This window comes from Paenibacillus sp. J31P13 (genome assembly GCF_056269295.1).
On record NZ_JBWDNR010000008.1, the window covers coordinates 173,014 to 267,605 of the forward strand.

87 protein-coding genes are annotated in these 94,592 nt (G+C 42.9%); 55 read left to right on the forward strand and 32 right to left on the reverse strand.

Translation table 11 applies throughout. From position 1 onward, the window contains the following. Positions 1 to 170: 170 nt before the first annotated feature. Positions 171 to 908: a Crp/Fnr family transcriptional regulator gene (locus AC0YOD_RS22990; RefSeq protein WP_475801663.1), complete on the reverse strand. Its 738-nt coding sequence runs from the start codon at positions 906 to 908 to the stop codon at positions 171 to 173. 301 nt (positions 909 to 1,209) lie between these two features. Here AC0YOD_RS22990 and AC0YOD_RS22995 point away from each other — a divergent pair, with 301 nt between their 5' ends. From AC0YOD_RS22995 to AC0YOD_RS23005, 3 genes are all read left to right on the forward strand, one after another. Then, on the forward strand, positions 1,210 to 1,992 hold the full coding sequence (locus tag AC0YOD_RS22995) for a formate/nitrite transporter family protein (RefSeq protein ID WP_475801664.1): 783 nt from the start codon (positions 1,210 to 1,212) through the stop codon (positions 1,990 to 1,992). Further along, positions 1,989 to 2,909 (forward strand): L-lactate dehydrogenase, encoded by a 921-nt coding sequence (locus AC0YOD_RS23000; RefSeq protein WP_475801665.1) that lies wholly within the window; start codon positions 1,989 to 1,991, stop codon positions 2,907 to 2,909. Before AC0YOD_RS22995 ends, AC0YOD_RS23000 begins: the two co-directional genes overlap by 4 nt. A gap of 64 nt (positions 2,910 to 2,973) precedes the next feature. Further along, the gene (locus AC0YOD_RS23005) at positions 2,974 to 3,504 is read left to right on the forward strand and encodes a DoxX family protein (RefSeq protein WP_475801666.1); all 531 of its coding nucleotides are present in this window, start codon (positions 2,974 to 2,976) and stop codon (positions 3,502 to 3,504) included. 83 nt (positions 3,505 to 3,587) lie between these two features. On the opposite strand, the gene AC0YOD_RS23010 is transcribed toward AC0YOD_RS23005, so the two are convergent. The 4 genes from AC0YOD_RS23010 to AC0YOD_RS23025 all read right to left on the reverse strand — a co-directional run bounded on the left by AC0YOD_RS23010 (position 3,588) and on the right by AC0YOD_RS23025 (position 4,815). Next, positions 3,588 to 3,698 (reverse strand): YjcZ family sporulation protein, encoded by a 111-nt coding sequence (locus tag AC0YOD_RS23010; RefSeq protein ID WP_475801667.1) that lies wholly within the window; start codon positions 3,696 to 3,698, stop codon positions 3,588 to 3,590. Between the two features lie 172 nt (positions 3,699 to 3,870). Further along, positions 3,871 to 3,963, reverse strand: a complete 93-nt coding sequence (gene yjcZ / locus AC0YOD_RS23015; RefSeq protein WP_475801668.1) for a sporulation protein YjcZ — start codon at positions 3,961 to 3,963, stop codon at positions 3,871 to 3,873. Positions 3,964 to 4,096: 133 nt separating this feature from the next. Further along, the gene (locus tag AC0YOD_RS23020) at positions 4,097 to 4,285 is read right to left on the reverse strand and encodes a hypothetical protein (protein WP_475801669.1); all 189 of its coding nucleotides are present in this window, start codon (positions 4,283 to 4,285) and stop codon (positions 4,097 to 4,099) included. Positions 4,286 to 4,632: 347 nt separating this feature from the next. Continuing rightward, the gene (locus AC0YOD_RS23025; protein ID WP_475801670.1) at positions 4,633 to 4,815 is read right to left on the reverse strand and encodes a hypothetical protein; all 183 of its coding nucleotides are present in this window, start codon (positions 4,813 to 4,815) and stop codon (positions 4,633 to 4,635) included. 277 nt (positions 4,816 to 5,092) lie between these two features. Here AC0YOD_RS23025 and AC0YOD_RS23030 point away from each other — a divergent pair, with 277 nt between their 5' ends. Together AC0YOD_RS23030 and AC0YOD_RS23035 are read left to right on the forward strand one after the other, a co-directional pair. Next, positions 5,093 to 5,302, forward strand: coding sequence for a helix-turn-helix domain-containing protein (locus AC0YOD_RS23030; protein ID WP_475801671.1), 210 nt, complete (start codon positions 5,093 to 5,095; stop codon positions 5,300 to 5,302). 34 nt (positions 5,303 to 5,336) lie between these two features. Beyond that, positions 5,337 to 5,630 carry a 4a-hydroxytetrahydrobiopterin dehydratase gene (locus AC0YOD_RS23035; protein WP_475801672.1) on the forward strand — a complete coding sequence of 98 codons (294 nt, stop codon included), beginning with the start codon at positions 5,337 to 5,339 and terminating at the stop codon, positions 5,628 to 5,630. An 81-nt stretch (positions 5,631 to 5,711) separates the two neighbouring features. On the opposite strand, the gene AC0YOD_RS23040 is transcribed toward AC0YOD_RS23035, so the two are convergent. The 6 genes from AC0YOD_RS23040 to AC0YOD_RS23065 form a co-directional block, all read right to left on the reverse strand. After that, the gene (locus AC0YOD_RS23040; RefSeq protein ID WP_475801673.1) at positions 5,712 to 5,840 is read right to left on the reverse strand and encodes a DUF6254 family protein; all 129 of its coding nucleotides are present in this window, start codon (positions 5,838 to 5,840) and stop codon (positions 5,712 to 5,714) included. A 78-nt stretch (positions 5,841 to 5,918) separates the two neighbouring features. After that, entirely contained in the window at positions 5,919 to 6,773 is an 855-nt protein-coding gene (locus AC0YOD_RS23045) for an SDR family oxidoreductase (protein ID WP_475801674.1), read from the reverse strand. Next, positions 6,770 to 7,861, reverse strand: coding sequence for a mannonate dehydratase (gene uxuA, locus AC0YOD_RS23050; protein ID WP_475801675.1), 1,092 nt, complete (start codon positions 7,859 to 7,861; stop codon positions 6,770 to 6,772). Before uxuA ends, AC0YOD_RS23045 begins: the two co-directional genes overlap by 4 nt. 20 nt (positions 7,862 to 7,881) lie before the next feature. Further along, positions 7,882 to 8,559 (reverse strand): GntR family transcriptional regulator, encoded by a 678-nt coding sequence (locus AC0YOD_RS23055; RefSeq protein ID WP_475801676.1) that lies wholly within the window; start codon positions 8,557 to 8,559, stop codon positions 7,882 to 7,884. Between the two features lie 135 nt (positions 8,560 to 8,694). Further along, complete coding sequence (locus tag AC0YOD_RS23060; RefSeq protein ID WP_475801677.1) at positions 8,695 to 8,820, reverse strand: hypothetical protein; 126 nt, start codon at positions 8,818 to 8,820, stop codon at positions 8,695 to 8,697. A gap of 59 nt (positions 8,821 to 8,879) precedes the next feature. Then, entirely contained in the window at positions 8,880 to 9,740 is an 861-nt protein-coding gene (locus tag AC0YOD_RS23065) for an alpha/beta fold hydrolase (protein ID WP_475801678.1), read from the reverse strand. A 218-nt stretch (positions 9,741 to 9,958) separates the two neighbouring features. Between AC0YOD_RS23065 and AC0YOD_RS23070 the strand changes: the two genes are divergently transcribed. From AC0YOD_RS23070 to rsbW (AC0YOD_RS23095), 6 genes are all read left to right on the forward strand, one after another. Then, positions 9,959 to 10,123 carry a DUF1328 domain-containing protein gene (locus tag AC0YOD_RS23070; RefSeq protein ID WP_475801679.1) on the forward strand — a complete coding sequence of 55 codons (165 nt, stop codon included), beginning with the start codon at positions 9,959 to 9,961 and terminating at the stop codon, positions 10,121 to 10,123. Between the two features lie 88 nt (positions 10,124 to 10,211). Next, the gene (locus AC0YOD_RS23075) at positions 10,212 to 10,610 is read left to right on the forward strand and encodes a YflT domain-containing protein (RefSeq protein ID WP_475801680.1); all 399 of its coding nucleotides are present in this window, start codon (positions 10,212 to 10,214) and stop codon (positions 10,608 to 10,610) included. 176 nt (positions 10,611 to 10,786) lie between these two features. After that, a complete protein-coding gene (locus AC0YOD_RS23080; protein ID WP_475801681.1) occupies positions 10,787 to 11,938 on the forward strand; it encodes a SpoIIE family protein phosphatase in 1,152 nt (383 codons plus the stop codon). A gap of 158 nt (positions 11,939 to 12,096) precedes the next feature. Beyond that, entirely contained in the window at positions 12,097 to 12,855 is a 759-nt protein-coding gene (locus AC0YOD_RS23085) for a hypothetical protein (protein WP_475801682.1), read from the forward strand. Between the two features lie 76 nt (positions 12,856 to 12,931). Beyond that, positions 12,932 to 13,264 carry an STAS domain-containing protein gene (locus tag AC0YOD_RS23090; RefSeq protein ID WP_475801683.1) on the forward strand — a complete coding sequence of 111 codons (333 nt, stop codon included), beginning with the start codon at positions 12,932 to 12,934 and terminating at the stop codon, positions 13,262 to 13,264. Then, on the forward strand, positions 13,261 to 13,698 hold the full coding sequence (gene rsbW / locus AC0YOD_RS23095) for an anti-sigma B factor RsbW (protein ID WP_475801684.1): 438 nt from the start codon (positions 13,261 to 13,263) through the stop codon (positions 13,696 to 13,698). The genes AC0YOD_RS23090 and rsbW (AC0YOD_RS23095) overlap by 4 nt, the downstream gene beginning before the upstream one ends. A gap of 120 nt (positions 13,699 to 13,818) precedes the next feature. Here the strand turns inward: rsbW (AC0YOD_RS23095) and AC0YOD_RS23100 are convergent, their stop codons facing one another. Together AC0YOD_RS23100 and AC0YOD_RS23105 are read right to left on the reverse strand one after the other, a co-directional pair. After that, positions 13,819 to 14,685 carry a CheR family methyltransferase gene (locus AC0YOD_RS23100; RefSeq protein ID WP_475801685.1) on the reverse strand — a complete coding sequence of 289 codons (867 nt, stop codon included), beginning with the start codon at positions 14,683 to 14,685 and terminating at the stop codon, positions 13,819 to 13,821. Continuing rightward, complete coding sequence (locus AC0YOD_RS23105) at positions 14,682 to 17,432, reverse strand: ATP-binding protein (RefSeq protein ID WP_475801686.1); 2,751 nt, start codon at positions 17,430 to 17,432, stop codon at positions 14,682 to 14,684. The genes AC0YOD_RS23100 and AC0YOD_RS23105 overlap by 4 nt, the downstream gene beginning before the upstream one ends. A 169-nt stretch (positions 17,433 to 17,601) precedes the next feature. Between AC0YOD_RS23105 and AC0YOD_RS23110 the strand changes: the two genes are divergently transcribed. From AC0YOD_RS23110 to AC0YOD_RS23120, 3 genes are read left to right on the forward strand one after another with little or no spacing between them, the layout of a single operon-like run. Next, positions 17,602 to 18,033: a DUF948 domain-containing protein gene (locus AC0YOD_RS23110; RefSeq protein WP_475801687.1), complete on the forward strand. Its 432-nt coding sequence runs from the start codon at positions 17,602 to 17,604 to the stop codon at positions 18,031 to 18,033. A 38-nt stretch (positions 18,034 to 18,071) separates the two neighbouring features. Then, on the forward strand, positions 18,072 to 18,509 hold the full coding sequence (gene rsbW / locus AC0YOD_RS23115; RefSeq protein WP_475801688.1) for an anti-sigma B factor RsbW: 438 nt from the start codon (positions 18,072 to 18,074) through the stop codon (positions 18,507 to 18,509). After that, positions 18,506 to 19,288 carry a sigma-70 family RNA polymerase sigma factor gene (locus tag AC0YOD_RS23120; protein WP_475801689.1) on the forward strand — a complete coding sequence of 261 codons (783 nt, stop codon included), beginning with the start codon at positions 18,506 to 18,508 and terminating at the stop codon, positions 19,286 to 19,288. Before rsbW (AC0YOD_RS23115) ends, AC0YOD_RS23120 begins: the two co-directional genes overlap by 4 nt. Before the next feature lie 181 nt (positions 19,289 to 19,469). On the opposite strand, the gene AC0YOD_RS23125 is transcribed toward AC0YOD_RS23120, so the two are convergent. The 3 genes from AC0YOD_RS23125 to AC0YOD_RS23135 form a co-directional block, all read right to left on the reverse strand. Then, positions 19,470 to 19,844: a hypothetical protein gene (locus AC0YOD_RS23125; RefSeq protein ID WP_475801690.1), complete on the reverse strand. Its 375-nt coding sequence runs from the start codon at positions 19,842 to 19,844 to the stop codon at positions 19,470 to 19,472. Between the two features lie 108 nt (positions 19,845 to 19,952). After that, positions 19,953 to 20,093, reverse strand: coding sequence for a hypothetical protein (locus AC0YOD_RS23130; RefSeq protein ID WP_475801691.1), 141 nt, complete (start codon positions 20,091 to 20,093; stop codon positions 19,953 to 19,955). 4 nt (positions 20,094 to 20,097) lie between these two features. Further along, positions 20,098 to 20,454 (reverse strand): YtxH domain-containing protein, encoded by a 357-nt coding sequence (locus tag AC0YOD_RS23135; RefSeq protein ID WP_475801692.1) that lies wholly within the window; start codon positions 20,452 to 20,454, stop codon positions 20,098 to 20,100. Between the two features lie 280 nt (positions 20,455 to 20,734). Here AC0YOD_RS23135 and AC0YOD_RS23140 point away from each other — a divergent pair, with 280 nt between their 5' ends. From AC0YOD_RS23140 to AC0YOD_RS23210, 15 genes are all read left to right on the forward strand, one after another. Next, on the forward strand, positions 20,735 to 22,303 hold the full coding sequence (locus AC0YOD_RS23140) for a response regulator (protein ID WP_475801693.1): 1,569 nt from the start codon (positions 20,735 to 20,737) through the stop codon (positions 22,301 to 22,303). A gap of 17 nt (positions 22,304 to 22,320) precedes the next feature. Then, on the forward strand, positions 22,321 to 24,048 hold the full coding sequence (locus tag AC0YOD_RS23145) for a sensor histidine kinase (RefSeq protein ID WP_475801694.1): 1,728 nt from the start codon (positions 22,321 to 22,323) through the stop codon (positions 24,046 to 24,048). 152 nt (positions 24,049 to 24,200) lie between these two features. Continuing rightward, positions 24,201 to 25,898, forward strand: coding sequence for an ABC transporter substrate-binding protein (locus AC0YOD_RS23150; RefSeq protein WP_475801695.1), 1,698 nt, complete (start codon positions 24,201 to 24,203; stop codon positions 25,896 to 25,898). 144 nt (positions 25,899 to 26,042) lie between these two features. Further along, positions 26,043 to 26,951, forward strand: coding sequence for an ABC transporter permease (locus AC0YOD_RS23155; protein ID WP_475801756.1), 909 nt, complete (start codon positions 26,043 to 26,045; stop codon positions 26,949 to 26,951). 23 nt (positions 26,952 to 26,974) lie between these two features. Continuing rightward, positions 26,975 to 27,898 (forward strand): carbohydrate ABC transporter permease, encoded by a 924-nt coding sequence (locus AC0YOD_RS23160; RefSeq protein ID WP_475801696.1) that lies wholly within the window; start codon positions 26,975 to 26,977, stop codon positions 27,896 to 27,898. A gap of 124 nt (positions 27,899 to 28,022) precedes the next feature. Then, complete coding sequence (locus AC0YOD_RS23165) at positions 28,023 to 30,101, forward strand: alpha-glucuronidase family glycosyl hydrolase (RefSeq protein WP_475801697.1); 2,079 nt, start codon at positions 28,023 to 28,025, stop codon at positions 30,099 to 30,101. Positions 30,102 to 30,163: 62 nt separating this feature from the next. Then, positions 30,164 to 31,204 carry an endo-1,4-beta-xylanase gene (locus tag AC0YOD_RS23170; protein ID WP_475801698.1) on the forward strand — a complete coding sequence of 347 codons (1,041 nt, stop codon included), beginning with the start codon at positions 30,164 to 30,166 and terminating at the stop codon, positions 31,202 to 31,204. A 259-nt stretch (positions 31,205 to 31,463) separates the two neighbouring features. After that, positions 31,464 to 32,045 (forward strand): GNAT family N-acetyltransferase, encoded by a 582-nt coding sequence (locus tag AC0YOD_RS23175; RefSeq protein WP_475801699.1) that lies wholly within the window; start codon positions 31,464 to 31,466, stop codon positions 32,043 to 32,045. Between the two features lie 46 nt (positions 32,046 to 32,091). Continuing rightward, complete coding sequence (locus AC0YOD_RS23180; RefSeq protein WP_475801700.1) at positions 32,092 to 33,573, forward strand: methyl-accepting chemotaxis protein; 1,482 nt, start codon at positions 32,092 to 32,094, stop codon at positions 33,571 to 33,573. 120 nt (positions 33,574 to 33,693) lie between these two features. After that, a complete protein-coding gene (locus AC0YOD_RS23185; RefSeq protein WP_475801701.1) occupies positions 33,694 to 34,626 on the forward strand; it encodes an AEC family transporter in 933 nt (310 codons plus the stop codon). Positions 34,627 to 34,762: 136 nt separating this feature from the next. After that, positions 34,763 to 35,458: an ABC transporter ATP-binding protein gene (locus tag AC0YOD_RS23190; protein WP_475801702.1), complete on the forward strand. Its 696-nt coding sequence runs from the start codon at positions 34,763 to 34,765 to the stop codon at positions 35,456 to 35,458. Beyond that, the gene (locus tag AC0YOD_RS23195) at positions 35,439 to 36,464 is read left to right on the forward strand and encodes an efflux RND transporter periplasmic adaptor subunit (RefSeq protein ID WP_475801703.1); all 1,026 of its coding nucleotides are present in this window, start codon (positions 35,439 to 35,441) and stop codon (positions 36,462 to 36,464) included. Before AC0YOD_RS23190 ends, AC0YOD_RS23195 begins: the two co-directional genes overlap by 20 nt. A 73-nt stretch (positions 36,465 to 36,537) precedes the next feature. Further along, the gene (locus AC0YOD_RS23200) at positions 36,538 to 39,426 is read left to right on the forward strand and encodes an ABC transporter permease (RefSeq protein WP_475801704.1); all 2,889 of its coding nucleotides are present in this window, start codon (positions 36,538 to 36,540) and stop codon (positions 39,424 to 39,426) included. 3 nt (positions 39,427 to 39,429) lie between these two features. Further along, positions 39,430 to 40,308, forward strand: a complete 879-nt coding sequence (locus tag AC0YOD_RS23205; protein WP_475801705.1) for an ABC transporter ATP-binding protein — start codon at positions 39,430 to 39,432, stop codon at positions 40,306 to 40,308. Positions 40,309 to 40,435: 127 nt separating this feature from the next. Continuing rightward, the gene (locus AC0YOD_RS23210; RefSeq protein ID WP_475801706.1) at positions 40,436 to 41,401 is read left to right on the forward strand and encodes a phosphotransferase; all 966 of its coding nucleotides are present in this window, start codon (positions 40,436 to 40,438) and stop codon (positions 41,399 to 41,401) included. A 37-nt stretch (positions 41,402 to 41,438) separates the two neighbouring features. Here the strand turns inward: AC0YOD_RS23210 and AC0YOD_RS23215 are convergent, their stop codons facing one another. Further along, positions 41,439 to 42,374 (reverse strand): ArsR/SmtB family transcription factor, encoded by a 936-nt coding sequence (locus AC0YOD_RS23215; protein ID WP_475801707.1) that lies wholly within the window; start codon positions 42,372 to 42,374, stop codon positions 41,439 to 41,441. Between the two features lie 289 nt (positions 42,375 to 42,663). Between AC0YOD_RS23215 and AC0YOD_RS23220 the strand changes: the two genes are divergently transcribed. From AC0YOD_RS23220 to AC0YOD_RS23250, 7 genes are all read left to right on the forward strand, one after another. After that, a complete protein-coding gene (locus AC0YOD_RS23220; protein ID WP_475801708.1) occupies positions 42,664 to 43,425 on the forward strand; it encodes an SDR family NAD(P)-dependent oxidoreductase in 762 nt (253 codons plus the stop codon). A 16-nt stretch (positions 43,426 to 43,441) separates the two neighbouring features. Then, positions 43,442 to 45,316, forward strand: a complete 1,875-nt coding sequence (locus AC0YOD_RS23225; protein ID WP_475801709.1) for a sensor histidine kinase — start codon at positions 43,442 to 43,444, stop codon at positions 45,314 to 45,316. Continuing rightward, positions 45,313 to 46,602 carry an ABC transporter substrate-binding protein gene (locus AC0YOD_RS23230; protein ID WP_475801710.1) on the forward strand — a complete coding sequence of 430 codons (1,290 nt, stop codon included), beginning with the start codon at positions 45,313 to 45,315 and terminating at the stop codon, positions 46,600 to 46,602. Before AC0YOD_RS23225 ends, AC0YOD_RS23230 begins: the two co-directional genes overlap by 4 nt. A 14-nt stretch (positions 46,603 to 46,616) precedes the next feature. Continuing rightward, positions 46,617 to 47,717 (forward strand): LacI family DNA-binding transcriptional regulator, encoded by a 1,101-nt coding sequence (locus tag AC0YOD_RS23235; RefSeq protein WP_475801711.1) that lies wholly within the window; start codon positions 46,617 to 46,619, stop codon positions 47,715 to 47,717. Positions 47,718 to 48,329: 612 nt separating this feature from the next. Further along, complete coding sequence (locus AC0YOD_RS23240) at positions 48,330 to 49,211, forward strand: GNAT family N-acetyltransferase (protein ID WP_475801712.1); 882 nt, start codon at positions 48,330 to 48,332, stop codon at positions 49,209 to 49,211. Positions 49,212 to 49,434: 223 nt separating this feature from the next. After that, a complete protein-coding gene (locus tag AC0YOD_RS23245) occupies positions 49,435 to 49,623 on the forward strand; it encodes a hypothetical protein (protein ID WP_475801713.1) in 189 nt (62 codons plus the stop codon). A 96-nt stretch (positions 49,624 to 49,719) separates the two neighbouring features. Beyond that, positions 49,720 to 49,983 (forward strand): hypothetical protein, encoded by a 264-nt coding sequence (locus AC0YOD_RS23250; protein WP_475801714.1) that lies wholly within the window; start codon positions 49,720 to 49,722, stop codon positions 49,981 to 49,983. Here the strand turns inward: AC0YOD_RS23250 and AC0YOD_RS23255 are convergent, their stop codons facing one another. The 3 genes from AC0YOD_RS23255 to AC0YOD_RS23265 form a co-directional block, all read right to left on the reverse strand. Beyond that, entirely contained in the window at positions 49,984 to 51,444 is a 1,461-nt protein-coding gene (locus tag AC0YOD_RS23255) for a phosphotransferase (RefSeq protein WP_475801715.1), read from the reverse strand. A 293-nt stretch (positions 51,445 to 51,737) separates the two neighbouring features. Next, positions 51,738 to 52,877 carry a DNA polymerase III subunit beta gene (gene dnaN, locus AC0YOD_RS23260; RefSeq protein ID WP_475801716.1) on the reverse strand — a complete coding sequence of 380 codons (1,140 nt, stop codon included), beginning with the start codon at positions 52,875 to 52,877 and terminating at the stop codon, positions 51,738 to 51,740. A gap of 10 nt (positions 52,878 to 52,887) precedes the next feature. Next, a complete protein-coding gene (locus AC0YOD_RS23265) occupies positions 52,888 to 53,124 on the reverse strand; it encodes a ribbon-helix-helix domain-containing protein (RefSeq protein WP_475801717.1) in 237 nt (78 codons plus the stop codon). 76 nt (positions 53,125 to 53,200) lie between these two features. On the opposite strand from AC0YOD_RS23265, the gene AC0YOD_RS23270 reads away from it, so the two are divergent. Both AC0YOD_RS23270 and AC0YOD_RS23275 read left to right on the forward strand, forming a co-directional pair. Then, positions 53,201 to 53,395 (forward strand): hypothetical protein, encoded by a 195-nt coding sequence (locus AC0YOD_RS23270; RefSeq protein WP_475801718.1) that lies wholly within the window; start codon positions 53,201 to 53,203, stop codon positions 53,393 to 53,395. Positions 53,396 to 53,663: 268 nt separating this feature from the next. Next, positions 53,664 to 53,969: a GNAT family N-acetyltransferase gene (locus AC0YOD_RS23275; RefSeq protein WP_475801719.1), complete on the forward strand. Its 306-nt coding sequence runs from the start codon at positions 53,664 to 53,666 to the stop codon at positions 53,967 to 53,969. 69 nt (positions 53,970 to 54,038) lie between these two features. On the opposite strand, the gene AC0YOD_RS23280 is transcribed toward AC0YOD_RS23275, so the two are convergent. The 5 genes from AC0YOD_RS23280 to AC0YOD_RS23300 form a co-directional block, all read right to left on the reverse strand. Continuing rightward, a complete protein-coding gene (locus AC0YOD_RS23280; RefSeq protein ID WP_475801720.1) occupies positions 54,039 to 54,716 on the reverse strand; it encodes a DUF3169 family protein in 678 nt (225 codons plus the stop codon). Beyond that, on the reverse strand, positions 54,717 to 54,920 hold the full coding sequence (locus AC0YOD_RS23285; RefSeq protein WP_475801721.1) for a helix-turn-helix transcriptional regulator: 204 nt from the start codon (positions 54,918 to 54,920) through the stop codon (positions 54,717 to 54,719). A gap of 217 nt (positions 54,921 to 55,137) precedes the next feature. Next, positions 55,138 to 56,307, reverse strand: a complete 1,170-nt coding sequence (locus tag AC0YOD_RS23290; RefSeq protein WP_475801722.1) for a glycoside hydrolase family 130 protein — start codon at positions 56,305 to 56,307, stop codon at positions 55,138 to 55,140. A gap of 15 nt (positions 56,308 to 56,322) precedes the next feature. Beyond that, complete coding sequence (locus AC0YOD_RS23295; protein WP_475801723.1) at positions 56,323 to 57,531, reverse strand: AGE family epimerase/isomerase; 1,209 nt, start codon at positions 57,529 to 57,531, stop codon at positions 56,323 to 56,325. Next, entirely contained in the window at positions 57,528 to 58,502 is a 975-nt protein-coding gene (locus tag AC0YOD_RS23300; protein WP_475801724.1) for a glycoside hydrolase family 113, read from the reverse strand. Before AC0YOD_RS23300 ends, AC0YOD_RS23295 begins: the two co-directional genes overlap by 4 nt. A 314-nt stretch (positions 58,503 to 58,816) precedes the next feature. Here AC0YOD_RS23300 and AC0YOD_RS23305 point away from each other — a divergent pair, with 314 nt between their 5' ends. From AC0YOD_RS23305 to lacZ, 6 genes are all read left to right on the forward strand, one after another. Then, positions 58,817 to 60,130: an ABC transporter substrate-binding protein gene (locus AC0YOD_RS23305; protein ID WP_475801725.1), complete on the forward strand. Its 1,314-nt coding sequence runs from the start codon at positions 58,817 to 58,819 to the stop codon at positions 60,128 to 60,130. Positions 60,131 to 60,220: 90 nt separating this feature from the next. Continuing rightward, entirely contained in the window at positions 60,221 to 61,114 is an 894-nt protein-coding gene (locus tag AC0YOD_RS23310; protein ID WP_475801726.1) for a carbohydrate ABC transporter permease, read from the forward strand. Continuing rightward, on the forward strand, positions 61,114 to 61,944 hold the full coding sequence (locus tag AC0YOD_RS23315) for a carbohydrate ABC transporter permease (RefSeq protein ID WP_475801727.1): 831 nt from the start codon (positions 61,114 to 61,116) through the stop codon (positions 61,942 to 61,944). Before AC0YOD_RS23310 ends, AC0YOD_RS23315 begins: the two co-directional genes overlap by 1 nt. A gap of 73 nt (positions 61,945 to 62,017) precedes the next feature. Next, positions 62,018 to 62,794, forward strand: a complete 777-nt coding sequence (locus AC0YOD_RS23320) for a response regulator transcription factor (protein WP_475801728.1) — start codon at positions 62,018 to 62,020, stop codon at positions 62,792 to 62,794. A 51-nt stretch (positions 62,795 to 62,845) separates the two neighbouring features. After that, on the forward strand, positions 62,846 to 64,651 hold the full coding sequence (locus tag AC0YOD_RS23325) for an ABC transporter ATP-binding protein (RefSeq protein WP_475801729.1): 1,806 nt from the start codon (positions 62,846 to 62,848) through the stop codon (positions 64,649 to 64,651). Between the two features lie 228 nt (positions 64,652 to 64,879). Further along, positions 64,880 to 67,987, forward strand: a complete 3,108-nt coding sequence (lacZ, locus tag AC0YOD_RS23330; RefSeq protein ID WP_475801730.1) for a beta-galactosidase, LacZ type — start codon at positions 64,880 to 64,882, stop codon at positions 67,985 to 67,987. Between the two features lie 48 nt (positions 67,988 to 68,035). On the opposite strand, the gene AC0YOD_RS23335 is transcribed toward lacZ, so the two are convergent. The 4 genes from AC0YOD_RS23335 to AC0YOD_RS23350 form a co-directional block, all read right to left on the reverse strand. Continuing rightward, positions 68,036 to 68,725, reverse strand: coding sequence for an AIM24 family protein (locus AC0YOD_RS23335; protein ID WP_475801731.1), 690 nt, complete (start codon positions 68,723 to 68,725; stop codon positions 68,036 to 68,038). Beyond that, positions 68,722 to 69,186, reverse strand: coding sequence for an OmpH/Skp family outer membrane protein (locus AC0YOD_RS23340; protein WP_475801732.1), 465 nt, complete (start codon positions 69,184 to 69,186; stop codon positions 68,722 to 68,724). Before AC0YOD_RS23340 ends, AC0YOD_RS23335 begins: the two co-directional genes overlap by 4 nt. A gap of 248 nt (positions 69,187 to 69,434) precedes the next feature. After that, positions 69,435 to 70,433 (reverse strand): aldose epimerase family protein, encoded by a 999-nt coding sequence (locus tag AC0YOD_RS23345; protein ID WP_475801733.1) that lies wholly within the window; start codon positions 70,431 to 70,433, stop codon positions 69,435 to 69,437. A gap of 131 nt (positions 70,434 to 70,564) precedes the next feature. Beyond that, a complete protein-coding gene (locus AC0YOD_RS23350) occupies positions 70,565 to 70,927 on the reverse strand; it encodes a LytTR family transcriptional regulator DNA-binding domain-containing protein (RefSeq protein ID WP_475801734.1) in 363 nt (120 codons plus the stop codon). Positions 70,928 to 71,091: 164 nt separating this feature from the next. Between AC0YOD_RS23350 and AC0YOD_RS23355 the strand changes: the two genes are divergently transcribed. The 6 genes from AC0YOD_RS23355 to AC0YOD_RS23380 all read left to right on the forward strand — a co-directional run bounded on the left by AC0YOD_RS23355 (position 71,092) and on the right by AC0YOD_RS23380 (position 84,118). After that, positions 71,092 to 72,216 carry a lactonase family protein gene (locus AC0YOD_RS23355; RefSeq protein WP_475801735.1) on the forward strand — a complete coding sequence of 375 codons (1,125 nt, stop codon included), beginning with the start codon at positions 71,092 to 71,094 and terminating at the stop codon, positions 72,214 to 72,216. A gap of 36 nt (positions 72,217 to 72,252) precedes the next feature. Next, positions 72,253 to 73,482: an MFS transporter gene (locus tag AC0YOD_RS23360; RefSeq protein ID WP_475801736.1), complete on the forward strand. Its 1,230-nt coding sequence runs from the start codon at positions 72,253 to 72,255 to the stop codon at positions 73,480 to 73,482. Between the two features lie 67 nt (positions 73,483 to 73,549). Beyond that, on the forward strand, positions 73,550 to 74,998 hold the full coding sequence (locus tag AC0YOD_RS23365) for a DUF2087 domain-containing protein (RefSeq protein WP_475801737.1): 1,449 nt from the start codon (positions 73,550 to 73,552) through the stop codon (positions 74,996 to 74,998). Positions 74,999 to 75,046: 48 nt separating this feature from the next. Next, complete coding sequence (locus AC0YOD_RS23370) at positions 75,047 to 76,297, forward strand: MFS transporter (protein ID WP_475801738.1); 1,251 nt, start codon at positions 75,047 to 75,049, stop codon at positions 76,295 to 76,297. A 331-nt stretch (positions 76,298 to 76,628) separates the two neighbouring features. Next, positions 76,629 to 77,609, forward strand: coding sequence for an S-layer homology domain-containing protein (locus AC0YOD_RS23375; RefSeq protein WP_475801739.1), 981 nt, complete (start codon positions 76,629 to 76,631; stop codon positions 77,607 to 77,609). 14 nt (positions 77,610 to 77,623) lie between these two features. Then, a complete protein-coding gene (locus tag AC0YOD_RS23380) occupies positions 77,624 to 84,118 on the forward strand; it encodes an Athe_2463 domain-containing protein (protein WP_475801757.1) in 6,495 nt (2,164 codons plus the stop codon). Between the two features lie 51 nt (positions 84,119 to 84,169). Here AC0YOD_RS23380 and AC0YOD_RS23385 read toward each other — a convergent pair whose 3' ends face one another. After that, the gene (locus AC0YOD_RS23385) at positions 84,170 to 85,324 is read right to left on the reverse strand and encodes an ROK family protein (RefSeq protein ID WP_475801758.1); all 1,155 of its coding nucleotides are present in this window, start codon (positions 85,322 to 85,324) and stop codon (positions 84,170 to 84,172) included. Positions 85,325 to 85,562: 238 nt separating this feature from the next. On the opposite strand from AC0YOD_RS23385, the gene xylA reads away from it, so the two are divergent. Both xylA and xylB read left to right on the forward strand, forming a co-directional pair. Beyond that, positions 85,563 to 86,876 carry a xylose isomerase gene (gene xylA / locus AC0YOD_RS23390; protein WP_475801740.1) on the forward strand — a complete coding sequence of 438 codons (1,314 nt, stop codon included), beginning with the start codon at positions 85,563 to 85,565 and terminating at the stop codon, positions 86,874 to 86,876. Between the two features lie 20 nt (positions 86,877 to 86,896). Next, positions 86,897 to 88,393, forward strand: coding sequence for a xylulokinase (xylB, locus tag AC0YOD_RS23395; RefSeq protein WP_475801741.1), 1,497 nt, complete (start codon positions 86,897 to 86,899; stop codon positions 88,391 to 88,393). A 90-nt stretch (positions 88,394 to 88,483) separates the two neighbouring features. Here xylB and AC0YOD_RS23400 read toward each other — a convergent pair whose 3' ends face one another. Beyond that, positions 88,484 to 89,389 carry a helix-turn-helix domain-containing protein gene (locus AC0YOD_RS23400; protein WP_475801742.1) on the reverse strand — a complete coding sequence of 302 codons (906 nt, stop codon included), beginning with the start codon at positions 89,387 to 89,389 and terminating at the stop codon, positions 88,484 to 88,486. Positions 89,390 to 89,568: 179 nt separating this feature from the next. On the opposite strand from AC0YOD_RS23400, the gene AC0YOD_RS23405 reads away from it, so the two are divergent. Continuing rightward, entirely contained in the window at positions 89,569 to 89,979 is a 411-nt protein-coding gene (locus AC0YOD_RS23405; protein WP_475801743.1) for a hypothetical protein, read from the forward strand. Between the two features lie 71 nt (positions 89,980 to 90,050). On the opposite strand, the gene AC0YOD_RS23410 is transcribed toward AC0YOD_RS23405, so the two are convergent. Then, the gene (locus tag AC0YOD_RS23410; RefSeq protein ID WP_475801744.1) at positions 90,051 to 91,304 is read right to left on the reverse strand and encodes a BaiN/RdsA family NAD(P)/FAD-dependent oxidoreductase; all 1,254 of its coding nucleotides are present in this window, start codon (positions 91,302 to 91,304) and stop codon (positions 90,051 to 90,053) included. Positions 91,305 to 91,368: 64 nt separating this feature from the next. Between AC0YOD_RS23410 and AC0YOD_RS23415 the strand changes: the two genes are divergently transcribed. Together AC0YOD_RS23415 and AC0YOD_RS23420 are read left to right on the forward strand one after the other, a co-directional pair. Next, the gene (locus AC0YOD_RS23415) at positions 91,369 to 92,205 is read left to right on the forward strand and encodes a lysophospholipase (RefSeq protein WP_475801745.1); all 837 of its coding nucleotides are present in this window, start codon (positions 91,369 to 91,371) and stop codon (positions 92,203 to 92,205) included. A 124-nt stretch (positions 92,206 to 92,329) separates the two neighbouring features. Beyond that, the gene (locus AC0YOD_RS23420; protein WP_475801746.1) at positions 92,330 to 94,027 is read left to right on the forward strand and encodes an ATP-binding protein; all 1,698 of its coding nucleotides are present in this window, start codon (positions 92,330 to 92,332) and stop codon (positions 94,025 to 94,027) included. Positions 94,028 to 94,592 lie beyond the last annotated feature (565 nt).

Consider the following 94,592-nt stretch of genomic DNA (forward strand, 5'->3'; position numbering starts at 1 on the left):
GATAAGCTGTGTTTATCGCCATTATTCATACATGAAAAGGAAGAGCATCTATCCCTGTTGATTGAACAGAGGTTAGGTGCTCTTTCTATATGTTGAAAAACACTCTCTATCTATAACCCTCACGCTGTTTTTCTCCTCTTCATTCCTATTTAATTAGAGTGATCGCAAGATCATACCCGACAAATTTCAACAGGGCAGTGCTCGCATCTGCATGCATGACGGAGATGGTTCATATCTTTAATGATAATGTTGCCGTTTTTGATATCGATGACTTCCGATTTGCGCATATCGTTAAGAAGACGATTGACGCTCTCCCTCGTAGCTCCTATCATCTCTGCCAGATCCATATTGGTTGCCTTGTAGTTAATGACCGTATAGCTTCCATGCTGTATGCCATAGGAGTTACTCATCCGAATAAGCAGGGAACAGAGAGCACCAGGCTTGCCGTATAGCAGCAGGTCTCTGAATTTGGCTTGTGTCATTCGGTACATAGCGCCCATCCATCTCATGAACTCAATGGCTAGATCACCGTTATGGAGAAGCAGTCTCTCCAAATCTCTTTGTTCAATGACTCCAAATTCAGACTCCTCAATGACTTCGGCACTGAAGGCTTGGAGTGAAGGCTGGAATGGTGTGATTTGTCCGAATAAATCACCTGTATGATGGAGATAAAGCGTAATTTTATTTCCTGTATCCGTTGTTTTGGTCAGCTTCACGCGGCCTTTTCTGACAAAATACATATATTCTGCGGATTCGCCCTCTTGGAATAGATGACCGTTAGTCTCTACTTTTTTTGTTTGCATAATGCTCTTGAGTAACTGGAAGTTCTCTTTGGTGAAGAAAGCTTCCGCTCCCTCTTCCTTCTTCCTATTCCCGTCCTGCAGAAGTGTATATGCACCAACAGCCATTGCAGCCAGCCCCTCTCATCGTTTCTCTTCCTTCTATTCTAAATGGATAACGTTCTCGCGAATATCAGGGAAGCTCCCCATTATTAGCGTAATTATTGCGTGATACCCTGAGACATATTTCAGGGAATTCCCCGACATACAAATGGATAATATTTCCCTAGAATAAGGGTATGGAAAGCGAAACAACACATCAACGACAAACATCAAGCACATGCATACGATACGACTTTTGTTAAACAAAACGGTGAACCGATCTCATATGAATCACCTTTTGCAAGACAAAAAGTTAGGAGGTCTATTAGTGGAACATGCTCCTTTAAGAAAGGTTGAACAGCTTGCTCTGAAGAAGCAAAAAGTTTACATGTCAAGCAAGCTGCGATATATATTGCGATCCATGTTAGCCAGTATGTTTATTGGCTTCGGCGTAATCGTAGCATTCAAAACGGGTAGCTTCTTCTACGTCGAACACAGTCCGCTAACCTATCCAATGGCGGCAATAACATTTGGCGCAGCTATTATTCTGATCAATTACGGCGGCGGAGATCTTTTTACAGGCAACACCTTTTACTTCACGTTTACGGCGCTGCGCGGCAAGATGAGCTGGAAAAATGTTGTGAAGCTATGGTGTACCAGCTACGCCGGCAATTTTCTAGGAGCAGTCGCTTTTGCTCTTCTGATCTGGTCTACCGGATTATTCAAGGATGCATCGGTTAACGGTTTTTTGCTCAGCGTGGTTGAGAAGAAGCTTCATGCACCGGTACTGGAATTGTTTTTCAGAGGATTGCTTTGTAATTGGCTGGTTTGCTTAGCATTTTTCGTGCCAATGTCGCTTAGGGGAGATGGGCCAAAGCTGTTCGCCATGATGCTGTTCGTATTCTGCTTCTTCATTTCAGGCTACGAGCACAGTATTGCAAATTTATGTACCTTCGCTATTGCACTTGTGCTGAATCATCCGGGTACCATTTCACTAGAGGGTATGATTCATAACCTGGTGCCTGTGACGCTCGGCAATCTGTTTGGCGGTTCAATCCTTATGGGATATATGTACTATTACGTAAATAAACCATTTGAAGAGGCGGAATGAATATGAAAAAGACAAGAGTAGTAGTAATCGGTGTAGGAGCGGTTGGTTCCACAACAGCATATACGTTATTGCTTCGCAGCAGAATGGATGAGCTTGTCCTGATTGATGCGAATGCTGGAAAAGCGGTTGGCGATGCATTAGATATGAACCACGGCATGCCTTTCCTAGGGCAAACAAAAGTATGGGCAGGGACTTATGAGGATTGCAAGGGCGCAGATATTGTTATTATTACCGCAGGTGCAGCGCAAAAGCCTGGTGAACCGCGCCTCAACTTATTGAAACGAAACATCGCTATTTATGAGAGCATTGTCTCCGAAGTTTTGAAGTATAACGATAATGGCATCCTGCTTATTGCAACTAATCCAGTTGATATTATGAGTTACTTCTGCTGGCAGAAGTCGGGCTGGCCGACAAACCGAGTTATTGGTTCTGGTACGATTCTCGACAGTGCACGCTTCCGTTATCTCATCGGCGAGAAATTGCAGCTTGACCCGCGCAGCGTTCATGCTCACATCATTGGGGAGCATGGAGACTCCGAGCTTCCTGTTTGGAGCTTAGCCAATGTGGCTGGTTCGCAGCTTAATCTTAGTGAAGAAGAAAAGTCGGATATTTTCTTGCATACGAGAGATGCAGCTTATGAAATTATTGAAGCGAAGGGTGCAACTTACTATGCAATAGCGCTTGCGCTTGACCGTATCGTAACAGCTATTTTGCGTAATGAATCGGCGGTACTAAACGTGTCTACGCTAGTTGAAAATTATCATGGCCTATCCGATGTGTACATGGGCGTTCCTTGTGTGGTAGACCGTCAAGGGGTTAGAGAGGTACTTGATATTCCCATTACGGAGGAAGAAAAAGCGCTGCTGCACCGTTCGGCGAACAAGCTCAAGGAGCTAATCGAAACGATCTCGGTTTAACTGTTATAAACCTATAGAGGCAACAAGAGATGTTGAGGCTTTTCAAAAAAAGGAGCGGATTATTATGTTATTCAAATGGTTGAGAGAGAATAAATATGCTGCAGGCTTATTGCTTTTGATACGTGTTTACTTGGGATGGGAGTGGATGAGTGCCGGATGGCATAAGCTCCAAAGCGGATTTGATGCAAGTGGATTTCTAAAAGCTGCGGTAGGAAGCCCGGTGGTAGACAAAGGAACAAATGAACTTGTATATCCAACCTTCACTGCATTCGTAGAGCATTTTGCACTGCCAAACGCAAAGATCATTAACTTCGTTATTCCATTAGGCGAGTTCTTAGTTGGATTGGGACTTATTCTAGGAGCACTTACTACACTTGCTGCATTCTTTGGTCTCTTGATGAACTTCATGTTTATGTTCGCTGGAACCGTATCGACTAACCCATGGATGATGCTGATCGGAATGATCATATTGGTAGCCGGAGCAAATGCGGGTAAATTCGGACTAGATATAATCGTTCTGCCATATGTACGAAAGCTGTTCAATAAATTCAGGAAAGATAATGGTACAGTCAGCGATAAAACCATTGTTCGTTAAATACGGTAACAAAAAAGATCCACTGCTTAGTTCTAAGCAGTGGATCTTTTATTTTCGCCTTTCGGCCATTTAAACATTATTTATTAGTAACCGCCACCGAAAATTCCACAGCTGCAAGAAATAATCACCAACAGAATAAACAATACAAGAATAAAACCAATGTTGTGATTTGCACCGCCAACTAATCCTGACATTAAACATTCACCTCCTTGCGTCTTGCGTACTCTGTAAGTTATGCACGACTGGAGCTTTGTGACTGGATATTTGTTACGTAGTGACATTTGCCCCGGATGATTCGCCTATTTGATTAAGTCAAACCAATAGGCTCTGGCAATGAGCCTATTGGTTCAGCTATTAGAGGTATTATTAGATGTGGCAGCTACGGGAGATAATCACCAACAAAATAAACAGTACAAGAATAAAACCAATACTATTTACACCACCAACTGATCCAGACATTAAACATTCACCTCCTTGCAATTATCATTCAAAGCAAATTTAATATGGCTAGAGTTTAATAATGGGTAGATGGATGTGGTTGATCGTTTAGCGTATATACTGGCAGGAATGAAGTCAGTTAACAGTTGAGTTTTTAGTAGCCGCAACCGCAGCTATTGCCTCCGACATTACTTCTTTCATTTCTTTTCTCATGATGATTTTCGTTGCTTCTGTCATTGATGCTCTCATTGCGTCTCTCGTTACGGCCTAATACGCCGCAGCTACAAGCGACAATGACAAGTAGAATGAAAAGAACTAGGATAGTACCAACATTATGGGACATTATTCTAAAACCTCCTCTTAATTGACTACTCTATAAGATATGATTGATATCATTTTTTGATTGTGCGTTTGTTACAGAGACATATTATCAATGCCATTAGTCTAGTGAATGAAGATTGGTAGAAGAGGCTATTCCCTGGGGAACAATTACCAATGACGACAGCTACAAGCGATGATCACCAACAAAATAAACAATACAAGAATAGTACCAATGTTATTGTTTACACCACGAACAGAATCAGACATTCTACATTCACCTCCTTTACGTACTCCTTTAAAAATAGGTTAAACATTGCTAGAGCCTAGCGACTGGTTATTTGGTAAGGGAGAAGAAGATTAACTACAATATTAGTAGCCTGTGCCGCAACCGCCTACATAGCCTCTTTCGTCGCTTCTTTCGTTTCTTTTCTCGTTGCGACTTCCATTGCTTCTGTTATTGTTTCTCTCATTACGGCCTAAGACGCTACCACTGCAAGCGATAATTACTAATAAAATGAAAAGAACTAGGATAGTACCAACATTATGAGACATTATTTTAAAACCTCCTCTTAATTGACTACTCTATAAGATATGATTGGATATCATTTTTTGATTGTGTGTTTGTTACAGAGACATATTATCAATGTCATTAGTCTAGCAATTGAAGGTAGATTTTAATTACCATATGCATCGATGCCAATAGCCCAAACAAAAAAAGCTGGCGCCAGTTGAATCATACGTAGGCTATCAGCTTATTACGGGTATAATAGAAAGATCTTATTATGGGTACAATGAAAGGATAAGGTTGAATGATTGGAGGATTTATACAATGAAAATAGAGCTAGGCAGCTGCTTGCTTCAGCAGCGCTTAAATGATAGAGGCATCTCGCGAGAGCAGCTGGCGCAAACTTTACTTGTTAAACCTGAACGAATAGGTGATTATATAGAGAACAAGCGTATAATGCCTCTTAAAGTAGCGATCTCTATTGCCGACACCATTAATTGTGATGTGCTTGATCTGTATGAATTGCATCGATAAATGAAAACATAAGCTATTTAAGGAGGGGAAACGAATGAAGCTGACAGAGGATCAAATCGTAGAGAGTCTGAATGCAGTAGAGGGATGGAAGCGGGAAGATGGCAAGTGGATCGTAAAAAAGTATCGTTTCCGTACCTTTTTAGATGCTGTCGCATTTGTAAACCTTGCTGCGCAAGCCTCTGAAGGGTTGAATCATCACCCCTTTATAGCTATCGATTATAAAATGGTAACACTCCGCATGACTACCTGGCATGATGGGGGGCTGACAGCGCTTGATTTTACGGCTGCTGCAGCGTTTGATCATGCTTATAAACAGCTTGCAATATAACCGCTCATATTATGCATGAACGAATAAAAATACTCCATCCCAAGCCTTGCGGCGGGGTGGAGTATTTGTTTTCATTCAACACTATTGCTTCGTTTTTGATTGATCGACTTCCTGACTGATTTCTTCAAGCGACTTTACTTTACCATGCGGCTGCTGGTTATGCTTTCGCTGATGCCAAGCATTTTCACGGCGACTTTTGGATGATGTCATCGCTTATCACCTTCCTTTCCTCTTGTAGGGTGGCATATTGCTCTCCATCTCATTCAGAGGAATGGACCAGTTCAAGCTTTAAACACCTGAATAAGCGAGAAATCCGCCATCAACAGGAATGGTTGTGCCTGTGACGAAGCCAGAGGTCGTATCATCCGCAAGCCACAGCAAAGCGCCAAGCAGATCCTCTGGTTTACCAAAACGCCGCATTGGAGTATGGGTAATGATTTTGTTGGATCGTTCCGTTAACGAACCATCCTCGTGCAAAAGCAGCTTACGGTTCTGATCTGTTAGGAAGAAGCCGGGAGCAATAGCATTGACTCGAATACCGGATTCCGCCAAATGAACGGCAAGCCACTGTGTGAAGTTGACGATGGCCGCTTTGGCTGCACTGTACGCTGGCACTTTCGTCATGGGCGAAGGGGCGCTCATGGATGAAATATTAATGATGGTAGCGCCTTGCCGCGCAAGCATTTGTTCTGCAAATACTTGCGTAGGAATGAGTGTGCCTACAAAGTTGAGATCCATGACGCTGCGGAAGCCATCAACGCTTAAATTGAATAGCGTGGTCATATTCTCCGCATTCAAGTGCTCAGGTTTAAATGTCTCATTTGTCGTGTTGGCGCTAGGATGATTGCCTCCTGCACCATTGATAAGAATATCGCAGGGACCTAATTGTGTGAGCACGATAGCGCCAGCGGCTTGCGTGCTTTCAACGCTCGTGACGTCACAAGAGACAGCAATAGCTGTGCCGCCAGCCGCCACAATCTCATCTGCGACGGACTTTCCTTTCTCTATCGTGCGATTAAGAATGGCGATTTTAGCTCCTTGGCTTGCTAGCTCCAAAGCCATAACACGGCATAGTACACCAGCGCCGCCTGTAATGACGACTACTTTTCCTTCTAACGATATATGTTTCGGAAATGGGTTCATAGGTCTGATACCTGCTCTTCCTTGGCGGACTCCGCTAGCTGATAAGCATCCCAAAGTCCCCATAAATACATAATGCCAAGCGCGCGATCATATAGCCCGTAGCCTGGTCTGCACTGCTCATCCCAAATATGACGACCATGATCAGGTCTTGCGTAGCCCGTGAAGCCGATCTCGTGATAGGCACGTACGATGCCGGCAATATCAACAGTACCATCTTGTGTACGATGCGAGGTTTCAATGAAATCTCCGTTTTCGAATACGCGGACGTTGCGGATATGCGCGAAAGGAATCCGATCGCCAAATTCATGAATCATCGAGATAATATCATTGTTAGGATTCGCGCCAAGAGAACCGCTGCAAAGTGTAATTCCGTTATATGGACTGTCGTATAGCTTCAGAAAGGTGCGGAAGTTTTCTTGGCATGTCATGATGCGTGGCAAGCCAAATACGGACCAAGGCGGATCATCCGGATGGATAGCCATTCGAATACCGTTGCGAGCTGCGACAGGAATAATTTCATTTAGAAAATAGCGCAGATTTTCCCACAGATGCTCTTCCGTTACCCCTTTATATGCCTCAAACAGCCTTGTTAGATGCTGCAATCGCTCTGGCTCCCAGCCTGGCATAGTCAATGCAGAGTTCGCATTGATCTCCTCGACTAATTGGAATGGGTCGGCATTGGCAATTCGACTTTTCTCATAAAATAAGGCTGTAGCTCCATTCCCCATCGGTTTGTGCAAGTCGGTACGCAGCCAGTCGAAGATCGGCATGAAATTATAGCAAATGACTTTAACGCCAACACTGCCAAGCTTTTCAATCGTTTTCTTATAATTTTCAATATATAGATCACGAGAAGGCAAACCTAGTTTAATATCCTCATGAACGTTAACGCTTTCAACAACATCAATATGCAGACCTGCTTGCTCTGCCTGTTGCTTCACTTCCATTATTCGATCTAAAGGCCATTCCTCGCCAGCAGCTATATCATGCAGCGACCAAACGATCCCGTCCGTACCTGGAATTTGCTTGATGTAGCTGAGAGGAACGGTATCATTCCCCTCGCCAAACCATCTGAATGTCATTTGCATACGTATTATGCCTCCCGTTATTATTTATAGAAATTCGGGTATTTCTCTTTCAATAGGGCTTGATCGGTAATGTTTAGACTAAGATGCTCTTTCATTATTGATTTTGCTGTTATCCCGTCCTGCGCTTTGATTGCTTCAACCATCCGACAATGCTGCTCGAATAGATGTGCCCAATTGTGGTCATCAACTAATCTAAGCATACGGCTTCGATTGAGGTGAACATTCATTTGCTGCATGACAGCCCATATGTGACTCTTGCTGGACCCGTCAAAGAGGATACGATGAAAGGTCTGGTCAAGCTCGAACATGCTCTTATAATCCTGTTGCTCGATACAGGCTTGCTGCTGTTGCAAGTTGGATTCCAAGTGCGCTAACGCCTCCTGCGGGAAGCCGGTACAGGCAACATAAATGACGGCGCACTCAAGCTGCTCCCGCATAAACCTTGCTTCCTCTACAAGAGCAGTATCGATTAGGGAAACGAATGTGCCGCGCTGCGGAAGCACCTGTACAAGTCCCTCTTGCGCAAGCCTCAAGAAGCTCTCTCTAACAGGAGTACGGCTGACCTTGAACAATAACGAGGTCTCGTTTTCTGAGAGAGGTGTTCCTGGAGGAAGCTCGAGCTTCAATATTTGTTCTTTAAGCTGCATATAGACCGCATCTCTAGTAGAAACCGGTTGAGGGCGAACTCTATAGTCCATGGGATCATTCCTTTCAATCTTACACTGCCATACTACCATACAAGTTGAAAATTTGGAAGACGAAATATGCCAGAAGGGCTGCCCCAGAAGTAGTTAATCTACTTTCTGAGACAGCCCTTCAATATTTTATGGTTTTTATTTTACATGGATCGCTACTGTTCCAAAATGTTTCATGATGGACAACAGGATAAGTTGTGCGCTATTATCCGTTTTGCAGCTTATTTTTCTTTTTGTTTGATTAATAAATGTTGTTACGTACATGTTCTACCTTCTCCTATTCAATAAGAGGCCAGTCTTTGTTCCACAATCAAAAATTTACCTCAGTTCACTTCACTTCTCGTTTTCTCGCGTTCACGCAGCGTCTTTAAGTAAGTTGACATCACTCGCGCGAGCTGGTCGGATACTTCTAACAGACTCATATGCCCGACATCCTCAAATGTTGTTTCGAGAATATGCGGATAGCTGTATGTGGTCTCAGCCTCGTCCAGCTTCGTCACAGAAAAAGAATCATCTGGCGCTATGAGACCATCTGCTTCACCTGCAACAAGCAGGACGGGGAATTTGGCTTCAGCCAGCACATGACTCCGGTCTGAACGCTGCATCATACCTTCGATAGTGGAAATAGCAGCCTCCGCTTTCATTTGCTGTCCGACATGGATAAGCTCATTGACATCCTCACGCATCTCATCCAGCTTTTCTTCATTAAAGAGATCAGGGATAGTCTTGCGGACGAAAGCCATAATCCCTTTTTTCTGAATCTCTGCAATATCATCCAATCGTTTTTCCTTCATCTCATCGGAATCGGGACGTACGGTTGAATGAATAAGCGCAAATCCTTTGAGCTTCTCAGGGTATTTTTCCGCAAAAGCAACCGTTACATAGCCGCCTAAGGAATGCCCAAACATGATTGCTTTTTCTATTTGAAGTGATTCCATTAGCTGTGCGATATCCTCAGCCATTAATTCCATCGTATAGGTGCCTTCGGGACTAGAAGAGCCGCCGTGCCCACGGAGATTAGGAATAATGATGCGATACTCATCGCTCAGCAAAGGACAAATTTTTTGCCAGTATTGAGATGATCCGCAGAAACCGTGAAGCAAGATAATTACCTTCTCATTGTTACTTCCACACTCTTCATAGACTAAATCGATGCCATTTACGTTTATACGTTGATTTTCCATCGATCATCACCAGTCCTTTTCTATTAGCGATTTAATTAATGTACTCTATTACCCTCAATCCGAGGGGTCTGAAACATTTGAAAAAATAATGAAAAATCTCTTCATTATAAGCATGCTTTTCGATAAAAAGTTGATTAAATTGGCTGATTCAAAGGAAGTCAGACTGGTTAATTACATGACAAGTTAGCAAAAACAATTCAGAAAAGAAGGTGATACCCATGCTAGGATGGGCTCTATTATTTTTCATATTCGCAATCGTCGCTGGTATCTTTGGTTTTCTAGGCATAGCATCCGCTCTGGCGGGTGTAGCGAAATTATTGTTCGTCGTCTTTATTGTTCTCTTCATCGTCTCCCTTATTGCTGGTCGAAGACGAGCCAATTAGCTTTACGAAGCGGTTAAGCAGTTGAGGCAAATGTTTAATACTAATGAAAAAAATGAAATAAAAAATGAAAATAACAGGAGGAATTAAAATGAATAATCTAACAAATACGAAGGTACACACAGTCAATAACATTGCAGAGGTTCAAGAGCAGGTTTATAAATTCCAATCCGAGGGCTATTCGAAGGATAATATCTATGTACTGACTCATGATAAGGATCGGACTAAACGTATTGTTGATCACACAGATGCTGAAAATATTGGAGTAGCAGAGGAGGGCTTCGGTACTGCAATCGCTAATATTTTCCGTTCAACGGGTGACGAGCTTCGTGCCAAAATGAGATCACTTGGTATTTCCAAGACCGATGCGGAGCGTCTTGAGCGTGATATGGACCGAGACAAAATCTTGGTTATCGCATGGAGCGGCACAGAGTATACGGGGGATGATTATGATCCAGCTGTATACTACTATCCTCACTATGTGGTATAAGCATAACCACTATGTGGACATAAAGGAAAGGAGACCTATCCTAGCGGGTAGGTCTTTTCCTGCATAATAGCAGGAAGGATGGACGAAAATATCATATTTCTTTCTTAATAAGATTGACGGCTAAAGCAAACTTGCTCAATATAGATAAGTACAGACTAAATAGAGGAGCTTGCCCTATGAGTATAATAATTGTTGATGATAATACGACAAATCAGCTTATTATTAAAGCTATTTTAACGAAAGCAGGCTATACCGATTTAAAAGTTGTTTCCTCTGCTCTTGAACTTTATCATGTGCTTGACATTGATTCGACGTGCCCAGCAGCGGAGTCTAATGTTGACTTGATTTTAATGGATATGATGATGCCGGAAATTGATGGATTAGAAGCATGCAAGAGAATACTGAAGGTAGAGCGCTATAAGGATGTTCCCATTATATTTGTTACAGCGCTTGGAGACTCCAGCAAAATGGCAGAATCCTTGGACGCCGGCGCAAGCGACTATGTGATGAAGCCCATTAATAAAATGGAGCTGCTTGCCCGAATTCGATCTGCACTACGATTGAAGCAAGAGATCGATTGGCACAAAGAGAGAGATAAGCTTATGCAATTCAAGCTGAACTTAGCCAAAAACGTGCAGCGCAATGTACTCAGTCAGCCCATCTATGATGAGAAAATTGATATACATGCTGTTTATCAGCCTTCCTCCGAGCTGGCAGGTGATTTTTATGCTTGGTACCGTATTGATGAAGACCGATACGGCGTAATATTGCTTGATATGATGGGACACGGGATTGCTTCATCCCTTGTGTGTATGTATATTTCATCTGTTCTACGGGATACGATTACGCATATTACAGATCCAGAGCTCGTTATGCACGAGTTAAATCGATATATGAAACAGCTCTACAGAAAAGAAGAGTTGTTGAATTACTATTTTACAGCTATCTATTTGGTTATTGATACAGCGGACCGAAGAATCGAGTATGTAAATGCAGGACATCCTCCTGGCAAGCTGCTGATGGGAGATAAAGTGGAGCTGCTTACAGAGGGCTGCAGTGCAATTGGTTTATTTGAGCAGTTGGATATAAAGAAAGGAACGCTTACGTACGACAAGGATATTAACATTGTGCTTTATACGGATGGGCTGGGCGAAATGCTAGCCGATGAGGGAAGCGAGGATGAGGACGCTCATTTAAATAAGCTTATTGTCGACTTAGCCAGCGGCAACGTGTCAGATCCGTCTGAATATGTTCAAGAGGTAGTAGCTCAGCATACAAGCGGTATTCAAAAAGATGATATTTGTGTTGTGCTCATTTCCACGAAATAATGGCTGCTTGCCGATACAGAAAGATTCTTTTGTGAAAAAGATGCTTGATCCTGTTTCAAACGCTTGGGAACGGTTTATATGTAATTATAAACGTAACCGTTCGATGAAGGTGCACATCCATGGAACCTAATACAAAGTACGTATAGGAGGTATTCCATATGAAGCGTTTTATTTTAATGAGCTGTATAATTGGCAGTATTTTTGTTTATATGAGCGATTTCGATCATGCGGGTGCTACATATTCAGCAGCGAAGGATCGAAACCAAGCGAAAACGGAAACACTATTTGAATCAGCTAATAAAATAGTAACGGCTTCATTGTCTCCTTCAACCGTATCAGAAGGAATTCATGCTATAGAGGTAACTGAAGCTGCTGATCTAAATGTTCCAGTTGAAGCAGAAGATCCAGCAAAAGCCGCAGAGCCACTTCAAGTAATTGATGAACCTGATACAATCGATGTGGATGCGAGCCCCCAACAAGTGATTGAATCACAAACGGTAACTGAGAAGGAACCGATGAATCAAACGAAGGGTGAGCTTGCGCTGCTAACGGTCAACGATGTTTCTTTATATGATGATCCCACCTCTTTAATTAAAAAGCTTGGTGAACCCGAGTTAATTAAAGCAGATGAGTATATGAGTGAGGTTGATACGTATCAATATGGGAGCATGAGCGTCATTTTCGATCATGAGATCGTTGGATCTCTTGAATTGGAGGACCTCTCCAAGCCATTGAAGATTGATGATAAACTCATTAAAGCTACCATCGCTGATATTAAAGCTGCACTTGGAGAACCAGATTTTGTGACGGAGGATGGCATTGTATTTCAGAGAGAGGAAGCTTTATTGAAGCTTTTTATCGATGCTGATACGAAGGTACTAATCTCCATTAGTTTTTTCCATACGTCATCCATGTAAAGTGGATGAGCATATCTTGATCGTTGGTTTCGATATTGTTATTATTTATTAAACAAAAGTGAGTGGAGTGAAATGAATGAACGCTGAGAAATTTGAAATTGAACAAGAAGAAACGAACTCACAGCATATTCTGCATATCATTGGTGAACTAGATCTATCTGTTGTACCTCAGCTGAGAGCAGCATTACAACCCGTAATGAATAGAACGGATAAGACTTTGATAATGAATCTAAGCAGGCTTAAATATATTGACAGTACCGGCATTGGCATTATCGTCTCGGTGTTGAAGCTGCGTGATGAGCTTAAAGCACCATTCTACGTGCGTGAGATTCCACCAGCAATCAAGCGCCTGTTTGACTTGACGGGCATTTCCAGATATCTAATAGAAGGGACAGAGGCTCAAGCATGAATGCCATCCGTTTACAGATCCCGGCCCATGCAGACTATATAGATATAGTGAGAATCTGCCTATTTGGAATCGCAACGAAAATGAGTTTTCCCTATGAGGAAATCGAAGATATGAAGGTAGCCGTATCGGAGGCATGCAATAATGCCGTTCTTCATGGCTCTAAGGAAGATACGGAGAATCAGATTGATGTCTGCTTTGAATCCGATAATGAAGGTCTTACTGTAAAAATAAAAAACAATGGCTCAGGACATACTCTTACGAATGAACTAGAGAATGCATCGCCATTGCCCGACGTAGACGTAAGCGGCCTACGCAGCGGTGGATTAGGCATTTACTTGATGCAAGCTCTTATGGATGAGGTTACTGTCGAGGCGACGGAGAGCGGAACAGAAGTTATCCTAACTAAATATTTGAATGCAGTAGCCGGCCATTAAGTTAAGCTGATGATTATTCATGCATAGGAGGAAATGACGCTGAGGTCATTTTCTTTTTTTTTAAATCAAACAAGGATCCCAGGCAGTTATTGCCGAGATCCTTGTTTTTGTTGTTCCAACTTAACTATTGGTTTTGTGAAATAGACGTTCGGGTCCATTGAAATCCTCATATTGAGCCTTATGCGGTGTTATGATGGACTCCATATTGCCTAATGCAAGGAAACCGTTTGATGCCAGACTTTCGAAAAATAAATCATGCACGCGGTTCTGTAAGTCCGCATCAAAGTAAATAAGTACGTTCCGGCATAAAATGACGTGAAATTCATTGAAGGAACGATCTGTTGCCAGGTTATGCTGCGCAAACATAATATTCTCTTTTATAAACGGATGAAACGTTGCATACTCATGATCGGTTGTATAGTAGGAGGAGAATTCCTTGGCACCGCCTGCTTGCATGTAGTTTTTCGTAAAGGCCTGCATGCGTTTAAGCGGGAATTTTCCTTGCTTCGCGATTTCAATCACATTCTCATTCATATCGGTAGCGTATAGCTTTGACTTGTACAGCAAACCTTCCTCAAGCAAAAGTATAGCCATGGAATAAGCTTCTTCTCCGCTCGCGCAACCCGCATGCCAAATTCGAATCTCAGGATAATGACGAAGCAGAGGAATAACATCACGACGAAAGGTTTGAAAAAAGCTTGGATCACGAAACATTTCCGTTACTTTAATGGAGAAATCATTTAACAATTTCTCCATTAAAGAGGGATCATGCAGTACTTTATTCAATAGCATGGTAATCGTCGATAGATTCTCTTGGTTCATCCGATGATGTATGCGTCTGCGTAGAGAAGATCTTAAATAATTTCGAAAATCATAGCCATAAGCTTGAAAAATGCCCTCTGTCAGTAAGTTAATCTCAATACGCTCTATTTCGTTAGGTGAGGCTAAATCAGAATCTAATTCATTTTCCTCATAAGATGTACTCAATTTCCCACCTGCTTAGTCAGCCATACGCGCATTATCGAGAACAATTGATCCATATTCAATGGCTTGCTGATATAATCGGAAGCACCTGCTTCCAAACATTTCTCTCGATCACTCTTCATTGCTTTTGCCGTAAGGGCAATAATAGGTGTATCTTTCAGAGCAGAAGATTCTTGACGAAGAATTCCCATCGTCTCGTATCCATCCATAATAGGCATCATAATGTCCATGAGCAAGATATCAAAGTTAGCATTCTGTTCAATGATTTCCAAGCAATGTTTGCCGTTATTTGCGACTGTCACATTGAACTTTTTGTTCTCCAGCGCTTTAACAAGTGAAAATACATTACGTGAATCATCCTCAACTAGCAGGACATTTTTTCCTTCAAACAAGGAGATATCAGGATCCAATTCTTTAATAAATGATGATGTTAAAATGTCAGGCTCATGTATGGGCTCGTTTGCAGGGAGAGCAGCCGCTACTTCATTATGAGCTGAGATTAGCTGCTCCTTCTCCATATTCGGTTGGCTTGGTACAAATAGCGTGAAGGTACTGCCTTTACCGGGCGCACTTTCCACAACGATACGACCACCGAGCAATTTCGAAAACTCATTGCAAATGGATAAGCCGAGACCGGTTCCGCCGTACTGACGATTCGTTTCCCCGTCGACCTGCTGGAATGCTTCAAAAATCAATTGCTGCTTGTTCTTTGGAATACCTATGCCCGTATCTGATACTGAAATAGCTAATACATCTCCATTGGCATGTTGAGGAACATACTGATTTATGCTTTCTTGATCAGCTGCTTCAATAGATAAAGAAACGGTTCCCGTTTCCGTGAATTTAAATGCATTAGATAGTAAGTTTTTCAAAATCTGCTGCAATCTTTGACCGTCAGTATAGAGAACGATCGGAACATCATCAGCTATGTTGATATCGAACTGAAGTCCCTTTGTCTCAGCTAATTTGCCGAATATAAGCTTCATATGCTCTGGAAGTTCAGAGACATTCACTTCATCCATGGTTAGCAGCAGTTTGCCGGCTTCAATCTTGGACAAATCTAGAATATCATCAATAAGCGTCAATAGATCATTTCCAGATGTATGAATGACTTTAGCATACCCTTCTTCCTCATCGTTAAGCGTCTTGTTTTCATTTTCTGAAAGGAGCTGCGAAAGAATCAAAATACTATTTAACGGGGTACGAAGTTCATGAGACATATTGGCTAAGAAATTAGATTTATATTGTGAACTGGTCTTAAGCTGTTCTGCGTAAGAGAGAAGCTCTTCTTTTACTTTCTCTAATTCCTTCGTTTTTTGCTCTGCAAAAAGATTTTGTTCCTCCAAATGCTCGGTCGTCATACGCATTTCTTCTTGCTGCATTTGCAGTTCTTCCGATTGCGTTTGTAATTCTTCGGTTTGAGTTTGCAGCTCTTCTGTTAAGACCTGTGACTCACTGAGCAATCGCTCGACTTCCATTCGACCCGCAACGTTATTGATTGCTACGCCGAAGTGACCTTGGATTTGCTCCAGCAGCTTCAAATGCTGAGAAGTGAACGGCACGACGGATGCAAATTCAATGACGGCTGAAGCCTTCCCTTCAAACTCAACAGGAAAAATTAAAATACTATGCGGTGGGAATTGTCCCATACCGGTTGTGATATGAATGGGATTCTCGGGAGTTGAATTAAGCAAGAATGTGCGATTCTCAAGCGCTGCTTGGCCAATTAGACCCTCTCCGATGCGGAAGCTTGAAGCAGCCTCGTTAAGATCACTTCCTGCGTAGGAAGCAATCTTGATCAGTCTCGACTGCTCTCCTTTGCCGCTCCGCAAATAAAATAATCCATAGGTCGCATTAAGCATAGGAGCAAGCTTGGCAAGAAATGAATCTGCCAGTGTATTAATATCGTTAATTCCCTGATTCATCGTTGCCACTTCGGCTACCTTGGTTTGTATCCAGTTCTGCCCGTTAATGTTGTCCAACAGGTTGTTAGTTGCATCGGCGAGGTCTTTGATCTCGTCTTTTGTCTGCACCTTAATGCGGGTTGTCAGATCTCCTTCGGAGGAAGCGATATCCGAGATTGTTTTTACTACATCTTTAATCGTTCTTACAATTGCATTAGATACGAAGGAAACGATGATAAATGCGATAATGGAAACGATAATAAGCATGACGTAAAGGCTGATGATAAGAATGTCATTTCTATTTTCCAATTTAATAATATGATTTTTAGTTGAATCCATTTCCTTTTGACGCAGGTTTTCAAATTGTAAGCGCAGGTTGTCTATATCCTGTTTGCCCTTGTCTTCAACAAAAAAATCAATGATTTCTTGTGTTTTATTCTCTTTTCTCATTTGAATGGTTGGTTCGCCTGCATTTTCTAACCAGTTCTCAATACTTAGCTTTATCTCTTCCAGATCTCTCTTCGTGGCAGGATCATCCGAAATATATTGATAAAGCGTATTGTAGTTCGCCAGCCACTCGGATTTCCCTTTCATGAACGGTTCCAAATAAACATCATTACCAGTAATAATATAACCGCGCTGGCTGGTCTCCATGCTTATCGCATTATAGCGAATGGTCGTAATGAGATGTTGAACCTCCAGATCCCTAGTTGTGATCGTCTCCATTTCATTTTGAAGGGAAGATATTCGATCATTAACGACAATAATAGATACAGCTAGGCAACAAATGATCAAAAAGTAGCCAATTAATATTTTCGAACGAATATTTAATTTGAAATATCGCAATATCAGATCTCCTTTTAAAGCAAGGTTTTTATTCTATTCATAACCTCTATTATAACATGAATTGAGTATAGAAAGATTTGATCTATATATAGAATTAAAGGTAAGTTTATGAACTGTTTCAAAATTATTTTTAACGGGTATCTAATAAAAAAGGAAAGTGGTGACTGATATGGACATTGTCATTCAAATTAGTGTAGCTGTTATAGCAATTGCCTTTCTAGTTTTGCTCTATTCACTCGTGAAAACCTTGAAAACAGTGAGAGGAACGTTAGAAGAAACGCGTCAAACGATTGGACAGCTTCGAACCGAGGTATCTCAAATAAGTGTAGATGTGAAACAAGCGATTCATAATACGAACGCTATGACACAGGATGTGCGTACGAAGTTAAGCTCCTTGAATGTGCTGTTTGCTTCCGTTAATGATATCGGTCATGCTATTCAATCTTTCACAGGAGTCGCTAGGGAATCCGCTGCTAGTATTGCCTCTACAATAAAAAGAGAAAGCAGCAGTCCGGTCAAGGAGCCTTCAAGCAAGCTAAGCTCGATTTACAATACGATCTTATCCACAGCTGTATTTTGGAATAAAATAAAAAAAGTGTAAGCTAGAAGAGGGTACACACAGGAGAGGGTAGATCTCATATGAACTCATTTATTCATTTAACGATTCCTGCAAAGGCAGAATACATCGATATTGTTAGACTCACATTATTTGGAATCGCTCAAAAAGCAGGCTTTTACTATGATGAAATCGAAGATATGAAGGTAGCTGTTACAGAAGCTTGTACCAATGCAGTGCTCCACGCTTATAGCAATCAACAGCCAGGGGTTGTCGATATTAGCTTTGAGATTCAGGAAGAAGGGATTTCCATCCGCGTAAAAGATGATGGCAGCAGCTTTAAATACGATCACGCAACGAACAAAAACGCTTCGCATCATGATCAAGAACTGAGCGAAATAACAGCAGGAGGACTTGGCCTCTTTATGATGAATGCTTTGATGGATAAAGTTGAAGTATTTACCGAGAGAGGTACGGAAGTTATTCTAACCAAGTTTGGTAGGAAAGAGGAGATGGCATGATTCCAAATTCATCCTGCCAAGATCCGCAAGTAATGATTGAGAAAATTATTAGCTACCAGGATACGAATTGTAATGATATCGCTACAGAACTACTTTTGCATTTTGAGCCTATCGTGAAGATGGCTGCTACCAAAATGTCGCGAAGCCGGCCTGATCTTTATGAGGATCTCTATCAGGTTGGTCAGCTTTCTATGCTTCGTTTATTTAAACAATATGATATTTCGCGTGAAATTCCATTTGAGGGCTATGCAATGAAAAGCATCATTGGGCATCTCAAAAACTATTTACGCGACAAATCATGGTATATACAGGTGCCAAGGAGAATTAAAGAAAAAGGCTTGATGATTCAGCAGGCGATAGATCACTTAACGGTAGAACTAAGTCGTTCGCCAAAAATGGAAGAGATCGCGGATCATTTGAATCTATCTGTTGAGGAAACGATTGAAGTACTCTCTTGTCGTGAGGCGTATCATTATGTGTCATTGGATACTCCGCTATCCAGCGAAGGTGATAGCGCGGCTACGATTGGCGACCTTATAGGATCCGATCGTGACGATTATCGTGCCATTGATAGCCGCCTTGATCTGGAAGAGGCGCTCAATCAATTGAAGGAAGAAGAGAAAAAAGTCGTTGTGCTTGCGTATCACAATGGTCAGTCCCAACGAGACATAGCGGATCAACTAGGTGTTTCTCAGATGAGTGTCTCTCGCATACAGAAGCGCGCCATCGAGAAGCTTAAAGTGTTGTTGATGCAAAATAGTCAGGATTTGATGATGTAATCATTCTATAGTGCAGCAGCATTCTTATTTATAGGATTAAAAGGTGTGGAACGAGCCCAGAAAGACAACCACTTTGAGATAAAGTGGTTGTCTTTCTGGGCTCGTCTGGTTTACTTGGATGGAAAATGAACGGTGGTCACGGGGAGCCGCGTGGTTACAGGAATAGAGCTAGAAACTAGCTCTATTCACAGGCCAAACTAACCAAAATTGATGCAATAGAGCTAAAACCTAGCTCTATTCCACCCAAACTAACCAAAATCGGCAAAATAGAGCTAAAACCTAGCTCTATTACGGTGAAATTATCCCGAACCAGTGCATATTGGTCCGTCAGCTGAGGAATAGAGCTAGAATCTAGCTCTATCCCACCCAAACTAACCCAACTCGGCACAATAGAGCTAAAAACTAGCTCTATTGCGCCGAAATTATCCCGAACCAGCGTAAATTGGTCCGTTAGCAGAAGAATAGAGCTAGAACCTAGCTCTATTCCGCCCAAACTAACCAAAATCGGCAAAATAGAGCTAAAAACTAGCTCTATCCCCCCCTCATTACGAGCCACAACAGCCAACCTCAAGCATTTAAACAAATGCCTATAGAAGTGAAAAGGGTCACCCACTAAGTAGAAGTTTCTACTTAATGAGCAACCCCGTTCACCTGATCTGATTTATTATTGAATAGGGTCTGGAACTAGCCCTTTTTCAATAACCTCACTGTTGGTGTCCATCTGCTTCATTTCTTCTCCCAGCTTCACCATATCCTTCTCGGTGGGTGCCATAGAGTTGGTTGTTGATTTGATTTTATTACTCATAGGATTACCTCCCAGTTGATGCGAGTTCATCCTTAACCTCTTCTTTCGAAGAAGATAGGGAGTCCATGATGTTCTGATTGGATTTCTTAGCTTGTTCAACTAAATCAGCTGTTTCGTCTTTGATGTTAGTTGCAAGATCCTTTGTATGTTGACCAACAGTTGCAGCGATTTCTTTAGTTGTTTGTCCGACGTTAGAGCAAATGTCCTTCGTTTTTTCACTGACGGCCTGCAACTTAGTAGATAGGTCGTCTCTGAGTTCCGCGCCGGATTTAGGAGCCAATAATAGCGCTGAGATAGCACCGACCGCTCCCCCTATTAGTGCACCAAGCAATAAACCGTTACTCGTTTTTTGTTGTGTCATGTTCATCTCTCCTCTAATCTTATTTGTTGATCTTGTAGATCAACGGTTATCGTAATCTATAGTTATATGTAACCGTATGAGCTCCAATTGAAACAAAGCAAGGGTAAATGAATAGCCATTTCTTTAGTTTTTAAAGTAAAATATATGATTATTAGGGTATGAATCTATTTAGATACAACGCTATAATCTTTTTGAAAACGATTACATCAGAAGAAAGCCTCGTGTTTAGGATCATGACAGCTTATAGAAAATCGGTTATGAAAAAATAGGAGGACGCAGTATGCATAAAGTTCTTTTGGTGGATGATGAGATGTTTGTGAGGAAGGGCTTGCGGAATCTTATCGATTGGGAAGGCTTAGGCTTTACCGTAGTAGATGAAGCGGAAAATGGAGAAGAGGCGCTTAGTCTTATAGAACAGCTTAGCCCTGATCTTGTTATTGCAGATATACGGATGCCGTTGCTTGATGGTTTGGAGCTTATTCATAAAGTGACGAATGAACGTGAGCAGAATCCCACTTTTATCATAGTAAGCGGTTATCACGATTTCTCCTATGCACAGCAGGCTTTACGCTATGGAGTCCATGATTATATTTTGAAGCCGATAGACGAGGTGCAGCTTGAAAATACACTCAAGAAGCTTGCGGGAACACTTAATCTAAGAAAGCTGACCAGTCTTACGGGAGATAAGCTTGTTTCGGAATCGATTGTAGAAACGCTTATTCTAGGCGTAGATTCCGACAGCGATGCCCGTGCACTGGCGACAGCACTCAATATGGATGAAATGGCATCATTCACCTATGTGCTTGCTGAAATAGATGGAGTTGATCTGACTGATGGAACGAGCAAGCTAGTGCAGAAAATGACAGAGTCGCTGCAGCACGCAGCAGAGTGGAAGGATGCAAAATTTACGATATATGAGCAGCAGAAGGGGCTTTACGGTTTATTGATTCAAATGGATTCAGTCCTCTCAAAAGGAAAAGCGGAGGGTAACGTCTTCTCCTCACTTCATCAAGCACTAGTGGAGGGAACGAAGACGGGTTTTACCTTTTATGTAGGCCAAACGATCTTGCAGCTTCGCAATATGAATACCTCCTATCGAACGGCGAATGATGCTTTGTCCTATAAATATGCAGAGAACGGCGAGAGCCTCATCTATGCCAAACATGTTCTAGGCACGCCGCTTTATTATTTTGACATTGAGCAGGAGCTGTATAGCCGAATTATTGAGAAGCTTGAAGAGGGAGATCAGGAGCAGTATTTAAAAGATACGGAGGAGCTGTTTCAGCAATTTCGTATGAAACGCTTTGCTCCCAGTGCGGTCTCCAATGCTGTCACTCGATTCGTAATCGGTGTGATTAACATTATTCGGGATATGGATGGGGATGAAAAGAAGCTAAATCACCTCTTCAACATGATGGAATGGCAAAAGAACCACGGCTCTCTGGAGAGCTTGAAGCAATTATTTATTTCATTCTTCAATGAGGCTTCTGCTTATATTACGGAGCTGAGAAAGCAACAGGCAAAGGGTGGAATTGAAAGAATAAGAAAATATATTGAAGTCAATTATGCTGAAAATATTAACCTCAAGAGCATCGCCGGTAAATTTTATATGAATTCTGTCTATCTCGGTCAGCTGTTTCGTAAAAGCTATGGTGTTTATTTTAATGATTTTCTTCTTGGTCTTCGAATTAGCGAAGCCAAGAAGCTGCTGCGTCAAACCGATCTGCGCATGTATGAGGTTGCTGAGAAGGTAGGCTTACAAAACGCGGATTATTTCGTGACCCAGTTTGAGAAGCTTGAGAAGGTGACGCCCACCGATTACAGAAATATGCTAGTCGGCAAAAAATGAGCAGGTGGAGGAAGCATGTGGACAAGTTTCATTTAAATCATTTGAAGCTGCGGGATAAGCTGCTGCTGATGTATATTTTTTCAGTATTCATTCCGATAGTATTGACGAATATCTTTTTTTATAATGTGACGACCAATAATATTAAAAATCAAAAAACAGAGGATGCGGATATGGCGCTGGGGCAATTGCAGCGAGAGCTGAAATCCGTTATTGATCAGGCCGCCGGCATCTCATATCTCTATTATATTGATCCTCTTCTTAACAGTCATTTGGATCGAAGCTATCCGTCACAGAGCGATTATATTGAGGCGTTTACGAATATAAGAAGCGCGTTCAATTTATCGGAACAGGCATATTTGACGATAGCATCGACGATTATTTATACGAATAACCCGACGATATTGCCCTCTGGTCCTATTTTGCTAACGGATGAAGATGTGAAAAAGTCTGATTGGTATCAGCAATTCATAAAGACTGCTGTGCCCTACCCCTATTTGATTCAAAGCGGCAATACCCTTAGTCTTGTACAGCGTTTGAGTTATACGAACAGCGCCTATGATAGCATCATTAAAATTGATTTGAATATGAGAAAGGTTTCTGAATTATTCGAAGGAGCGGGCTTTGACGGGGTAGTTTATTTTGTTCACCCGAACGGCATTGTCCATTATACGAATGATGGCCAGGTGGATTGGAAATCGAGAGAGACTCTGCTTTCTGCTGTGTCATTGCCAGAGAAGCCGATCACTTTCCACAAAACATACATGAATAACAATTACTTAAATGGCTGGAGCTTAGACGGCGTTATAGACGAGAAGAAGGTACTGCGTGAGGTTCGAAAATCGGGTGCGTTCATTATTTATTTGGCGCTCATTAATTTCCTGCTGCCATCCATAATCATTGCAGTCATCTCCAGATCGATTCACGTAAGACTCGTGCGCATACTCAAGCATATGAAAAAGGTGAAAAATCAGCATTTTGAGACAATTCCTTACGAAAAATCACGAGATGAGATTGGACAATTAACAGGTGAATTCAATCGAATGACCGTAGAGATAGGCAATCTCATCAATGATGTGTACATGGCTGATATACAGAAAAAGGATCTCGAGATCAGACAGAGACAAGCGCAGCTCCATGCGCTTCACAGTCAGATTAATCCTCACTTTCTGTTTAATTCACTTGAGACCATTCGAATGCGAAGCCTTATGAAGGGAGAAACGGAAACGGCTAAGACGATTCATTATATGGCAAAAATATTCCGCAAATCGATCTCTTGGAAGCGAAGCTGGGTAACGGTTCGAGAAGAAATCGAGCTTATCGAATGCTTCTTGGAAATCCAAAAATATCGTTTTGGAGATAAGCTGCAGTATCAGCTTACGGTGGAGGAGGCCGTCTATGAGCAGATGATTCCAAAGATGACCTTCCTTCCGTTTGTTGAGAACGCCAGCATCCATGGAATAGAGAGCTCGGCGAAAATGGGACTGATAGCGATCCATATTGGTTATGCCGATAATAGCCTAGTATTTCGGCTTTCGGATAACGGGATCGGCATGTCTGAAAGCAAGCTGGAGGAGCTGCATCACTATTTAGAAGGTGATGACGCTATCGGGGATAATGTCGGCATGAAAAATGTGTATACACGCTTAAAGCTGTGCTACAAGGATTCCTTCACGTTTAATATGGAAAGTGAGCAAGACAAAGGGACCATCGTGGAGCTTCGGCTTCCCTTAGACGGCGCTCCATAAAAAATAAAGCATAGAAGCACCGATAAAACGGTGCTTCTATGCTTTTCTAAGTAAGAACTAAAGTTTGATGGGTAAACAAGTAAGCGCTTTCGGTTTATGATGAAAAAGCTTACAAAATAATAAGCAAGAGGGAATGAAAGGGGTTATAAAAAATGCTGAAAAAGAAGTTTTTGGCTATTGGCTTGACTGCTATTTTGTCGATTAGCGCAATCGGCTGCAGCAACAACACCAACGAGAAAAATACAGAAAAAAAACCAACAAATGCTCCCGCCGCAACCGCTGAAACAAAAGAAGAAGAGGTTAAACCAGTCACCTTCTCTTATTACGGCTTTGGCAACAACAAGGACATTTTGGCTAGCGATACGGTAATCGGTAAAGAATTGCAAAAGCAAACCGGAATAGATTGGAAAATGGAGTTTCTCGTAGGCGACGTAAAAACAAAGTCCGGCGTTATGATTGCAAGCGGTGATTATCCGGATGTCATCGTTCCAGAGGGAGAGATTGACAAGCTGCTTGATGCTGGCGCGTTTATTCCGCTCGATGATCTGATTGAGAAGTTCGGACCAAACATTAAACGTGTATATGGACCTTATATGGATAAATTCAGACAGGCTGACGGTAAAATTTATCATCTGCCATTCTCAGCGAACCAAGGCTACATCGCAGATCCTGGTATTAGCCAAGGCGCTTTCTGGATGCAGCGCGCGGTATTGAAGGAATTCAATTATCCGAAGATCAAAACCTTGGATCAATATTTTGATCTGATTAAGCAATACCAAGAGAAATACCCGCAAATTGACGGCAAGAATACGATCGGCTTCGCTACTTTTGCAGGCGTAGCTGACAACTTCTTCACCATTACCAATCCATCCATGCATTTGGCAGGCTACCCGAATGACGGCGGCGTTATCGTCGACATGAATACACATGATGCAAAAACATACCAAGGAACAGATTTAGAAAAACGCTGGATTCAGAAGCTGAACGAGGTCAATACCGCTGGCTTGTTCGATCCAGAATCATTTACGGCAAATAAAGACCAATACTTAGCTAAACTGACTTCCGGCCGCGTTCTTGGCTATTTCAACTATGGCTGGCAAGTAGGCGATGCGACGAACAATTTGAAAAAAGCGGACATTGATGAGAAGCGTTACGCACCGCTTCCGATCGTTTTCGATGAAGGAATAAAAGATCAATACGTAGATCCAGCCGCTTTCGTTAATAACCGTGGTATTGGTATTTCGGTATCAGCTAAAGATCCAGAGCGCATCATTAAATATTTTGATAATTTGCTTACAGAAGAAAATCAAATTCTTGTCCAATGGGGCATTAAAGATCAAAACTACAGCGTAAATGATCAAGGCCGTTATGTCATGAATGATCAGCAAATTGCGGATCGAAATGATCCAGAGTTCAAGCGTACATTCGGATGGCAGTATTTTGAGTACAGCTGGCCGCGTTATGGAAACAACTCTCTATTAGCTGATGGCAACTCCTATGCAGTAGGCAATCAGGGTGAAGTCGCTTATGCCGGCTATACGGACGGAGACAAAGCGATTCTCGATGCATATGGCGTGAAGACATTCTCGGAATACTTCGCTGCTCCAGATGATCGTCCTTGGTACCCAGCTTGGAGTATCAACAAGGGTCAAGGAACACCTGAACAAATTTTCGAGCAAAAGGGCGGAGATTTGCAGAAGAAATATATTCCTAAGCTCGTTCTTGCTGAGCCTGGAAAGTTTGATTCAATTTGGAATGAATACGTTGCTGAGTACAACAAGCTGGACGTAAAAGGCTATGAGGCATTCATTACGAATATTGTCAAAGAGCGCGCAGCAGGTAAATGGTAGGGATATAGAAATAGTCGGAGGGCTTGAATGAATTCAGTTCCGGCCCTCCTGTCTATCTTTTTCGCAGGAGAGGAGATTACACAGGTGGAGAAGCATACAGCACAAGCCCCTATCGAGGTCAGTGGCATAACTGCGAGCTCAGGCATGCAACGATTTCTTAAAAAGGTTATTCAGCAAAAGGTTTTAGTGTTTATGTCGGTTCCGTTCCTGCTATGGCTGTTCATATTTAAATATGTTCCGCTCTGGGGCTGGATCATTTCCTTTCAGAAATTCAGACCGGCAAAGGATCTGTTTGATCAGGAATGGGTAGGCTGGACCAACTTCAAGTTCCTATTCAATGATGACACGTTTTATCAGGTTTTACGCAATACGATTGTCATGAGTACAATCAACTTGGTACTCGGCTTTGTGACAGCAATCGTACTCGCTATTTTATTAAATGAGCTTCGTAATATTTATTTTAAAAGAGTTGTTCAGACGATTAGTTATTTGCCGCATTTTATTTCATGGGTGGTTGCGGCCAGCATCGTTTCTTCGGCCTTATCGCCGGAAGGAATTATCAATATTTTATTAGTAAAGCTGCATATTTTGGATTCTCCGATTCTCTGGCTTGGTGAAGGCAAGTATTTCTGGGGCATTCTCGGCTCTACGGAGGTTTGGAAAAACGTAGGCTGGAATACGATCATCTACTTGGCTGCGATTACAACAATTGATCCTTCGCAATATGAAGCTGCGGAGATTGATGGCGCGAGTCGTCTCCAGCGTATTTTGAACATTACGCTTCCCGGGATGAAATCGGTTATCGTCATCTTGCTGATCATGAACCTAGGGCACATATTGGAATCGGGATTTGAGCCGCAATATTTGCTCGGCAACGGTATGACCGTAGAGTATTCCGATAACCTTGATATATTCGTTCTCAAATATGGGATGAACATGGGCAACTATTCCTTGGCGACGGCAGCAGGGATTTTTAAAACCGTTGTCAGCTTTATCTTCCTCTTATCTGCCAATGCCATTGCGAAAAGGCTTGGCGAGAGCAGGCTATTCTAACGTTGTTGAAGGAGGTCACCACGATGAGCGAAAAGAGCTTCACCCGCAAAAGATACGCCGGCTTGCCGGATAAGCTATTCGACTTTTGTAATATTCTGTTCATGATCTGTTTGATGATCGTTACGCTTTATCCGTTCATCAATATGTTTGCCCTTTCCTTTAACGATGCCAATGATTCGATCCGCGGCAGCATCTATATGTGGCCTCGGATGTGGACGTGGAACAATTATACGTACATCTTCAACGAAGCAGCGATCTATCATGCTACGTTCATTTCGGGGCTTCGGACCATTATTGGAACGATTGTATCCGTCTTCTGTACCGCTATGCTAGCTTTTACGATCAGCAGGCAAGAATTCGTGCTTCGCAAATTTGTTACGATTGCGTTCATCTTTACGATGTACTTCAGCGGGGGACTCATTCCCGGCTACCTGTTAATTAAGGAGCTTCATCTTCTCAATAGCTTCTGGGTGTACATTATTCCCGGCATTATCGGTGTATTCAATATGATTGTTATTCGATCCTTTATCGAGGGTCTGCCTGACGGCATCATGGAATCAGCAAAAATCGACGGAGCAGGAGACTTTACGACGTTCTTGCGGATCGTTCTGCCTCTGACCATACCAGCGCTGGCTACCGTTTCATTGTTTGTAGCGGTTGGGCAATGGAATTCCTGGTTCGATGTCTTTCTCTACAACTCCTCGCGAATTGAGCTGAGCACGCTGCAATACGAGCTTATGAAAATATTGCAAACGTCGAATACAGCAGCAACCTCTCTGACGGCAGCTGATCAATTCGCTTCGGGGCAAAGTGGAGTAACAAGTGTTACGCCTACATCCATTCGTGCAACGATGACAATTGTAGCAAGCTTGCCGATTATTATGGTCTATCCCTTCCTGCAAAAGTATTTTGTAAAAGGGATGACAGTTGGCGGCGTAAAGGGTTAATGGAATCGTAAGGATTGGTTGAGATTTCAGGATTGGTTTATAAAAAAAGATAAAGAAAGCCGCCTCCCATTCGACGATTCTGGCAATCGGGCGGGAGCGGCTTGTTTTATGGGGAGGAATTGGCATGGGAGATAGCGGCTATAAGGGTTGGCTGCGTTACGAGAAGTTGAAGGATACCGCTTTGCAGGTGGAATATGCGAGCTGGACGAAGGAGATCATTATTCCAGCTGAAGGGGCACAAACGCTTGAGCACAGCCCGTTAAAGACGGCAGTTGATGAACTGGTGAACGGAATCCGTATGTTAGTCGGAGAGACGCCTGACATTTCTACGGAACCCAAGCAGAAGCGCAGCATTGTACTTGCACGGTTGAACAACTGCAAGTGGCTCCCTAAGGAAGCTTGTATGGAAGCACAGGAACGCTTGTCTGATGAAGGGTTTCTAATTCAAACGATTCGCAGGGAGGATCGCGACCTGCTGCTGATAGGCGGGAGATCGGAGAAGGGCATTTTGTACGGTGTATTTCATCTACTCCGAATGCTGCAGACAGGAAACTCATTGACTGAGCTTAGAATAGAGGAATCACCTAAATACGGACTTAGACTGATTAATCACTGGGATAACATGGATGGCAGTGTCGAACGCGGCTATTCGGGCCAATCCATTTTTTTCAAAAATAATGAGGTGCTGTCGGGTTCGGAGCGACTGCGTGATTATGCGAGAATGATGAGCTCCGTTGGTATTAACGGTATCGCTATTAACAATGTAAATGTACATCGACAGGAAACTTATCTTATTACGGAGGCTTTTCTTGGTGATGTAGCTAGCATTGCGAATCTGTTCCGTGATTATGGGATCAAGCTGTTCCTAAGCGTCAATTACGCCGCTGCTATCGAGCTTGGCGATTTGGAGACGGCTGATCCGCTTGATGAGTCTGTACGTGCTTGGTGGAGGGAGAAGGCAGCGGAGGTTTATAACCGAATCCCCGATTTTGGAGGTTTTCTTGTAAAGGCTGATTCTGAAAATCGGCCGGGACCCTTCACCTATGAGCGCGATCATGCGGATGGTGCCAATATGCTGGCAGAGGCGCTGGAGCCGTTCGGCGGACTCGTCCTATGGCGCTGCTTCGTATACAACTGTCATCAGGACTGGCGTGATCGTTCCACGGATCGAGCTCGCGCTGCGTATGACCACTTTAAGCCGCTTGACGGTCGCTTTAAAGATAATGTTATTTTGCAAATCAAGAACGGGCCGATGGACTTTCAAGTTCGAGAGCCGGTATCGCCGCTATTCGGTGCAATGGAGGCTACCAATCAGATGCTCGAGCTTCAAATCACGCAGGAATATACTGGTCAGCAGCGGGATGTCTGCTATTTGATTCCTCAGTGGAAGGAAATTTTAGATTTTGATACTCGTCATGGCGACGACAGCAGTACGGTGAAGGAAATAGTAGCGGGCAACAAATTCTCCATGAAGCATTGCGGGATTACTGCGGTTAGCAATATCGGGGATGATGGGAACTGGACTGGTCATCATTTGGCGCAAGCTAATCTATACGGTTATGGTCGGCTGATCTGGAACCCTGATCTGACTGCAGCGGAAATTCTCGATGAATGGATCGCATTGACGTTCGGTCAGGATGAGGTTATACAAGAAACGATTGGGCAATTTCTTTTGGAATCACGGTCCATATATGAGAGCTATACAGCGCCACTGGGTGTTGGCTGGATGGTTAAGCCTCACTATCATTATGGTCCTGATGTAGATGGCTACGAGTACTCCAAATGGGGAACCTATCATTTTGCGGATAGGAATGGCATTGGTGTAGATCGGACAGCAGCGACAGGAACGGGATATACAAGTCATTACGGGCGTGAGAATTCTGAAATCTATGAGAACTTGGAGACATGTCCGGATGAGCTGCTGCTTTTCTTTCACCATGTTTCCTATAGGCACCGGTTAAAGTCCGGAAGTACGGTTATCCAGCACATATATGATATGCATTTCGAAGGCGTGGAGCGTGTCGCCTATTTCATCTCGAGATGGTCTCAGCTGGAAGGACATATGGATAGTGAAAGATATACGCATGTGCGAGCTAGATTGGAAGAGCAGCTAGAGAATGCCAAGCAGTGGCGGGACATTATTAATACGTACTTTTACCGAAAATCAGGTATATCAGATGAGAAGGAAAGAGTCATTTATTAGAAGTGGGATTGATAGAGTGAGCAGTTAGCGTATAGCTATTTTCAGGAGGGAAGGTAACCAGCATGGCAAAAGAATTGAAACGCTCGATCCCTAGGCTGGGTGAGCAATACAGGAATTATTTTGATATCGGATCAGCTGTAAATTTAAACACCATAGTGACACAAAAGGAGCTGTTGGCGACTCATTATACGAGTCTTACAGCTGAGAATGATATGAAATTCGAACGTATTCATCCAGAGCCTGACCTCTATACTTTTGAGGCAGCGGATAAGCTTGTGGGCTTCGCGGAGCAGCATGGGATGAGAATGCGCGGTCATACCCTTCTTTGGCATAATCAGACGCCGGACTGGGTATTTCAGGGGGACGACGGAGCTCCTGCTAGCAGAGCTTTGCTGTTGGAACGTATGAAATCGCATATGGATACGGTGGCGGGACGATATAAGGGACGTATTTACGGCTGGGATGTAGTAAATGAAGTCATTGAAGATAAAAGCGGTGTATGGCTGCGAGACTCCAATTGGCTGCAAATTATTGGGGAAGATTATATTGCCAAAGCATTTCAATATGCGCATGAAGCAGATCCTTCAGCTCTGCTTTTCTACAATGATTATAATGAGTGTTTCCCTGAGAAACGTGATAAAATCATTCGTCTTCTACAGTCCTTAAAGGAGCATGAGGTTCCTATTCATGGTGTTGGGCTGCAGGGACACTGGAATTTGAACGGCCCGAGTATAGACGATATTAGAGAAGCGATTGAACGTTATGCTGCGCTTGACTTGCAACTGCAGGTGACGGAACTGGATATATCCATGTTTGATTTTGAGGATCGACGTTCAGATCTATTGGAGCCGACGGCTGAAATGCTGGAATTGCAGGGTGAGCGTTACGAGCAAGTATTTCGCTTATTCCGAGAGTATAAGGATTCCATCACATCGGTTACCTTCTGGGGAGCAGCGGATGATTATACATGGCTTGATGATTTTCCGGTGAAGGGCAGGAAAAACTGGCCGTTCGTATTTGACCAAGCGCATCAACCTAAGCCGTCTTTTTGGAAAATAGCAGATTGGAATATATCGAATGAATGCAATCCGAAGGAAGGATAGATCAGAGTAGACTCAACTCGGTCGCGCTATTAAATATCACTTCATTAGATATCCCGCTCTAAGTTGTATGCAGACCATGCATTCAATTAAGAGCGGGATATTTATTTATTTTGTAATAATATGTGAAGATATAATGACCTTTTTATTAAAATAAATGAGTTTACATAAATTATATAGAGAAACTGTACATTATTTCTGATTTTTTTCCGATAAAAAATACTGACTACATATTTTACCTGCGAATCGGGGGAGATGAATAATGTTCAAGCGAGTTGAAACCGAACTCGAGCTGGCTATGTTTAACGGCATTTGGACAACCGTCTGGATGGAAAAAGGATTTGAACTGGAATTTTCTGATCAGGCTCTGGACAGGTTCATTATTGTTACACCTGAAGGTCATTGCGTGGGTACATCGGAAATTAAATCGTATTGTCGCACTTCAAGTAAAATCAACGACACTGCGCAGTTTCGGGAGCTTCCGAAATTGATCCAAGCGGGCGCTGCAGTTGCTGAAATTGACAAGATGGCACTATTGAGACCGTATCGAGGCTTTTATATTTCGGATCTACTTTCATCAGCGGTTTATATTGCAGAAAAACGTCAATTAAAGTATTTTGTTTCCCTGCTGGAGCCAGTATTTTTAAGGGCGCTGCGCATATCCTTTCAAGTTCCATTGGAGAAGGTAGGAGAGAAGGTATTTTATAAGGGCGACTATGTCATTCCTGTTCTGTTTGACATGGAACAAATGTATCAAAATAAGCATCGTTATCCTTGGCTGAGCTATTCAGAAGAAAGCCAGTTAACGATGCAGCACGCCGCTGCTTCTGGAAGGAAGGAGTAGCTGAAGGACAAAGACACAAACACATTGGGATAAAGGTGGAAATACTGTGAAAAGAGAGCTTACAGAGTTAGATAAAAGAAATCGGTTATTAATAAAGATCATATGGAGCTTGCTTGCCCTTGGCGTACTGACGGATCTGGCTATTGGATTAGGAATAAATCTGGTGCTTCTTCTTCTCGGAGTCGGTTCCCTTTTGGGAGGTATAGCTACGTTTATGACCTATCGCTTTATTCTGACCGAGTATATTAAATACTTTGTACCCATAATATTGACGGTTGTTGTAACGCTGCTCATCACTTCTGATCCCAATCCCATTGTGAGTACCTATTTCCTCGTCTATGTTAATTTGGCTATTATCACGTTATATGCGGATCACAAACCCATCATTATGACTGGCTTGCTTGGAGCAGCGCTGAGTACCTACTTATTTCTTGATCCTGTTCTACAGCCGCGACTATTCCCTAATGAATCCATTGTGTATCTGTATTTATATTTAATTTTTGCGACAGTAGCGCTAGCCTTCTCGGCTAATTTCAGTCAAAAGCTGCAGCGGCAGGTGACGGAGAAGCAGCGCGAGGCGTTAGCTTCAAAGGATCTAGCTGAGGATCTGATTGCCAAGATGAAATCATCTATTCTTACGCTTACTGCTTTCAGCAGCAGTCAGCAATCGACTGTTCGTTCAACGGGTGACATCTCGAAAGAAGTGACCATTACGTTCGCTGAAATGTCGACAGCGATCGAGAAGCAGACGGGTACCATTTTAAACGTTAATGAGTCTACGCAAATTATTGATTCAGCAGTGAAGCAGCTGCTGGAAGGAACGGCTTTATTGCAGCAATATTCCTCGGATAACGCAACGCTTACGGACCAGAATCGCAAGCAGATGGTCGCGTTGTCTAACGAGGTAGAGAGTGTTCGTTCTATTATTATGCATACGGTGGAGATGATGAATCAGCTTAATGAGCAAAATGATCGCGTAAGCTCAATTGTGGAAACGATCAGCAGCATTGCAGAGCAAACGAATTTATTAGCGCTTAATGCCGCAATTGAAGCAGCTCGTGCAGGCGAGCATGGAAGAGGCTTTGCTGTCGTTTCGGGCGAGGTTCGCAAGCTAGCTGATAATGCGAGAACATCCACGAATGAAATCGGAGAAATATTATCCGGTATCCGAACACAAATAAGCGCCGTACATGCACAGGTTGCGAGTGGACAAGAAGCGGTTACGATTAGCCGTGATGTATCCAAGCAAGTACAGCAGCTTATTGGCCGAATTAATGATAATACGGAGCTTGTGAGACAGCATTCCGATATCGTTGGGGGCTCTGCCCAGCATCTTCATGCGCAGTATGCCTCTCTCTCTGGGGAAATGATTAACATAGCCAATACAACGGAGAAAAATATGGCATCGGTTGAAGAGGTTCATGCCAGCATGGAAACACAGGATGAGAAGATTCAAACGATGGTTGAAGGCTATGCACAGCTGGATCAATTGCTCTCGGAACTTAAGCTAATGGTAGCTAAGCATTGACAGCATGTTAAATCGGCCTCTAAACTATTACTATTAGTGAAGCAATCTATTAGGATTAGGGGAAAGCGCAGCCTGGTCTACTCACACTAACGAAGCTAATAGAAGGAAGCCGATGCAGCTATGCAAATTTTTCTACATATTTTATTAACGAACGTGCTTCCGATGATCATTATGATTGGTCTTGGAATCATCATACAACGAGCATTTAAGCTGGATATCAAAACCTTATCTAAATTGAATTTTTATTTATTCTCCCCAGCTATCATGTTCGATTTGCTTTATAAAACCGCTATTTCCGTGAATGTAATCGTAAGCGTCTTATTTTTCTTTCTCTTATTTATGGTTGCACAGTATCTCATCGTTGAAGCGGTCATCCGTATGAGAGGCTATGCGCCTAGTATGAAGAGCGCAATGAGAAATAGTGTTCTGTTCTACAACAGCGCCAACTACGGCATACCGCTGAATCAGCTGGCTTTTGCGGGAAACAAAGAAACGCTGGCGATCCAGGTACTCATTATGATGATGCAATCGCTTGTGCCAAACACTTACGGCATATACAATGTGAACGCTCATAAAGCAAATATGCGGATGATCTGGCGAACGATACTCTCCATGCCGATCATTTATGTGATTCCGATTGCCTTTCTATTAAGAGGGTTCGAGGTTCCGATTCCGCAGCCGATTGCCACGCCTTTAAAGTATTTAGCAGATGCTTTCATCGGGACGGCACTCATTACGTTAGGCGTACAGCTCGGCAATATGGAGTGGAAAATAAAGCGGTCGCTGTTGATCGATGTAAGCTTATCAGGCATGCTTAGGCTAGTCGCAGGTCCCTTGCTTGCATGGCTTATCGTTTCCCTTATGTCCTTTGATACGCTAACGTCAGCGGCGCTAATCGTTTCCTCGGCTGTTCCTACATCACTGAGCAGCGTGCTGCTGGCGGTTGAATTCGACAATGAGGCTGAATTTGCCTCTCAATCGGTTTTCGTTTCTACTATTTTAAGTATTTTGACGGTTACGATTGTTATCTTTTGCTTAAATCTGAATGTATAAATGATAGGAAGCCTTCTGCCCCCAGAAATAGCGGGTAGAGGGCTTTATTTTTTTCTTGTGCGGATAGATAGACACGGTTAAAATGGAAAAAGATACAAATGTAATTGCTTAATTGGAAATGGAGGATTGTCATACCATGCACCCATCAGCGGGCGATATCATTCATGCAAGCGCTTTAAAAAGGACGTTCGGACGCGGGAGCGGCGCTGTTACGGTATTAAAGGGAGTAGATTTGTCGATTCCTGCGGGGCGGTTAATTGCCTTTAAAGGGAGGTCCGGCTCAGGCAAAACGACGCTGATCAACTTGCTCAGTGCGTTGGACAGGCCTACGGAAGGACAAATCATGTTTGATGGGCGCGACTTAACTTCAATGTCTAACATAGATAGGGATCGCGTGAGACGCAAGGAAATGGGACTTATATTTCAATCTTTCGCACTAATACCATTAATGTCAGCTTACGAAAATGTAGAGTTTATATTACGAGTTGCTGGTGTGCCGTCGAGCGGCCGGAAGGATGCTGCTATAGGAGCATTAGAGCAGGTTGGCTTGAAAAGCCGCATGCATCACCGACCTTTCGAAATGTCAGGCGGGGAGCAGCAAAGAACGGCAATCGCACGGGCAATTGCGCATAAGCCAAAGCTGCTGCTAGCGGATGAGCCAACAGCAGAATTAGACAGCCGCACTGGCTTGCAGATTATGAAAGTTTTTCGTGATTTAGTAGAAACGGCGGGAATGACAATCATCATGACGACACATGATCCTGCCATAATGGAAATTGTTGATCATGTGTATGAATTGGAGGATGGACAAATTGTCATTCAAGCGAAATAAAATACTCGGCATGTCATTCGTGCTTCTCATTAGTGCTTCGCTAACGGGGTGCTCCTTGCTTCCAGCGGAAGAGACTGCTTTAAAGCCCCCTCTCGTCAAGCCGGCACAAGAAAACTATCGAACCGTTGTAGTAGAGAAGGGTACGATTTCGCAGGAAATTAACGGAAACGGCACACTCGAATCTACCAACTTTGAAGTAGCACAATTCAAAGGCCAAGGAGGCCGCATTTCGAAGATGCTCGTTTCCTCCGGCGATATGGTTAAGAAGGGCGATTTGCTCGTTCAATTAAATGTGGATGGGCTGGATATTCAATTAAAGGAACAGGAGCTTTCAGTAGAAAGAGCGAAGCTGTCGGTTAAGCAAACCAAATTATCAGGCGATAGTGATTCCTTGAACATCGCACAACTGCAATTGGAAATTGAGAAATTAAAGCTAGAAAGACTAAAGACTACCTCAGATAGCAAACAGCTGGTTGCAGAAATAGACGGTCAAGTAACGTTCGTTGAAGACTTAGAGCCAGGCGATTTTGTCGATGCTTATCAGACACTTGTTATCATTTCTGATCCTTCTAAGCTGCGGATATCTCTTGGTGTTGAAACGGGAACGGATCTAACCGCTGTTAACGTTGGATACCCGGCATTGGTCGTATTAGGCTCGACAGAGCTGAAAGGCAAAGTCGTGCAGACGCCATCTTCTGCTCCAACAACACTCAATCAACAGCTTCAAGAGCGCTATGCGAAGACATTATTTATCGAATTGCCGGATCTGCCGGCTGACGCGAAAATAGGAGCCTTTGCAGATGTGAAAATTATTTTGCAGCAGCGTGAGGATGTGTTGAAAATAGCGAAAAGCGGAGTGCGAAGCTTCCTAGGAAGAACGTTCGTGCGAACTTTGGAGGACGGAAACAAAATTCGTGAAATCGATATAGAGACAGGCATTAAAGGCTCTACTGAAATCGAAATAACAAAGGGCTTGGAAGAGGGCGCGGTAGTCGTCTTGCAATAAGGTAAGCGATAATCCGTTAACAAGCTTTTGCCGCATGCACGGCTTCAGCCGTTTACGCTAGGGAGGTTTTGGAGTGGCTTTGTTTGTAATGATTTTACGTAAAATGGTTCAGAATAAATGGCTGGTTGCCAGCTTGTTTATGGGCCTCGTCATATCAGTCGCCTTGGTAAGCAGCATGCCGATCTATTCAGAGGCTGTCTTGTCAAGGATGCTGGTTAAGGACTTAGAGACGATGCAGAGCCAATCCGGCAGATATCCAGGCTCTCATTATAATAAGATATTTTTTACGAAAGAAACGCCTGAGCAAATGAATCGCATTTATAACAGGATGAATACCTACATAAATGACGAAGCTTCGGCTAGCTTCCAGATTCCCGTTCAGGAGCTTGTTACTGATTTTCAGACGAAAACGATGAAGATCAAAGCGAAGAACGATCCAGAGACGAATGCCAATAAATCACTCAAATCGATGTCATTGCGCTCCTTTTCTGATCTTGAAGAGCATATTAAGCTGACGGATGGTCGTATGCCAGCAGCGGAACAACCCGTCGATGGTGTCTATGAGGTATTGGTAACAAATCGTGCTCTGGTTCAGTTCAAAGCGGTGATTGACTCAGAATTTGTCGTAAATGATGAAAAAATTGCCGGGGAAATAAGGTTTAAGCCTGTCGGCGTGTTTGAGAAGAAATCGGATGATGATCCTTATTTTCGGGATACCGATCTGAGTGAGCTTTCTAACAGCTTTATCATTAGCAATAGTATAGCGAATCAGCAGTTCTTGCAGGAAGCGAGAATACCAGTCGTTTCAGTGGGATGGTTTTTTGTACTTGATTATTCGAAGCTTGAGCTTCGATTCGTGGATGATTTTGTAGGTACGATTACCAAAATACGAAATGTCACGCTCAAAAATGTAACGATGTATCAGAGTGTGTCGGAGACACCTGCACTTGATACGATTGCAAAGTATTTGAAGCGGGCAGATCAATTGAAAACGCTAATGTGGTCGCTCAATGTTCCCGTACTGATCATGCTTGGATTCTACATGTTTATGGTATCTAATCTGATCGCGGAGCGTCAGAAAAATGAGATTGCGGTATTGCGAAGCAGGGGAGCTGCGCGTTGGCAGGTCATTACCTCCTATGGGGTAGAAGGAATCCTATTATGTGGAATCGCTTTCGGTGTTGGACCGCTTCTTGGCATCGTGCTAACGGAAATGTTAGGATCTTCTAACGGTTTCCTAGAGTTTGTGTCTCGTGTGCGTTTGCCGGTTAGAATAACGACCGAAGCCTATCAATATGGAGCAATCGCCTCAGGCATTTGCTTTGTTATCATGTTGATTCCGATTATTATGGCAACTCGCGTCTCGATCGTTGGGCATAAGCAGCAAATGGCAAGACTTTTGAAATCACCGCTGTGGCATAAAATGTTTCTGGATGTCATCGCGCTTGCACTCGCTCTTTATGGGCTGAATACGTTCAAAAAGCGCCTTGCTGATTTGAAAAGCTTAGGTCTCAACGCTACTGATTTGAATATTGATCCGCTTCAGTTTATCGTTCCTGCCTTATTTATTATGGGTGCAGGCTTGCTGCTGCTGCGTCTATATCCATGGGTGCTGCGATTGGTTTATTGGATCGGCAAGAAGTGGTGGCCGCCTTCTGTATATGCCACATTGATTCAGGTAGGGCGCTCCAGCACGCAATATCAATTTTTGATGATCTTCCTCATTATGACGATAGCGACAGGTGTATTCAGCGCTTCGGCAGCAAGAACGATCAATAATAATACAGAAGACCGAATACGTTATGGTAATGGTGCTGACATTATTTTGAAATCCAAATGGGTCAATGATGCCCCGCCGCCGCCAGCGCCGGGTGGCGGCGGTGCTCCTGCGCCGACGACTCCAGTTATAGCGGCGCCTGTCCATTATGTAGAACCTGCCTTTGAACCCTTCAAGACACTTGAAGGTGTGGAATCGGCTGCTAAGGTCTTTACCAAAGAGGTTAACTTTAGTGTGAATGAGGGCAACGGCGCAGCTACATTAATGGGAATTGATACGGATGAGTTTGGTGAAACCACATGGTTCCGGGATAGCTTACTGGACTATCCAATTAATGATTACTTGAATATGATGGCATCTGATCCGCAAGCTGTATTGATCTCCCGAACATTGGCTGATCAGAAAAAAGCAAAAGCAGGCGATACAATATGGTTAGGCTGGGGAGATGTTTCCCAGCAGCCCTTCAAAATATTCGGCATAATTGAGTATTTCCCAACCTTTAATCCCAATCCTGCTATTGGCAGTGTTGATGCAAGTAAAGAGAAAGAATTAAGCAATGCTCCGATGCTTATTGTAGGTCACTTGCCGCGCATTCAGGTTCAGATCGCTCTTGAGCCTTATGATGTATGGATTAAGCTGAAGCCAGAAGCAACGACTGCACAATTTTATGAAGGACTTACTGCATCGAAGCTGCCGATTACAAGTATTGTAAATACGCGAGAAGAGCTAATTAAAGCCAAAAATGATCCATTCTTGATGGCGCTTAATGGGATATTGACTCTCGGCTTCGTATTATCGATTCTGGTCAGCTTCATTGGTTTCCTACTGTATTGGGTGTTATCGCTGCGCGGCCGAACATTGCAAAATGGTATTTTACGAGCGATCGGATTATCACTGAAACAGCTTATCGGAATGCTTGGAATCGAGCAGCTGCTTACCTCCGGTGTTGCGGTGCTGATAGGTATTCTTGTTGGCAATGTTGCAAGCTTGCTCTACGTGCCTAATTTCCAAATTGCATTTAACCCAAGCAGTCTGGTGCCGCCATTTAAAGTCATGTTTGATTCCTCAGATTTGATGCGCATATACATCTTGGTCGGATTCATGCTGCTGTTTGGTCTTGGCATACTGGCCTATATGTTGTCTCGACTGCGTATTCATCAAGCGATCAAGCTAGGGGAGGATTAAACGATGATTCATTGCGAAGGACTAGTCAAAATATACAAAACAGCGGATCTAGAAGTATTCGCCCTGCAAGGCTTAGATCTTCAGATCGAATCTGGCGAGCTGATGGCGATTATCGGCAACAGCGGGAGCGGAAAGTCAACGCTTCTGAATATGCTTGGCGGCTTAGATCGTCCAACAGCCGGCAAACTGATGGTAGACGGCAAGGATATGCTGAAGTTTAAGGAACGTGATTTTGTTCGTTACAAGCGAGAGAGCGTAGGGTTTGTTTGGCAAAATAATGCGAGAAACTTGATCCCGTATTTGACCGCGCAAGAGAACATTGAGCTGCCAATTTTGCTTACGGGCAACCGCAAGCGTTGGCGTGCGAAGGAGCTGCTGGATGCGGTTGGTCTCAGTCATCGCGCATCGAATAAGCTTTATGAGCTTTCTGGCGGTGAGCAGCAACGTGTGGCAATTGCGATAGCACTTGCCAACTATCCGAAGATATTGCTTGCGGATGAGCCGACAGGTTCGGTAGACTCGCGGATGGCCAATCAAATTCTTGATTTGTTCCGTGAACTCAATCGTACAATCGGAATTACGGTCGTTATCGTTACGCATGATCCCGAGCTCGCCAAGAAGGTTGACCGTGTAGCAGCCATCCGCGACGGAAAGATTTCATCGGAAATGCTGCGCCGACGCTCTTATGCCGAAGAGCTTGCTGAGCTTGAGGAGTCAGAGGATGAGGAAAGCACTCATGTGGAATATGCGGTGCTGGATAAAGCCGGCCGTTTGCAGGTGCCTTCGAATTACTTGGAGTCGATTGGAGTGAAAAACTCCAACAAGCTTAGAGTTGAGCTTGAGGATGGCCGAATTATCCTTCTTCCGCCAGAAGGGAAATAGTAATGGAAGGGGCGGCTCTAATTGCTAAGCTAAGCATATAGAGCCGCCCCTTCGGCGTAAACTTCTAGTAAAGAAAGCTTCCTTGATCCATTTTACGATTGAAGGAGTGAGTGCGATAAGCGACATGGTGGAAAGGATCAGAATTGAAATATTTGAATCGATTGCTGCTTTTTTTGGGATAACGGTTAAGGCTTATTCTGAAATTGAGCTTGGCTATATGAATTTAAAGTGGAGAATAGAAGCGGACGTCGGAAGTTTTTTTGTTAAGCAATTTAATAAAATTCGCTATCCCAAGCAGCTTCTCGAAGGATTAGAGATTTCGATGTCCCAGCATGATCTTTTGCAAAAGAAAGGAATCCCCTCTCCAAAGCTATTTTCGTATCGAGGGAAATATGTGCAGGAAACACCCTCTGGGGAACGTTTTGTTTTAATGGAATTATGCGAGGGGAATGTGATAAAGCCAGGCTCTGCCAATGAGCGTCAAATGTATCATTTGGGGCAAATAACGGGAGCCATGCATGAGCTTCTGAATGCTAATAATGATCCAAATCAGCCGCTGCATTGGCATGTAAGAACGAAGGAAAGCATGGTGGAGCTTTGGAATAAGCGATGGCTTGATGCTAATTTGAAGGCATGCCATCAAACGATTGCAGCACTAGAAATTCAAAGGCAAATCATTGATGAGACAGATCTAGATATATTTTCGGGATGTGAGCAAGGCTGGGGACATTGGGATCTGTTTGTCGATAATATTCTATTTCACTCTGACTCCGTTTCGGCCATTCTAGACTTTGACCGTGTCCATTATGTATATCCTGAATTCGACTTATCAAGATCCGTTTTATCCTGTGCATTGGATAACAATGTGATTCAAATGGAGAAAGTGAATGCATTTGTTAGAGGCTACCGAGAGCACAGATCTTTGACAGCTGAGAAGATGGTTAGGTCAATGCGGTTGTCTTGGTGGAAGGAAGCTGAATGGCTCTGGGTTGAGAAGGCTAAGGATACGGCATCCATCAAGCGTTTTAGGGAAGAGAACAAATGGATAGGAAGCAATTGGAGAGCGCTGGACAGCATGTTTGCCAGTCTATAAAAAAAAGAGGAACCCTTAGCTCGGGTTCCTCTTTCCATTATTGAGCCTGCACGCGGTCTTCTTGTGCCAGCTTCGTGTAATAAAGCTTAAAGATGAGATCTTGATTGTAATTGCCAAAGCCTGCTCCGAATAGCGTTACGCCTCCGATATGCTCGGCATCATCCAGAATAGCAATACGGAAGGTCCAGTTGCTGTTGCGGATATCTATTTCATCTAGACTTACATCAGAGAGCTTAATGCCATCCATGTAAGTACCCTCCTTCTTGATAATCAGTCGCTTTAGCAGACCGAATTGATTGACATCGTCAAACCACCAAGAAGGATTGAGCTTGCCTTTGCCCCCATAGTCGGCAGGACTCGTCCAGCTGCCCACGTTAATGCCATTGAAGAAGAAGGTAAGATCAGAAGGCCAGTTCATATTGGTTAAAGGAGCTTCAGATGAAATTTCCATCGATATTTCAAGCTCATCCGGACTTTCGCTGCTTAGCAGAAAGTTAGGGATTTTATACTCAATATAGCCTTGTGAGAACCATAAAATTTTGGCGTTGACACGGTCAGGGTCAAGGAAATATCTCGGATCATCAAATATACCGATTACATTCTCCGTTGTACAAATACCGCAGGTTGGAACAATGCTTAAATCAGTATAATGACCAATGGATACCTCTGTTCTTCGAGATTCCCGATGAACGACATCCTTGCGCGGGAAAATGATCTCTAGTCCGTCCATGTGGAGAGAGCAAACCTTTTGTGCTGCGCCGCCTTTTCCTGGCGTCATTTCAGAACGAATAATTTCTGCTTTCTCCAGTTTCTTGACATGCATGGTCATAATAGCGCTGCTTAGACCTAATGCTTCGGCAAGCTCACGAATATTCATCGACTTTTTAGAGAGTAGGTGGATGATTTGGATACGTACATTACTAGAGATAGCCTCAAATATAGGCAATCGTTGCTCAGATAGGTCGATTTTCAATTTATAACCTCCGGTTGAAAGCAATTATTAATACATATGTGAATGTTTAGTATGCTTATAGTGAGTAATATACATGAAAATAGCCGAAATCACAAGGAATATTGCTGTAAAATGCTTATTTTCTCCCTAAAGAAGATAATCAAAGTATAAATTAATTTGTTGAGTCATTCACATGTGAATAAATAATAGCTTTTGATAAGCGTTATCCATAAAACAGTTGAGTTTTTTGGTAGCATAATTAATAATAAAATATATAACAAACTTTCGGATCAGAAGGGTGATATCTATCATGCAAATTGATTTGACGAATAAAACGGCGTTAATAACAGGTGCAACAGGTGATTTGGGCCGTGTAATGGCTCGTACGCTTGCAAGCTGCGGTGCTAACATTGTTATTCACTATTTGAATAACGAAGCCAAAGCGAAGGAGTTGCATGAGGAAATTACGGCTCTTGGAAGACGTGCGATGATTATACAGGCGGACATTACGAATGAACAGCACATTTATGCAATGAAAGAGAATGTTTCTAAGCAGCTCGGCCACGTTGATATCATAGTCGCTAATGCGGTCATTCAATATCAATGGAAGAGCATTCTTGAGCAGCCAGCATCCGATTATGTGAGTCAATTCGAGTCCTGTGTACTGCAAAGCGTATATTTGGCTAAAGCCTTTCTTCCCGCTATGATTGAGCGCAAGGAAGGGAGAGTAATTGGCATAAATACGGAATGCGCCATGCAAAACTTCCCTAACCAATCCGCCTATACCGCTGGAAAACGCGGAATGGACGGCGTCTACCGAGTTCTAGCCAAAGAAGCGGGCGAGCATGGCATTACCGTGAACCAGGTTGCGCCAGGGTGGACCATTAGTGATCGCGACAGAGCAAATAACGCGGAAGAGAATAATGATTATTCGCGGAATGTACCTCTGAGACGAAGAGGTACGGATCAAGAGATTGCAAACACAGTAGCCTTCTTGGCATCGGACCTCTCCAGCTTCATTACAGGCGCCTACATCCCTGTAAACGGCGGAAATGTAATGCCTGCTATTTAAGAATAGGAGAATTGGGATGAGCTTGAAGCAACGGCTGCGGCGTATATGGGCTGTTTTTGGCGGAATGAGAATGGAGAGGAAGCTGTCTCTTGTTTTTCTGCTGCTTATTACCGTGCCATTATCGTTTATTGGCTATATCTCTTATAGTAATTATTCTCGATCCATTGAAGAGAAAACAATCGTATATTCAACGAAAATGCTAGAGAATATGATGGTTCGGGTAGATGATTATATTGAAGATATGGTGCGAATTTCATCTATTCCCTCTTATCAAGATGACATTAAACAAAATCTAATTAGCTCCAATACCTATTATGAGCAGAGGCAGTCCTCTGCTGGAGAGAATGTCAATCCTATGCCGGATGACTTCAATTTAATGCTGTTGATACAGCGCGGCATAGAAGGAAACATATCATTTATTAATACGATCAAGCGCGGAGCGAATTCCGTTTATATTTTCGATCAATATGGGAATGGTTACTACTCAACGGCTGGCGGCGGTATTCGGCTTAACGTAAAGGAAAGCTATGAAAACTGGCTGGATGAGGTTAAGACGTCAGGTGGAGAGGCAAGGCTATTCAGTACAGAGAAATATACAAGTAATTTACAGAGTGAAAGATATGCTTTTACCGTTGTGCGGAAAATAATCGACAAGCAGCTGAGGCCGATCGGAATGATCGCAGTAGATGCTAATATAAGCGTCATAGAGGATCAGATGAGCGAGCTGGACAAGCTGACCCATGGCAAGTCGGTCATTATTGATGAGCTGGGCAATGTTGTCTATGACAGCGATAAAGAACGAATGGGAACAAATATTAAAGATGATCCTGCTGTGGCTCAAGCAACAGGGATGAAGAGCAGCTTTTATTTGGAAAGCGAGGGTGTTAATCGTCTCTATATTTATACGACCTCGCCGAATACCAATTGGAAGGTTATCACCTCGATACCAGACAGCGAGATAACGAAGGATGCAGTCGTTATTCGGAACGTGACTTGGATTGCTACGATTATAACCATTATTGTCGCGTTGATAATCTCCTTCCTGTTCTCTATTGCACTAACAAATCCGCTCCGAAAAATGATGCGTTTGATGAAAAACGTTCAGGAAGGCGACTTTAATGTGCAATTTCCAGTCAAATATCGGGATGAGGTTGGTCAGCTTGGAAAACAGTTCAATCGAATGATTGTACGAATCGATCATCTTATTCAAGATATATATATAATGGAAACGAAGAAGAAGGAAGCCGAGCTGCACGCGCTGCAGAGCCAAATTAATCCGCATTTCATGTACAACACCCTGGAATCTATTCGAATGGCAGCTGAGCTTAATGATGACCATATTGCAGCGGATATGATCGCCATACTCGGCAAACTGCTGCGCTACAGCATCAGTGATCTGCATGAGGAAGTGACACTCGCGGATGAGGTGAGTCATATGCACAATTATGTGGAGATGCTCAATTATCGTTATCCCAATCGCTTCCGGTTAGAAACGAATTTCGAGGATGAACTGCTGAACTACCCTATCATCAAGCTGGTTCTTCAGCCTATTGTTGAGAATGCGATTTATCACGGGATGGATGACATGAAGCCAGTCATGCAAATTGACCTGATCAGTAAACGTACTCCGCAGGCTCTCTTGCTTATAATCAAGGATGATGGAGTTGGAATGGATGAGGCTACCCTTCATCGTTTAAACCGATCGCTTGCTGGTTTAGAGGAAGCAACGGGCTCAACATCAAAAACAGGTGGAATTGGCTTGAAAAATGTGAATGAACGCATTAAGCTGCATTACGGTCATACCTTTGGCATGAGAGTGATTAGTCATCCAAATCAAGGTACCGAAGTAATTTTACAGCTTCCATTAGATGTAGGGAGAGACGCAGAATGAACAAATTCACTTTTGTGCTAGTGCTTGTTGTTCTGTTATGCAGTATTACGATCTCTGGCTGTCAGAAGGATACATCAGGGCAAAACATAGAAGCCGAGCCCACCGCTCCTGCGCAGCAGTCTCAAGAACAAGTGAAACTAAATGTTTTGACGAATCGGGTTGATCTTATAGAGAATGGTGTCTTACAAAAATATGCGGACTCGTTTACGGAGCTCTATCCCGGTGTGACCGTACAGTTTGAAGGCATCACGAACTATACCAGTGAAATTATGCTGAGGTTTTCTACCAGGAATTTAGGGGATGTGCTTCTGCTTCCAAACAATATCAAAAATGAAGCGTTGCCCGAGTACTTTGAACCACTCGATGACTCCCTGTTCGAGCATATTCGCTTTGCTGATTTTAAGGCGTATGGGGGCGAGCGCTTTGGCATTGTGACGGGTGCCTCAACGACTGGTATTGTATATAATAAGGCTGCCTTTAAAGCGGCAGGAATTAAAGAAATACCAACCACATTAGAAGCGTTTTATGCGGCATGTGAGCGATTAAAGCAAGCAGGCATCGTACCAATCTACCTGAATTATGGCGCCAAATGGCCGCTGATGACGTGGAGCGAGGATTTAGTCAGCTACATGACCGGTGATGTCGATTATTTTAATCAAATTGCGTATACCGATGAGCCTTGGTCCATTGATAATCCGTGGGGACAGGCTATCTCCATTGTCAAAACGTTAATTGATCACGATTATGTAGAAAAGCAATTAATTACGAATCAATGGGAAAAATCGAAGACAGAGCTCGCCCAAGGCAGGGCAGGTATGTATCTGATGGGAAACTGGGTTATTAATCAAATTATTACAGCGGGTGCAAAATCGGAAGATATCGGTTTTTTTCCATTCCCTTATGATAACAGCAGCAAGCACTTTGCACCGCTCAGTCCAGACTGGTTCGTGGGTGTTAGCAAGTTTAGTGAAAACAAGCAATTGGCGGAAGCATGGGTGAAGTTTTTTGTAAATGATTCCGGGTATGTAGATGATTCTGGCTTCCTGCCTGTTCATGATAATAAGGAGCCTTCGTTACCGCAATTTCAACAGTTTTTATCGTTTAAAAGTGAATTTCTAGAGCGCAAGGCACCTATTGATCGCGTTCTAGAAATTGCGAATATGGCACAAATCGAGTTATGGTCTGGCAATTACGTGCAAGAATGGATTGCTGCACCCGATTTGGATGCTGTTTTCAAACAATATAATGAGCGCTGGAAGCAAGCGCGAACCATTACCGAAAGTTAAGGTGGAATACTCTCATGTCTAAAAAGGTCACGATGCAGCAAATAGCCGATTATTTAGGCGTTTCAAAATTCGTCGTCTCTAAAGCACTCTCTGGTAAGGGAGGGGTCAGCGAGGCTACATTGGAGCGGGTTCTTCAGGCAGCGTCACAGCTCGGTTATTTTTCACAAAAGAATGCTTATGTCAAAACAATGAAGCTGGAGCAGCTGCCGAAGGTGCCAGCTGCCGGCAAGCAGTCTGTACTCGTGCTTATGCCTAATATTCGCTTTCAAACGAAGGAGTCGCTCTACTGGGGGCGAATATTGGATGGCATTGCGGCAAGGCTTGAAGAGGATGGATACGGCATGGTCATTGTGTCCGAGCAGAGTGTAGACCATTTCATTCACTTTCTGAACCCTAACGGCATATTGGGACTCATAGGCGTTGGCGAAATTTCCACTCCGCTCTTGCTGGAGGTTCATCGTATCGGTTTGCCGATGGTGCTCGTTGATCATGAAGATATGTTGATTCCATCCGATACGGTGTTTGCGAATAACTATGAATGCATGTATCGTCTAACGAAATATTTGATCGGAAACGGTCATCATCAGCTTTGTTTTATTGGTGATATCTCTTATTCTAGAAGCTTTAAAGATCGCTTCCTAGGCTTTCGGAGTGCGTTGGAAGAGCAAGAAGGCACGGGGTTTGGCAATGGAAACGGCATGGGCAGCAGCATAAAGGATGATCTCATGCTTTCAGTGGAAGGCTTCCAGCATGAGCACTTTCAAGAGCATATTAAACAGTGGGCTATCAAGAAGATGAAGGCAAAAACGCTGCCTACAGCGATTCTCTGCGCGAATGATGAAATAGCAATTGGAGCGGTATTAGCTCTTCAGGAGCTGGGCGTAGCTGTGCCGGAGGAAGTATCCGTTACGGGCTTTGATAATATTGAGGATTCATTTCGCACCAAACCCGCGCTAACAACTGTTCATGTACCGAAAGAAATGCTTGGCAAAAAGGCTGTTGAACGACTGCTAGGGCGTATCGAGAGCAAAAATGAGCCGATGGAGAAGCTGTTGCTGGCAGGAGAGCTGCTGTACCGTGAATCGACAGCTCAGGCGAAGACATCGACTAAGTAACTCAAGCAACACGGTGACGGAGCGAGCAAGTGATCAAGTAGCTAAGCAACCGAAGTACCCAAGCGAGAAAGCGACAATGTAAGCAGTAACTGAGTAATCAAGTAATCAAGTAGCCCAATATCAATAACCAAGCCCCCAGTAGCTAAGAAACACGCTATCGAATTAAAAACATATGGAGACAGGCCAGTTAACGATTAATCGGCAACTGGTCTGCTTAGCGTTTGTTCGGATTGAACGATTATTTGCATAACATCAAACGTTAATTTGATTTCGGTTTTTCTATTATTATTTAGTTTTTCTATTATTATTTAGTTTTTCTATTATTATTTAGGTTCTCTATTACTATTTAGTTTTAAAATATGATCTTAATCCGATCGTTGTACCTCTCTCTTACACGTTACTTTCAACTTTTGAACTTAAATGAGCAATCTTAACTAGTAAACCCAATGAAACTCTTAGTAACTTCAAATACTGAAACTAATCAGCGAATTTTTAGTATTCTTGTTTAATTAGTTTCAATATACAATACTATTAAACCAGAGGACTCAAGAAAGTAAGTTTCCTCTTAGATCATGAGCAACAAAACCAAGAATAGATCTCGTGGAGGATCATATGATACAGATTTATGACTATAAAAATAACAATGAGTATAGAGCAAGCTTTAATCGGCTTATGGAGCTTGTTTACGGGATTAATTTTGAAAAATGGTTCCAAAAAGGCTGCTGGGATGAGCACTATATTTGTCATTCCATGGTTCACAATAACGAAGTGATAGCGAATATATCAATCGGCAAAATGGATTTGATAATCAATGGAGTCAATCACAAAGCCATTCAGATCGGCACCGTTATGACACATCCGGATTACAGGGGCAAAGGGCTTTCCAAGCAGTTAATGAACGAGGTTATAGCGAGATACGAGCAGGATTGCGACTTTTTTTTGCTATTTGCAAACAGCAGTGTTCTAGACTTTTATCCTAAGTTTGGTTTTAGTAGACTAGCTGAATCACAATTTGAGTTGAAATGGGACAGGAGTTCTGTTGCAATCGATAAAACATCCCTACATAAGCTTAATCCATCCCATGAGGAAGACTTTGAATTTATAAAGGAAAGAGTATCTTCTCGTATACCGATCTCTGAGCGATTTGGTACTCAAAATGATCAGTGGTTAGTTACCTTTTACACCATTAATGTATTCCCTGAAAATATATATTACTCAAAAGAAGATGATGCCATTATCGTCTATGGATATGAGGGCGAGACGCTTCATCTCTATGATGTGGTGAGTCATAAGAAAGTAGACTTTAATGGTTTACTTACCCGTATTACCAACGAGCAAACAGAAATTATTCGCTTTCATTTTACACCAGATCCCACTATTGAAGGAGTTCATGCTGAACGGGTTGATGAAACAGATGATGCTCTATTTGTTAAGTCAAACTTCGAAATAGGGGATGGTACACCATTTTGTATACCTCTATTAGCCCACGCTTAGGTATACGCTAATTTCCCACTCTCGTCATTCACTCTCTTTCTCCCCATGTCGTAGTATAGTTTGATTATAATTATTTTTTATCTATCATAAATACTAGAATAGGGAATAAAATACAATTATAGACAAGCGGAGGCGATGGATGAACATGCAAGTTTGTTTATTAGTCAGCTTCGTATTGTGAGAGAAATAGAGCGATAAATGAAGATGAAAAGAGGAATGAACAATGGCAAAATCCAAAAGAGGACGGACTCTTTGGAATCTACCTTCACGTGGCAGAGGTACATGCCCAGTTTGCAGCCGGACAAGAATCAAACTTTTGTATCCGCGCGCAACAACTGATGGTAAATCGGTAACCGTATGCAAAAGATGTGTAAACGCTGATCAAACGAGAGTAGATGCAGTTAACGTTTAGAAAAGCAGTAACCTTCCTATTTAGAAATGATTAAACAGCGCAAGAGGTCTCAGGCGACTAAGTCTGAAGCTTCTTGCGCTGTTTGGCGTTTTATCAATGGCTCCTTCAGAAAGGATATTTGACTCCAATGAAGAATGTCAATTTGATAAATTCATCACAAAATATAGTTTGATTTCTTCAATAAAGGAAATGGAGACGTTTGTTCTAAAAGCACTGGATGGAAGAAATCGAAATGAGGAATTTCCTTATGTTGTCTTCGATAAAAGCTTGAATAAAATAGTGGGTACAACTAAAATTTTGTTGGAGATAATCACGCAGGCTGCAGGGGATTTAATCCTTAACGTCAGCCTACATGATTGATTAGGTATTCCAAACAGTAACAGAGGCTCTTTGAATACGATAAGTCTGTAAATAGAGCTTTTCCTTACCATTTCCCGTTCGAATGAGTCCTTGATGAATCGAGCCATCAGGGGAGAATCCATTGCGAAGCAGTTCTGCTTTGGCAGCATCGTCCGTTACTGCGATGTCAATGTGAGCGCTTGTCATTTTAACCGTTTCAAATATGTACGCTAACAAAACCTTAATCGCTTTCGTAGCAATAACCGATGTGTTAGAGGATCTGTTCATTGTGTATTCTACTAAGACATTTGCATCTTTATTATTAAAATGAGCCGTTATCACGCCGAGGATTGCCTCTGAATTTTCACTGCTGAATATTCCCCATGTCACGCATTTTTTCTTATGAAAATCACGTTCATAATGGCCGACCAACGATAAAAGCTGCTTCATATTGCAGGTCCGATTGGCATAATAAATAGGACATATATGCTCAGCATGAGCTTCATTTATTTTTTTTAGAAATACATCGTCTGATTGTAAGAGAGGGAACTCATTGTAGACGATATCTAGGCTGGAACCTTTGCTTTTGCTTGGAGTCTTCGATTTTGCTATCTCGGCAAGATCACATTGTTTCAGAAAGGGATTTGTTTTTATCATTTTTATCACTTTATCAATCGCTTTCGGTCCGAAAGGCTGAAAACCGCGTCGATTGCTCATCAGCCATTTTAAATAAACCATCGCTTCAAAAACTTGTATTTCTTCCTCTGGGATTGGATTTTTGGTTAAATAGGCAGTACGAAATACCGAGGCTCTCCACTCGGCAGAGAAAATGAGTTGGATGAAAACGAGTGCATGAGCAAAATCAAATCTTGCATCTCCGAGCTGTCCATTCGTCCAATCAATTACACTGTATTGTCCATTTTTCCCTACAACATTGCCCCAGTGATAATCGCCGTGAATGATTGCATTTTTATTCATTGAAGTCATATCGATAAGATGAATTAATGCAGCGTGAAGATCCGGATACTCCTGTATGCCAGAATAAAAGTAATCTAGGAAACCATAGTCTAGTACCTTGTGTTGATCATCCTCATTAAGTGCAAGGTTATGTATGCTCGCTAATAGAATTCCGAAGTCAGTGAATGCTTGCGCATCATACTTGGAGTCCTGAGTCCCTTCGAATGTAGTCAGCAGCACATGATGATGCTCGTCGCGGTTGGTTCCCCAAGCGAGCGGCTTTGGAACGGAAATTCCTTTGTCAGCAAGAAGCTTGAGCAGACGATATTGCATAGAGATGTTCGGTCTGGAATCCTTGTTCCATGTTTTTAAGACGAAGCTATTTTCCTCCAAATCAATCCTCGCAACCTCGGCTTCAAGTCCTTGATTCATTGTATGAATGGATGCGTCAATTAATTGATCTAATAGGCCATTCCAATCCTCATTCTGCTCATGCCAGTCAATCTTCAACAACTGATTTTCCATTGCGGCAGCACCGACTTTCCACTAGTCTCGCAGTCATTATACCAATTTTACCTATAAATGTAATTACGATCTAAGTCTTGTTTCTTTCTAATTCTACTGTATTATTTATTACTATTATCTCGAATATCTCGCAGGAGATTCTCCATTTCCCTCATTCGTTTCAACATCGAATATTGGTTTCCGATCATTGCAGCCATAGCAATTATTATGATTATTATCATGGTATACCTCCACTCTCAAACAACTCGATATCATTAATAATGATAGAAGCTTAAGCTATCTTTCAAACAAACTCAATTCCTTGCTCGGATAGGCGTAACGATGTACAGGGATCCTGGACTGTCGATTGGTTGTACGATGATAGGGCTCCATTTTCCGTTGAATCCGAGAACTATTTTACTGCAATCAACTGCACTCATAATATCAATCATATATTTTCCATTAAAGAAAATCGTAATGTTATCCCCTTTGTTAGAGTCGATATCAACCTCTTCTACAACATCTCCAACTGCTGCTGTTTTTGAAGATAGTTCCATGACGTTCTGAGAGATTAAGCTTAATTTTACTACGTCATTGTCCCCTGCTAATAGAGAAACACGCTCTAAAGCATGCAAAAAAGAAAGGCTATCTAATGTGATCTCTGTCGAATAGGAAGTTGGCTTAAGCTTATCGGTGGATGGAAAGCTTCCCTCAATTAGAGAGGATTGCATGATGAGGTTTTTTGTTTTGAATAAAATCATATTTTTGTCAATCGCGATATCGGTTGAATCATGCTCATTGCTTAACATTTTAGAGAAATCGGTTAGTTGCTTTCCAGGGATTATAATCATAGGAAGAGCCATCTGAGTGTTATCTTCTATAGCGGTTATTCTTGAAGCGAGTCGTATGCCATCTGTCGCCACCAGCCTTACCTGTTTCTCATCAAATAGGCAGGATACACCAGTTAGAGCAGGCCTCGACTGGGAAGATGCTGTGGCAAAAGAAACCTGCTTGATCATTTTTTTGAGCGACCCATTTAGAAAGCGCAGCGTAGGGGCTCCATCTATTTTAGCAAGACTAGGAAATTCCTCAGCGCTCATACCGCATAAATGATAAACCGCTTTACCACCACGAATAACTACCTTCAAGTCTTCTGTGCATTCAATCGAGAGTAAGCCTGATGGTAAATTGCGAATGATATCAATAAAATAACGAGCGGGAATGACAATACTTCCATGACGATGGAAAATGAGATGATCGTTACCGGAAGGGATGACGTATTGCAGCATCATATCTGTTTTACCGGCTGTAAGGGACAAGCCCCCATCGTCAGCCTCCACTTTAATGCCTGAAAGAATAGGAATCACACTTTTTATGGAAACAGCGCTAGAGATGGATTGGAGCGCTTTTAATAATATTTGCTGAGACACCTCTATTTGCAAAGGCTTCACCATTCCTTCTGCTTCACTTTGTAAGAATAGATTCAATCATTTCACGTAAAAGCTGGGATCGTGAGCATTGAAGGTCGCTGCATCTGTTATCGAGCTCATCCCATGTTTCTTGGGATAGGGTGAGGGAAACCTTTTTCGTTTCACCGATTCCTTTTCTCCCGGCGCCTTCGCGAGGTCCGCCTCTTGTAAACATCATGGATAGCTGGCCTTCATTTTTGGGAATGCCTAGCTTTAATTTAGGATCGTCCAATGTTGTCCTCCGATATTTGAAATAGGTTACTTAATTCAATTGTTTTCTATCCTAACTTTATCACAGGTGGGTTTAATTGGCAATCAGAAGGGGGGATAGGATCGGATTTTATAAGACGGTTTTTGATAGGACGGATGAAACGGTGTTTAATGTGTTGTTGGAGGATAGGGTTGAAAACAGTGCAGCTAAGGAAAGGGGAGGGTTGCAAGGGATGCGAGTGATGCAAGGGATGCAAAAGGTTGCTAAGGATGGAAACTGCTATGGTTCTTAATCGGGATTGGGTTAGATAATTTCATAATTTGATGTTAATTGGGGTGTGTGGTTTGTTTTAAACTCGTTTGTTTCAATAATTGATACTAAGTGAGCATTTGGTTTGGTGAAGACTTTATAAACCTCGTATTAATTTCAAATCCTGCAACTAATCCAACGTTTCGTATACTTTTCACTAACTTAGTTTCAAAATATAGCACTATTAACATAGAAACAAAATTCGGTATGTTTCCGTTGATCCAGCCAGTCAGCTTTCCGAGGCAGAGATTATGATTGGAACAGGTAACCTCTACCTTTGGTTCGTGGATGATTATCCTGTAGCGATGGCTAATGTCGCTCATCGTTCGTCGAGACATGGAAGAATCAATGCGGTATACACATTTCCTGCTTTCAGAAAAAACGGCTATGGGCGTGCAATAGTGGCACATTTATGTGTGAAATTAAAAGATGAGGGATTAACGGCGATGCTTTATGCGGATTTGAAGAACCCAACAGCGAACAAAATTTATACCAGTATCGGATTCATCCCATGTGGGAAAGTAATAGATATTAGATTTAACAATGCAAGCCTATAAGACTAGCGAAGGGGAGGAGCTGCGTGATGATGCTTCCCCTTCTATTTTTTTTCGGCTCAAAAACCTACCTTATTTGTTGCGAATAGCTAATAGATATTTTCCGTTTACAAGGAGCAATACAATACACATGGCAATAATAGAAAAAAGTTGAGAATTGTCTGTTGAAAGAGAATAGATGGTCGCAACTACAATCGCTAAGATTAAAGTAACGCTTAATAAGTTATAGGATTTATATAAGCCGTTCAATATGACATGTTTTTCACCATCGTCAGCAGCTTCTAAAAGTTTTTCTGCATAGTTCGGCTCTGATAAACTTGGAAGATTACGATCAGGATAGACGAGTTTCATTAAATGAATCATATAGGTTGTAAATATACAACAAACAATGATTGCGATGATGGAAATAATAATAAATGTGATACTCTTTGTCGCGATTAAAGCGATACATAAAGCTAAGATGGACAAGGTTAAACCCGATTGAATAAATAATGAGTAGTCCGCGAATTTTTTGTATTTTTTAACATCCACTTCATCCTCTTCATCTCCTTCATATGCCGTATTATTGAGCTTGGTTACTTGTCTATATAAAGACAAGCTCAGACCCAATAAGATGAGAATAATAACGAGAAGACTTATTACAGCTGCGTCAGCATAGGTAGAGAAATCAAATGTAATACCTTTTAGTACAGTCAAAGTCACAAGAAATCCAACTACGGCTCCAAATAACAATTGCTTAATTATTTTCATTTATAACTCCTCCTCCTCAAAGAAAAATACATTTTCCACAGGCTCCCCAAAAATTCGTGAAATACGAACTGCGATTAATAACGAAGGCATGAATTCTTCACGCTCTATCAAACTAATTGTTTGTCTTGAGACCTTTGCTAGCTTTGCAAGCTGTGTCTGGTTTAGATCGGTTCGCGCTCGAAGCTCTTTCAGACGACTTTTCAAAAGACATCACCTCTTTCATATATTGTAAAATATAACCGTCACTTTGACAAGTATATTTGTCAAAATGAATGGTATGATAGTCATAACTCTCGATATAGTAGTCACTAACCATTCTCAGAAGAGATATTTCTTAGTGGAAGTATTTTAGGCAACAAAAAGAGCCATTCTCTACTAAAACGTAGATAGAATGGCTCTTTGAAATCTATGGTTTTCAGCCTTACAACGCTAAATTTCTATCAATGAGAGCGATGCGCTGCTCTACGCAAGCATGTGAGCGAAGCGGGTCTTCTGGTGTGTTGATACAGTAGTCGAGCAACTGATCTACTGTCGTAACGGCCACATGGCAGCGTGTGTCTGAGGAAGCGTAATAGATATAGACATCGCCATTCTCTTGAGCGATTACACCATTACAAAATGCCACGTTAGAGACGTCGCCAACACGCTCGATGCCTTCCGGTGCAAGCAAATGGCCTCCTGGGCGATGTGTCACTTTGTTAGGTTCTTGCAGATCCGAAAGAAAAGCATACAACACATAACGCAAGCCGGCAGCTGTATTTCGAACACCATGTGCGATATGGATCCAGCCTTTTTCCGTTTTGATAGGTGCAGGGCCTTGGCCGTTTTTCACTTCTTTGATGGTATGATAATGGCGTTCATCCATGATCGTCTCAGATGAAACTACCGCATCTTCAATGGTGTCGGATAATCCCCAGCCGATGCCGCCGCCTGAACCGGTGTCAATGAAGCCGTCCTGAGGGCGCGTGTAGAAGGCATATTTGCCATCAATGAATTCAGGATGAAGGACAACGTTGCGCTGCTGATTGGAGGCTGTTTTTAAATCTGCTAGACGTTCCCATTGCTTCAAATCCTTCGTTCTGACGATACCGCACTGCGCGATTGCGCTGGATAGATCGCCTTTAGGCGCTGAAGGATCTTTTCTTTCCGTACAGAACAAACCGTAGATCCAGCCGTCCTCATGCTGCACAAGGCGCATATCATAAACATTAATGTCGGGGTCGCTTGTTTCGGGCAGAAGGATAGGATGATCCCAGAATCGGAAGCCCTCTACGCCGCTGTCGCTCTCCGCAATGGCGAAGAAGGATTTGCGATCATTTCCTTCAACACGAGCAACAAGATAAAACTTGCCATTCAAAGAAATTGCTCCTGGATTGAAGACACAATGTACGCCAAGCCGTTCCATGAAATAAGGGTTCGTCTCTGGATTGAAGTCATATTTCCATGTAAGCGGTGCATGTGCAGCTGTCAGAACGGGATGGACATAACGGTCGAATATACCGTTTCCTAGCTCAACGGGCTCGTTTTTCTGTTGAATGAGCGCCTCATAGCGCTCTGTTAGCAATTGTTTGCGTTCATAAAACTTACTCATTTTTAGTAACCTCCATTAATGTGTTGTTGTGCTTTCTAGGCGCTCAAGCATTTCGAAGCAAGTGCGTCCATTATGATAAGGACATTTCCATGGGCTGACCTTCTCCATGTTTTCGCTAGGCGAACCATCTCGCTTTACGCTCCAAAGCCATTCGCCATGCTCCTTGTCAACGATGAAATCCTCTATAAATGCCCATGACCGAACCGCCGCTTCGCGGTATTTCTCTTCACCTGTCATTTGATAAGCGTTGTAAAATCCTACAACGGCCTCTGCTTGCGGCCACCAGTCTTTATCGGTATCAATGAGACCCTGTGGTCCTCCTTCATTAAGCAAACCGCCATCCTCATCAACGCCCTCGTTATAGGTTGCTTCAGCCATACGAATGGCCATTGCTTTCGCTTCCTCCAGTAACGCATGATCACCTAATACCTCCGCAGCTTCAACAAGCAGCCAGCTTCCTTCGATGTCATGACCGTATGAAATATGCTCCGACCGGCCATTCCACTTGTCGTCGAAGAAGAGAATGAAATGAGCGTTCTCAGCATTCACGATATGCTGGATTGTAATTTCAATAAGCTCTTTCAGCTTTGCGTGAAGCTCATCCGATTTCCATACGCGATATAAGTTCGTATAGCCCTCCATGACGTGAAGATGCGTATTCATGGACTTTTTCTCATTCAAGTCCTTTTCGCTCAAGCTGTTATCATTCGTTTCCTGCCATTCACGTGTTAGTGCTTCGAAGTAACCCTTATACTCCTTATCGTAGCTGTAACGCTCAAGTGTATGGAACAATTGGATGGCTTGGTGAAGGGCAGCTTCGTTTCCGGTTGCACGATGATATTCAGAGAAAGCATAAATAGCGAAGGCTTGACCATAAACCTGCTTCTTCGTTTCTAATGGATTGCCCGCTGCATCGACCATCCAATATAAGCCGCCGAATTCATTGTCGATAAAATGTTTATTGATATAGGCGTAAGCGCGTTCTGCCATGTTTAGATATTGCTCATCACCATAGATGCGGTAAGCAGAAGCAAATGTCCATAGAATCCGAGTGTTGAGTACTAAGCTTTTGCCTGCATCAGCATGAACGGTTAGGTCTTTGCTTATAAATCCGTAAAACCCGCCATTATCCTTGTCGATTGTATGCTTCATCCAAAAATCGAGAATGTTAGATTTCAGCTCTTGCTGGATGCTGCTAAACCATTGCTGATCACTGGCATTCATTTACACGCACTCTCCTTCTTGCTAAGCCCTGTTTTCGAAAAATAATAATCACGAACGGTTTGTTCCGCTTGCTTGCCATACATGCAGTAATCATCGTTAGCAGCTGCTTCACTTTCCTCATATAACCGAGCGGGCCAATCCCATAGCATAAACCCGCCTACCCAATCCCGCTTTTCCGACTGTGCAAACATCTCTTCATAAAAGAGCCGTTGAACCTCTTCGCTTGGAGCGCCTGGCAATCCCCAATCATTCGGTAAATATTGAGAGCCTTCACGGCTTGGGCAGCCAGCCTCCATGAAGAAGAAGGGCTTGTTGTGCTTAGCAACGACCTTCTGAATTCGATCGAGCTGTTCCTCCCATTTATCGATAGGGTAGTAGCCGCTTGAGGAGATGATATCGACAGCATCCCACCAATTAACGTTATCCTCTTGATATTTATCGCAATTGTAAGTGATTTTGCCAGAGTAAACCTTCCGAACTTCAGCGATTAATTGCCTCCATTCCCTTTCGCGACGATCGGTTTGAACCATCTCACAGCCTATGCAAAGCATCTCACAGCCTGTTTCCTCAGCAATGCGGGCGTAGTGCAAAATAAATGCCGTATAGGATGCGAACCAGTCTGACCATTTTGGCTCGCAAGGAACGTCTACATCGAAGAAATTGATATGAGCGCGCCATGTACCATCCGTACAATTAACGACTGGTTTTAAGCAAACAAGGAGGTTAAGCTCCTTGGCTTTGCGAATAGCAAAGCGGACTTCATCATCCGTTACCGTAGGTTGTTCCCAAAATTTGATTTCTGTTGCTTGCGGATGATCCTGTATTGCACCCAATGTAATCGCAGTCCAGTTCACGCTTAATCGCTCTGACATAAGGGACATGGAACGCTCAGCCTGAGCCCCCGTCCACGTTCCGCGCACACCTGTCCAGCCCCATGTCATGCCGGCAATATAGGCTTCCTTGCTTGTCATTTGAGTCGCCTCGCTTTATAAATATATTTTTGTTATTACTAAAATTACGTTTTGTTATATAACAAGTAAACCCCATTTTATTTCTGTTTGCAATAAGTTTCTTTAAATTGCAGGTCTGCAGCTAATTGCTTCATTATATAGCTCCAAACAACTATCGGTTTAATAGGAAAATGCATAATAACAGTAATGATAGCGTTTTCTAAAAATGTCATTTGAAGACTATAAATAATATTTTAAACCATTTTAGAACGTTCTTTTATCGGTTATGATCGAAATGTAAGCGGAATCAAAAATTGTTAAGGGGGAAGAAAAGTATGAAAAAGACTTTATCGTTAGCTCTCGTATCTATTATTATGCTAACAACTTTAGCTGCCTGCGGCGGCAACAACACGAATAACACTCCAGCAACTAACAAGCCTGCAGCAACCAACACGGCAACAGATAAACCAGATGAAACGGTTAAGGAAGAGGACTCCAAGATTACGGGTAAAGTTGTATTTCTGACTAACCGTACGGACATGATCGACAAACAATATGTTGATTATGAAAAACGGTTTGAAGAAAAGTACCCAGGTGTAGATCTAACTTTCGAAGCCATTACTGACTATGACAAAACGTTGAAGGTACGGATGGCTTCCGGTGAATTCCCAGATGTTGTATTCACGCCAACGATACCAAATGCTGAATTGCCAAACTATTTCGCTCCACTAGATGATATTAAATTCTCCGATGAGCTTTACTTCAAAGACCTGAAAGCTGACGGAGGCAATATGTACGGTATTTCTTCTGGTGGATCTACTGTCGGTATCGTATATAACAAAAAAGCGTTCGAAAAAGCAGGCATTACTGCAGTTCCGAAAACCTATGATGAATTTCTTGCTGCATCGCAAAAGCTGAAGGACGCGGGCATTGTGCCGCTGGCCTCCAACTTCAAGGACAAATGGCCGCTTGATGTTTGGGTATATGATATCCCGACAATCATTGGCGAGGAGCCAGCTCACCAAAATCTACGTGCTGAATCAGAAACGCCATATACACTTGATAATGCTTATGGTAAATCATGGAACATTCTTCGTGAGATGTATACCAAAGGCTTCCTAGAGGCTGACGTTAACTCTACGAACTGGGAACAATCGAAGAAAGATATAGCAACGGGCAAGTTCGGTATGTACCTGCTTGGCAACTGGGTTATTAACCAAGTCATTGAAAATGGTGCTCCAGCTGAGGATGTTGGCTTCTTCCCATTCCCTGCTGACAACAGCGGCGTATCGAAAGCTCCACTTAACCCTGACTTTTTCTATGCAGTTAACAAAAACGGAAACGTAGAAGCGGCTAAAGCTTTTGTTCAGTGGATGATTGAAGAATCAGGCTATGAGGATTTCGCAGGTTTTATCCCAACTTTGAAATCCAAACAACCTAAGCTTGCACAGCTTGCAGAATTTAATGGCTTCAATGTGAAATTCTTTGAGCCTGCACAACCGGTAGATGCTGCAACTCAAATTCAAAACAAAGCACAGCTTGATCAAGCAGCTGTCGTACAAGAATTTGTATTGTCGAAGGATCCGCAAAAAGTATTGGATAAAGTAAACAAAGCCTGGGCAAAAGCGAAAAAAGATCTAGGTCTGTAGCAATTGTACGCAGGGTGGATGACCTCTAAATCGGTCGTCCATCCTGTACTTTCAGAATAAAGAAAGACGCAGGAAGGAAGGGGTTGTCTCATGTTCAGCAGGCTGCCTTTTAAAACGCAGAAAAATTATGTTGTCATTGGTTTTGTTGCATTGCCGCTTTTGTTGCTTCTGACATTTGCTTATTATCCGGCCCTTGAGCTTGTACGTCTGAGCTTCACAAGCTGGGACGGACTAAGTCCTAACAAACCATGGATTGGCTGGTCTAATTATAAAGAAGTATTTTCTAATCCGGATATTTTTGGCGTCTTCAAACATAACTTTGCCTATTTCGCTGTGGGAATTGTACAAAACATGGCTGCGATTTATTTCGCTGTTGTGCTTAACAGCAAGCTGAAGGGAAAGAAATTTTTCCGCTTGCTGATGTTTCTCCCGTACATCCTAAACGGTGTTGCTGTAGCATACTTATTCGGTTACGTATTCGATACAACGAACGGATCATTGAACTTTTTGCTAGGTGAGCTTGGCTTCGATGCCTTGTCAAAAACAAGCTGGCTAGGAAATGGATCCTTTGTAAACTATACGCTTGCTTCCATTGGTTTCTGGCGCTTTATGGGCTTTAATATGGTCATTTACTTAGCTGCGCTTCAATCGATTCCAAGTGATATTTACGAGGCTGCCTCGATTGATGGCGCAAATGGCTGGCAAAAGTTTATCAGCATCACACTGCCGAACATTTATAAAATTATCGAGCTCAATTTATTTTTAACGGTTACGGGAGCGTTGGAGGTTTTCGATCTGCCTTATGTTCTTACCAAGGGTGGACCAGCGGGCTCTAGTGAAACCTTTGTTATGAAAATTGTCGAGACAGCTTTCCAGTTTAACAATTATGGTTTGGCATCCGCGATGAGCGTCGTCTTGTTAATCTTCGTCGTAGTCGTATTATCGATTCAACGCTTCTTGTTGAACGGAAGGGGGGAGAAATAATGGAAAAGGCTAATAGAATGTGGGACTCCTTCAAATATCTAACCCTTGTCTTAGCCGCATTTGCGATTTTATTTCCTCCTTATATCATTATCGTCAATGCCTTCAAAACAAGAGATGAATTTAATACCAAATCGACAATCTCCTTGCCGGACAGCTTTCTGCATCTAAAAAACTTTGCCCAGGCATTTAAGCAAGCGGATATGGTAACAGCCTTTGGCAATACGTTATTTATTATCGCGATTACGCTTATATTGAACATATTGATTGGTTCAGCCTTCTGTTATGCGGTCGGGCGCTTCGACTTCAAATTCAAAGGCGCGCTTGTTGGATTGTTTCTCTTCGCAACCATCATCCCGGCTATTACAACGCAAGTTGTCAATTACAAGACCATACAAGCGCTTGGCCTAACGAATAACCTTTTTGGTCCGATACTGATCTATGTAGGCGCGGATATTTTGCAAATTTATATTTATCTTCAATTTATTCGAAATATTCCTTATGAACTAGACGAGAGCGCCATGCTTGAAGGAGCTTCATTAGTTAAGATTTTCCGCACCATTATTTTCCCGCTGCTTGCTCCGGCTACAGCGACTATCGTTATTTTGAAGACAATCAGCATCTACAATGATATGTTCATCCCATTATTGTATTTACCGAGGGCAGAGCATGTTGTCATCTCCACATCACTCATGCGATTCTTCGGAGTTAATAGCGGGGATTGGCAGCTGATATCATCTGCGATTCTCATTATAATGATTCCAACGGCAATCATGTATTTATTGCTGCAAAAATATATTTTCGCAGGGGTTACAAGCGGCGCGGTGAAATAATCCGTCCGCTTTCTTTTTTTGTTGCTGAGGCTCCTATTTTAGTGCAAACTTAAGGATGGATCTGCCAAAGGAGATGAACACATTGAATATCATCATCGCAGACGACGAAGAATTTATTAGGCGCGGCCTTCAGAAAATATTGACAGAGATGGATTTGGGGATTACGATAATAGGCTCGTACAGCAATGGAATGGATGCTTGGACGCATATTTCGAAGCTGGGTGAAGGCGAGTTGGATGTATTGATTTCCGATATCAAAATGCCCATGATGGATGGGCTTAAGCTCATTGAGCATATACGTGATAAATCAATTGCAACGATCGTGCTTAGCGGCTTTAGTGAGTTTGAATATGCACGCAAGGCACTTCGTTTTGGCGTGCGGGATTATTTGTTGAAGCCGATTGATAAAACAAATTTATATGATCTGTTGACACGGCTGAAGCAAGAGAAGCACGAGAAGCAGGAACGAAGCGAGAAGAAGTCAGATAGCAGGATAGGAGAGACAGAAGGCATTACAAAAGAGAAGGAGCATTATGTCATCGAGCAGATGAAGAACATTTTGGAGCAGGAATATGATAAAAACTTCGAAATGGAGCGCATGGCTGATACGGTAGGCATGAGTGCGAATTATTTAAGTCGTCTTTTTAAACAAGAGACAGGAATGACCTTAACGGACTATCTCATTGATATTCGCATTGAGAAGGCGAAGCTGTATTTGACTGACCATCCTAATTTGAAAAATTATGAAATATCGCAGCTGGTCGGTTATAGTGATCCGGTTTATTTCAATAAGCTTTTCAAAAAGATGGTCGGCGAGACGCCGAAGGACTATAAGGGGAAATATCGTTAGACGAGGATAGATACAAACAGCCGTTTATTGGAGCAGAAGGATGGAGACAACATGGCAGGCAAAGCTGCAGGCATTAAGCTAGGTGGATCGAAAGGATTGGCAAAGACATTTGAGAACGCGGCATTAGCAGAAGAAAGCAGTCCTTTAAAATTTTTATTATCGCTTTACAAAGGTAATTTCACAAACTTATTTATATCCTTATTTTTTCTATTAATTAAGAGTGCGCCTGTGTACGTTTTACCAATTGTAACAGCCAATATTATTAATATTGCAACAAATCCGTCAAAGTATCCCATTAGTGGCATATGGATTAATTTTTTCGTCATACTGATCGTGATTTTGCAAAATATACCGACGCATGCGGCATATATTTCATTTCTCAGCCGTGCGGTCAGATATGTGGAAGCAGGGCTTCGGAGTGCGCTCGTGCGCAAGCTTCAGCAGCTGTCGATCAATTCCCATCGCGAGCTTCCGGCAGGGAAGCTGCAATCCAAGGTGCTGCGTGATGTAGAAGCGGTTGAGATGATGTCGAAGCAGTTCATGCTGGCATTGGCACCAGCCGTTGTGAACATCATCGTATCATTTATTATTACGCTCAATAGCAGCTGGACGGTATCACTATTCTTCTTGCTGACGATTCCGATGTCGATTTCAATCGTTACGATTTTCCGCCGGAAAATCCGCAAGTCGAATAAGGAGTTCCGCAAGGAGATTGAGCAGATGTCCTCACGAGTGTCGGAAATGGTGGAGATGATTCCCATTACGCGCGCTCACGGTCTCGAGAAGGTGGAAATTGCAAAGATTGATTCAACGCTGCAAAATATTCAAGGAAAAGGCTACAAGCTGGATCTGGTTGAAGCTTATTTTGGCTCAACGAACTGGGTTACATTTCAAATTTTTCAGGTGCTATGCTTAATCTTCACTTCCTATTTGGCCTACAATGGTGAAATACAAGTCGGCGATGTCGTTATGTATCAAGGATTTTTCGCCATGATATTAGCATCAGTCACAGGTCTCATTAACATTTATCCGCAGATCGCGAAGGGCTTAGAGTCCATCTATTCCATTAAAGAAATTCTTGTATCGACAGATATTGAAAATAATAGCGGTAAAACAAAGCTGGAGGAAGTACGCGGAGAGTTTTCGTTTCAAGGCGTGGAACTCATGTATCCGGATAGCGAGTATCATGTTCTAGAGGATGTTACGCTGGACGTGAAAGCAGGCGAGTGTATCGCATTTGTTGGTGCTTCCGGAGCCGGGAAATCCACCGTGCTTAATTTGGTCATCGGTTTCCTGCAGCCGACAGGCGGCAAGGTGTTGATGGATGGCAAGAATTTGGCAGACATTGATCTTCGCAGTTATCGCAAGCATTTGGCTGTTGTGCCACAGACGAATATTTTGTTCTCGGGTACGATTCGTGACAATATTACATACGGACTGCGTGAAATTAGCGAGGAGCAGGTTAAACGGGTTGTGGAAATGGCTAATCTCGCTGATTTCATTGATCAGTTGCCTAATGGATTGGACACGATGGTAGGCGAGCATGGCGGCAAGCTGTCTGGCGGACAACGTCAGCGTATCGCAATCGCACGGGCGCTCATTCGAGAGCCGAAAATTATTATTTTGGATGAAGCGACCTCTGCACTCGATAATGAGTCGGAATTTCATGTGCAGAAGGCGATGCAGGAGCTCATTAAGGGGAGAACGACATTTATTGTCGCTCATCGATTATCGACAATTCGTGATGCCGATCGTATCGTTGTGATGAAGATGGGGCGTATCGTGGAAGTAGGAACGTTCGATGAGCTTATGAGCAGCAAGGGAGAGTTTTATAACCTCAAGCAACTGCAGCTTTAAGCAAAATGAAAACCCAATAAAGGTATTGCGCCTATAGTTTACAATGCTGCTAAGAAATCGATCCTTTCGATTCTCTGGCGGCTTTTTTTGCTTAGGAAGCTGGAGAGAGAATGGATGAGTTTCATATTTTTATATAAAGACTTGAAAATTGTCTGATTAAAAAGATTGTAAGATTGATTTATAATGTGAATATACTTTAATGCTACTAATGAAGAGGTGCTTATGATTATGCGAAAAAAACTCATATATACGCCGCCGGTTAACGGCTACCCAGAGTGGAACAACAATCCTGAAATTTTTCAATTAAATCGAATGGAAGCGCATGCATCGCTTATGCCTTACAATACGCTGGAGGTAGCTTGGGAAGGGCAGCACAGCAGCTCGCCAAACTATCTCCTTCTGAACGGGCAATGGAAGTTTGCATTCGCTCCCAATGCTGATTCTCGTATAGCAAATTTCTATGAATCCGATTATGACTATAGCGGATGGGATGAGATTGCGGTGCCTGCGCACTGGCAGCTGCAAGGCTATGATTATCCGCAGTATACAAATGTAGTCTATCCATGGGTTGGAAAAGAGGATCTCAAGCCGCCTTTTGCGCCAACTGCTTATAATCCTGTCGGTTCCTATGCGCGCAGCTTTACATTGCCTGCGGATTGGGCTGGAAAGCCTGTCTTTATTAGCTTTCAAGGCGTAGAATCGGCTTTTTATATTTGGCTTAATGGAGAGCTTGTAGGCTTTAGTCAGGACACCTTTACCCCATCTGAATTTGATCTTACGCCATACCTCATTGAGGGAGAGAATAAGCTTGCAGTAGAGGTCTATCGTTGGTCAGATGCGAGCTGGCTCGAAGATCAGGATTTTTGGCGGATGAGCGGTATATTCCGTGATGTTTATTTGTACACGACACCTGAAGCGCATATTTATGATTACTTTGTGAAAACAGAGCTTGATGACGAATATTGCGATGCTGCGTTTATTGTAGATGCGAAATTAATAAATTACTTTGGCAATAAGCTTGGCCAAATAACGATTGAGGCTTCCCTTTATGATGGGAAACGCAGCGCGGTATTTGAGGCTCCTTTGTCGTTAACGACAAATGTCGAGGGTGAAGGCTTTACCTCTGTATCACTTCGCGGAACAGTTGCAAATCCTCTCAAATGGAGCGCGGAGCAGCCGAATTTGTATACACTGATTCTGAGCTTGAAGGATGAATCAGGCAGGCTGCTTGAAGCAATAAGCTCTAAGGTGGGCTTCCGCAAGTTCGAGATTAAGGACGGACTGATGCAAATAAACGGTCGCCGTATTATGTTCAAAGGGGTCAACCGCCACGAGTTCTCATGTGATACGGGACGAGCGATCAGCGAAGCGGATATGCTCCAAGATATTAAGCTTATGAAGCTGTACAATATTAACGCGGTCCGCACATCACATTATCCGAACAATTCGCTTTGGTACAGACTTTGTGATGAATACGGATTATATGTCATTGATGAGACGAATTTAGAGACGCATGGCGCATGGTCCTATGGTCAACAGGAGCTAGGCGATACCGTGCCGGGCAGCCGTCCTGAATGGACCGAGGCTGTGCTTGATCGTTGTAATACGATGTTCCAACGTGACAAAAATCATCCGTCCATCGTGATTTGGTCGCTTGGCAATGAATCATTCGGCGGCGATAACTTTATTAAAATGCATGATTTTCTGCGTGAGGCAGATCCATCCCGTGTCGTCCACTATGAAGGAGCCTTCCACTGGCGTGCTTCGGACGCATCATCGGATATTGAAAGCCATATGTACACAAGCCCGCAGGGTGTTGAACAGTATGCTCGGAGCAATCCGAAGAAGCCGTTTATCCTATGCGAATACAGTCATGCGATGGGTAATTCCTGCGGCGGCTTGCATGTTTATTGGGAAGTCTTTGAGAAATATCCGATATTGCAGGGCGGCTTCATCTGGGATTGGATTGATCAATCCATTCGTATTACGGATGAAGACGGCGTAGAGAAAATGATGTATGGCGGCGACTTCGGAGATTCGCCGAATGACGGCAACTTCTGCGGCAATGGAATTATTTTCGCGGATCGTACGGTTTCTCCTAAGCTGCAAGAGGTTAAGAAGGTTTATCAGAATGCGAAGTTTGAAGCAGTAGATTTGGCTGCTGGTGAAGTAAAGGTGACGAATCGCCATTTGTTCAGCTCACTCGATCAGTTTACATTTGCTTGGGGGGTTGCGGTTAATGGCGTAATCGTTCAAAGCGGCACGGTACATGCAGGAACGGCACCAGAAACGGAAGAGACCGTAACGATTCCATACACGTTGCCTCAGCTTTCAAGCCATGGGGATGAAGCGGTGTTAACCGTTCAGCTTCTATTGAAAGAAAATAATGTTTGGGCTGAAGCGGGGCATGAGATTGCATTTGAACAATTTATACTGCCAGCATCGGTTGCTGCTGTCGTAGAACGTGCGGGGGTGAAGCCTGCGATTGAGGTAGAGGAAACAAGGGATGCTATCGCTGTTACGGGTCAGTCTTTCACAGCTAAATTCGACAAACGAAATGGCGGTTTAGCTTCCTATGCATGGAAGGGAACTGAGCTGCTATCGCATGAGCTGGCTCCGAATTTCTGGCGTGCATATACGGATAATGATCGTGGCAATAAACAGCATGAGCGCTGCGCGACTTGGCGCGAAGCAGGAGCAGAACGCGTACTGCGGAGCATTAGCTATGAAGTTGAAGCTAGCTCACTGACCGTTCAAACGAGCTATAGCTTGCCTACTACCTCGGAGTCCTTGCTTTCTATCCTTTACAAGGTAAGCGGAGACGGCGAGATCAGCGTTTTCGAGCAGCTTCAGCCAGGAGCAGGGCTTCCGGAAATTCCTGAGGTGGGTATTCTCTTCCACATGCCTGCTCAATTCGATGAAGTGAGCTGGTACGGTAAAGGACCAGATGAAACGTACTTCGATCGCCAAACGGGCGGCAAGCTCGGTATATATTCGGGTAAGGTGCAAGATCAAATGGTTCCGTACATTCGTCCGCAGGAATGCGGCAACAAGATGGATGTTCGTCATGCAGAAGTAAGAAATGCACAGGGGCAAGGGCTAGTATTGAAGGGTTCTCCTTATTTTGAGCTAAATGTACTTCCTTATACACCATTTGAATTGGAAGCTCATGATCATATTCATAAGCTGCCAGTTAGTGATAAGACGGTTGTACGTGTCAATCATAAACAGATGGGTGTAGGCGGACATGACAGCTGGGGGCAGCGCCCCGAGAAGGAGCATATGCTGTTCGCAAACCGCGTTTATTCGCATAGCTTCTCATTCCAAGGTATTTAATATAGAAGAGGCTGAGCATCGTCCCATGACGATAGCTCAGCCTCTCTTTTATTTAATATAAATGCCGCCAAAAGGCAGCACTTCACGCAAAATCCGTTTAATAAAGCCGCCGTTTTGCAGCTGCTCTTCAAGCTCGGCATCACGAGAGCCTGTCTGAATGAGAACAGGACCGCTGCCCCGAATCTCCCACTGCACATTCATATGCTGGCTGGCAAGCTTGTTTCCGTAGACAGAAAGCTGAATATTTGCATTTGCAGGATAGGCGATAAGAGCGCCAGTCTCTACATAAAGCGGACGGTTGTACTCCAGTTGTATGGCCTTCATATCGCCAGCTGTTATAATCCCAAGTTTGCCAGGCCCAGTAAAGCGCATCCGAACAAATTCCTTCGTAATCCAAGCGTTCTTCAGCTTCTGAACAACAGACTTCAGCTTCATGCCGTCTGAGAAAAAAATGACATGGCGAAAATCAAAAAGCAGATCGCTTTTCTCATTGATTTCTATCGTTTCTAGCGAACAACCCGCTGGCAGGCCAAGGATGAATTGGGAAGGGCCGGTGAGGAGGGAGCGAATCCATCTCTTCTTGCGATAGATGCCGGCAAAATCCATAAAGCGATCCTCTCGGTTTTGCGGTTCGCCTTGATAGGCGATAATCGATTTGGGATGCAGCACATGCAGCTTGTCTTCTTTCTCGAGCTTGATGTGAACATGCCCAATCTGGACGGGAACATCTATATTCATCCGCTAATCCCTCTTCTGCCCGATCTGGTTTGTTTCCGCCATACAAGATAGCGCCAAACACGAATGGAAACGATATAGGAGACAAACAGTATCGCGATAATAATAACCGTATTTATAAGCTTGTTTATAAAAGATTTCTTATCATTCTTTGCTTGCTCAACTTGTGCTTGCAAATTAGCGTTCTCTTGCATGAGCTGCTCGTTTTGCTTCATGAGCTCTTCTTGCTTTCTCGCTGCTTCTTCTGCCGCGAGAATAGATTCCTTAAGCTGTTGCTGCTGCTCTACAAGTTCAGCTTTCGCATCTAAGTATTGGCTCTCAAGCTCACTGATTTTCTCAGGTGTATTGTAAATGTCTTTAATCCGATCAAAAAAGCCTGCGTGGGCTGTTGGGGATGGAGTTGCCACAAAAATGATGGATAAGAAGCATACAAGTACGATTGCTTTCATAAATGGCTGTCGCATTATATTCTCCCTTCAATTCTCGACATAAGAGGGGTAATGCTTACATTTTACAGCCTTTCCCGACAATAGTCACCCTTGTCCTGAATTTGGCTGATTTTTTTGTGATTTGAAGCAGTATCTGATCCCCTCGTAAACTCAGACCAATGAAAGTGGCTTAATGTTGCAAAAAAGCATGAAAAAAGGAGCATCACCTATGGGCGGATGCTCCTTTTCACTATAACGCGGGATGCGGAATCGGTTATTTGGCTCTATTTTCTAACATATAAGCGGCTTGTTTCTTCCCAAATACCGCCTGGCTCCAACGAAACAAGCCCGATTTGCTCTGCAGGCAAATCGACATTTGGCGCGTTGACCAAGTTAAGCTGCGGCTCAGGGCAGAAGAAGCCCGGTGTTGCATTGTTGTTCCAAATCATCCACTGCTTATAAGCTGTACCCACGTCGTAGACTAACGTTACGCCATTACGATTATCGGTAAGAACCATAGCATTGCGACCATTTTGCGGCTCAGTTGTGTAGTGATTGTCCATGGCGCCCCAGATAGGAGAGAGGCCTGTCGTCTTCATGGCTTCCTCTTCAGCGCTAAGCGGTTGATAGTTGCCTGTAGGCAGCATCCGTTCGTTTAGCTCCCAGCGCTTGCCGGTTGTGAGTGTGAAGCGGTAGTCATCCACTGTGCTGTTAGGTGCGAACGGTGCATTGATTGCTGTGTGGAAAGCGATCAAGCATGGCATTGCATCCGTGCCTTCATTGTGTACGGACACATGCTGCAAGAGACCTGCATCACTCAGTGAGTAGCGAAGCTTGATCGTGAAGCGGTGCGGTAAGTATGTATAGATAGGATGAGCTTCATCGATTGATATTTTAAGTGAAACGTAGCTTTCTGTTTTGTTAGTGCCGAAATCCTCTACGTCCCAAGGGGCAGTATGGAAAAAACCATGCAAATGATTGCCGGTCTTCTCTTCGTTAACAGGGAATGTATAAGTTCTGCCATTCCAAGTAAAGGTTCCGTCCTCGTAACGGTTAGGAGGGAAAAGCACCGGAATGCCGTGAATACCTGGATTAGCACGGAAGTCATTCATATCTTCCGCTGCGGGCTCACGCAAAAATGTATAATGGTTTTCTTTATCTCGGAATGCGATAAGATTAGCTCCTACTTTTGGCAAAACTGCCGCTTCGTAAGGGCCCCATTGCAGCCATACGGCCTGTTCATCATGAAAGTTTTGTTCGTATGCTTGTCCTTGCGTAGTCATGATCGTCCTCCTAAAAATGTTATAAAGAAAATCTTGTAAATTGTCTATTCAACCTAAGAATAGCAGGACAGAACCAAACAAACAACCGCCCTGCTCCCGCATTATGCGGAAATAGGGCGGTTGCTTTCAGCTTAAGTTGTTATGCGCAAATCCTTGTTGGACGAGCGTTGCGAGAAAAGCTGCTGAATAACAAATTGCTTCCGGCGATTTACTGTCACTTGCTTCGATTCCGAGATATCTGATCCGAAATAAATGGTTCCGTCAGCAATCGCTTTGATTTTGCCGATGTTAATGTAGCAGTTAGAGCTTATTTGATAAAAGTTTTTTTCATTCGTAAGCTGTCGCAGCTGTTCAACCGTCATTCTTTTCTTTATATTATAGTTTCTGCCATGGAAGCTTACGAGTTCTTGATTGCCGATTTTGAAATAGAGCACATCGGACTCCAAATCAAAATCTTCATATACATTCCGTTCGCTCAGTACAACATTCACCATCCCAAATACCCCCTTTAGAAATGTGAATCCTGAAATGTTAGCGCTTCCATTGTAACATGTCACAATAGCTTTTGTGAAGTATTTTAAATAAAAATTCATTGTTTGCTGCAGCGGCATATGCTATGTTCACTTTAATACAAAAAAGAGAGAAGGGATTGGAGAAAATGAGTAAGGATAAACGCCCCACATACAGCGGAGTTCTGTACATAGGTTCGTATGGTTCGGAGGAAGATTCAACGATTCATGTTTGCAACTTTAATGGTGAAACAGGTGAAATATCAGTTGTACAGGATGTTAACGGCATAGAGGCTGCTTCATACCTAACGATTCATCCAAATGGTCAACATCTATATGCAGCTAGTGAAACAGAGAAAACAGGAAATGCGAATGGTGGATCTGTTTCAACCTTTCATATTGAGCAAGCAACAGGCTTGCTTGCCAAAACATCGAATCACTCACTTACACTAGGCGCACATCCTTGTTACATCAGCACGGATGATGATGGCAAGGTTTTATTTGCTGCCAACTATACAGGCGGAAATGTAACCATGCTTCCAATCAATGAGCAAGGTGAACTGACCGACGAGGCTTGTATGCAGCAGAACGAGGGAGAGCTTGGTCCGAATGCATCGAGACAGGAGAAGCCTCATGCGCATTGTATTATCCCGATGCCTGATTCACCTTATGTATGTGCGGTTGATTTGGGTATAGATGCGATTGTCATTTATCACTATGATGCAGAGCAGCTTACTTTAACGCCGCATAGCCAGACTGAGGTTATGGGCGGCGCTGGCCCGCGCCATCTGATCTTCCATCCTGAGCTGGACGTCAGTTATGTCATGAATGAGCTGGATTCTACGATAACATTATTAAAGACGGATAAGGATCTGGGCGAATTAACGGTTGGTCAAAACATAACGACGCTGCCGGAAGGCTTTGAAGGCTCTAATTATCCAGCTGACATTCATCTCTCGCCTTCAGGTCTTTATTTGTATAGCTCTAATCGCGGCCATGACAGTATTGTTGTATTTTCAGTGGATCAAGGGAGTGGTGAGCTGTCCCCTATACAGCATATTTCTTCGGGTGGTGAGTTCCCGCGCAATTTTGTCATTAGCCCCGATGGACGTTATTTGCTATCGGCTAATCAGAATACGGGGAATATTGTTGTATTCCATATCGATCAAGAGAGCGGTCTACTAACAAAGACGGATCAAGCTCTGCAATTGAAGAGTCCAGTATGCTTAAAGTTTGGCCAAGGCAATTACATCCGTTTAAAGCTTAGAGGGTAATACGGCTTTACGATTCGAAAGGCAGGTCCTTCTATTATGTCAGCTTCATATTCGACTGTAGAAACGAAGGCTAATGTCATACGGCAGGCCACAGTCTACACTATCTTAGTTGCTATTAGTTCTGTTCATTTAATGAATGATATGATGCAATCGGTCATAACTGCACTGTTTCCCGTGCTTAAGGATTCACTACAGCTCAATTTAAGTCAAATCGGTTGGATCGCATTCACGATGAATATGACTTCATCCGTATTGCAGCCTGTAGTGGGACTCATTTCAGACAAAAGGCCTGCTCCTTGGATGCTTCCGTTTGGCATGCTCTCCAGCATGGTAGGCATGGTCGGGCTTGCTTTTGCGCCGAGCTTTCTTTGGGTGCTGCTCGCAGTAGTATTCATCGGTCTTGGCTCTGCAGTGTTCCATCCTGAGGGCTCGCGTGTTGTGCATTTAGCTGCCGGTAACCGGCGTGCCTTCTCGCAATCGATTTATCAAGTAGGAGGCAACTTCGGGCATATGCTCGGTCCGCTGATGACAATGATCATCTTTATACCGCTTGGTCAAAAGGGCGCTATTTGGGGGACGTTGTTAGCAGCTACAGCTATTATTATTTTATTGAAGGTAGTGCCATGGTATAAAGAGCAGTTAGCGATCCATAAAGGGATGATGCAAAAGAAGAAGGCGGCAGGCCGAGCTAAGGCAGCATTGAGTCCGAAGGTAATTGCCTTTGCGCTAAGTATCTTGTTCGCCATTGTGTTTGCTCGTTCTTGGTATGCAGCTGCTATAGGCAACTTCTATCAGTTTTATGTCGTTGAAACGTACGGCTTGTCTATCAAGCATGCGCAAATTCCATTATTTCTGTTTCTTGCCGCTGGTGTTGCTGGCACCTTCTGTGGAGGCATAATGGCGGACCGTATCGGTCGTAAAAAGATGATGCTCCTCTCCATACTTGGAGCTGCTCCTTTTGCGCTATTGCTTCCGCATTTGCCGCTCTTCTGGGTTTATCCTTTAATTGTTGTGCTTGGTTTCGTTCTGCAATCTGGATTTTCAGTGAGTGTGGTATATGCGCAGGAGCTCATGCCGGGAAAAGTAGGAACGGCGTCGGGTCTAATAACGGGTCTTGCTTTCGGTATGGGCGGTCTTGGCGCAGTGGTGCTTGGTTACTTGGCAGATGCACAATCACTTAGTTTTGTAATGGCAGCATGCAGTGTGCTGCCGTTAATTGGTTTACTAGCGATTCTACTGCCGAAGGATAATAAAGAATCGGTCTAATAATGTTTTTCGTGTTTAAGATAAGCCGCTTGAAGGGAAACCTTTAGGCGGCTTTTTCAATTTTGAAATGAATGTTGATAAAAACCAAACAAAATTATATAATGTCTATAAATTAACCAAACGTAAAAAGGATGTGTTTGTTATTATTGATATAAATGAACGTTTTTGGTCATCTTCCATAAATGAATTGAAACAGGGTTATGTCTATGATGAAGCGAGAGGTGCCTACTATTGTCTTTCCTGTGGTGAAAGCTTCGAGGATGGTGAGGTTTTTCATCATGAGGAGTCAGGCCGCTGGTATGAAGCACGTAAGTATATTGGTTATCATGTGCAGCAAAACCACGGATCCATGTTGGACTTTTTGTTGGCACTCGATAAGAAGGTTACTGGACTAACCGATCTGCAGAAGGAATTGATTCGCGGCTTTGCAGATGATCTGTCAGATAGTGAAATGATGAGTCGTACTGGCGTAGGCAGCGCGTCTACAATCCGCAACCATCGATTCGTGCTGAAGGAGAAAGCGAAGCAGGCGAAGCTGGTACTTGCCATTATGGAACTCATGGAACAAGATGCTGTCGAAGCTCCGCGTTTTGTGCCTGTACACCTTACGGCTACGCAGCTTGATAACCGTTATGCCATCACAGAGGAAGAGTACAGCAGTATTATGAAACAGTATTTTCCGGATGGTCCTGCTGGCCCTCTTGCTTCATTTCCACGTAAGGAAAAACGGAAAATTGCAGTACTGAGGCATATTGCGTCTCAGTTTGAGAGTGGAGTTCGAATGACAGAGAAGGAAGTCAATGAACGGCTTAGCCAGTTTTGGGCGGAGGATTATGTGATGCTGCGTCGTTATTTGATTGAGTACGGGTATTTGGATCGCGAGGATGACGGCAGTGCGTACTGGTTGAAGGAACTGGACATGGACGGAAGCGGGAAGTTGAAACTGAAGGAAGAGAAAGCAGCAGTGAAGACGGAGGTACAGAAGGAAAAGCCTGTGAAAGCTGCAAAAGTAGAAAAAACGAATAAAAAGCGGCTCCAGCAGTCTGAGCTGGAAGAACAGCAAACGAAAAGAAAAGAGGGACAGAAAATGGATAAAGCAAAACGGAAGCAGCTAACGGCTGAATATCAAGAACGCGAGCGGAAAATGGGTGTATTCCAAATCAAAAATAAAATAAATGGTCGCACTTATGTGGGGGGATCTACGAATTTAGATGCGCTTTGGGGCAAGGAACAATTCATTCTGAATATGGATACGCACACAAATCGTGAATTGCAAAAGGATTGGAAGCAATTTGGCGGTACTAATTTTGAGTATCTCATCCTAGAGACCGTTAAATTAGATCAAAAGATTCGCTATGATTACAAAGACGTATTTGATGCCGATGGTCGTCAGCCGGCCGATATGGTTCATCAATACAATAAAAAGGTTGCCGATATGAAGGAACAGTGGTTGGAGAAGCTGCAGCCATATGGAGAGAAGGGCTATCACACTCTCGCAGAAGAGGGAAAAGGATAATCGTCTTATATTCAAAGGCAAGCCTTATAAAGGAGAGTGTCGACTTACATGTCTACAGCGGCGGTAAACGGAGCGGGAGAAAGCTTGTTCCGAAATAAGTTTTTTCAAACGATTTTATTTTCTAACGTTTTGCTTCAAATCGGAATTTGGGTACGTAACTTTGCTATTCTGATGTATGTGACAGATAAAACGAACGCAGATTCGTTTGCGATTAGCTTAATGGGTTTTGTTGAGTTTTTGCCGATATTCGTTTTTTCGTTTATTGGAGGAACGTTTGCAGATCGATGGAAGCCTAGACTGACCATGATATGGTGTGACTTCTTATCCGCCATATCCGTGTTTATCGTGTTGTTTACGCTTCTATACGGTTCATGGCATATGGTGTATTTCGCCACATTCGTATCTGCGATATTATCACAATTCTCACAGCCTTCAGCAATGAAGCTGTTTAAGCAGCACATTCCAGCAGAGCAGCTGCAGTCGGCAATGGCGATGTTCCAATCATTAATGGCTATTTTCATGGTGCTGGGACCGTCATTGGGTGTTATTTCGTATCAAAAATTTGGTATCGAGGTTTCCATTGGCGTCATGGGTGTAGCATTCCTATTGTCTGCCGTTGTATTGTTCCGCATCCCGCCTGACCGTGCTGTGGAGCGCAAGGAAACAGTGAAGGGGCAGTTTAAGAAGGATCTTACAGATGGACTTAAGTACGTATGGCGGAGTCCGGTACTTCGTTCGCTTGGTGGAACGTTCGCGCTTGCTGGTACGGCGGTTGGCGTTTCTCAGGCACTTGGCTTGTTTATTGTACTGGAGCGCCTGGAGCAGCCTAAGGAGTTTTTGCAGTATTTGCTAATGGTGAATGGAGTAGCGATGCTTATCGGCGGTGGAGCCGTTATGGTTCTTGCCAAAAAAATACCTCCGCAAAAGCTGCTGGCACTCGGCATTCTGATAAGCTCCATATGTATGGCGGGGATCGGTTTATCAACTAATGTCACACTTACGCTTGTACTCCAGTTTTTGAATGGGCTTGGATTTCCGCTTATTCAAATTGGTATAAGCACTATGATTCTGAAATGGTCGGATGATGAATTTATTGGGCGAGTAAATGGAGTTCTGACTCCTATGTTCATGGGCATGATGGTCATTATGACGCTTGTAGCGGGCAAACTAAAACAAATGCTTCCTCTTGTAGGCATTTACTGTGCAGCAGGTATCGTTATGTTTTTAGGTATGCTGCTCCTTGTTCCACTGTTTAGTCATAAGCCTCTTGAGAAAAAAGTTGAAGCTGCACAGAGTTAAATATCTGGATTATATTGACATAACAGGTTGGTGTAAAGTAACATTTAGGTAATTGATGAAAAGTATAGCGAAGCACGCTTATACCCTCTAACGGGGGAGAAGCGTGCTTTTTTTGTTTGCCTGACACAGCTTATTGGGGAATAGGATGTGCTTTGGGATTAGAGGGTTTTGTCGAATAACAACGTTTAATGGATATGGAAAGGATGAGAAAAGAAGGAAAAAGAGCTGACGAGCATGAATTAGTATGAAGTTCCTGTAAAAAATTAGCATACAAACGAAAATCAGGGTCGTTAGATAAAGGGTAAAAAAACAAAAAGAGGAGTCGATTTCAATGAAAAAAACAATGAAAAATATGATGATAATCGTAATCGCGTTTACTATAGTGGCAACAGCTCAGATTGTTTCGGCAGCAGCTGCATTTACAGATACCAAAACTCACTGGGCAAAAACAGAGATTGACACTGCTGTAAATCAGGGCTGGATAAACGGATATGATCTCAAAACCTTTAAGCCGAATGCGAATATGACTCGGGCAGAGTTTTTGAAATCTCTCGTTTCCGCTCTGAAATTAAAAGTAGAAGATACGGATACACCTTTTACAGATGATATAGGTTGGTTTCGTGCATATTTGGCAACTGGATTGAAGCAATCGATTATTAAAGTGGAGGACTATGTAGAAAACACATTCGAACCCAATCGTATGATTACACGCGAAGAAATTGCTCGTATGACCATCCGTGCGCTGGGTAAGGATGCAGAGGGTGCGAAATCCGGTTACTTAGCGGTAGCGAAGAAACTAGAGATCATGAAGGGCTATCCCGATGGATCAATGGGTGGCGAGAAGAACGCAACTCGTGCTGAGGCAGTTGTGATGGTAACGAATACGTTGACGGCGAAGAATGGTAAGCCGGTGGCTTATCCGAAGACGAAGGAGCAATTGGATACTTTAGTACAGTCATTGCCTAGTTTTAAAGGGATCACAATTTATGGTCGAAATCAAATTCTACTTGTAAATTCAAAGGGAACTGATACAGCGGGAGATGCTACTTTGCGTCTTGAATATGTCCCTGATCTTAAAGTTACAACAATAAACATTTTTGAACCAACAACAGAAAATAAAGCAATGGTAAAAGATTTATTGAAAATATACTATCCAAAATCATTCGAAAAAGCTTATGCAAACTACATTAAAGTAACAGGGTTAGATTCTAGTGATAGTGGAAGTAATATAACAACAAAATACGATGGTCGAACATTTGATACTTATAAAGGAAATGGAAATAAAACGGTTGTCATTTGGATTGGGGAGTGAATTTTTTGAGTAAGATGTTTAAAAAAAATATCTTTCTAGCTATCACAATAATCCTCTTCTTAACTTCAATTCCCTTTCAAGCAAGAGTTGACGCAGCTGGTAAAGCAGATTGTCTAATCCCAGGGAACTATTCAGCTGAAGAAATAGCAAAAGCGCAAAAATATATAAAACAATTGGGTATACCGCAGTCCAGTGGAGGTAAAAGCATAAACATAGGTTATTTGTTAAATAAATGTGGACTAGATCAAGTTGCTGTTGTATATGGATCTCCTAAAGATTTCTCTTCAACGGCTAACGACTACGATCAGGGCCAATGGCGTTATCTAGGATGGGACTTGGAAGGAAATATATATAGAAACTGGATGTTTCGGAGTGATTCAAGAGCGACATTACATGTAGCTAAAAATTGGGTTAAAACACATTGGAATACTGCTATAGGAAAAAGTAAAAATATTGCTTTAACTTCATATTCGAATGATGAAGATCTAGCAGCAAGTTATCTAAAAGATATAACAGATCCGTATAAAGAATCAAAAACATTTCTCCAAAGCTATAACAAACGTAAAGGAACAAACTGGACAGGCTATGACCTTCTAGACTATGCCATTATTCAGCAGCCTCGTACCACCTTTAGTCCCGGAGTTGTTCAAATGTGGAACATTTGGCAACCCGACGGATCATGGTGGTACGAGATGTTTGTTATCCCCCCTGATATTCCGAAATTTAAGGAAGAACCCGATCTCTATATTGAAACAATTGTCGCCCCCGCGGATGCTTGGGTAGGTGATTACGTACCAGTTAAGATTACTTCGAAAAACCAAGGCGAAACAAACAGCGGTGCTTTCACAGTTGGCATTGTTGGAACGAGTATAAAATCAGAAGTCATTTCAAATGTACCGCCAGGTCAAATCAAAACCATAGTAGTCAATGTATCTTCTACTACTAGCGGTATTAAGGGCTTCACGGCGAAGACGGATTTTGGAGAAGCAGTAGCCGAATCAAACGAGATGAACAATACAAAAGATTTCAAAATTGCATTTAACAAAAAGAATGAACCAACTACCCCAGTCGCCATCATAAGCCATATAGAAGGCGATCATCGTACGGAACCTGAAGTCACGATTAAACCCTCAGCAGATCCCAAGCTTGATGATATACTCTCCTATTCCCCAGGAAAAGAACCAATCACCATTCGTGAATGGAAATACAAAACACCCTCCGGAACTACCATTCAAAAGAAGCCAGTAGCTAAAGATTTCATTAATGAAGGAAAATATGTTATTGAATTGAGAGTCACGAACGGCGCGAATAAGATATCGGAATGGGTACAACTCATCGTAAACGTTGCTGATAAGGCAACACCTCATCCAAGTGCTACACCATCACCAACTCCCGAGCCGACTCCAACACCGAGACCGCAATTAAAAGCTTCGGTTCGATTTGTTCCAGACACCATTATTGCTGGAGAAAAGTCTTCACTTTTGAATAGCTCAATTGGATTTGATTCATTCGAATGGACGTTCACATCCAATCTAGATCCGCTCATACCTAATAAGAATGAGTTAGAGTATTACGATCGTACATTTACGCAACCAGGTACGTATCGAGCTACTTTTAAGGCGATGGATGACACTGGTTATGATACTTCAATGGCAGTGTTGAACGTCATTGATCCGAAGCCTGTTGCAGTTGTGGCAGGAGCAACGAAAGTAACGGAAGGAAGAGCATTTCCTTTTCCTTATCACTTGAACAATTCCTTTACACCATTAGCGGGTCGTGGAGTAACCATTGACCACAGTAAATCAGAAAAAAGATATAAAAAAGTTGGTGAAATAGAATATATCAATGGTTTCCCTACCGTTAACAATTTGAAGCTAGGTCAGTATATCCTTGAAGGAAAAGTATATGATACAACTGGTCGAGTCAGTGAGTGGGCAGATCTTCTTTTAGAAGTCGTGCCGGATCTACCGCCAACTGTAGAAATAACCGCACCGGCTGAAACATACCGAACTAATGGATTCATGCTTTATTTAGAAGCTGATAGTCCTGATTATGACGTATTGGAGCATTTAGTGCTGCAGGAGCGGTATGATCGTAATGGAAACGGTGATTTTGAAGAGGAGGCATGGAAAACCATTTATGATGGAGCTTACAAAACAACTCATTCTTTAAACTATACAACAGTAGGAAAAAGGCAGTATCGAGCTACCGTTACGGAAAACTACGGTAAACAAGGCACATCATCTATAGCGATTACGGATGTACTGAATTATGCGCCTACCGTAAACTTAAACGCATTCGGAACGACTCAGCAGCCCGGACAGGGAGAGGATAGTGGTCCACCAGTAACCAACTATACAGCCCAATCCATATACCGATCTTGGGTATATAAGAAGCCATATGTTGGCGGCGATGGGGATAAGCTTGCATGGAAAGCAGATACGACTTCTATAAGTACAAAAATCGGGCAGAAAGTTAACTTTAATATGAAATATCCCGATGCAGGTTTGGGATTAAATTCTAGGAATAAGTATACGCTTGCTTCAGATCTAGTCCTTAAACCCAAATGGGTCATTCAACCGGTAAGATCAGATGGGCAGTATGATCAAAATTATGGGTTAGCAGCTGAGATTATATTTGAAGGAAAAAGAGTTTATACGTATCGAAATGCTGAATCTATCTTAACTCCGAGTGGTGACTGTTGTATTTCAAGAGACACTTTTATGGCAAGGGATGCCATTACAGGGGAACTTCTAAGACCAGCGTTTGATCTCAGATCTATTGTTGGCTATGATCCAACCATAGAACTGAAGGAAGACGAGAGATTTTACAGTTACAATAGATATTTTTCAAATACATCAGCTGTAATTGATGTGTTTGACGGTTATGGGAAGCCTGTTGATGCTATTCAATTCAATATCCCACAAAAAACGGATTGGACTTCTATTATTAGCGAGCTAAAATTAACACCCGATTTCAAATCTTTCATATTGTCCGTAAATTATGTCTCAAGAAGTAGTAGTGATCAGCATATTGATTATCTTAAATACAATTTTGAATCAAGAAATATTGAATGGGTAGCAAATGCTTCGTCTAGTTATCCTCGAAACACGCAATATGATCAAAAATTTTCGTTTGCATCAGACGGAACGATTTATATTGGTGGACTAGTAGTAACTAAAATATCACCTAACGGAGCTAGGGTCGATTCTCCTTTGGTAAATGGAAATGCCGAGGGATCATATGTATCCATGAGTGACGATGGACAATACCTGTATAGAATGAACAACTTAACTAAAGATTCTAATGATACTAGAACGGACATATTCACGACTTATAGATCAAGTGATTTAAGTATTGTTAATCAATATTCATCATTCGAGTCGTATGACATCGGTTATGGTTATCATGATTCCTACTCTAAATACAATCCAGTAGTAAAAGCAGATGGGAATATTGCAATAACTCAACGCTCTACGCTCTATCTTTTCTCAAAAACAGGGACACTTTTGTTGAAATCTCAATTATTTCCTGATGTTTCTATGATGGTTTATTCAAATCTCAACTTTCAACCATTTTTGCTGAATAACGGAGATTTGTTTTCAGTAGTAAGAAGGGCGAATAGGGGTTTCAGTATATCGCTTCTGAACATCAGTAAAGGTAACTATAATGATGTTCAGAGTAACGCAGACGGAAGTAGATGGGCAGGCACATTGACTCCAGTGTTGCCTAACGGTTCTTTTTTCGGCTTAGATAATCATAGTTACCCGCATAGCATTATAGCGTTCGTATCTACATCGGGGAAAATGAATCTGCAAGATATTGATGCAAATACGGTAGGAATCTTTGATGATGATTGGGGCGGTTTGGTCTACGAGGCAACGAGCATTATGAAGAACTACGCGTTTGAATTTAATGTCAGCGTAAATGATGCCAAGAACGATAAACCAATCGGAGCGGGATTTAATATTCAAAACGAGAAAAGTCTGAATGCAATTGAATGGACAAAGGATACGCTAACACTCTATAAAGTAGTCAACGGAGCGAAAACGTCCTTAAAGTCAATTCCTCTTGCAAGGTCGGCATATGTAACCTATCCAGTAAAAGTAGAATCCATTAATGGCGTACTTTCTGTATACATCAATCATGCAAAAGTTATTGAAGTAGCGGATGCAACATATACAAAAGGCGCAGCTGGTATTATGTCGCTTGGCCAATCATCAGCCTCATTCTCGAATGTGAAGAAGACGAACTTTGGAGACACGTATACACAACAAACCTATGATTCTGTACTGGTCAACGATCCTATCTTCTATGAGAAGCTTTTTAGCGACATAGAAAATGATCCGATGGGGATCGAGGAATGGAGCTATAGCCATAATCCAAACTTCTTTGAAAATCCAGAAGGATTGAGCATTCATAATGGAATGACCTACGACAGCACGATCAATGCTCTTGAAAAACCAGGGGTGTATGAGATCACTTTCAGAGCCAAAGACAATCCAGGTTTATCAGCTTATAGCAAATGGTCGGAGCCAGTGAAAAAACTGCTCTATGTCCATCGCAGACCTATTGCTCAGCCAGATGTACGATTTACAGGGAAAGTATTTGCAGAAGGCGAAGCGCTAGATTATGACACCTATGATACGTCCTACGATCCAGACATTGCTCATATTCTATCGGACAAGTTGTTCCGAACACGTTGGGCAGATGAAAGCACATGGACACCAGGGAAGAGAGCGTACTATAATCGCCCTGGCGTAGAACTGATCGTACAAGAGCAAGTAAGAGACATTCACGGTGCTTGGTCGTATTGGGGGCAGACGATTGTCTACAAAGAAGCGATACCTGCTGTAAACCAAACGAAGCCTGTCATGACGATAACTTCCCCTGCAGGACTAACAGCTGCAGCACCTTCGGTTCTTGTTAAAGAGCCTACTATAAAATGGACGTATTACGATAAAGAAAATGATCCACAAGAAGGTTATCGACTGACGCTTACGTATGTAGATAACAATGAAACGGCCTTATACATTGAGCATGAGGGTAACACACTAACCTATCCAATGTTTGCGGAGAGCATTGTTCCTGGTCGCGTTGTAAAAGTTCAGGGTCAAGTCTACTCTACAGGCGTATGGTCGGATCTAAGTAACATCCGATATTTTGTATTAGACTTACCGCCAGAGACATTTTTACTATCATTTAACAGTCCAGATGCAGCTAATCCTATCTTTACGAATAGTAATCGACCTCAGCTGCGTGTCTTTACGGTAGATCCGGAAAATCATCCAATAACCGCAATTGATTATGAGGTTTACTTAGCATCTACCGGCGCGAAAGTCGTGGATACCAACTCTTTAACGGCTGCAACGAGCTACACGCCGCCGGTACTTGCAGAAGGTCTGCATTACTGGAAAGCACGAGCTTACGACAGTTACTTATGGGGCTCTTATTCGACCAATGGTTTCTTTTTCGTAGATACGGTAAAACCTGCTGATGTTGATGAGAGATTAGAGGTGGAACCAACAGCTGTAACCGTGAAATTCAATGCTTTTAGCGATGCTGAGCCTTCTTCGGGGCATGCAACGAGAACGTTTTATTTGCAGAAAGTGAATGCGAATGGCAGCGTAACGAATATTGATTTGAACGGTGATGGTACAACAGAGTACAGTATACCGCTTGCGCTTCATGCAAAGTCATATCGAGTAGCTGGATTAGCTGCAGGGCAGGAATACCGCCTAACGGTTCTTGATTATGATGTTGCTGGAAATGAAGGTCACTATGCTTATATTCATTTTGTAACGAATCGTCCTCCAACAGGTGACTTTGATTGGTCACCGAAACCGGTTTATGAAGGGGATGCCGTTAAATTCCGTTCGGAAGTGGATGATCCGGATGGAAATAATCTCGACATCACCTTTGAATTAATAAATCCATCGGGACAGAAGAGTCAGTTCTCTTATCGAATGAATGGACCAGTCTACCCACAATTAGGTCCTTTACTACAAATGAAAGCAGTGGGAACTTGGACTGTAAAAATGACAGTGAGTGACGGCATAGCGCCCCCTGTTATAGTAAACAAGACTGTTCAAGTATTGCCTCTTCATGTTGCAGGCTATGTGAAGCATACGGAGCAATGGGATCAGCATCGCATGCAATATAACATCAAAAAAACTGGGAATAAGGATTCACCGCGAACGTATTCCGTCTTCTGGGCAGGTGAGAAATTTATACTTGAGGCGAATACAACGGTTACAGGCACCGCCACGAAGACAGAGCGTGTAGAGGTGAAACTGGGCTCCTACTCGGCATCATTAGCCACAAAGAATTCAACAGGAACGTTTTGGAATGGTGAACTATGGGATGCTGCTTTTGATAAATTAGGGGATGGAAAGCAGATATTCTCGTTTACCGCTTATTATAATAATGGAACGGAAAAGACAGATACGGTAGAAATAAGCATTGAGGGACAGACACTAAATATCGTTGGCGTTCATCGGGTGCAATAGGATAGGAATGAGGCTAGCCATTAAGAAAGGTTTAGCCTCATTTTTTCTATATTAGCTCTTGATCTTGGAGAAAAACTTGCTGATTGCATAATGTGCTGCACCGCGAACAGCGGATTGATCTTGAAGCTCGGCGAACAGAATATGCATTTTCTCTCTATGGTAGGACAAGGTGCGTTGATCCACTGCAGCCTGTATAGCAGGTTGCAGCCATTCCGCTGCTCTGCTCATACGATTGCCGATGATCACGACGTCGGGATTGAATACATTGACGATGTTAGCGATACCGGCTCCTAGATAATCGCCTATAGAACGGATAAGCTCACGGACTTTCTCGTCTCCATCAGCAGCAGCGAGCAGTAGATCATCTAGGTTATCGAAGCCAAGGAGAGTGGCTCGTTCCAGAAGTGCATTCTCTGATGCATAAAGCTCCCAGCAGCCGCGATTGCCGCAGCTGCAGGGCTTGCCGTCATACTCAATGGATAAATGTCCAAGCTCGCCAGAGAAGCCAGAGGCTCCTTTGTATAAATGTTTATCCAAAATAATCCCGGTTCCGATACCGATCCCAACGCTAACGTAAATTTGATTGCGTATGCCTCTGCCTGCGCCGTATTTTTGCTCGCCTTGCGCGCCTGCGTTCGCTTCATTGTCGATCGTGACGGGCAGATTAAAGCGTTCCTCCAGCTGTTTCTGAAGCTCTACTTGACGCCATTTTAAGTTTGGTGCGAACAATATGGTGCCATGAGCATCGACGATGCCTGGGACGCCGACACCGATACCGACAATGCCGTATGGACTTTCTGGAGCCTTGCTGATAAGCATTTCAATACATTCGGCAAGCTGATTGATTGCGAATTCTGCATCATGCTGCTTTAGTGCACGCTGCTGCTCGTCAATGACATTTCCCTCTAAGTCAACAAGTGAGCCTCGAATATAATTTACGCCAAGATCAATACCTACAGCGTATCCAGCGGTTCCGTTGAAAAGTAAAATAACTGGCTTTCTGCCGCCGCTGGATTGACCAGGACCACTCTCTATAACAAGGTGGCTGTCAATCAAGTCTTGAACAAGACTGGAGACCGTCGCTTTGTTGAGGCCTGTCAGCTCTGAGATTTGAGCCCGTGAGAGCGGTGCATACTTGAGTACCGCGTCAAGCACAATGGATGTATTCATTTTTTTTATGAGCGCTAAGTCTCCTGTTGGTTTCATTTTCAAGAAAGAAAGCCTCCGTCCGAATGACAATAACTATCATTGTATCATGAATTCTCGTATATACATTCTGTTTGAATCGCATACTTTAAATTGCAATTGACTCAGCAAAAGGTCTATAGCTAGTTTAACATAAAAACTTAGTTTGTTTAATAGACAAACTAAGTATGCTCGTGTTATTCTTGAGGTGAGCGTTTTCAAAAAAATATCGAATTCCGTGAAGGAGGATTTAATTTTTATGAGCTATTTCAAAAATATTAATACAATCCAGTTTGAAGGTAAGGGCTCGGATAATCCGCTGGCATTCAAACATTATGATCCTAAACAAGTTATTCTAGGCAAAACAATGGAAGAGCATCTTCGCTTCGCTGTTGCTTACTGGCATACTTTTAACGCTAATGGTACAGACCCTTTCGGTTCCGCTACAATGGTTCGCGGTTGGGATCAATATAACGGCCTTGACCGTGCGAAAGCTCGCGTTGAAGCTAACTTCGAATTCATGAATAAACTAAATATTCCTTTCTATGCATTCCATGATGTGGATATTGCACCAGAAGGCGAAACATTGCAAGAAACAAACAAAAACCTTGATGTTATCGTTGCTATGTTGAAAGACAACATGAAGTCTTCCGGCAAAAAATTGCTTTGGAACACCGTTAACATGTTCTCAAACCCACGCTTCGTTCACGGCGCAGGTACAACTTGTAACGCAGACGTATACGCATATGCAGGCGCACAATTGAAAAAAGGTCTTGAGGTTGGTAAAGAGCTAGGCGCAGAAAACTATGTATTCTGGGGCGGCCGTGAAGGTTATGAGACGCTTCTTAATACAGATATGGGCTTCGAGCTTGATAACCTTGCTCGTCTATATCACATGGCTATCGCTTACGCGAACGAAATCGGCTTCGATGCTCAATTCCTGATCGAGCCAAAACCAAAAGAGCCTACTAAACACCAATATGACTACGATGCTGCTACTACGATTTCATTCTTGCAAAAATACGGTTTGAAAGATCACTTCAAGCTTAATCTTGAAGCGAACCATGCAACACTTGCAGGCCATACTTTCGAGCACGAGATTCGTACAGCTGCAATCAACGGGATGCTTGGATCGCTTGATGCGAACCAAGGCGACTTGCTTCTTGGCTGGGATACAGATGAATTCCCAACTGATCTTTACTCCACAACACTAACGATGTTCGAAGTATTGAAAGCTGGCGGTATCGGCCGCGGCGGCGTTAACTTCGATGCTAAGGTTCGTCGTGGCTCATTCGAAGCTGATGATTTATTCCTAGCTCACATTGCTGGTATGGATAGCTTCGCTTGGGGTCTCAAAGCAGCTGCTAAACTGACTGAAGAGAAAATTTTGGACAACATTGTGGATAATCGTTACCGCAGCTTTAAAGAAGGCATTGGCGCTGAAATCGTGTCCGGCAAAGCGACGCTTGCATCACTTGAGCAATATGCGCTTCAAAACAAAGAGATCAAAAACGAATCAGGTCGTCAAGAGCGTATCCGCTTAATCCTGAGCGAAGTTATTTTTAGCGTTTAAGTCGGGAGGACCTCTGGCATATGAGTTACGTTATTGGTGTAGATTTGGGGACGAGTGCAGTAAAAGTACTGCTCGTTGACCGTGAAGGTACGGTAGCTGCAGAAGCGACACGCAGCTACCCGCTTTTCCATGAGCATTCTGGCTGGAGTGAGCAGCGTTCAGATGATTGGGTAGATGCAACGGTTGAAGCGCTGCGTGAGCTGACTTCATCTGCGGGCATTGCAGCGAATGCAATCGAAGGCATTAGCTTCTCTGGACAAATGCACGGCCTAGTGCTGTTGGATGAAGAAGGAAATCCGGTTCGCAATGCTATTTTGTGGAATGATACGCGTACGACGGAGCAATGTCGCGAGATTGAGCGTACACTCGGAGACAAACTGCTATCCGTTACTCGCAATCCTGCTCTGGAAGGCTTTACGTTGCCTAAGATCCTTTGGGTACGCCAATATGAGCCTGACACTTTTGCAAAAGCTAAGCTATTTCTTTTGCCGAAGGATTATCTGCGCTACCGTCTAACAGGCGAGTTGCATATGGATTATTCCGATGCAGCAGGTACGCTACTTCTTGATGTTGGCGGAAAAGAATGGAGCAGCGAAGTGCTAGAAGCTTTCGAGCTTCCTGCCAGCTTCTGTCCACCGCTTGTAGAATCGCATGAGCTTGTAGGTACGTTGCTGCCTCAGTATGCGGAATCTACAGGGCTGTCCGTGAATACAAAAATTTTCGCAGGCGGTGCAGATAATGCTTGTGGAGCAATTGGTTCAGGCATATTGTCTGAAGGCTTGACGCTTTGCAGCATTGGTACATCCGGAGTTATTCTCTCTTATGAAGAAGATAGAAAGAAAGATTTCGGGGGCAAGGTTCATTTCTTTAACCATGGTAAAGAGGATTCCTTCTATGCAATGGGCGTTACGCTTGCAGCTGGATATAGCTTGAGCTGGTTCAGGAAAACTTTCGCACCTAATGAATCATTCGATCAATTGCTTGATGGCGTTGGTGCTGTGAAACCAGGTTCAGGCGGTCTGATCTTTACACCTTACCTTGTTGGTGAACGTACACCGCATGCTGATCCAAAGATTCGTGCCAGCTTCATCGGTGTGGATGGATCGCATGAACGGATTCATTTCGCACGTGCGGTAATGGAAGGAATTACTTTCTCATTGAATGAATCGGTTGATATGTTCCGTCAAGCCGGCAAAACGGTAGATACGGTTATTTCAATTGGCGGAGGCGCTCAAAATCCAGTTTGGCTGCAAATGCAGGCTGATATATTTGACGCTAAAGTCGTAGCACTTGAGAATGAGCAGGGTCCTGGTTTAGGTGCAGCGATGCTTGCGGCATATGGTTCAGGCTGGTTTGACAGTCTTGAGTCCTGCGCGGATAAATTCGTTAAGCATGCGGACTCTTATTCACCTCAGCCGGAAGCGGTTGCTGCGTATGAGGGCATTTTCAAAGTGTATCAACAGGTATATGAACAAACTCGCGGCTTGAATGAGGCGCTTGTACCTTATCGCTCTTAAGACTAATCGTAATAAGAAAGACTGTTATTCTCATTTGAGGATAACAGTCTTTTTTTTGCATAATGCAATGAAAAACGTTAGGGAGCGGTGTTAGTGCTTAAAGCTGCTCCAAATGGATTCAGGTCTTACCCCTAGCTCTCCCGCGATTAATTCGGCGGTTAGACGCTGGGGCTTTTTTATTTTACCATTGCGGATTTTAGATATCGTTGTAAGAGAGATGAGCGTGGATTGAGCAAGTGAGGTGACGGAAATGTTTTTGGAGAGCATAAGCATTCTGAGCTTGTAAGAAGGATCCTCTTCTTGGCTGTTCAGATGTAAATTCGTTAATATCAAGACAAAGGATTTGAAACTGCGATTTCCGTTGTAAAAAGGCTGAACAAATGCCTCGGTATTGTAAAAGCGATCGCCAAATTTAAGATGGAAGTCTACAAATTCTGCTGTTCGATTGTTTTTAGCAAACTCCAAAACGCGTTTAAGCTTGCTTTGATCCTGCTCGGCGACAAGGTCTAAGATGGAGTGGTTGATATAAGAGGAGGCAGGTTGTTGAATGGGAGCATAATAATGTTTTAAAGCCATTATGCTGAAGCGTTCATTGAGAATAGTGGAAACCATAATCTTATTATGCGTGATGTATTCATCAATCCATTTTTCCTCTCGTAAATCCTTCAAAATAATCACATACAGCATTTGATCACCTTGCAGCAGCTTACGACAAGACATACGAACATCCGCAGGAGTGGATGCTTTCGTAACGAGCGAACATTCCAGCACGGGGGAGAGGTTTTGCTCATCGGAGAGTTGATTGATAGTATCAAGGAAAGAGATTTCGGTTTCTTGGGTCATGATTAACGTCGACGGATCAAGCTGTATGAGATCGGATTTTTTAAAACCCGAGAAAATGGAAAATGCTTTATTAACATCACGGATAATCCAACGGGATTGATCTAATTCTACGATAAGCATCGGATCGGAAAGCAAATAAAATAAATGATTCATAGCTGACACCCTTCCATCAGTTTGCATATCAAACATATATGTAACTTATTATGTCATAAAAACTAACGCAAATACAAAGTTTTTTTGAGAAAAATGAAATTTTAATAATAATCATTGTTTTACATCTTTTTAGGATAAATTGGCATGCTATATGAAAAGACTTGAGAGGATGATTGCAGTTGTCTAATGATTCAGCATTACTGTTTGATTTCAATGATGCACAAAGCGCGTCACTTGCCTGTGAAACGCTGCGGGAGCTTGGCTATGAGACAGTGCTCCATGATGGAAGCCGCATGCATGTTCATATGGAAGGAAGCGACCTAACGTCTGCGTTAGAAATCGCGCAATCTCATGGAGGGCAGCTTGTAGAGCAAGCTCAAATTGATTCGGAGGCGCTCACGAACAGTGCATATGCGATGGATGTCATCTCTATACCAGCGCATATTGTGAATGAGGACTGGCCGATCGGATATGAACAGTCAGAAGAGGCTGATGGATTACACAACCGTGATGAGGATGGGGTATTTAATGATGATATTTTCGGAGGGAATGAAACCTTTGATCATTTCTCTGCGGATGTGAAAATCTAAAAAATCTAAATATTTCCATAAAAAAGAGACTGCGCAATCGTCCATGACTTTAGCGACAGTCTCTTTTTGTATTAAAGGACAGCGTTTATTCCGGCCGTGTAGCCCGTCGAGAATGCCGCCGTAATATTGTAACCCCCGGTATAGCCGTGAATGTCGAGAATTTCTCCACAGAAGAAGAGTCCCTGCATAAGCTTCGATTCCATCGTTTTAGGATCTATTTCCTTCAAATTAATGCCGCCGCCCGTCACAAAAGCATCTTCTATAGATAGGGTGCCATATACTCTAATTGGGAAATGTTTAATCAGCTTAGCTAAGGTTAGCCAATCCTGCTTGGGAATATTATCAAACGTTAAACCCTCAGATAAACCAGCCTTTTGAAGCAATAAGGGAATCATTTTTTCTGGTAAAAGATTTTTGAGCACATTTTTAATTGCTTTTTTGGGCTCCAGCTCAGTCTGCTTTAGGGTATAACTATAAACTTCGTCACTCTTCATGTCGGGCATTAGATCTATTGCTACTTCGATGTTGCCGGTTCCATATTGCTTCAATGCTTTCACGACGAATTGACTGCAGCGGAGTGCAATGGGACCAGAAATGCCAAAGTGGGTAAAAATCATATCGCCGCGATGGTCAATTATTTTTTTACCTTTCGGATTCCAGACAGATAAAGAAACATCTCTGAGCGATAGTCCTTGCAGCTCTTTGCTAGTAATAAAAGGCTCATTAGAGGTTAATGGAACTTCAGTAGGGAATAGCTCTGTAATGGAGTGGCCTGCCTTCTCAGCCCATGGATAGCCATCTCCTGTGGAACCGGTCTGGGGGACAGACTTACCGCCTGAAGCCACAATTACGCTTTTGCCTAGATAAGTTTCACCTGATTTTAACTTCACTCCTTTAACCGATCCATCGCCGTACATGATATGATCAACAGGAGCGTTCAAAAGAATTTTTACACCTTGCTTCAGCACTTGATTAACGAGAGTGTCTACGACTGTTTTTGCCTTATCGGATACAGGAAACATTCGACCGTTGTCCTCTTCCTTAAGGGCAATGCCGAGGTTCTCGAAGAAGGAAATAATATCTTTATTATTGAAATTGGAAAACGTGCTGTGCAGAAAGCGGCCGTTCCCAGGTATATGCTTGATGAGCTCGTCCAAATCTTTATTATTGGTTACATTGCATCTGCCGCCGCCAGAGATACCCAGCTTGCGTCCCAGTTTATTACCCTTATCGAGTAAGAGTACGCTTGAACCATTTTTGCTTGCGGCTATGCTAGCCATCAACCCGGCGGACCCTCCGCCAATCACTATCGCATCATATTGCATTACGTTCCACCTGCTATTTATTTAGTAAGTATTATCATAACACAAAATGAAAGGCGGTAACCCTATGAAGCGTATGGAGTGGCAATTGAACAGTGTGAAGGAGTCAAAATTGTTCGTTCGTGAATGGATACCGGAAGCGGGAGCTGTAAAAGCAGTCGTATGTATTGTTCATGGGATGGGTGAGCATGGCGATCGCTATAACCATGTCGCTGCTCAAATGACTAATCAGGGCTTTGCGGTCATTGCGCTGGACCAGCATGGACATGGCAGATCCCCAGGCAAACGCGGACACCTGCCCTCACTAGACGCTGCAACAAGGGACGCCTCTCTAATGATAGAGGAAGCTGGCAAAAGGTATACGGATATTCCTATCTTCTTATATGGACACAGTATGGGCGGAAATGTTGCGCTTAACTGTGCTTTACGCTGTAAGCCTCCTATTAAAGGACTTATTCTAACGAGTCCATGGTTGAGGCTCGCTTTTAATCCACACCCTGCCGTAGAATGGTTTGGCCGCAAACTGGCAGGCGTATTCCCGACCATGCATCAATCAACAGGTTTGAAGAATGAGGATCTGTTCCGTCCTGGTTACGAACAAGCAGCGCCTATTGCAGGAGACCCCTTATGCCATACGAAGATAACGCTGCATACCTTTATGGAAATCAGCAATGGCGGAGAGTGGGCGATCTCACACGCGGATGCTCTGCATGTACCTTTGCTGCTGATGCACGGTTCCTCTGATCGGATTACTTCTTTCGAGGCTAGCAGCCAACTAGCTGATCGGTTAGGGGAAAAGTGTGATTGGAAACGGTGGGAAGGTGCTATGCATGAGCTTCATAATGATTTAGAAGGGGAGCAAGCTATTGAGGAAATTATTAAATGGTTAGATCGACAATTGTAAAAAAAGATAGTTTGTGTTTTAATCGGAGTAGCAGCAACTCAAAACCTAATTATACATAATTTAACAAAAATAATATTATAGATTAAGGTGCACTAGGCACACGATTAGGGGGAACCGATCGTCCGTGTTTAAAGAGATACTATTACAATTCATTATATCATTGCTGCCGGTATTCGCCTTTCAGATTTGGTATGATAAGGAATCTGGATGGTTTAAAAACCCTATCTTTATGGATGTTTTTTGTGGTATTACGATAGTGTTATGTACGCTGACTGCACCTAAGTTTCTTGGATTTGAATTGGATTTTTCTCTTATACCCTATATGTTTGCGTCTTTGTATGGGGGTGTGCCTACTCTAGCTCTATTTACAGCTATCTATTTCATTGTGCATTTGCCGTTTCAGCATAGTGTTTGGGAATTCATAAGCTTCATTGTGTTTACAGTCGTTTTTGTGACATTTATTTTTATTGCTATTCGCCCGTTTCAGCAAGCTACCACTGTCGGTAAGAAACAGATTAGTCTGCTTCTTATGAGCATACTCATGCTGTATTTTATTATTACGACAGCGGACTCTATTGTTAAAATGGAAGCGCTTTGGTCTGTCCAGAGTATACTTACGATTATATTAATCCTATCCATATCCTTGGCATCAACCTTTTTATCCATATTTTTACTAGAGAGCGTGAAGGAAAAGCAGCAACTTTATGATGCAGTGAAAAAATTATCGATTAGTTATAGAAGTGAAGTGGAGAAGCTTCAGCAATTTATTGATGAGACTTCCTTTGCTGTCATTATTGTTGATTGTGAAGGCCGAATTACACATAGCAATGAAATGGCTATGAAGATTTTATACTTAAAGAGTGATATATCAGGGCCAAGAAAGCTGATAGGTAAAAACTATTTTGAGGTGTTCCAACCTGGCAATGGCGACGTTTATATCAACCTATTAAGTCAAGCCCTTAAGGGTTCAAGAACATCCTTAGTTCCCTTCGTAAATAACGATAAAATGCTGCTGAAAACGACCTTTTCGCTGCGGAGTACGCCTAATAATCAAACAGTTGGTGCGGCACTTATCGTACAGGATGTTACGGAGCTTACTAAGCTAAGAACTGAAGTTGATCGAATAGAGCGGCTTAGTCTTGTCGGTCAGATGGCGGCTAGTATAACACATGAAATCCGCAATCCTATGGCGGTCATCCGAGGCTTTATTCAACTCATCAAGGAGCGAAGCCCTAACACGCAAGAAGAATATTTCAAAATAGTATTGGATGAGCTGGATCGCGCCAATATGATTATTAGCGACTTCCTATCACTTGCGCAGAACAGAGCCTTAACAATGGAACCCTCTTCGCTTAACACTATAATAAGTGGACTGCTTCCGCTGCTGACCGCGGACGCTAACTTGCGCGGGCAAGTTATAGAGACGGACTTAAGTGAGGACATGCCTCTCTTCATGCTGAATGACAGGGAAATTAAGCAGTTATTTCTTAACCTTGCGCGAAATGGAATGGAAGCAATGGACGATCATGGGGCGCTGCACATTAGCACTCATTGTTGGCAGGATCGAATTGAGCTGAAGATAAAGGACCAAGGCTCTGGCATTCCGCCGGAGAAAATGGAAAGCTTATTTGAACCGTTTTTCACAACAAAAACGAGAGGGACGGGGCTTGGGCTTCCTTTATGTTTAAGTATTGCTGAGCGTCACAACGGCAAGATTGATGTGGAGTCTCAACTAGGCAAAGGTACAACCTTTATTGTAAGCTTTTTCTTCCCACAGGAAGAAGAGACTCTGTTGGAGCAACAGTGGCTTGTGAGCAGCTAACTTATATTTTAATTTTACCTCATACGCCGATAATCCGCGTCAAATGGGCTTAATGTAGGGGCATAGAGCTAAAAACTAGCTCTATTTCTTTATAACCGCTGCAAACGGGGCAAATAGAGCTAAAAACTAGCTGTATTTTACCTCATACGTCGATAATCCGCTCCAAATGAGCCTGAAGCAAGGAAATAGAGCTAGAAACTAGCTCTATTCGCCGGAAAATGATTAAAACGGACCAAATAGAGCTAAAAACTAGCTCTATTTTTCATTGTACGTCGATAATCCGCTCCAAATGAGCCTAAAGCAAGGAAATAGAGCTAGAAACTAGCTCAATTTCCCTGAAAAAGCTGAAAACGGACCAAATAGAGCTAAAAACTAGCTCTAATTCTTGTAACCACTCTAAAAGGAACGAGTGGAGTTAGAAGCTGGCATATTAAAAACGTTTACCAGTAAACCCAACCCAACCCAACCCAACCCAACCCAACCCAACCCAACCCAACCCAACCCAACCCAACCCAACCCAACCCAACCCAACCCAACCCAACCCAACCCAACCCAACCCAACCCA

Coding starts and splice junctions, on each gene's coding strand:
- AC0YOD_RS22990 (WP_475801663.1), bottom strand. CDS start 908: ATGGCTGTTGGTGCATATACACTTCTGCAGGACGGGAATAGGAAGAAG.
- rsbW (WP_475801688.1), top strand. CDS start 18,072: ATGAACTCATTTATTCATTTAACGATTCCTGCAAAGGCAGAATACATC.
- AC0YOD_RS23290 (WP_475801722.1), bottom strand. CDS start 56,307: ATGAGTAAGTTTTATGAACGCAAACAATTGCTAACAGAGCGCTATGAG.
- AC0YOD_RS23275 (WP_475801719.1), top strand. CDS start 53,664: ATGATTGGAACAGGTAACCTCTACCTTTGGTTCGTGGATGATTATCCT.
- AC0YOD_RS23155 (WP_475801756.1), top strand. CDS start 26,043: ATGCAACGATTTCTTAAAAAGGTTATTCAGCAAAAGGTTTTAGTGTTT.
- AC0YOD_RS23020 (WP_475801669.1), bottom strand. CDS start 4,285: ATGTCCCATAATGTTGGTACTATCCTAGTTCTTTTCATTCTACTTGTC.
- AC0YOD_RS23310 (WP_475801726.1), top strand. CDS start 60,221: ATGTTCAGCAGGCTGCCTTTTAAAACGCAGAAAAATTATGTTGTCATT.
- AC0YOD_RS23300 (WP_475801724.1), bottom strand. CDS start 58,502: ATGACAAGCAAGGAAGCCTATATTGCCGGCATGACATGGGGCTGGACA.
- AC0YOD_RS23295 (WP_475801723.1), bottom strand. CDS start 57,531: ATGAATGCCAGTGATCAGCAATGGTTTAGCAGCATCCAGCAAGAGCTG.
- AC0YOD_RS23085 (WP_475801682.1), top strand. CDS start 12,097: ATGAAGCGTTTTATTTTAATGAGCTGTATAATTGGCAGTATTTTTGTT.
- xylB (WP_475801741.1), top strand. CDS start 86,897: ATGAGTTACGTTATTGGTGTAGATTTGGGGACGAGTGCAGTAAAAGTA.
- AC0YOD_RS23130 (WP_475801691.1), bottom strand. CDS start 20,093: ATGAGTAATAAAATCAAATCAACAACCAACTCTATGGCACCCACCGAG.
- AC0YOD_RS23005 (WP_475801666.1), top strand. CDS start 2,974: ATGTTATTCAAATGGTTGAGAGAGAATAAATATGCTGCAGGCTTATTG.
- AC0YOD_RS23165 (WP_475801697.1), top strand. CDS start 28,023: ATGGGAGATAGCGGCTATAAGGGTTGGCTGCGTTACGAGAAGTTGAAG.
- AC0YOD_RS23280 (WP_475801720.1), bottom strand. CDS start 54,716: ATGAAAATAATTAAGCAATTGTTATTTGGAGCCGTAGTTGGATTTCTT.
- AC0YOD_RS23250 (WP_475801714.1), top strand. CDS start 49,720: ATGGCTCCTTCAGAAAGGATATTTGACTCCAATGAAGAATGTCAATTT.
- AC0YOD_RS23370 (WP_475801738.1), top strand. CDS start 75,047: ATGTCTACAGCGGCGGTAAACGGAGCGGGAGAAAGCTTGTTCCGAAAT.
- AC0YOD_RS23225 (WP_475801709.1), top strand. CDS start 43,442: ATGAGCTTGAAGCAACGGCTGCGGCGTATATGGGCTGTTTTTGGCGGA.
- AC0YOD_RS23360 (WP_475801736.1), top strand. CDS start 72,253: ATGTCAGCTTCATATTCGACTGTAGAAACGAAGGCTAATGTCATACGG.
- AC0YOD_RS23035 (WP_475801672.1), top strand. CDS start 5,337: ATGAAGCTGACAGAGGATCAAATCGTAGAGAGTCTGAATGCAGTAGAG.
- AC0YOD_RS23335 (WP_475801731.1), bottom strand. CDS start 68,725: ATGAATATAGATGTTCCCGTCCAGATTGGGCATGTTCACATCAAGCTC.
- AC0YOD_RS23175 (WP_475801699.1), top strand. CDS start 31,464: ATGTTCAAGCGAGTTGAAACCGAACTCGAGCTGGCTATGTTTAACGGC.
- AC0YOD_RS23220 (WP_475801708.1), top strand. CDS start 42,664: ATGCAAATTGATTTGACGAATAAAACGGCGTTAATAACAGGTGCAACA.
- AC0YOD_RS23320 (WP_475801728.1), top strand. CDS start 62,018: ATGAACACATTGAATATCATCATCGCAGACGACGAAGAATTTATTAGG.
- AC0YOD_RS23325 (WP_475801729.1), top strand. CDS start 62,846: ATGGCAGGCAAAGCTGCAGGCATTAAGCTAGGTGGATCGAAAGGATTG.
- AC0YOD_RS23150 (WP_475801695.1), top strand. CDS start 24,201: ATGCTGAAAAAGAAGTTTTTGGCTATTGGCTTGACTGCTATTTTGTCG.
- AC0YOD_RS23190 (WP_475801702.1), top strand. CDS start 34,763: ATGCACCCATCAGCGGGCGATATCATTCATGCAAGCGCTTTAAAAAGG.
- AC0YOD_RS23070 (WP_475801679.1), top strand. CDS start 9,959: ATGCTAGGATGGGCTCTATTATTTTTCATATTCGCAATCGTCGCTGGT.
- AC0YOD_RS23245 (WP_475801713.1), top strand. CDS start 49,435: ATGGCAAAATCCAAAAGAGGACGGACTCTTTGGAATCTACCTTCACGT.
- AC0YOD_RS23080 (WP_475801681.1), top strand. CDS start 10,787: ATGAGTATAATAATTGTTGATGATAATACGACAAATCAGCTTATTATT.
- AC0YOD_RS23230 (WP_475801710.1), top strand. CDS start 45,313: ATGAACAAATTCACTTTTGTGCTAGTGCTTGTTGTTCTGTTATGCAGT.
- AC0YOD_RS23090 (WP_475801683.1), top strand. CDS start 12,932: ATGAACGCTGAGAAATTTGAAATTGAACAAGAAGAAACGAACTCACAG.
- AC0YOD_RS23340 (WP_475801732.1), bottom strand. CDS start 69,186: ATGCGACAGCCATTTATGAAAGCAATCGTACTTGTATGCTTCTTATCC.
- AC0YOD_RS23000 (WP_475801665.1), top strand. CDS start 1,989: ATGAATATGAAAAAGACAAGAGTAGTAGTAATCGGTGTAGGAGCGGTT.
- AC0YOD_RS23350 (WP_475801734.1), bottom strand. CDS start 70,927: ATGGTGAATGTTGTACTGAGCGAACGGAATGTATATGAAGATTTTGAT.
- AC0YOD_RS23065 (WP_475801678.1), bottom strand. CDS start 9,740: ATGGAAAATCAACGTATAAACGTAAATGGCATCGATTTAGTCTATGAA.
- AC0YOD_RS23060 (WP_475801677.1), bottom strand. CDS start 8,820: ATGTACGTAACAACATTTATTAATCAAACAAAAAGAAAAATAAGCTGC.
- AC0YOD_RS23055 (WP_475801676.1), bottom strand. CDS start 8,559: ATGGACTATAGAGTTCGCCCTCAACCGGTTTCTACTAGAGATGCGGTC.
- AC0YOD_RS23135 (WP_475801692.1), bottom strand. CDS start 20,454: ATGACACAACAAAAAACGAGTAACGGTTTATTGCTTGGTGCACTAATA.
- AC0YOD_RS23120 (WP_475801689.1), top strand. CDS start 18,506: ATGATTCCAAATTCATCCTGCCAAGATCCGCAAGTAATGATTGAGAAA.
- AC0YOD_RS23110 (WP_475801687.1), top strand. CDS start 17,602: ATGGACATTGTCATTCAAATTAGTGTAGCTGTTATAGCAATTGCCTTT.
- AC0YOD_RS23415 (WP_475801745.1), top strand. CDS start 91,369: ATGAAGCGTATGGAGTGGCAATTGAACAGTGTGAAGGAGTCAAAATTG.
- AC0YOD_RS23380 (WP_475801757.1), top strand. CDS start 77,624: ATGTTTAAAAAAAATATCTTTCTAGCTATCACAATAATCCTCTTCTTA.
- yjcZ (WP_475801668.1), bottom strand. CDS start 3,963: ATGTCTGGATCAGTTGGTGGTGTAAATAGTATTGGTTTTATTCTTGTA.
- uxuA (WP_475801675.1), bottom strand. CDS start 7,861: ATGCAAATGACATTCAGATGGTTTGGCGAGGGGAATGATACCGTTCCT.
- AC0YOD_RS23040 (WP_475801673.1), bottom strand. CDS start 5,840: ATGACATCATCCAAAAGTCGCCGTGAAAATGCTTGGCATCAGCGAAAG.
- AC0YOD_RS23205 (WP_475801705.1), top strand. CDS start 39,430: ATGATTCATTGCGAAGGACTAGTCAAAATATACAAAACAGCGGATCTA.
- AC0YOD_RS23240 (WP_475801712.1), top strand. CDS start 48,330: ATGATACAGATTTATGACTATAAAAATAACAATGAGTATAGAGCAAGC.
- dnaN (WP_475801716.1), bottom strand. CDS start 52,877: ATGGTGAAGCCTTTGCAAATAGAGGTGTCTCAGCAAATATTATTAAAA.
- AC0YOD_RS23010 (WP_475801667.1), bottom strand. CDS start 3,698: ATGTCAGGATTAGTTGGCGGTGCAAATCACAACATTGGTTTTATTCTT.
- AC0YOD_RS23025 (WP_475801670.1), bottom strand. CDS start 4,815: ATGTCTCATAATGTTGGTACTATCCTAGTTCTTTTCATTTTATTAGTA.
- AC0YOD_RS23355 (WP_475801735.1), top strand. CDS start 71,092: ATGAGTAAGGATAAACGCCCCACATACAGCGGAGTTCTGTACATAGGT.
- xylA (WP_475801740.1), top strand. CDS start 85,563: ATGAGCTATTTCAAAAATATTAATACAATCCAGTTTGAAGGTAAGGGC.
- AC0YOD_RS23365 (WP_475801737.1), top strand. CDS start 73,550: ATGAATGTTGATAAAAACCAAACAAAATTATATAATGTCTATAAATTA.
- AC0YOD_RS23075 (WP_475801680.1), top strand. CDS start 10,212: ATGAATAATCTAACAAATACGAAGGTACACACAGTCAATAACATTGCA.
- AC0YOD_RS23030 (WP_475801671.1), top strand. CDS start 5,093: ATGAAAATAGAGCTAGGCAGCTGCTTGCTTCAGCAGCGCTTAAATGAT.
- AC0YOD_RS23140 (WP_475801693.1), top strand. CDS start 20,735: ATGCATAAAGTTCTTTTGGTGGATGATGAGATGTTTGTGAGGAAGGGC.
- AC0YOD_RS23185 (WP_475801701.1), top strand. CDS start 33,694: ATGCAAATTTTTCTACATATTTTATTAACGAACGTGCTTCCGATGATC.
- AC0YOD_RS23345 (WP_475801733.1), bottom strand. CDS start 70,433: ATGACTACGCAAGGACAAGCATACGAACAAAACTTTCATGATGAACAG.
- AC0YOD_RS23375 (WP_475801739.1), top strand. CDS start 76,629: ATGAAAAAAACAATGAAAAATATGATGATAATCGTAATCGCGTTTACT.
- AC0YOD_RS23385 (WP_475801758.1), bottom strand. CDS start 85,324: ATGAAACCAACAGGAGACTTAGCGCTCATAAAAAAAATGAATACATCC.
- AC0YOD_RS23170 (WP_475801698.1), top strand. CDS start 30,164: ATGGCAAAAGAATTGAAACGCTCGATCCCTAGGCTGGGTGAGCAATAC.
- AC0YOD_RS23305 (WP_475801725.1), top strand. CDS start 58,817: ATGAAAAAGACTTTATCGTTAGCTCTCGTATCTATTATTATGCTAACA.
- AC0YOD_RS23160 (WP_475801696.1), top strand. CDS start 26,975: ATGAGCGAAAAGAGCTTCACCCGCAAAAGATACGCCGGCTTGCCGGAT.
- AC0YOD_RS23400 (WP_475801742.1), bottom strand. CDS start 89,389: ATGAATCATTTATTTTATTTGCTTTCCGATCCGATGCTTATCGTAGAA.
- rsbW (WP_475801684.1), top strand. CDS start 13,261: ATGAATGCCATCCGTTTACAGATCCCGGCCCATGCAGACTATATAGAT.
- AC0YOD_RS23045 (WP_475801674.1), bottom strand. CDS start 6,773: ATGAACCCATTTCCGAAACATATATCGTTAGAAGGAAAAGTAGTCGTC.
- lacZ (WP_475801730.1), top strand. CDS start 64,880: ATGCGAAAAAAACTCATATATACGCCGCCGGTTAACGGCTACCCAGAG.
- AC0YOD_RS23235 (WP_475801711.1), top strand. CDS start 46,617: ATGTCTAAAAAGGTCACGATGCAGCAAATAGCCGATTATTTAGGCGTT.
- AC0YOD_RS23255 (WP_475801715.1), bottom strand. CDS start 51,444: ATGGAAAATCAGTTGTTGAAGATTGACTGGCATGAGCAGAATGAGGAT.
- AC0YOD_RS23410 (WP_475801744.1), bottom strand. CDS start 91,304: ATGCAATATGATGCGATAGTGATTGGCGGAGGGTCCGCCGGGTTGATG.
- AC0YOD_RS23315 (WP_475801727.1), top strand. CDS start 61,114: ATGGAAAAGGCTAATAGAATGTGGGACTCCTTCAAATATCTAACCCTT.